Consider the following 112,945-nt stretch of genomic DNA (forward strand, 5'->3'; position numbering starts at 1 on the left):
TGCCCGGCGATGCTTCACAGGTGCTGGTTCAGGTCGATAGCCAGGCACCCGCCGTGGCGATGATGACTGGCCTCCAGCCGTTGCCGGAAGGGGCCGCAGCCAAAAGCCGGGCAGATATTCAATCGCTCCTGCCAGCAAACTACACGCCGGTTTACATGAATCAGCTCTCGGCGCTTTATGCCGCCAGAGCGATGAAGCCGATGTGGGAGAACCGCGAAGCCGTTCAGGCGTTTCAGCAGCAGCTTGCCGAAGTGGCTATTGCTGGCTTCCAGCCTCAGTTTACGCGGTGGGTTGAACTGCTCACCGACCCGGCCGTCACCGGTATGGCGCGTGATGCGGTGCTTTCCGATGCGATGATGGGCTATCTCCATTTCATCAGTAACATTCCGATGCAGGGCAACCGCTGGCTGTACAGCGATAAGCCTTATACGCTTGCCACGCCCCCGCTGTCGGTCATCAGCCAGTGGCAGCTGGCGCTGGACAACGGCGCGCTGACGCAGTTTGTTGCAAGTCTTGCTCCGCAACACCCGCAATATGCTGCGATGCATCAGGCATTGCTGGCGCAGCTGACGGATTCGCGTCCCTGGCCGCAGCTCACCAGCACCACCAAACTTTCACCAGGCCAGTGGAGCAAAGATATTCCGGCACTGCGCGAGATCCTGCAGCGTACTGGCATGATGGATTCCACACCCAATATCGCGCTGCCGGGCGACGTGGTCAGCCCGTCTGCCCAGCCTGCAAAGAAATCTAAAGCCAACAGTGCCGCCCCCGCCGTTTACGACAGACAGCTGGTAGAGGCGGTGAAGCGCTTCCAGACATGGCAAGGCCTGGGCGCGGATGGCGTCATAGGTCAGTCAACTCGCGACTGGCTGAACGTCAGCCCGGCACAGCGAGCGGGCGTTCTGGCGCTTAACATTCAGCGTTTGCGCCTTCTGCCAGGTAAATTGTCGACCGGGATCATGGTAAATATTCCTGCCTACTCATTGGTCTATTACCTTGATGGTAATCAGGTGCTGGATTCCCGCGTCATCGTCGGGCGTCCGGATCGCAAAACGCCGATGATGAGCAGCGCGCTCAATAACGTGGTGGTCAATCCGCCGTGGAACGTGCCGCCGACGCTTGCGCGCAAGGATATTCTGCCGAAGGTTCAGAATGACCCCGGCTATCTGGAGCAGCACGGCTACACAATGATGCGCGGCTGGAACAGCAAGGAATCCATTAATCCTTATCACGTCGACTGGTCAACGATCACTGCCTCAAACCTGCCGTTCCGCTTCCAGCAGGCGCCGGGTGCGCGAAACTCCTTAGGTCGGTACAAGTTCAATATGCCGAGTTCCGATGCCATTTATCTGCACGATACGCCGAACCACAATCTGTTCCAGAAAGACACAAGAGCGTTGAGTTCAGGGTGCGTGCGCGTCAATAAGGCCTCGGAGCTGGCTAACATGCTGTTGCAGGATGCAGGCTGGAATGACACGCGCATCTCTGATGCGTTAAAGCAGGGAGATACTCGCTACGTGAACATCCGCCAGAGTATTCCGGTGAATCTCTATTATCTGACAGCGTTTGTTGGGGCAGACGGAAAGGCGCAATATCGTACAGATATTTACAATTACGATCTCACCGCGCGATCTGGCGCACAAATTTTGCCAAAAGCGGAAAAATTAATCAGATAAATGAAGACGTTCAGATAATCCAGGTGCCGTAAGAAGGAGTTGTGATGGGCCCAAATTGCTACAGGGCCCGGATTGACTGGGGTTAGGGAGCCTTGACGTCACGTCTTTCGGCGGTTAAGGTGCCCTTCGTGCGCCAGAAGTGCATAAATAACGACCACTGACTTGTAGACCTGATTATCATGGACAAATTTGACGCTAATCGCCGCAAACTGCTGGCGTGGGGTGGTGTTGCGCTGGGCGCAGCGGCCATTCTGCCGACGCCTGCGTTTGCCACCCTCTCGACACCTCGTCCGCGTATTTTGACGCTCAATAACCTGCACACCGGTGAGTCGCTCAAAGCGGAGTTTTTCGATGGCAGAGGCTATATTCAGGATGAATTAGCAAGACTGAACCATTTTTTCCGTGATTTTCGCGCGAATAAAATAAAATCCATCGATCCAGCATTGTTTGACCATCTTTACCGTCTTCAGGGACTGTTGGGGACCAACAAGCCCGTGCAGCTTATTTCCGGCTATCGTTCGTTAGATACCAATGATGAACTGCGCGCTCGTAGCCGCGGTGTGGCGAAACACAGCTATCACACTAAAGGCCAGGCGATGGATTTTCATATTGAAGGCGTTTCGTTAAGCAATATTCGCAAAGCTGCGTTATCTATGCGCGCCGGTGGTGTAGGATACTACCCACGTAGCAACTTTGTGCATATTGATACCGGGCCAGTCAGGACCTGGTAACGAAACAGGAGCATCATGAACTATCGTATTATTCCGGTAACGGCTTTCGCGCAAAACTGCTCGCTCATCTGGTGCGAGCAGACAAAACTTGCCGCTTTGGTTGATCCTGGCGGCGATGCTGAGCGTATTAAAGAGGAAGTAGCTGCCACAGGCGTCACGTTGATGCAGATTCTGCTGACCCACGGTCATCTGGATCATGTGGGCGCCGCAGCAGAACTGGCACAGCACTACGGTGTGCCGGTTATCGGGCCGGAAAAAGAAGATGAGTTCTGGCTCCAGGGGCTGCCGGCGCAAAGCCGGATGTTTGGCCTCGAAGATTGTCAGCCATTAACGCCAGATCGCTGGCTGAATGAAGGTGATTCGGTGAGCGTCGGCAACGTCAGCCTGCAGGTGCTACACTGCCCGGGCCACACGCCGGGCCACATTGTTTTTTATGACGCGGCTTCGCAGCTGCTGATTTCAGGCGATGTCATTTTCAAAGGTGGGGTAGGGCGAAGTGACTTCCCGCGTGGCGATCATGGGCAGCTTATCGATTCGATAAAACGTAAATTGTTGCCGCTGGGGGATGAGGTGAGCTTTATTCCGGGCCACGGCCCAATGTCGACGCTTGGCTATGAGCGTTTACATAACCCTTTCCTGCAGGATGAGATGCCGGTCTGGTAAATAGCTGACCCAAGCATAAATAAAAAAGGCCGCAAAGCGGCCTTTTTTATTGGCTGGGTTACAGCACAGCGACGATGGCTTCACACAGCGGCGCCATGTTATCCGGCGTCATTCCGGCAACGTTGATACGCCCGGAAGCAACGGCGTATACGCCGAACTCTTCACGCAGGCGAAGAACCTGCTCTTTGGTCAGGCCGCTGAACGAGAACATGCCGTTCTGTTTGGTGATAAAGCTGAAATCGCGATCCGCACCTTTCTCAGCCAGCGTGTTTACAAACAGCAGGCGCATACGCTGGATGCGCTGACGCATGTCGGTCAACTCCTGTTCCCAGATAGCGCGCAGTGCATCATTGCTGAGAATAGTTGCTACGACCGCCGCGCCGTGAGCCGGTGGGTTCGAGTAGTTGGCGCGAATGGCGGCTTTCATCTGGCTGAAGGCGCGATCGGCGGTTTCTGCATCAGCGCATACCAGCGTACAGGCACCTACACGTTCGTTATAGAGGCCGAAGTTTTTCGAGAAGGAGCTGGCAACCAGCAGCTCTTTGTGGACGACAGCGAAAGCGCGCAGGCCTTCAGCATCTTCTTCCAGTCCGCGGGCAAAGCCTTGGTAGGCGAAGTCAAACAGCGGCAGCCAGCCCTTTTCGACGGACAGTTTTGCCAGCTGCCCCCACTGCTCCAGCGTCGGATCGATCCCGGTCGGGTTATGGCAGCAGCCATGGAACAATACCACATCGCCCGCCTGCGCTTCGTTGAGGCTTGCCAGCAAGCCGTTGAAATCCAGTGCGTGTTGCTCGGTATTGTAATAGGTGTATTCACGAACCTCGAGACCCGCCGAGTTGAACACGCTTTTGTGATTCGGCCAGCTTGGGTTGCTGACCCACACGCGTTTTACGGCAGTGTTTTTAGCAAGGAAATCCGCCGCTACGCGCAATGCGCCTGTGCCACCAGGGGTTTGGGCGGTACGTGCACGTTTGTCGGTAACAATTACGTTGCCTTTTCCGAACAGCAGCTCCTGAGTGCAGCGGCCAAATTCCGGAATGCCATCAATGCCGAGGTAGTTTTTGGTGGTTTCATTTTCCAGCAGATAAAGCTCCGCTTTTTTTACGCTGGTCAGAACCGGGGTCTTTCCGGTTTCATCTTTGTAAACACCAATTCCGAGGTTGATTTTACCCGGACGGTCATCAGCACGAAACAGATCGGCAAGACCCAAAATGGGGTCGGCTGGGGCAGCTGTAATGTTCTCAAACATGACGAGGTTCCATTGTGGTTACGGAAGGGAAATCCGCTATCAGGTTAACGGGAGATTTACGAAAAGCCAACCGTTTGCACTAAAAAGCGAAGGGCTTTTCGAAAGTCACCATTTTTGACTGGCAGACATGAAAAAACAGGGCCGAAGCCCTGTTTTTCAAGCATATAACAAAGTGGCGTACTGATTAGAACTGGTAAGTCACACCGACTGCCGCCATGTCGTCATTGCCGTTGATGCCGCCAACAGACTGTACGTAGTCGCTGTCTTTGTCGAGCAGGTTGATGTAGTAGTCAGCCCACACGTTGAAGTTTTTGTTGAAGTAGTAAGTACCGCCAACCTGGATGAATTTAGCCAGGTCTGCATCGCCACCACCGAAGGTGCCAGAGGCTGGCAGGTCTTTACCTTTAGTCTGAACGTAAGAGATAGCTGGACGCAGGCCGAAGTCGAACTGATACTGTGCAACCACTTCGAAGTTTTGGGTTTTGTTGGCGAAGTTGCCTTCATTGTCCAGAGTGGTGTTCAGTGTTTCAGCGTAGGTTGCTGCCAGGTAGATGTTGTTCGCGTCATATTTCGCACCCAGACCCCATGCCTGAGCGTGGTCACCGTTACCATCCTGTTTCTGGGCGATAGTACGGTTAGCATTGCTGTAAGAACCGACTACGCCGAAGCCTTCACCGAAGTCGTAACCCAGGGAGTAGCCTACGCCGTCACCGTTAGCAGCTGTTACATCGCTACGCTCGTTTTTACCCTGGTACTGTACGCCGAAGTGCAGACCGTCAACCAGACCGAAGAAGTCGTTGTTACGGTAGGTCAGCAGACCGGTGCTACGGCTGGTCATGAAGTTGTCAACGTGGTTACCCGCCCAGGTCATACCGGAGAAGGATGGTGCCATATCGGTGTAAGAACCCACATCGTAAACGATGCCGTAGTTACGACCGTAGTCGATAGCACCCGCGTCAGCGATTTTCAGACCTGCAAAGGCCAGACGGTTTTTGTTCGCCTGAGAACCTTCTGGGGTGTTCGCCATCGCACGGTATTCCCACTGGCCGTAACCGGTCAGTTGGTCGTTGATCTGAGTTTCGCCTTTGAAACCGATCTGAGCATAAGTGCCATCGGTGCTGCTGGTATTGTCACCAGAAGTAACGAAATCATGCTCGCCGTTAACTTTGCCGTAGAAGTCCAGCTTGTTACCGCTTTTGTTATAGATTTCTGCTGCGTTTGCCGCACCAGCTACCAGCAGGGCAGGGATCACCACTGCCAGAATATTGCGCTTCATCATTATTTATTACCCTCATTGGTTTTTTTATTGACACTCGCCACTGCCGCCAATGAATTCCGTCAATAAAAATTTACGGAACTATTGATGAGAGTTTGGTGTCTTTCTGTGTCTGACAGGCATATTTCCATTCATGACACCGTTTCGCTAGCCGGAAAGTGCTACAAAGGTCGTAACTGAGTAACAAAAAGAAATAATATGTAATAAATTGTGTAAAACAGGGAACTTTGTGAACCACCTCAAATTTCCTCGTCGACCGCTGAATTAATCATCGAACCGTTATCTATCTATATGAAATGCTTATTTTAATTTTTAATAAGGGCTTTTCTTATCTAAGAATGCTTCTCATCTCACTTTTTCTTATGACGCAAAGTTAGCTTTTCGTGCGCGTTGCTGATGGTTACTTCGTGTGCTAAGTGAATGTGTTTTACTTAAGCGCCACTGGAGTAATGCGGGAAATATGTGCGGAATTATTACAGGACATGGGGTGTAACATTTTGGTTAAGATATGCGGTTGACCTTTAACTTTGTAGAAATTTGTTAACAAAACCTGACACAGGCCAAAAAAAGCCAGCACAGGTGCTGGCTTTCGATACTGAGTAAAATCAGAAGCTGGCGTTGCGCGGGGTGCGCGGGAATGGAATCACGTCACGTACGTTCTGCACACCGGTCACGTAAGCAATCAGACGCTCAAAACCAAGGCCAAAGCCGGCGTGCGGTACGGTGCCATAACGGCGCAGGTCACGATACCAGCCATAGTCTTCCTTATTGAGGCCCATTTCAGCCAGGCGCGCATCAAGCACGTCCAGACGCTCTTCACGCTGCGAACCACCAATGATCTCACCAATGCCCGGAGCCAGAACGTCCATTGCGGCGACGGTTTTACCGTCATCGTTAAGGCGCATATAGAAAGCCTTGATGTCTTTCGGATAGTTTTTCACGACGACTGGCGCTTTAAAGTGTTTCTCTGCCAGATAGCGCTCATGCTCGGAAGAAAGATCCACACCCCAGAACACCGGGTTCTCGAAGGTCTGACCGCAGTTTTCAAGGATGGTGATCGCGTCGGTGTAATCCACCCGGGCGAAGTCCGCTTCCACGAAACGTTCCAGACGGGTGATTGCATCCTGGTCAACGCGCTCGGCGAAGAACTTCATGTCATCAGCACGTTCTTCCAGTACCGCCTTGAAGACGTACTTCAGCATGGCTTCTGCCAGTGCGGCGTTATCTTCCAGATCGGCAAACGCCACTTCTGGCTCCAGCATCCAGAACTCTGCCAGATGGCGGCTGGTGTTGGAGTTTTCCGCACGGAAGGTTGGGCCGAAGGTATAAACCTTCGACAGCGCACAGGCGTATGTTTCGGCGTTCAGCTGGCCGGAAACGGTCAGGAAAGACTCACGGCCAAAGAAATCTTTGTCGTAATCTACTTTGCCCTGGTCGTTACGCGGCAGGTTTTCCAGATCCAGCGTCGACACGCGGAACATCTCACCCGCGCCTTCAGTATCGGAGGCGGTGATCAGCGGGGTAGACACCCAGAAATAGCCCTGTTCGTGGAAGAAACGATGTAATGCTTGCGCCAGGGTGTGACGTACGCGAGCCACTGCACCAATCAGGTTGGTACGTGGACGCAGATGCGCGACTTCACGAAGATACTCAATGCTGTGACGTTTCGCAGCCATCGGGTAAGTGTCCGGATCTTCGACCCAACCGGTCACTTCAACCTGAGTGGCCTGAATTTCGAAGCTCTGACCTTGACCCTGAGATGCCACGACTTTGCCGGTGACAATCACGGAGCAGCCGGTGGTCAGGCGCAGGATTTCCTGATTGTAATTGGGCAGAGAATTATTGATGACGGCCTGTACTGGATCAAAGCAGGAACCGTCATAGACGGCGAGGAAGGAAAAGCCAGCTTTTGAATCTCGACGGGTACGCACCCATCCGCGCACGGTGACTTCGCTGTCAACGGCTACGCGGCCCTGGAGTACGTCGGCTACAGGCACAACGCTCATAGTTATCTCTCTGTTAGTAATCCGAATAATGTTGTCTCTTTCCACCCTTTATAAAAAGGGGGCTCTCTATGTTACCTGTCATCTTTTAACAGACAAGCGGAAATCGCAGGGAGACGAGGAGAATTGAGAAAATAATAAGAAGAAGGGAGCCCCGAAGGCTCCCTTTTGCGGATTAGCTGGCTTTTTTGACCTGAGGCAGGTCAAAGGCTTTGCGTAACGCCCGGACGAAGGCCTTATCGTGACAGATGGTTTTCCCCGGGCTGTCGGAGAGTTTAGCCACCGGCTTCCCGTTACATTCCACCAGTTTAATCACGATATTCAGCGGTTTCACCTGTGGGATATCGCACGTCAGGCGCGTACCGATCCCGAAGCTCAGCTTCACTCGTGAGGAGAAGTGACGGTAAAGCTCAATGGCCTTATTCAGGTCGAGATTGTCGGAAAACACCAGCACTTTACTCATCGGATCGATACCGAGCTTCTGGTAATGCGCGATAGCTTTTTCCCCCCACTCAACCGGATCCCCGGAGTCGTGACGCAGGCCCTGATAACGCTCGGCAAACTCCGGGCCGAAGTCCCGCAGGAAGGCATCCATCGTGATGCAATCGGTCAGCGCAATGCCAAGCTGGTCTGGATATTCTTCAAGCCAGGCAGCAAGCGCCACGCGTTGGCTTGTAGCCAGTTCAGGGCTGATTTGCTGATGAGCCTGGAACCACTCGTGCGCCTGGGTGCCCATTGGCTCAAGGGAGAGACGGCGAGCCAGATCGTAGTTGCTGGTGCCGATGAACCATTTCTCCTGCTGAAGACGTTCGACAATCGCCTGCTGCACTTCGCGGGAAAAACGACGGCGGGTACCGAAATCCATCAGACGGAAGCCTGACATATCGATATCCTGGGTCAGCTTATTGAATTCTACGAGTTTGCGTTCCAGCATTTCCAGAGCAAGGTCAACACCTGCTTCCGGTGAACGGTAACGGTGCACCAGCTCGCTGATCACGGCCAGCAACGGCACTTCCCACATGATCACTTCGCGCCACGGGCCACTGATGCGAATATTCAGTTTACCATTGTCGTTGCGAACGACGACCTGCTGTGGGTTGTAGCGGAACTCGCGTAGCCAGCTGAGATAGTCCGACTTAAAAAACGGCAGGCCAGACAACCACTGAAACTCGTCGTCCTGCAGCCGTAGCGACTGCATCGCTTCGACTTGTTCACGAATGGCGTCTGCATAAATTCCAAGCAGGTCGTCACCGCGGCAGCGGAATTCTGCAGCTACCTGCACATCATAATAATGATGGAAGACGGCCTGCTGCATATGCAGCTTATAAGCATCTGTATCAAGCAGAGTCTGCAGAACAGGGGAAGCGAATTGTGTCATGGTGCGCAATAGCGTCCTCATAAAGGAGCGTTTAGTACAATAAACAACGGCTGAAACCGCAGGAGTATACCTTGTTTATCGATTTATTGAACCCCGATCACACCACAAGGTGCCAGACGGGTCGAGGGCAAATCGTGCCGCCTGTTATCAATATGTAGCAATTTACGTGTTTGCCCCTGAAAAGATGAACATTCTGCGTAGCGCCAAAGTAACAACAGGAATAGACTGAAGCCGACATTTACAAAAGATGCTAAAGGTTTTTTATGACACAACAGCCCCAAGCCAAATACCGCCACGACTACCGTGCGCCGGAATACCTGATCAGCGATATCGACCTGACCTTTGACCTGGATGCCGCAAAAACCGTCGTGACGGCCGTCAGCCAGATTACCCGTCACGCTGCGTCTGCCACGCCACTGCGCCTCAACGGCGAAGACCTAACGCTGGTTTCGCTGCAGGTCAACGACCAGCCGTGGAGTGACTATAAAGAAGAAAACAACCAGCTGGTGATCGACGGCCTGCCGGAGCGTTTTGAACTGCGCATCGTCAACGAAATCAGCCCGGCGGCCAACACCGCGCTGGAAGGGCTTTATCAGTCCGGCGAAGCGCTTTGCACGCAGTGTGAAGCGGAAGGGTTCCGCCATATCACCTGGTATCTCGACCGTCCGGACGTGCTGGCGCGTTTTACCACCAAAATTATCGCCGATAAGAGCAAGTACCCTTATCTGCTGTCCAACGGCAACCGCGTTGCTGAAGGCGAACTTGAAAACGGTCGTCACTGGGTACAGTGGCAGGATCCGTTCCCGAAGCCGTGCTACCTGTTCGCGCTGGTGGCCGGTGATTTCGACGTCCTGCGTGATAAATACGTCACCCGTTCTGGCCGCGAAGTGGCGCTGGAGCTGTTTGTCGATCGCGGAAATCTCGATCGCGCGCCGTGGGCGATGACTTCGCTTATTAACTCCATGAAGTGGGATGAAGAGCGCTTTGGTCTCGAATATGACCTCGACATCTATATGATTGTCGCCGTCGACTTCTTCAATATGGGCGCGATGGAGAATAAAGGCCTCAACGTCTTTAACTCTAAATACGTATTGGCACGTACTGACACCGCTACGGACAAAGATTATCTCGATATCGAACGCGTTATTGGCCATGAGTATTTCCACAACTGGACCGGTAACCGCGTTACCTGCCGCGACTGGTTCCAGCTGAGCCTGAAAGAGGGCTTAACCGTATTCCGCGATCAGGAGTTCAGTTCAGACCTCGGTTCGCGTGCGGTCAACCGCATCAACAACGTGCGCACTATGCGCGGCATGCAGTTTGCCGAAGACGCAAGCCCAATGGCTCACCCGATTCGCCCGGACATGGTCATCGAAATGAACAACTTCTACACACTGACGGTGTATGAGAAGGGTTCAGAAGTGATCCGTATGCTGCATACGCTGCTGGGTGAAGAGAACTTCCAGAAAGGGATGCAGCTGTACTTTGAGCGCCACGATGGCAGTGCCGCCACCTGCGACGATTTTGTGCAGGCGATGGAAGACGCTTCTAACGTCGATCTCTCCCATTTCCGCCGCTGGTACAGCCAGTCCGGTACGCCGGTGGTGACCGTTCATGACGACTACAACCCGGAGACGGAACAGTACACGCTGACCATCAAACAGCACACGCCGCCGACCGCCGAACAGCAGGAAAAGCAGCCTCTGCACATTCCGTTCGATATCGAACTGTATGACAACGAAGGCAACGTGATCCCGCTGCAGAAGGGCGGCCATCCGGTACACAACGTGCTCAACGTCACTCAGGCCGAGCAGACGTTTATCTTCGATAACGTCTATTTCCAGCCGGTGCCGTCGCTGCTGCGTGAATTCTCTGCGCCGGTTAAGCTGGAATATAAATGGAGCGATCAGCAGCTCACCTTCCTGATGCGTCATGCCCGCAACGACTTCTCCCGCTGGGATGCGGCGCAGAGTTTGCTCGCAACCTACATCAAGCTTAACGTCAATCGCCACCAGCAGCATCAGCCGCTCTCCCTGCCGGTTCACGTGGCCGATGCCTTCCGCGCTATCTTGCTGGATGAGAAAATCGACCCGGCGCTGGCGGCGGAAATCCTGACGCTGCCTTCGGTGAATGAAATTGCTGAGCTGTTCGAGATTATCGATCCGGTAGCGATTGCGACGGTACGCGAAGCGCTGACCCGCACGCTGGCTACCGAGCTGGCAGATGAGTTCCTCGCGGTTTATAACGCCAACAAGCTCGATGCTTATCGTGTTGAACATGCGGATATCGGCAAGCGTTCTCTGCGTAATACCTGCCTGCGCTACCTGGCGTTTGGCGATGCAGAACTGGCGGATAAGCTGGTGACGCATCAGTATCATCACGCGGATAACATGACGGATGCCCTTGCTGCGCTGGCTGCCGCGGTTGCCGCACAGCTGCCGTGCCGCGATGCGCTGATGCAGGAATATGATGACAAATGGCACCATGACGGCCTGGTGATGGACAAGTGGTTTATTTTGCAAGCCACCAGCCCGGCGGAAAACGTGCTGGAAACCGTGCGTGGTCTGCTGAATCACCGCTCGTTTACCCTGAGCAACCCGAACCGTATTCGTTCGCTGATTGGCGCGTTTGCAATGAGCAACCCGGCGGCGTTCCATGCGCAGGACGGCAGCGGTTATCAGTTCCTGGCAGAAATGCTGACCGAGCTGAACAGCCGTAACCCGCAGGTGGCTTCGCGTCTGATTGAGCCGTTAATTCGCCTGAAACGTTACGATGCTGCCCGTCAGGAAAAAATGCGTGCGGCGCTGGAGCAGCTGAAAGGGCTGGAGAATCTCTCAGGCGATCTGTTCGAGAAAATCAGCAAAGCGTTAGCGTAATACAGTGCCGGAGGGCGCTGCGCTTATCCGGCCTGGATTCTCTGGTTGAGATTTTACAGGCCGGGCAAGGCGTAGCCGCCGTCCGGCATTTTTATCCCTGCCTTCTGACTCGCGTGTCTGCTTCACCCCGCTTCATCACCCGATCCAATACCTCAGCCTCCAGCTCCGCCAGGTGAGCAGAGCCTTTTCGTCGTGGGCGAGGAATATCAATCGTCAGATCCAGCCCAATTTTGCCTTCTTCTATCAGCAGTACGCGATCGGCCAGCGCCACTGCTTCGCTGACATCATGCGTCACCAGCACCACGGTAAACCCCTGGCTTAGCCACAGTGATTCAATTAAATCCTGCATTTCAAGGCGGGTGAGGGCGTCGAGCGCGCCGAGCGGTTCATCCAGCAGCAACAGACCCGGACGATGAATCAGCGCGCGTGCCAGCGCCACGCGTTGCTTTTGCCCACCTGATAGCGCGGCGGGCCACTCTCTGGCTCTTTCTTCGAGACCGACAGAAGCAAGCGTTGTGAGGGCGTTATCGCGCCAGTTCCCTTTCAGCCCGAGGCCAACGTTATCGATGACGGTTTTCCAGGGCAGCAGGCGTGCGTCCTGAAACATCATGCGTGTTTCCTGCTGGCTGGCACTTAAAGGGCCGTTACCTGCCAGCAGTTCACCCGCATTGGGTTGCTCTAACCCGGCAAGCAGGCGCAACAATGTGCTTTTGCCGCCGCCGCTGCGGCCAACTACCGCCACAAACTGGCCGGCAGGAATGTGCAGATTAAGTTCATTCAGCACGTTGTTCGTGCCGTAGCGTTTGCCTATGCCATTCAGCAATAGGGGGATACCGGGATTCAGACGTGCTGTGTTCATACCGTCGTCTCCTGAAGTTGATAAGCCGGGTTCCAGCGCAGCCAGACGCGCTCCAGGAGCTGTGCGCTGATGTCAGCAAGTTTGCCGAGCAGGGCATAAAGGATAATGGCGACCACCACCACGTCCGTTTGCAGGAATTCGCGGGCGTTCATGGCCAGATAGCCGATACCGGAGTTAGCGGAAATGGTTTCTGCAACAATCAGCGTCAGCCACATCAGGCCAAGCGCAAAGCGCACACCGACCATAATCGACGGCAATGCGCCCGGCAGTACCACGTGCCGGAACAGGGCAAAGCCGGACAGCCCATAACTGCGCGCCATCTCCAGCAGACCGCGGTCAATATTACGGATACCGTGCCAGGTGTTGATGTAGATCGGAAACAGCGTGCCGAGCGCCACGAGGAAAATTTTGGCGCTCTCGTCGATACCGAACCACAGGATCACCAGTGGGATCAGGGCCAGATGGGGCACGTTACGCAGCATCTGAATGGACGTATCCAGCAGGCGCTCGCCCCAGCGCGACAGGCCGCTGATAAGCCCCAGTACCAGCCCTATTGATCCCCCAATCGAAAAGCCGATCAGCGCCCGCCATGAGCTGATCGCCAGATGCTGCCACAGCTCGCCGCTGGCCGATAACGACCAGAAAGCTTCAACGACGCCCTCGGGTGAAGGCAGGATCCGGTTTGACAGCCAGCCGGTTACCGAGGCGATTTGCCAGACGATTACGATGCCCACCGGCAGCAGCCAGGGGGCAACGCGCAGCAGCCATTTGTTTGCAGGCGTTGCCATAGATACTCCTTAGCTCTGTGCGACTTTGCGGGGCAGGAAATCATTGGCCACGGCTTCGCCCTGAAGCTGCAAAGCCTGCGGTTGAGGAATGGCCGGAATCGCGACGTCTAAGTGCGGGAACAGCAGTTCGCCGACTTTGTAAGCCTCTTCAAGATGCGGATAGCCGGAAAGCACGAAGCTGTCGATACCTAACGCCGCGTATTCATTAATGCGTGCCGCAACGGTTGGACCATCGCCAACCAGCGCCGTGCCAGCACCACCTCGTACCAACCCGACGCCTGCCCAAAGATTCGGGCTGATTTCCAGGTTGCTGCGCCTGCCGCCGTGCAGGGCGGCCATGCGCTGCTGGCCCACGGAATCCGTCCGGGCGAACGCGGCCTGCGCTTTGGCTATGGTGTCGTCGTCCAGTCGTGAAATCAGGCGGTCGGCAGCGGCCCAGGCTTCAGCATTGGTTTCCCGAACAATAACGTGCAGTCGGATGCCGAAACGGACCTTGCGTCCGTGCCTCGCCGCTTTTTCACGGACCTGAGCAATTTTCTCTTTGACCTGTTCAGGCGGTTCGCCCCAGGTCAGGTACAAATCAACCTGTTCGGCCGCCAGCTCCTGAGCGACATCCGATGAACCGCCAAAGTAAAGCGGTGGGCGAGGCTGCTGAACCGGCGGGAACAGCAGTTTTGCCCCCTGTACCTTTTGATACTTGCCGTCAAAATCAACGGTTTCACCTTCCAGCAAACGCCGCCAGATATGGGTGAATTCCGCCGAGGCTTCATAGCGCTCGGTGTGATCGAGGAACACGCCGTCGGCGGCCAGCTCCTGCGGATCGCTGCCGGTGACGAGGTTGAACAGCGCCCGGCCATTAGAAAGCCTGTCGAGCGTCGCCGCCTGCCGCGCAGCAACGGTTGGCGATATGACGCTTGGGCGCAGCGCTACCAGGAACTTAAGCCGCTTCGTTACCGGGATCATTGATGCGGCGACCAGCCAGGCATCCTCACAGGAGCGGCCCGTCGGGATCAGCACGCCGGTAAAGCCGATCCGGTCTGCGGCCTGAGCAATCTGTTGCAGATAATCATGGTCAACCGGGCGGGCCTGTTCATCGCTGCCCAGATAGTGGCCATCGCCATGGGTTGGTAAAAACCAGAACATATTCAGACTCATGATTTCGCTCCTTGTACGGAAGTGGGCTGCCAGATACGGCTTTTGATATCAACTTTTTTGGGCACCAGACGGTTATCGTAGAAGAGGTCGGCGGTTTGCTGCTGGCGGCGGGCGGTTTCTTCGCTGACTGGCCCAATCACCGTCGGCGGGCGATGACTCAGGTAGCTGGCAATCACGGCTTCCGGCAGGCCCATAGTTTTCGCCAGCAGCGCGGTGCTCTGCTGACGCTGGCTGATGGTCAGCGCGTCTGCCTCGCTGAAGGTATCCAGCACGCCTTTAACAAAGGCACTGTTTTTTTCGGCATACGGACGGGAGGCGAGATAGAACGAGCCGGTTTGCTTCAGCTCACTGCCATCCGTTAAGACGCGAACGCCGCCCTGCAATAATGCCGCGGAGTAGTAAGGATCCCATATAGCCCATGCATCAACGTTCCCCTGCTGGAAGGCGGCGCGGGCATCGGCTGGGGTCAGGTAGGTTGGCTGGATATCCGTAAATTTCAGGCCTGCCAGCTGCAATGCGCGAAGCACTAAGTTGTGCGAGCTGGAGCCTTTCTGGAACGCGACCTTGTGGCCTTTCAGATCGGCTACGGTTTTAATCGGGCTGTTTTCTGGAACAAGAATAACCTCTGCTTTCGGCTTCGCCGGTTCCGCCCCGACATACACCAGATCGGCCCCGGCAGCCTGAGCGAATATCGGCGGAATATCGCCGGTGCTGCCCAAATCAATGCTGCCGACGTTCAGCGCTTCCAGCATTTGTGGGCCCGCGGGAAATTCAACCCAGGAAATGTTGGTGTTCGGGTAGCGTTTTTCGAGCAGCTCGTGGCTTTTGGCCAGCACCATACTGACGCTGCCTTTCTGGTAACCGATACGTAATGCATCCGGAGCTGGCTCGGCAGCCTGACTCCAGGCAGACAGTGCCAACAAACCGGTCAGGGCAAGCGTACGAATGCGCGGACGGAACAGGTTAAACATGGGCGGCTCCTTGCTTAAGATGAAAAGCCGGGACGCGAATGTCGCGGCGATGCAGCGCCTGCCAGAAGGTTTCCAGGGCGCTGTCGAGGCGTTTTTCGAGGTTGGGGCTGAACTGCGGTTTGTGCTGATAGTCCTGCACCTGGCTGTCGTCGGCGAACACGCCGTGCAAAATTTCCTGCGCCTTCAGCGCGTTAAGCACCGGTTTCAGGGCGTAATCCACCGCCAGCATATGCGCCACGGTTCCGCCGGTCGCCAGCGGTAGCACGATTTTTCCTTCCAGTGCGCGCTCCGGAAGCAGATCGAGCAGGGTTTTTAGCGCGCCGGAAAAGGAGGCTTTGTAAACCGGCGTGGCGACAATCAGCCCGTCTGCCTGGGCCAGCTGTTCAGTCAGCGTTTGCAGGGCGGGGCTGTCAAAACGGGCATACAGAAGATCTTCAGGCTCGAAGTTTTGCAGATGCCAGTGGAAGACCTCTACATCCACACGTGAGAGGGTATCTCTGGCATATTCCAGCAGAGCGCTGGAGCGTGAGGGAAAACGCGGACTGCCCGCTATCGTAATGACGCGCATACACACTCCTTATAACCAAATGTTTGCTTTTATCTAACATTGATAACAATAAGGCGAGTGTGTCAGAGGGCAGGGCGTTCATTAAATGATTTATCCGGCACTCGTTTGCTGAAAAGTGAAAATAAGTAAACGTTTGCGCATAACGTGGCATTTTTTGCCGCAGGTCAATTCCCTTTCGTAGCTGGATAGAACATAATACGCCCCCGGTTTGCTACCGGGAATCCAGGAGAGTTCATGTACTACCCCTTCGTTCGTAAAGCCCTTTTCCAGCTCGATCCAGAGCGCGCTCATGAATTAACGTTTCAACAATTACGCCGTGTGACAGGCACGCCCCTTGAAGCGCTGGTGCGCCAGAAAGTGCCGGCAAAGCCGGTGACCTGCATGGGCCTGCAGTTTAAGAACCCACTGGGATTAGCCGCAGGGCTTGATAAAAACGGGGAGTGCATCGATGCGCTTGGCGCGATGGGCTTTGGCTCCATCGAAGTCGGTACCGTCACGCCACGCCCGCAGCCGGGAAATGACAAGCCGAGGATCTTCCGCCTGGTCGATGCCGAAGGTCTGATCAACCGGATGGGTTTCAATAATCACGGCGTTGATAACCTGGTTGAGAACGTAAAAAAAGCCCACTTTGATGGCGTGCTCGGCATTAATATCGGCAAGAACAAAGACACGCCGGTGGAGCAAGGTAAAGATGACTATCTGATTTGTATGGAAAAAGTCTATGCCTATGCCGGTTATATTGCGGTGAATATTTCATCGCCAAATACCCCAGGCCTGCGTACGCTGCAATATGGTGAGGCGCTGGACGATCTCTTATCGGCGATTAAAAATAAGCAAAACGAACTGCAATCTGTGCACCATAAATATGTGCCAGTGGCGGTGAAGATCGCACCGGATCTTTCACCTGAAGAATTGATCCAGGTGGCCGACAGTTTAGTTCGCCATAATATTGATGGTGTTATTGCCACCAATACCACCCTCGATCGTTCACTTGTCCAGGGAATGAAACATTGTGATGAAACCGGTGGTTTAAGCGGTCGCCCATTACAGCTAAAAAGTACGGAAATTATTCGCCTGCTGTCAGCGGAATTAAATGGTCGCCTGCCGATTATCGGCGTGGGCGGTATCGATTCTGTGATGGCGGCCCGCGAGAAGATGGCCGCTGGTGCTACGCTAATACAGATCTATTCCGGGTTTATTTTTAAAGGCCCACCGCTGATTAAAGAAATCGTTACTCATATCTAATCTTTCCTGCGCAAATTCCAACCGGGGCTTTATTTCTGGCCCTGGTTGTTTTATATTCCACCAATGTTGCTAATTTAAACTTTATGGTCTTTTCTTAATTCAGGCAAATAAACGAAACGGGATCAGAAAGTTTCGCGCAGCGGATGCTGAAGAGGACGGGGGAGAGAAATGCGAATTAAACCTGACGATAACTGGCGTTGGTATTTTGATGAAGAGCATGACCGTATGATGCTCGATTTAGCCAATGGTATGTTGTTTCGCTCACGTTTTGCCCGCCGTATGTTGACGCCGGATGCCTTTGATCCCTCAGGGTTTTGTGTTGACGACGCCGCGCTCTACTTCGCTTTTGAAGAAAAATGCCGCGATCTTGAATTAACGAAAGAACATCGCGCAGAGCTCATTCTCAATGCGCTCGTTGCCATCCGCTTCCTGAAACCGCAGATGCCAAAAAGCTGGCATTTTCTGGCCCATCATGACCGCTGGCAACCCGTCACGGGCGATGCCGCAGCGGTGTGGCTGAGCGACAGCGGCGAACGAGTGAATTTGCTGGTGGTAGAGCCGGGCGACAATGCGGCGCTCTGCTTGCTGGCCCAGCCTGGCCTGATGCTGGCCGGTCGGACGATGCAGCTTGGCGATGCGATTAAGGTAATGAATGACCGCCTGCAGCCGCAACCTCTGCAGGATGCAATGCGCTACGGCCAGGCCGTTTAGCGCGCAAGCCGCAGCGCAGTTTTTGGCACGCAGCTGCAACAAAGAATAGTGCCATCGTTGGCCACGGCGCTTTTCTTCATCGGGCTGACTTCCCCTTCAACCAGCGTAATACGACAGCTTCCACAAATTCCCGCCCGGCAAGAATAGGGCACGCGGATCCCCTGTTGCTCCAGCTGTTCCAGCAGCACCTGCTGGTTATTGCCTTTGAACACTTCTCCCTGCCAGTCGATCTCGACGACGGCGTCTGATGCTTTGACGACATCTAACGTCTCTTCCACTTCACCTGCACCGTAAACTTTGCCCGGGCCGGTAGAGAGAATGTCAACTTTATCGCCAACGCGAACCACGCCGCTGTTGCGGGCAATCAGGTTCTGGCCGAAATCAACATCGCCGTTGTCCTGGGCAGTGCGGAACTTTTGCAGCGTCGTGAGCGGCTCCCCGGCCGGATGTTTTTGCCCTTTGGCGGGGCTGACGGTGGTAAAAACGCAGCGGCTGCAGGGTTTAACCACGTCAAAGACAACCTCGCCGATGCGCACCACTTTCCAGGTGTCCTCTTCCCAGGCCTGCGTACCGGTCACCACCAGATTGGGGCGAAACTGCTCCATCTGCACGCTCGCCGGACAGCGGTTTTGCAGGTCCCTGAGTGATGCTTCGCTGGTCAAAAGATAAGGGAAACCATCTGCAAAAGAGAGCGGAACGGCATCATAGCGTTTTACGCGGCGGGTTGGCTGCGCGCCGACCCAGCGTAGCTGGACATCACGTTTGAAAAAGCCGGAAAGCCACTGGTTAATATCAGCAGGTGCAATCAGCGCAGTGAAGTGGTTTCCCCAGACTTCGGTAGGGGCAGCATCGGATTTGAAATCTGCGAAACGCACAATTGCGGCGCTGCCGTCTGGCGCCGTCAGGTGCAGGCCATCATGGATTGGCACCGGCGTGAAACGTACCATCTGCGGGTACTGGCGGGCAGTAATGAAAGTGCCGTCCGGTTCGGTCACCATAAAGATACGGTCAAAAGCCATCCCGCTGATATCAGCCAGCGCGTGCGTTATACCGATCCCCCGCATCGATTTGACCGGGTGAATAAAGAGCCTTGATAACGTCGCCATCCCGCTGTCCTCTGCGTTTGAAAAAAGTCGCCCTATATGAAGCCCAGATTCGCTATAATGCGCAACAATTTTCTGCGAGTAATAAGTGACGATATGAATTCTCTGTTTGCCAGTACGGCCCGTGGGCTGGAAGAGCTGTTAAAAACTGAACTCGAAGGCCTGGGTGCGACCGGTTGTCAGGTGGTTCAGGGTGGTGTCCATTTTGAAGGGGACACGCGACTGCTGTACCAGAGCCTGATGTGGAGCCGCCTGGCGTCCCGTATCATGATGCCGCTTACCGAATGCAAGGTTTACAGCGATCTGGACCTTTATCTGGGTGTGCAGGCTATCAGCTGGACAGAGATGTTCAATCAGGACGCGACCTTTGCCGTCCACTTCAGCGGCGTGAATGAAGAGATTCGCAACAGCCAGTACGGCGCGCTGAAGGTGAAAGATGCCATCGTCGATGCCTTCACCCGTAAAAATCTGCCGCGTCCGAACGTCGACAAAGAAAATCCGGACGTGCGCATCAACGTGCGCCTGAATAAAGAAGTCGCGCATATTTCTCTCGATCTGAGTGGCGAAGGCCTGCACCTGCGCGGTTACCGTGATGCCACCGGCATCGCGCCAATTAAAGAAACGCTGGCGGCGGCGATTGTTATGCGCTCCGGCTGGCAGCCAGGCACGCCGCTGCTGGATCCGATGTGCGGTTCCGGCACGCTGCTGATTGAAGCGGCCATGCTGGCCACTGACCGTGCGCCAGGCCTGCACCGTGGACACTGGGGTTTTAAAGGCTGGGCGCAGCATGATGAAGCTGTCTGGCAGGAAGTGAAAGCCGACGCGCAAACCCGCGCTCGCGCAGGCCTTGCCGCCTATGAATCTCACTTTTACGGTTCCGATATCGACAGCCGCGTGATTGAGCGTGCGCGCAGTAACGCCCGCCGCGCAGGCGTTGCCGATCTGATGACCTTTGAAGTGAAAGATGTAGCGAAGCTCAGCAACCCACTGCCAAAAGGTCCGTACGGCACGGTGATTAGCAACCCGCCTTACGGTGAACGTCTGGATAGCGAGCCGGCGCTGATTGCCCTGCACAACCTGTTGGGCCGCATCATGAAAACCCAGTTTGGCGGCTGGAACCTGTCGCTGTTCAGCGCCTCACCGGATTTGCTGAGCTGCCTGCAGCTGCGCGCCGAGCGTCAGTTCAAAGCCAAAAACGGCCCGTTGGACTGCGTGCAGAAAAACTACCATCTGGCGGAAACCGACGGTGCAACCGCGCCAGTTATGCTGGCGGACGACTACGCCAACCGTCTGCGTAAAAACCTGAAGAAGCTCGAGAAGTGGGCGCGTCAGGAAGGTATTGAGTGCTATCGCCTGTACGATGCCGATCTGCCGGAATATAACGTGGCGGTCGATCGCTACGGCGAATGGGTGGTGATTCAGGAATATGCGCCGCCGAAAACCGTGGATGCGACCAAAGCGCGCCACCGCCTGTTCGACGTTATCGCCGCCACCATTTCCGTGCTGGGTATTGCGCCTAACAAGCTGGTGCTGAAAACCCGTGAGCGCCAGAAAGGCAAGAATCAGTACGAGAAAATGAGCGAGAAGGGCGAGTTCATGCAGGTCAGCGAGTATAACGCGCGACTGTGGGTGAACCTGACGGATTACCTCGATACCGGCCTGTTCCTCGATCACCGCATCGCCCGTAAGATGCTTGGCCAGATGAGTAAAGGAAAAGATTTCCTTAACCTCTTCTCCTACACCGGCAGTGCCAGCGTTCACGCAGGCCTGGGCGGTGCTCGCAGCACCACGACTGTGGATATGTCACGCACTTACCTGGAGTGGGCCGAGCGTAACCTGCGTCTCAACGGCCTGACCGGCCGTCCGCATCGCCTGTTGCAGGCCGACGTGCTGGGCTGGCTGCGCGATGCTGATGAGCAGTTCGACCTGATCTTTATCGATCCGCCGACGTTCTCCAACTCCAAACGCATGGAAGACACCTTCGATGTGCAGCGCGATCATCTGAAGCTGATGACCGATCTGAAACGTCTGCTGCGCAAAGGCGGGACGATCATGTTCTCCAACAATAAGCGTGGCTTCAAACTCGACACCGACGGCATGGCGAAACTCGGCCTGAAAGCACAAGAAATTACTCAAAAAACGCTTTCGCCAGACTTCGCCCGTAACCGTCAGATCCACAACTGCTGGCTGATTACCGCAGCCTGAAGGAAAGAATAAATGTCTTTAATTAGCATGCATGGCGCCTGGCTGTCGTTCAGCGATGCGCCGCTTCTCGATAACACCGAACTGCATATCGAGGATAACGAACGCGTCTGTCTGGTCGGGCGCAACGGCGCCGGGAAGTCGACGCTGATGAAGATCCTCAACCGCGAGCAGGGTCTGGACGACGGTCGCATTATTTACGAGCAGGATCTGGTTGTGGCGCGTCTACAGCAGGATCCGCCGCGTAACGTACAGGGTAGCGTATACGACTTTATCGCCGAGGGCATTGAAGAGCAGGCGGTTTATCTCAAGCGCTATCACGAGATTTCCCATCTGGTGATGACCGATCCGAGCGACAAAAACCTGAACGAGCTGGCAAAAGTTCAGGAACAGCTGGATCACCACAATCTGTGGCAGCTGGAAAACCGTATCAACGAAGTGCTGGAACAGCTGGGCCTGGAAGCTGATATGCAGCTGAGTGCGCTCTCCGGCGGCTGGCTGCGTAAAGCGGCGCTGGGCCGGGCGCTGGTGAGCGGCCCACGAATCCTGCTGCTTGACGAACCGACGAACCACCTGGACATCGAAACCATCGACTGGCTGGAAGGGTTCCTGAAAACGTTCAAAGGCACCATTATCTTCATTTCGCACGACCGTTCGTTTATCCGCAACATGGCGACGCGTATTGTCGATCTCGATCGTGGCAAGCTGGTGACCTATCCTGGCAGCTATGACCAGTACCTGCTGGAAAAAGAAGAAGCCCTGCGCGTCGAAGAGCTGCAGAATGCAGAGTTTGACCGCAAGCTGGCGCAGGAAGAAGTGTGGATCCGTCAGGGCATCAAGGCGCGCCGCACCCGTAACGAAGGCCGCGTGCGCGCGCTGAAAGCGATGCGCCGTGAACGCAGCGAGCGCCGTGAAGTTATGGGCAGCGCGAAGATGCAGGTCGAAGAAGCCAGTCGTTCAGGCAAAATCGTGTTCGAACTGGAAAACGTCTATTATCAGGTCGACGGTAAAGTGCTGGTGAAGGACTTCTCCGTTCAGGTTCAGCGCGGAGACAAAATTGCCCTGATTGGCCCGAACGGCTGCGGCAAAACCACGCTCCTTAAACTGATGCTGGGCCAGCTTCAGGCTGATAGCGGACGCGTCCACGTCGGCACTAAGCTTGAGGTCGCGTATTTTGACCAGCATCGCGCCGAGCTGGATCCGGATAAAACCGTGATGGATAACCTGGCTGAAGGCAAACAGGAAGTGATGGTCAACGGCAAGCCGCGCCACGTGCTTGGGTATTTGCAGGACTTCCTGTTCCACCCGAAACGCGCGATGACGCCGGTGCGTGCGCTTTCTGGCGGGGAGCGTAATCGTCTGCTGCTGGCGCGTCTGTTCCTTAAGCCAAGCAACCTGCTGATCCTCGATGAACCGACCAACGACCTCGACGTGGAAACGCTTGAACTGCTGGAAGAGCTGATCGACGGCTATCAGGGCACCGTTATGCTGGTCAGCCATGACCGCCAGTTTGTCGACAACACGGTGACCGACTGCTGGATTTTCGAAGGTAACGGCAAGATTGGCGCCTATGTTGGCGGCTATCACGATGCTCGTGGTCAGCAGGCGCAGTCGCTGGCGAAAAAACCATCGGTTGATACGAAGGTTCTGAAAGAGCAGCCGAAAGCAGAAACTGTCAAACGCGCGAGTAGCAAACTAAGCTATAACCTGCAGCGCGAATTAGAACAGCTTCCTCAACGCCTCGAAGAGCTTGAAGCGAATCTGGAGAGTTTACAGGCCCAGGTCGCGGACCCTTCTTTCTTCAGCCAGTCACATGACCACACCCAAAAGGTGTTGTCCGATATGGCTGCGGCTGAGAAAGCGCTGGAAGAGGCGTTTGAGCGCTGGGAAGAGCTTGAAGCGTTAAAAAACGGCGGTTAATGGAGAGGAACGCTCATGTGCGATGAACACCAGAGGGCAGGGCATATCCTGTGCCCGCAATGCGATCTGCTGGTGGCGTTACCGCACCTGGAACATCGTCATAAGGCGTCGTGTCCTCGCTGCGGCACGACGCTCACCACGGAATGGGATGAGCCGCGGCAGCGTCCGACAGCCTATGCGCTGGTGGCGCTGTTTATGCTGCTGCTGGCAAACCTGTTTCCTTTCGTCAATATGAACGTCGGCGGGATCAGCAGCGAAATCGAGCTGCTCGAGATCCCGCACGTTCTGTTTTCCGAAGACTATGCCAGCCTTGGCACTTTTTTCCTGCTCTTTGTACAGCTGGTGCCGGCTTTCTGTCTGGTCACTATTATTGTGCTGGTGAACCGCGTCCCGTTGTCGAAAAAGATGCAGATTTTCCTTGCCCGCGTTTTGTTCCACCTGAAAACGTGGGGTATGGCAGAGATTTTTCTCGCTGGCGTGCTGGTGAGCTTCGTCAAGCTGATGGCGTATGGTGACATCGGCGTGGGGTCGAGCTTTTTGCCCTGGTGCCTGTTTTGCCTGCTTCAGCTCCGGGCCTTCCAGTGTGTCGATCGCCGCTGGCTGTGGGATGACATCTCGCCTGAGCCTGAGCTACAGCAACCGTTCAAGGTTGGCGTGGCGGGCATTCGCCAGGGGCTGCGCTCCTGTCCATGCTGCACGGCGATCCTTCCGGCGGACAACCCTGTCTGCCCACGCTGTGAAACAAAAGGTTTCGTGCGGCGTAAGCACAGCCTGCAGTGGACGCTGGCGCTGCTGATAACCTCTGTCATTCTTTATCTCCCCGCTAATATCATGCCCATCATGATCACGGATTTACTGGGAGATAAAATGCCTTCTACCATTATTGCCGGGGTCGTACTGCTGTGGAGCGAAGGATCTTACCCGGTGGCGATGGTGATATTTATCGCCAGTATCATGGTGCCAACGCTGAAAATGATCGCTATCGGCTGGCTGTGCTGGAATGCAAACGGCAACGGCAAGCGCGATAACGAGCGCATGCATTTGTTGTATGAGGTAGTTGAATTTGTTGGCCGGTGGTCAATGATTGATGTTTTTGTGATAGCGGTGCTGTCGGCGCTGGTGCGCATGGGAGGATTAATGAATATCTATCCGGCGATGGGGGCAGTAATGTTTGCGCTGGTGGTCGTCATGACCATGTTCTCCGCCATGACCTTCGATCCAAGACTGTTATGGGATCGTGAGCCAGAACCAAGCCATGAGGAAAAGTAGCAACATGGAAAACAAGAGTGGAGAGGCCAAAGTGCAGAAGGTGAAGAACTGGTCGCCGGTGTGGATCTTTCCCATCGTGACCGCGCTCATCGGTGCGTGGATCCTGTTTTATCACTATAGCCATCAGGGGCCGGAAGTGACGCTGATGACCACTAACGCGGAAGGCATTGAAGGCGGGAAAACTCGCATCAAGAGCCGAAGCGTGGACGTGGGCGTTGTTGAAAGTACCACCCTGACGGACGATTTGACGCACGTCGAAATCAAAGCACGGCTCAACACCGGAATGGAAAAGTTGCTGCACGGTGACTCTGTCTTCTGGGTGGTGAAACCGCAGGTCGGCCGCGAAGGCATTAGCGGCCTTGGTACGCTGCTTTCCGGGGCATATATCGAGCTTCAGCCCGGGACGAAAGGGGCTGAACCTGCGCAATTCCAGCTGCTGGATGCGCCGCCGTTGGCACCGCCTGATGCGAAAGGGATCCGCATCCTGCTGGAAAGTAACAAAGCGGGCCAGCTTTCACCGGGCGATCCTGTGCTCTTCCGTGGCTACCGCGTAGGTTCGGTTGAAACCAGCACCTTCAATCCGGAAAAACGCACAATTTCCTATCAGCTGTTTATCAATGCACCGAACGATCGTCTGGTGACCACCAACGTGCGCTTCTGGAAAGACAGCGGGATTGCGGTAGACCTGACGGCCGCCGGTATGCGCGTTGAAATGGGATCTCTGTCGACGCTGTTCGGCGGCGGCGTCAGCTTTGACGTGCCGGAAGGGCAAGATTTGGGTGAACCGGTGGCGAATAAAACCGGATATCACTTATACGACGATCAGCGTAGCATTCAGGATTCCATCTACACGCAGCATCTTGATTACGTGATGTTCTTTAAGGATTCGGTTCGTGGACTCCAGCCTGGCGCCCCGGTGGAGTTCCGTGGTATTCGCCTTGGCACCGTCGGCAAAGTCCCGTTCTTCATTCCTGGGCTGCATCAGCGTCTGAATGATGATTACCGGATTCCTGTGCAGGTGCGTATCGAACCTGAACGTCTGATCAACCAGCTTGGCGGCGACACGGACATCAAAGCGCACCTGGACGGGCTGATCGATCGCGGTCTGCGTGGCTCACTGAAAACCGGGAATCTGGTCACCGGAGCGTTGTATATCGATCTTGATTTCTATCCGAAGGCGGAGCCGCGCGGCAAATTCCGTGAGTTTGGTGGGTATGACATCATTCCAACCGTCAGCGGCGGTCTTGCGCAAATCCAGCAACGCCTGATGGAGGCGCTGGATAAGATCAATAATCTGCCGATTAACCCGCTGCTTGAGCAGGCCACCAGTTCACTGGCTGAAAGCCAGAAAACCATGAAGCATGTGCAAACAACGCTGGATAATCTGAACAAGATTACCGGGAGCCAGTCGATGCAGGACCTGCCAGCGGATATGCAGAAAACCTTGCGTGAGCTGAATCGCAGTATGCAGGGCTTCCAGCCGGGCTCCGCCGCTTACAACAAAATGGTCGGTGACATGCAACGTCTGGATCAGGTATTGCGTGAACTGCAGCCGGTGCTGAAGACGCTGAACGATAAGAGCAATGCGCTGGTGTTTGAAGCGAAGGATAAAAAGGATCCGCAGCCGAAGAGGGCGAAACAATGAAAAAATGGCTACCCGTAGTAATGGCCTGCATGCTGTCGGCGTGCAGCAGTACCGGCAGCGACAGTAAAACGTATTATCAATTGCCACTTCCTCAGGCTGGCGTACAGAGCACGGCCAGCCAGGGAAATCGTCTGCTGTGGGTTGAGCAGGTTAACATCCCGGACTACCTCGCTGGCAGCGGCGTGGTGTATCAGACCAGCGACGTTCAGTATGTGATAGCCAGCAATAATCTGTGGGCCAGCCCGCTGGATCAGCAGCTTCGGACGACGCTGGTGGCAAACCTCAGTAACCAGTTGCCTGGCTGGGTCGTTGCCTCACAACCGCTAGGAAGCGATCAGGACACGCTCAACGTCAACGTCAGCGGTTTTCATGGACGCTATGATGGCACGGTGATTGTCAGCGGCGAGTGGCTCCTGAACCACCAGGGGCAGCTTATCAAACGCCCGTTCCACATCGAAGTGAAGCAGCAGCAGGACGGTTATGACGCAATGGTAAAAACGCTGGCGCAGGCCTGGAGTCAGGAGGCAGCCTCGATTGCCCAGTCGATGAACCGCTTGCCATAAGTAAAATTTATCATCATAAAAACCGCAGCAGGCGTGTTCCTGCTGCGGTTTTTTTGTTTTTACCCTCAGGCAGTTAGTTGTCGCGGTTCACATTTTTTGTACAAATGAACTTCTGTGTAGCTCACAAATATGACACTGGCGTGAATTTTGCGCATTGACGAGGCCGTCGAATCGGGTTATCCCTAATATGTGGTTGCACATTTGGTGACCACTGTTTTCTTTTCCACCAGATCAAAAAATGAGGGAAACGAGGCATGAAGAGACAAAAACGTGATCGCCTGGAACGGGCACATCAACGTGGGTACCAGGCAGGCATCGCTGGCAAATCAAAAGAAATCTGTCCTTATCAGACCTTAAATCAGAGGTCACACTGGCTGGGAGGCTGGCGAGAAGCCATGGGGGACAGGGCAGTAATCGCTTGATGCTGTCTCTTTAAAACAAAGAAGCCTCTGCATGCAGAGGCTTCGCCGTTTCTGTCAGCCCGGTCGGGCAATGTCCATAGATTAGAACGTTGAAGTATCCTGGAACAGGCCAACCTTCAGGTCGGTTGCTTCGTAGATTTTATGGCCGTCTACCAGTACTTCACCATCAGCGATACCCAGAATCAGGCGGCGGTTAATGACGCGCTTGAAGTGGATGCGATAGGTGACTTTCTTCGCCGTTGGCAGGATTTGGCCGGTGAATTTCACTTCACCCACGCCCAGCGCGCGACCTTTACCTTCACCGCCGAGCCAGCCTAGGTAGAAGCCCACGAGCTGCCACATGGCATCAAGACCCAGACAGCCAGGCATTACCGGGTCGCCGATGAAGTGGCAACCGAAGAACCACAGGTCAGGATTGATATCCAGTTCTGCTTCCACGTAGCCTTTATCGAAGTTACCGCCCGTTTCGGTCATTTTGATGACACGGTCCATCATCAGCATATTCGCTGACGGCAGCTGCGGGCCTTTTTCGCCAAACAGTTCACCGCGACCGGAGGCAAGAAGGTCTTCTTTTGTATAGGATTCGCGTTTATCTACCATGTTTTCAGTAAGCCTTATTTTGAGTTCGCGACGCAGGATAGCTAACACGTGTACGCTGAACAAGTCCGATCAGTTTGCATTGAACCAGTTTAACCAGCGCAGTGCCCACGGGCGATGTCGGGTATCTTGCTGATTTGCCTGAGAAATACGCTCATGAATGGTTTGCAGGAGCGTTGTCTGGCCTTCGCCATCCCAAATTAATTGCGTAAGTAAAGGAAGCGCATCGGTCACATCGTCGATGGCCCACAGGGAGAATTCGCCAGCTTCTATAGCCTGCTGGACATCCTGTGCCAGGCTGAGATGACGCACGTTGGCAGAAGGAATAATCACACCCTGCTTACCGGTTAAACCACGCTGCTGGCAGATGGCGAAGAATCCTTCGATTTTTTCATTGAGTCCACCGACAGGCTGCGCCCGCCCGAACTGATCTACGGAGCCGGTAATCGCCAGGCTCTGACTAACCGGCACGTTAGCCAGCGCGCTTATCAGGGCACATAATTCCGCCATTGAGGCGCTGTCACCATCCACTTCGCTGTAGGACTGCTCAAACGTCAGCGACGCTGAGAAGGGGATTTGCTGATCGAGGCCCAGCTCAGACATCAAAAATGCTTGCATGATCATCATGCCTTTGGCGTGTATGTTGCCGCCAAGCTCAGCTTTACGTTCGATATCCGTGAACTCGCCGTCACCCACGTGCACTACGCAGCTGATACGTGACGGCTCCCCGAATGCGCGTGGATGTCCTGGGAATTCAATCACGGAGAGCGCGTTGATCTGGCCGATCTGTTCGCCTTCGGTTTCAATCAGAATCTGGTCGAGCAGGATTTCGTCCTGCATACGCTCGGCGAGATAGCCTTCACGCCATTGACGCTGATTGAGCATTGTCGTCAGCTGTTCTGCGTTAAAGCGGTCACCTTCACAGAAGGCCGCAGCCTCACGAAGCTGGCGACCAATCCACAGTGGAGAGAGCGGCAGTGTTTGCTGGTCACCTGTATAACGGGCGCCTTCCTGGATCAACAGCGGCCAGGCTCTGGCGTCAGGGCCAGGTAAATTCAGGCCGCGGGCAATGTGCCAGACCCACTGACACCACAATTTTTGCGTCTCTTCGTCGACTACCTGCAGCGTGTCTTCATATTCACTGTAGATGGATTTTTCGCACAGCTCCGGCTCCATCTCCTGAAAATCCGCCAGCGACTCACGCTCGCCGACCAGCATCACTTTGAGCGAAAGCGGCATGGAAGGAATTGAGACGGGCAGGGGGCGTGAATCATCAAAGGCCAGCCAGTCAAAACGTTTGTGGGTAACAATGTTCTTCAGGCGCATCCACAGCAGTGGCTGTGAAAGCAGGCTGCGAAGTGACAGGACAAGCACGCCGCCGTTGGCCTGGTGCACAAGCCCGGGCTGCAGGGTGATGTTTCCGTTAAACTGGCGCACGCAGCCAAACAGCTGCTCGGCTTCAACCCAGTCGGCCTGAATAATCGGACCATGGCTGGCAAAATTATCTTCAGGCGATGTGGCGGGCGTCAGCGTCACGGAGCTGCCGTTTACTTCATATTGAACACCGCTGAGCTCAGGGGAGCGACTCCGCAGCTCGCGTGTGGCTTCGGCGAGAAGTTCAAGATATTCCGGCTCTTCCGGGGCTTTAACCAGCAGAAAGTCGGAAATAGCCTGAGGATAGAGGAACTGGTCCAGCGCGTAATGCAGTCGGGCCTGCAGTTCGCCGGGTAAGGAATCGGTTTCGGTTGCCAAATCAGGCTGGGCAAACAGCGTCTGATAAGCCTCGAGGTCCGGGGCCACATCGCGCCGTGAAAGTTTTGTAATCGTCAAAGTCGCTGTTTTTTAGTCAGATGTAAAGCGGAGGATTATACCTCAAGGTGCCAGTCCGCACACGGGGATTCACAGGCCAGTTTCATCGGGTGCTTAGCCTCCCGCGTTGAGGATGATTTCTTCTCAGCACATCAGCAAAAACCTGTTATCCTGAAATGAGTTACACGGTCACATTGGGATCGCAATGAAATATCAACAACTGGAAAATCTTGAAAGCGGCTGGAAATGGAAGTACCTGGTGAAGAAGCACCGGGAAGGTGAGCTTATCACTCGTTACATCGAGGCCAGTGCGGCGCAGGACGCAGTAGAAGCCCTGTTGACGATAGAAAATGAGCCGGTTCAGGTGAATGACTGGATTGAGCAGCATATGAATCCCGCTCTGTTTAACCGCATGAAGCAGACGATCCGGGCCAGGCGTAAACGCCATTTTAACGCGGAGCATCAGCACACCCGTAAGAAATCTATCGACCTTGAATTTATTGTCTGGCAGCGTCTGGCCGGTCTTGCACAGCGTCGGGGCAAAACACTCTCAGAGACGATCGTTCAGCTGATTGAGGATGCGGAAAATAAAGAGAAGTACGCCAGCAAGATGACAACGCTGAAGCAGGATTTGCAGGCCCTGTTAGGGAAAGAGTAGAGCAAACCAGGTCAGCAGTTAAGCGAACAAAAATAGACAGGGTTTGAGATTGCTGGACCGTGCTCGTCAATGTTACAAACAGGCACAAAAAACAAAAAAACCCCGCAGCGCGGGGTTTTTTATTAGACGTTAAACTTAAGCCGCTGGCTGAGTTACTACGTCTTTAACGCCTTTAACTTCGATCTCTACGCGACGATCTGGTGCCAGGCAGTCGATCAGTGCAGCGCGAGCTTTCACGTTGTCACAGGTGTTACCGGTGACTGGGTTAGCTTCGCCCATACCACGTGGGGAGATCTTGTTAGCCGGGATACCTTTAGAAATCAGGTAATCGACAACAGACTGTGCACGCTGCTCAGACAGTTTCTGGTTATAAGCGTCAGAACCGATACGGTCGGTGAAGCCCAGAACTACTACGGAACCGTCTTTAGGATCCAGGTTGCTCAGCTGGGAGTACAGCTGATCCAGTGCCTGCTGACCTTCTGGTTTCAGGGTAGACTTGTTGAAGTTGAACAGAACGTCAGACTTCAGAGTGAAGTGCTTGGTCTGTACTTCTGGAGCTGGAGCCGGAGCAGGAGCAACAACTGGAGCAACGTCGTTCTGACCGAAACGGTAAGAAACACCAACGCTCAGCATGCCGTTGTCTGGACGAACGCCTACTGTGCCTGCGTCGCCGATGTTGTTAACCCACTGGTATTCCAGACGGGTTGCGATGTCACGGGTCATTGCCCACTCAACACCGCCAGCGAATACTGGGGATACGCCAGTGTCGTGGTTGTCACCAGCAACGTTGTTGCTGGAGTCAGCGCGCCAAACCATGCCGCCCAGACGGGTGTAAACGTCCAGATCGTCGGTTACCGGGTAACCCAGTTTAGCAGTCAGCTGAACGCCCTGAGCTTTGAATGCACCGTTGGTAACGTCGCCTTTGTAAGGCATACGGCCCAGCCAGTCATAACCCATTTCGAAACCAACATACGGGTTTACCTGGTAACCACCGAAAGCACCAGCGCCAAGCTGACTTTCGTGGGTTGGACCGTTGTTGTTCAGGGAGCTGTTATACCAGCCGGTATCGTGGAACTGGGACCAACCCAGTTTACCACCTGCATACCAGGTGTTATCTTTCGGTGCGGCCTGCGCTACGGTAGCGAAGCCAGCCAGTGCCACTGCAATCGCGATAGCTGTCTTTTTCATTTTTTGCGCCTCGTTATCATCCAAAAATCGCCATGAATATCCATTTAGAAGTTCACGGTTAAATCCTTCACCGGGGGCGGGACCTAATCATAAGTACGCCATAATCTGTGGCTTAAGCCGATCACCCCTGGCGATGTAAAGTCTACAACGTACTTGAAAACTTACAAGTGTGAACTCCGTCAGGCATATGAAAAAAAAAGAGTTGTATACACAATATTTAACATTTATGTTGATTTTTTGTTCGGGATAAAATGCTGAGAACCGCACCAGACAAGCATTTTCGTAAAATAACCCGCACGAAAGAGCGGGTTACCGATCGAGTAAAAAAAATGCCAGGAAAAATCTTAAATTTACTTAATGATACAAGTTTGAGTGAATTTTCAGGCCAGAAAACTGTCTGGTGGGCTGAGAGGTCGCCCTGACAGGACGCATAACAAAGCCCATCGCATTCCCTTCCTCCGCTGCGCTTGCGAGCAGACGCTGATCTTCTTCACTGAGTTCTTCTGCAACCCAGCCGATGACCACGCTGTAGTTTCCTGTACGAAGGGCACGAATCATCGACTCCAGCGTCGCGCCTGGCAACATTTGGCTAACCTGCATCACTTTTGATAGCGGTAAACCGGATGCCTGAACCCACTGACGACTCAACTTTTGCTGCGGCGTGAGCCACAGTTGCCAGCGATCTTGCTGGCCGAGCTGTTGCAAAAGTGGCAGCAGCAGTAATTGAGTCATCATCGGTTGATCCTCACGATACAGCACTTCGCTGATAAGCCCAGTGGTACTATGCTGCGGTTGACCGACGGTTGCTGTTGCCGGCGCCAGTGATTTACGATTTACATAGCCTGAAGTGTACATAGTGAATCCCGCCCTGTGGGTTACTGTATGGATATACAGTACGCCGTGCAGGACTAAAGATCAACCTCATTTTCTGAAAGCGCCTCGCAAAATTGCACAGAAGTGCCTGGCTTAGAAAATAACCGCTTGCCCCCTGAAATGAAGTTCCTTATTTTCATTATTAACGGATCCGTTAGCATAACTCATTCATCTAACTACCTGATTACAGGAAGAATCATGGGAAAAGTCTCATATAAACGGATCCATCAGTGTAAAGAGTACTTTGCCTCTTTGGGCACTATTCGCCATCGCGCGCTTTTCGGGGGATACAGTCTTTCAATCGATGATACTGTGTTTGCGATGGTTTCTAACGGGGAGCTTTATCTCAGGGCTTGCGAGCAAACCACTGGGTATTACACAACGAATTCAAGACGGCTTTTGACCCTCAACAAGCGAGGCCGACCTGTCTCTCTCAACTATTATCTGGTAGACGAAGTCCTCTGGCGGGATCGATCATTGCTTTTGAAGATGTCAGAGATGTCACTGCAAGGAGCGCAAAGCGAAAAAATACGACGCGGCGATCCACGGCGGCTTAAGAATTCACCCAACATTACTTTTCAGCTGGAACTTTTGCTCTCGGAGGCCGGAGTCCAGGACCTGGAGATGCTCCAGGCTTTAGGGGCAGTAGCGGCCTGGCTGCGCCTTCGCCGCATTCGTAAAGATCTCAGCATTAATGTCCTCTTCGCCCTTGAAGGCGCGATTCAGGGGATTCACGCAACACGAATCCCCTTGCTTCGCCGTCAGCATCTCCAGGAACTGGCGGAGAGGCTACTGGATAAAAGTAAAACTAAGCTGACGGAGGAGTAACCTGCTGCTGCAGCCGGCAAAATTCTGGCAACAGGCTCACCATCAGCCCAATTTGCTGCAGCACCAGCGGTTCTTTAGACTCCGAACCGGGCTCAAGATGGCGTATCCGTTCCATGAGCCCAGTCAGTGCAGCCTGAACGCGCTGCTCATCAGAAGGAGTATGGTGGAAGGCATCGTCAACGTAACAGACCGCATCATCAAGCAGCAGCAGCGTTTCAGGGTTACTGAGTTTTTCGCGATGTGCCCCCAGCGCGGAAATATAGCTGGTGAAGGTGTGGTTCAGGCAGAGCAGGCGGAAGGCCGTTTCGCGCATTTGTGCCGTAGCGCGTGGTTCCGTTGACAGGTTGGACACCACCGAAGCCAGCTCCGCATCTCTGTTATGTGCGTCACGACGAGCAATTCGATAAGCCAGACGGTTGTCCCGTCCTTGATGATATTGCTCAAGGATCGCATCCAGATAGCGGCAGTTGGCATCGACCGCTCTTGCCATGACCGTCGGCAGATTACGAAACTTCCAGTCAGGCCAGATAAAACTGACGGCAGCCCAGGCGATACCACAGCCGATAAGCGTATCAATGATGCGTGGTAACGCTACTTCAAATCCCTCACCAAGCAGGTTGAAACACAGCAGAACCAGCAGCGTGATAAACATTGTGGCGTGTGCGTACTGAACGTTTCGGAAAGCGAAAAAGAGCACGCCAGTAAGCACGATAAGCAACAGTTGTCCTTCCACGGAGGGCACCAGTATCAGGATTGGCAAACCGATCGCCACTCCAATTAATGTACCAATGACGCGAAGTGCGAGGCGGTGTCGCGTGGCATTGTAGTTTGGCTGGCACACAAACAGGCTTGTAAGCAGGATCCAGTAGCCGTGATCCAGCCCGGTAAACTGGATAAATGCGTAGCCCGCACAGAGGACCAGAGACATGCGAACCGCGTGACGAAAAAGGGCTGACTCCGGTGACAAATTCCGACTCAGGCGTAGCCAGACGTCGCTCATCCCGTGCAGACGATCGTCCGACAGCTGAGTTTCCGTTTCACTCTCAGGCAGCGCCATCTGCTGTTCTGATTCGATCGTGGCGAGTTGGGCATCGATGGCCCGAAGATTATTCAGCAAGAAGCCAAGGGCGTTCATTTGCTCTTTTGCCGCGCCAGTCGTGCTCACACGTTCCAGTGCGGCGTCCAGGTGCGCAAATGCGCGCTCGAAACGGGAGTCGTGCTGGTAGGGCGTACGCAACAGAATCGAGCGGGAAAGCTGCTGGCAGGCCTGCGCCTGCATTGAAAGCAAGCGCTGGAAGCGAAACATCACATCGCTGTAGCGGAAGCTGTCGCGCAGGGGCTGATACTGCACGTGCGACGAGCTGGCGCGTTCGTGGATATCCTGGGCCACAAAATAGTAATGCAGCGTGCGGCGGGTGCCGCGCTGCCCACGATCGCCACGAAGACGCGTCAGTAACGACGCTTTGGTTTGATTCAGCGTCGCGACTAGCTGTCCGTTTGCCATAGCCAGTTCCACCAGAGGTGCCTGAGCATCATGCTCAATGTCCGGGTCGAAGAGGCGGGATTTCAGTTCCAGGTAGTGAGCCAGCTGTTCATAACTGCGGGCGAGGTTATCCTGCAATGGGCGAATGGGAAAAATGAGATGGCCGGTAAGCGTCAGCAGGTTGTACCACACGGCCCCCGCGATCAGCAGTAAAGGCTGCTGATACCAGTGCTCGTAAAGCGACACACCGAGCATGGTGTAGATGGCTATCAGGAGAGCGCCAAACGCGATTGTGGCGTAGCGCTGCCCAAGGCCGCCCAGCAAAATAAACCCGCTGGTCGACAGTGTGAGTCCCAGCGCAAAGGCCCAGGGCCAGGGAAACAGCAGTTCAACGGAAGCGGATGCAATAAAGAAACAGATAAGCGTAATCACCAGATTGCGCAGTCGCCCGGCCAACCTGTCATCCAGATCGGCCAGGGCGGCAGCGACCACGCCAAGCGTTAACGGGATGGTAAGCTTCACCTCACCGAGCCACCATGGCAGGGCTACTGTGCCGCACAGGGCAATAAAAATGCGGGCGTTATACAGCCAGGCGCTGTTCCAGGTGTAACGACGTAATAAAGGGCTCAGCATGCGATGACGGGCCCTGGTCACTGGAATCGGCGGCGCGCGTTGGCTTCACGTGCTGCACGAGCGGTCTCAACAGACACCACGCGACGGCCAACGGGCCAAAGAGCGATGGCGGCAATCTTGAAGTTGGCGATCCCCACGGGAATGCCGATGATGGTGATGCACTGCGCAATACCGGCCACGATATGCGTCAGGCATAGCCACCAGCCGAACAGAACGAACCAAAGAATATTCAGCACGGTACCGCCAGTATTCAGCAGGTTGCTTTTATCATTCGGGTTCAGTTCATCAACATGTACGGCTTCGTTGCCAAATGGCAGCAGCGACAGCTTAGTGATTTCCCAGCAGGAGCGGGTCAGCGGCAAAGTGATAACCAGTATGATGCTGACAACCGTCGCAAGCAGCCAGCCTAACGTGGTGGCGAACCCACCCAACACAAAATTCAAAATATTCAGAACGGTGCGCATATGACCTCTGTTCAGTCCTGTGAAAAGAAAGACCTGACGATTGTAACGTTTTTTAGCGCTGGAGCACCTGGAATCTGGCAGTTACACTGTCAGAGATAAGTCTAAATCCGGGATTTGGCAAGACATGGAACTAAAAGCAACCGCCCTCGGCAAGCGAATGGCGCAGCACCCTTATGACAGGGTTGAACTCCTTAATGCGGGCGTAAAGGTTTCCGGGGACCGCCATGAGTACCTGATCCCCTTCAATCAGCTGACGGCGATCCACTGTAAACGAGGTCTGGTCTGGGGCGAGCTGGAGTTTGTTCTGCCTGAAAACAAGGTCGTGCGCCTGCACGGCACTGAATGGGCAGACACGCAGCGTTTTCACCATCATCTGCAAACCCGCTGGCAGCAGTGGAGTGATGAGATGAGCGCTATCGCCGCTGAAGTACTTTCGCGGCAGCTGACGCTCATTGCCAACTCTGATGCTCAGGGTAAATGGCTCACTCGCGAGGCAGTGGCGCAGGTGCGGCAAAAAATTCACCAGGCGCTGGAAGCGCTTCCGGTGCCCGTCAGTCGACTCGAGAGTTTCGACAACTGTCGTGAACTCTGGCGGCAGTGTCAGGCATGGCTGAAAGACCGGGATGCCAGTCGTCTTCAACACAACCAGCATTTCACTGAGATGATGCTCGAGCACTATTCCGCTTTCTTTAAAAATATCGAATCCTCCCCGCTCAACGACGCGCAGGCCAGAGCCGTGGTCAACGGTGAACGTTCATTGCTGGTGCTGGCTGGTGCGGGAAGTGGCAAAACCTCAGTGCTGGTGGCCAGAGCCGGATGGCTTTTGATGCGGGGGGAAGCCGCAGCTGAACAGATATTGCTTCTGGCGTTTGGCCGCAAAGCGGCGCAGGAGATGGACGACCGCATCCGGGAGCGGCTCAATACTGAAGACATTAGCGCAAAAACGTTCCATGCGTTGGCGCTCTACATCATTCAGCAGGGCAGCAAGAAAGTGCCGGTGATAAGCCAGCTGGAAAATGACACCCAGGCCCGGCAGAAGCTGTTCACCGACTGCTGGCAGCAGCAGTGTCAGGAGAAAAAGGCTCAGGCCAAGGGCTGGCGACAATGGCTGGAGGAAGAGATGGAGTGGGAGGTGCCGGAGGGGGATTACTGGCACGATCCGAAGATCCTTCGCCGGATGGGCAGCCGTCTCGATCGCTGGGTGAGCCTGATGCGCTCGCACGGTGGCTCCCAGGCCGAAATGATCGACAGCGCTCCTGACGAGATCCGAGAGCTGTTTGGCAAACGAGTCAAGCTGATGGCACCTCTGCTGAAGGCCTGGAAAACGGCCTTAAAAGAGGAAGGGGCTGTCGATTTCTCCGGGCTTATCCATCAGGCGATCAACATCCTGGAAAAAGGGCGTTTTGTCAGCCCATGGAAGCACATTCTGGTTGATGAATTTCAGGATATATCACCGCAGCGTGCTGCTTTACTGGCGGCGCTGCGCAAACAGAATTCTCACACCACGTTGTTCGCCGTCGGCGATGACTGGCAGGCGATATACCGCTTCAGCGGGGCGCAGCTCTCGCTGACTACGGCCTTTAGTGAGACCTTCGGTGAAGGAGACAGCTGTGCACTGGACACCACCTACCGCTTCAATGGGCGTATTGGCGAAGTTGCCAACAGCTTCATTCAACAAAATCCGCATCAGCTGCGAAAACCGCTTAACAGCCTCACTGCCGGGGATAAAAAAGCGGTAACGCTGCTGCCGGACGACCAGCTTGATGCCTTGCTCGACAAGCTGAGCGGTTACGCCAAACCGGAGCAGAGAATTTTGGTGATGGCGCGATACCATCACCTGAAGCCATCGGCGCTCGACAAAGCGGCGACGCGCTGGCCGAAGCTTACGATAGATTTTATGACCATTCATGCCAGCAAAGGTCAGCAGGCAGATTATGCGATTGTTCTCGGATTGCAGGAGGGGCAGGATGCGTTTCCGGCTCCCGCGCGGGAATCGATCATGGAGCAGGCATTGCTGCCGCAGCCGGAGGATTTCCCCGATGCGGAAGAGCGGCGTTTGCTGTATGTGGCAATGACCCGTGCGCGTGAACGCGTCTGGCTGATGTTTAATAAGCAGCAGCCTTCGGTGTTTGTTGATGCGCTGAAATATCTGGATGTGCCGGTGGCGCGTAAACCCTGAAAAAATCCCCTCGTTGAGGGGATTTTTGTTATTTCAGGCGTTCAGCCAGATAGCGCTGGTAATCAGGTATCTGGATATCTACCGGCGCGTTGAAGTTGGGTGACTGAATAATGAAATCCGCCGTCGCCACGTTGGTCGCCACTGGAATATTCCACACGGTTGCCAGACGCAAAAGGGCTTTAACGTCAGGATCGTGCGGCACCGCATTCAGCGGATCCCAGAAGAAAATGAGCACGTCGATTTTGCCTTCGGCGATCATCGCGCCAACCTGCTGATCGCCGCCCATTGGGCCGCTCAGCATGGCGTTCACTTCAAGACCGGTTGCGCGCTGCACCAGATTACCGGTGGTGCCTGTACCATACAGAACGTGCTGAGCCAGCAGCGGCTGATGACGCTCAACCCAGGCCTTCAGCATCTGTTTGCAGTGATCGTGCGCCACCAGGGCGATGTGCTTGCGGCCCGGCAGGGTGCGGGTTGTCTGTTCCATAATCATTTCCCCATCATCAAGATGCGGACAGATTACTGAAAGTGACTATGGCTGCAAGCGCTAACGATACTTTTTCCTGTGCTGGGTCATGATATCAGGAGGAGGGTTGCGATTTTGCCCACTCCAGAAAACGATGGCGGGTTTGCGGATCGGCCAGCTGGAACCAGTATTTCAGCCGCTGTTCGGTCAGCGTTTGCGACTGTAAGGCCGGGTTATCCAGTTCGTTGGTTTTCGACAGCAGCGTGCTGTCGTCTGGCACGGCTGCGCTGAACTGAGTGCTGGAGGTTTGCTTGTTGGCGAGGTTCCAGGCGGTGGTGGCCTTCTCATAATCAATGTCGCTACCGGCCTGAGTAATCGCAAGGATATCGAGTTTGACCGGGATCGGCATCGCATTGCCGTCCAGCAGGCTGACGTGCGGGGTGTCGGTGAAAGCCTGAGTGTCCTCCAGCGTTTCGAGTCTTGGCAGGCTGAAGTTGATCTGACCTATAAGCTGGGAATTAAAGTTTGCGATAAGCGGCGGTGAAACGTAAAGCTGTCGATTCTGGTCTGGCAGAATAATCATTTTCTCAACCCGGAACACGACCTGGTGTGGCCCATTATCCACTTCAAGGCTTTCCGCGCCACGCAGCAGCAGGCTCGAGACTTTCTTACCGTCCAGTACCAGCAAATTGATGTCGCCAGAAAGCCGCAACGTTGTGGCGAAAACGCTGCCAGGCATCAGAAGTAACAGACACACCACGACCCATCCTGCTTTCATTCCCGCTCTCCTGAAAGGACCCGCCCTTAGAGTGTATCAAAACTTTACGAAAGTGATTTTCATTAACATATAGACATAAACCACGATTCTGCCCTCATACTCTGGTATGACTGAATGGCTGACGTGCCTGGATTGTCGTACACTTTGCAAAATTGCCCGGAGGACAGAATGAAAGAGAACGATATAGCAGGCATTTTAAAGCAAACCCGCACCATCGCACTGGTAGGGGCCAGCGATAAGCCCGATCGCCCAAGCTACCGGGTAATGAAATATCTGTTGGATCAGGGGTATCACGTGATTCCGGTATCGCCGAAGGTAGCAGGGAAAACGCTGCTCGGTCAGCAGGGCTATGGCACCCTTGCGGACGTACCGGAGAAGGTGGATATGGTTGACGTATTCCGCAATTCCGAAGCCGCATGGAGCGTTGCCCAGGAAGCCATCGCCATTGGGGCGAAAACCCTGTGGCTGCAGCTTGGGGTGATTAACGAACAGGCCGCCGTGCTGGCAGGCGAAGCGGGATTAAACGTCGTAATGGACAGATGCCCGGCGATTGAAATCCCAAGGCTCGGACTTGCTAAATAAGAGAAAACCCCGCAGGCGCGGGGTTTTTTGATCAGTTCCGCAGGCGTGGCGCCTGAAGCTGTTGGCGAATGGACTGGGCCAGTTCGTCCATTGAAGGTTGTTCCGGATGTTCGTCGGAGGCTTCGCTTTTTAGCTGCGCCTCGGCGAGGTAGGTATGGACGGGCTGACCGTCATCATCTTCCATCACCACGTGATACCACGGCGACGCGCGCAGTTCATCGTTTACTGCCACCTCGTCTTCCGCCGGATCCTCCAGCGAATATTCCGGGTCGATATCCACCACCACGCCCAGATACCCTAACAGGGAATGCCGGACCTGCTGGCCGATACCGAATTTGCTGGCAATCATCATAGTCACCTCCCGGGAAACATTACTGACAATAAATATGCGGGCAATGTTTCACTTTTCAACTTACATGACGCGACAGGCAAACCCTTTCAGATACAGCCCTTCCGGGTAGGTTGCAATCACCGGGTGATCGGCTGCCTGACGGAACTGTTCTATAAATTGTACATCACGCCCGGCGTCTACGGCGGCATCGGCGATGATTTTCTGGAATAAATCCGTGGTCATCAGGCCTGAGCAGGAGTAGGTCATCAGCACGCCGCCTGGGTTCAGCAGCTGCATTGCCAGCATATTGATGTCTTTATAACCGCGGCAGGCGCCCATCAGCTGATTCTTGTTTTCGACGAACTTCGGCGGATCCATCACGATCACGTCAAACTTCTCGCCTTCATCGCGGTATCTGCGCAGCAGCTTAAATACGTCGTCACGCACGAAATCGGCTTTATTCAGATCGAGCTTGTTGAGTTCGACGTTCTGTTTCGCCACATCCAGTGCCTCCTGTGAGGTATCGACGCTGATCACCTGACGGCAGCCGCCCATCAGCGCGGAGACGGCAAAACCGCCGGTATAAGAGAAGCAGTTCAGGACGCGCTTGTCTGCCACATAGCGGCGGGTCGCCAGGCGGCTGTCGCGCTGATCGAGGTAATAACCGGTCTTGTGACCGTTCTGAATATCCACCAGCAGCTTCATACCGTGCTCTTCAATCGGCAGCAGGGCAGGTGGGATTTCACCGGTTACTGGCCCTTGGGTCAGCTCCATTCCCTCTTTTTTCCGTACCGCGACGTCGCTGCGGTCGTAAATCGCGCAATCCGGGTAGAGCGTTTGCAGAGCGCTGATTAACGCAGCACGTTGGTACTCTGCGCCAGCGCTGAGCAGCTGTAGTACGAGGAAGTTGCCGAAGCGGTCGATGGTCACGCCAGGCAGACCGTCAGATTCACCGGCGATCAGACGATAGCTGTCGAGGCCATCTTTCTTCGCCAGCCAGTCACGCCAGGTTTGTGCCTGCTGCAGACGGCGCTCGAAGAAAGCGATATCGATGGTTTCGTTTTTATCGAACGTCCAGACGCGCGCGCGAATTTGTGAGGATGGAGAGTACGCGCCGCGGGCCAACCACTTCCCCTGATGGTCAACAATATCAATGGTTTCACCGGAAGAGGCTTTGCCTTCCATGCGCGCGACGGCGCCAGAGAAGATCCACGGGTGGCGGCGAAGTAAGGATTTTTCGCGGCCTTTGGCTAACACTAAACGTACGCTCATAATTTGCTATTCTGTTGATTCAAAGAAAATGGGCGCCATTTTCCCACGTCAGCGGGGAAATGCAACGACTAACCGGGAGAACAGGTATGGCGCAGGTATGCATGATTGCATGGGTTCACGGCCTGGTGCAGGGCGTCGGGTTTCGCTATAGCACCCAGCGTGAAGCGTTAAAGCTCGGGCTAACCGGGTATGCCAAAAATCTGGATGACGGCAGTGTGGAAGTGCTGGCGTGCGGGGAAACGGAAAAGGTGGAACAGCTAATCGCCTGGCTTAAAGCGGGCGGGCCGCGCAGCGCCCGGGTGGATAAGGTTCTGGCTGAACCACACCAGCCCGGGAAAACATGGACCGACTTTGAGATCCGCTATTAAATGCACTTCACCGGTTTTGGCAGGCCAGCGATTTTTGTGGCCTGCTTTGCCGGGCCTTTCGGAAATAAGCGATACAGGTAGCGGCTGTTGCCTTTCTCTTCACCGAATTTATTGGCCATCGCTTTGACCAGCATACGGATGGCAGGCGAAGTATTGAATTCGAGGTAAAACTCGCGCACAAAGCGCACCACTTCCCAGTGCTCTGGCGAGAGGGTAATGTCCTCTTTTGCGGCAATCACTTCCGCCAGGCCTTCGCTCCACTGGCAGCTCTCTTTCAGATAACCGTCGTTATCGGTCTCGATCTCTTTATCGTCAAAATTCAACATAGTTTTTCATAACCATCTTCAGAAACCGCCGCAGTGTAGCAAAAAACAAAGCCCCGCATAAGCGGGGCCCGGGTAACGCATAAATCGTCTTAGTCTCTGCTGGCGAAGCCGAGAATGCTCAGCAGGCTGACAAAGATGTTGTACAGCGACACGTACAGGCTGACGGTGGCGCGAATATAGTTGGTTTCGCCACCGTGAATGATGTTGCTGGTTTCATACAGAATGGCACCTGAGGAAATCAGGATAAACACTGCGCTGATCGCCAGATGCAGCGCCGGCAGCTGCAGGAAGATGTTGGCAACCATACCGATCAGTACAACCACGATCCCTGCCATCAGCATACCGCCGAGGAAGGACATATCTTTGCGGGTGGTCAGCACGTAGGCGGAGCAGCAGAAGAACACCAGCGCGGTTCCACCGAGCGCCATGCCGATCACATCACCCATACCTGCAGAGATATAAGCGTTCAGCATTGGGCCGAGGATATAACCGAGGAAGCCGGTGAAAGCGAACGCAGACAAAATACCCACAGGTTTGTCTGCCGTTTTATAGGTCAGGAACATCAGGCCGTACATGCCGACCAGCGTCAGGATAAGGCCCGGAGAAGGCAGCATCAGAACGGTACTTGCCGTCGCCGTGATAGCGGAAAACGCCAGCGTCAGGCTCAGCAGAAAATAGGTATTACGCAGGACTTTGTGTGTGCTAAGTAGCGATGAACGATCGCGCGGCGAGGTAATAATACGATCCATAGTGTCACTCTCTTTATAGACAGTTGTCATAACTGCTGAGAATAAGTAAACAAAGTCCAAAGCTCTAGTGCTTTTACCCATCTTTACCGACCTGTTTTCCCTGCCCGGTAGAAGAAAATATCGGCGATGAAATCCATAACAGCACGTTCGTTGCTTTTTTGCCGTTAACCAGATCGACATCTTATAGGTTACTGAAAAATATTGCCTTATTGCGAAACCACCGCTAACACTGGAAACGGTGTCACCCATAATGAAATCAATAAGGCAAAGGATATGAAACCACAAAAGCACAACCCTATTACGCAGGTGCTGCTCCTGGCTGGACTGCTCGGCGCCACTTCCCTGAGCTGGGCGGCGCAGGTGCCGGAAGGTACAACGCTTGCGGATAAACAGGAACTGGTCAGGAATAACGGTAGCGAGCCTGCCACGCTTGACCCACATAAGGTGGAAAGTGATGTCGAGGGCAATATTATCAGAGACATCTTCGACGGGCTGGTGGCGGTGCGTGCCGATGGCTCGATAGAACCGCGCCTGGCGGAAAAGTGGGAGGAGAAAGACAATACGGTCTGGACTTTCCACCTGCGCCCGGGCATTACCTGGTCTGACGGAACCGCGATCACCGCACAGGATGTGGTCTGGAGCTGGCAGCGTCTGGTTGATCCCAAAACTGTCTCACCGTATGCCAGCTATCCGGGCAATATGCATATCGTGAATGCTGGAGACATTGCCCTTGGTAAAAAATCGCCCGACGCATTGGGTGTAAAAGCCCTGGATGACAGCACGCTACAGGTCACGCTTTCCCAGCCGAATGCCGCGTTTCTTTCTATGCTCGATCATTATGTGATGGTTCCTGTCGATCCGGTACTGGTGCAGCGCTTTGGCGATAAGTGGACTCAGCCGCAGCACATTGTCACGAGCGGCGCATACAAGCCGACGCAATGGGTGGTGAATGAACGTATCGTTGCAGAACGTAATCCGAAGTACTGGGATAATGAACATACGGTGATTAATAAAGTGACCTATCTGCCGATTGCCTCTGAAGCGGCGGATGTGAATCGCTATAAGGCAGGGGAGATCGATATTGTCTATACGGTTCCGATTAACCAGTTTGCGCAGCTGAAAAAGACTATGGGCAGCCAGTTGGACGTTTCGCCGCAGCTTGCCACCTACTACTATCAGTTCAATACGACCAAAGCACCGTTTAACGACGCGCGCGTGCGTCGTGCGCTGAATATGGCGCTGGATAAAGACATCATCGCTGATAAAGTGCTGGGGCAGGGGCAGCGCCCGGCCTGGTTAATCAGCCAGCCGGAAATCGGCGGCGTCAGTCTGAAAAATCCTGACTACGCCAGCTGGCCGCGTGAAAAGCGCATCGCCGAGGCGAAAAAGCTGCTGGCGGAAGCCGGATTTGGCGAAAATCATCCGCTCTCTTTCAACCTGCTCTACAACACCTCTGAATCTCATCAGCGCATTGCGATTGCCGCCAGTTCGATGTGGAAGAAAAATCTGGGCGTGGAAGTGAAGCTGCAAAATCAGGAATGGAAAACCATGCTGGACTCCATGCATACCGGTAACTTTGACGTCGTGCGCTATGCCTGGATTGCCGACTACGATGATGCTTCAACCTTCCTGAACAACTTCCGTACCGGCGACAGCGAAAACACCAGCAAATACAGCAACACGACCTTTGACCAGATGCTGGTGGATGCGGCTAAAGCAACGGATGTGGCAAAGCGAGGCGAGTACTACCAGAAAGCGGAAGATATTCTTGCACAGGACGTTCCGGCTATACCGGTTTATCACTATGTGCGTACCCACCTGGTGAAACCCTGGGTTGGTGGCTTCACGCCGGATAAGCTCGGGTTCTACTACACCAAAGATATGTTTATCAAAAAGCATTGAGCAATTTTTTCGGGTAAAAATGCTGAAATACTGGTCAATGCGTTGTAATTTAAGCCAATTAAACACAATTTGACTGTTTTTCAGGCAAACGAACGAGGTGGGGGTTTACAGGATGCCTTCTGATGTTTAAAGTACGCCTCACTTAGGAAGCGTGGCCGAGCGGTTGAAGGCACCGGTCTTGAAAACCGGCGACCCGAAAGGGTTCTAGAGTTCGAATCTCTACGCTTCCGCCAAACATGAAACCCCAGCTCAGTGATGAGCTGGGGTTTTTCTTTGTACCGAATTTGACAACGCACGCGTCAGTAAACGCTACGCAGGTGAAGTTTGCGGTACATCGGCGGCGTCATGCCCATGTGTCGGATAAAGGCCCGGCGCAGGCTGTCCGCGCTGCTGTAGCCTACCGCACCGGCGATTGTTTTCAGCGGCGCATCCGAACTTTCCAGCATCTCTCTGACCCGCTTAATGCGGCAGGCTTCCAGCCATTCGCCTGGACGCTCGTCCAGCTGTTCCCGAAAAAGTCGATTAAGGTGACGGGTGCTGAGTCCGATATGATCGGCCAGGTCCTTGAGGGAATGAATGTTCCCGAGATGGGTCAGCGCCCAGCGCTGAAGCTCCTGCAACGCTTCGCGACCGCTTAGGGAGAGTTCTTGCCCCCGGACATAATGGCTCTGGTTGACCGGGCGTCGGAAAAACATCACCAGATTGCTGGCGATTTCCATCGCCGGTTCCCTGCCCAAATCTTCCTCCACCAGGCGCAAAGCCAGATCCATCCCGGAAGTCACGCCCGCCGCCGTTCTGACAGGGCCGTCCGCCACGTACAAAGCATCCTTATCCACCCGAATATCCGGCCAGGTTTTTGCCAGTTCATCGGCAGATGACCAGTGCGTCGTCACCGTGCGCTTGGTCAGTACGCCCGCCTGGGCCAGCAGAAATGCACCTGTACAAATGGAGCCAAACCGGCGGCTGGCCTCACAGAGTTTTTTGATGTCTGCGTAGATTTCATTGCTGAAGGTTCTTCGCACGGCATCAGGCATACCCGCCACAAGAAACGTATCTGGCCTGAATGTCGCGCATTCAGTCAGGCGGAGATGGCCCACAACTTCGATTCCTGAGGAGGCCCTCACGGGGCCCGCCTCCAGCGTCACAATCTTCAGCTCATACACGTCACGGCGAAGCAAAGAATTGGCTTCGGCAAACACATCCAGCGGGCCGGAGACGTCCAGCAGCTGCACGCCCGGCACGGCAAGTATCGCAATGGTACGTTTCACTCTTTTTCATGGCCTCTTTGATCGGAATGTCTCTATTTGTATTTATAAGACTAATGATGACATGCAGATTGCCATTTACACTGGTCTGACTCAATCAACAGGAGAAGAAAATGTCCTCTGCGCTGAAAAATATCGCGATCCCCGACAGCCCGCTGGCAAAGGCAGCCACAGAGTTCGTGCGCGACACTGAAAACGAACTGCTGTTTCATCACTCAAGCCGCGTCTATTACTGGGGCGCGCTCGCAGGACAGCAGCGTGGGTTAAAGGTGGACAAGGAGCTGCTCTACGTGGGATGCATGTTCCACGACGTCGGCCTGACGCACGAATATTGCAGCTGTGATAAACGCTTTGAAGTGGACGGGGCGAACGCCGCGAAAGATTTTTTACAGAGTCATGGCGTCTCTGAGGAGGAGGTGACCAAAGTCTGGACGGCTATTGCCCTGCACACCACGCCGGGAATCCCGGAGTTTATGGTTCCCGAAATTGCTCTGCTGACGGCAGGAGTAGAAATGGACGTGCTCGGCATGGGTTTTGCGACTTTCAGCGAAAGCGAGCGTGAAGCCGTCACTGCGCAGCATCCGCGCTCTCCGCGCTTTAAAGAGGAGATCATCGAAGCGTTTTACAATGGGATTAAGCACAAGCCGCAAACGACTTTTGGTAACGTGAAGGCCGATGTCATTAAGGACAAGGAGCGAGATTTTCAGCCGCTGAATTTCTGCTCAGTTATCCGGCAGTCTGCCTGGCAAGGCTGATTAGCCGCAATGGTCCGGCAAACGAGAAAGGGGACCGTGTTGTCCCCTTGAAAGCGTGAGCAATCAGTCGGGCAGGGCAGTTAGGCGCTGAACGCTGATGTTCTCCAGTTTTCCGTCAAGGATATCCAGAAAATCATCGTGATAGGGCATAGCCACGTGTTTTTTCAGATCGTCCTCGGACTTCCAGCGTTCAATGAACACGAAGGAAATCGCTCCCTGATTCGCCAGCTCGCGGACATCGGGGATGGCACGACTTTCATGCAAATCGTACTGCAGACAGCCTGCCTCCTGATGGGTGGGTTTCAGCATCGCACGGGCGGCTCGACGGACCGTTTCGATATGTTCCGGGAAAGGGGTTAAGGTGGCGACAATCTTAACTTCGCTCATGAAGGCTCCTTCAGGACTTTCTGGAAATCTGGCCTGAGGCCAGGAGGACTGATTCAGGGTAGTGCGGAATCGCCAGCTGTTCCAGTCGGGTCGATGCCCATTGCCTTCAGTACGTCATTGAGAACGCGACTCAGCGCGCCCGCGGCAGCATGCTGATGCGTTCTGCGCGCCAGCAGAACGCCAGTACGCTTAGCCAGAGGCGGTTCAATCGATAACGAACCAAGTGCATCACAGGCGCGCACCAGAGTATCAGGTAAAATGGTCGCCAAAGGTGCATGTTGGATCATCTCCGTAATGGCGCCGAGCGTGTTGCTTTCCATCGCAATTTTCAGGCTCACGGCGCGCTTCCGACATTGCCTGTCGATGTCGACGCGCGTAGCAAAGCTTTTATCGAGCAGCACCAGCGGTTCCGAAGAGAGCCTTTCAAGGGTTATGCGCTGCCGTTTTGCCAGCGTGTGCGTTTTACTTACTACCGCGACAAGTGATTCCTCAAGCAGAGGCGTAGCGGTAAGTTCTGCCGCGTGCTCGCCTGAAAATCCCAGACCTATATCGAGTTCATCGTTAACCAGCTGCTGCTCCGTCTGTTCCTGCGTGGCTTCACTGAGACTGAGCGTGACGCCCGGGTAACGCTGCCAGAAGGCTGCCAGCAGCGGGCCGACCAGCCAGGGGATATAAGTTGGCGTGACGCCAAGGCGCAAATGGCCCCGACTCAGGTCGTCGACGTTATGAACGGCGCGCGCGCCTGCTTCCAGTTCGGCAAGCGCCTGGCGGGCATGCTGCTGAAACACCAGGCCGGCATCCGTGAGACGGATCGTGCGTCCGGTACGGTCAAAAAGCGGTACGCCGAGCGCCTGCTCCAGCAGCTTGATCTGCTGAGATAGCGCAGGCTGCGAGACATACAACGATGCCGCCGCGCGGGTGAAGCTGCCCCGTTCGGCCACGGCAAGAAAATAGTGGATATAGCGCAGGATCATCAGCTTTCTCATAAGTTTAAATTATAGGATTAATAATAATTTAGACTTTTATCTTATCAATGGGCTCCGTTACGCTTTGATGAAGGTCATATCCTGCAACCCGGAGAAGGAGCCAACGATGGACTTTGTGAAACGTACGATTGAACTGGCGATGAAAAACGTGGAAGAGGGCGGTCGACCGTTTGCGACGGTGATAGCCCGCAACGGAGAAATTGTCGCTGAAAGCCCAAACCAGGTAGCGCAAACCAACGACCCGACGGCGCATGCGGAGATCCTCGCTGTACGTGAAGCCTGCCGCAAGCTCGGCACTGAAAACCTGAGCGACTGCGATATCTACATCCTGGCGAGCCCATGCCCGATGTGCCTGGGCGCGCTTTACTACTGTAGCCCGCGCAAGGTTGTCTACGTGACCACCCGTGAGGAGTACGTTCGCTATTACCGCGATGACCGCAAATACTTCGAGCTGGAAACGTTCTACGGCGAATTTGCCAAACCGATCGGTGAGCGCCGCCTGCCGATGGTGCAGCAGGCGGATCCTGAGGCCATTAACGTCTACAAACGCTGGCAAGAACTGAACGCGAAATAGCTATTTCCCCAGGCTGTCGAGCAGTTGCTCCACCGCCGGGTTAGCCAGCGACTGGGCGGCATAGCAGATGCCGATCCGGCGCATCATCGGATAGCCCGGCAGCGGACGTGATGCCAGAGAGCAGCGCGATTCCACAAGGCAAACTGGCGCGATCGTGATACCAAACCCGGCTTCCACCAGATCCAGCGCCAGCGAGAAATTGCCCGCATGAGCGCCGGGTTTGTCAGCAGAATGACCGTAAAACGGCAGGAAGCGCTGGTGGGATTCATGCTCTGGCGCCATTACCCACGTCTGATGATGCAGCTCTTCGGGCAGCAGCTCTTCCGTCTGGCCGACCGCATGCCCCGCAGGATAGGCCAGAACGTAGCTCTCTTCATACAGCGGAAAGAAAAGCTCATCTTCACAGCGCAAATTGTCGCAGCCTAAGCGAACATCGCCGGTGCAGCCGGGCAGAAGCGTCAGCAGCATGCCGGAGGTATCTTCCGAGGTCTTCGCCAGCAGGTCGGTCAAAAACGACGAGGCGATGTCTTCCTCAATACCGATATGCAGCGGCAGTTTGTCCTGCCGTTTGCGAAAGCGCGACACCAGGCCGGACATATCATCAATCATCCTCCGCGCGTGCGGATAGAGCACCCGTGCGTCTTCCGTCACCTCAACGCCGCGACTTTTGCGGATGAACAACGAGATGCTTAAGTCCTCTTCCAGCGCCTTGATGGTGGCAGAGAGTGCAGGCTGTGTAAGACTTAACTGTTGAGCCGCGCGGGTGATGTTACGTTCTTCAAACACGCGGATGAATGCAGTGAGCTGACGCTTATCCATAGAATTTTATTATGACAGTGAAAAAAACAAACCATTTTTCACCAAATCGCAAAGGATTTAAAGTGCAGTTCGACGTTAAAGATAAATTAAACTTATGAGGCACATCTATGAGTACGGCGACTAAACCTTTGGTTGTGATTACGGGTGCAAGTTCTGGCATCGGTCTGTCGACGGCGAAACTGCTCTCGAGCCGTGGCCACGCGTTGCTGCTGCTGGCGCGTCGCGTGGAGAGTATGGATGCGCTGAACCTGCCAAATACCCTGTGCTGCGCGGTGGACGTAACCGATCGTCAGGCGTTTGCCGATGCGGTGAAAAAGGCCGAAGCGAAGTTTGGGCCGGTGGACGCACTGGTGAACAACGCCGGTGTGATGCTGCTTGGCAACATCGAACAGCAGAACCCAAATGAGTGGGAGCAGATGCTGGACGTGAACGTCAAAGGCCTGCTCAACGGCGTACATGCCGTGACCAGCGGCATGATTGAGCGCAAAGCGGGTACCATTATCAACATCAGTTCCGTAGCGGGCCGCAAGACCTTCCCGAATCATACCGTTTATGTCGGTACCAAATTTGCCGTTCACGGGATGTCGGAAAATTTGCGTGAAGAGCTTTCGCCGCACAACGTCCGCGTCGTTGTTATCGCCCCGGGTGCTGTGGAAACCGAGCTGCTGAGCCATACCACCAGTGACGATATCAAAGCGGGTTATCAGGCCTGGAAACAGGATATGGGCGGCAAAGTGCTGGCACCGGAAGATATCGCTCACGCGATTGAGTATGCCTATTCCCAGCCGCAGTACGTCTGTATTCGTGAGATTGTACTGGCCGCGACCCGTCAGGGCACCTGAGTTCGCTTCAGCACGGCAATAAGCGCCCTGCGGGGCGCTTTATTTTTATCCTGCCAGTCTGCTTTCCTCGCTTTTCACTCTCCCCAATCTCCGAGTGCCTTGATCCAATTAGGAATTATCGGGTTGTTAATGACGGCGACGAAAACTAGAGTGGATCCCGGACTCAGATAAAAGGAATACACAATGAAAAAGACAGCTATCGCTATGTCCCTTCTGTTTATCGCCACCGGTGCAATGGCACAGGGTGAAATTCAGCATGCCACGGACGAAACGGTGCAGCAGGCTCACGCAGGTGCAGACACTGCCAAAGAGAAACTGCATCAAACGGAACACCGCACACAGGAACAGATCAACAAAGCCCACAGCGACGGTTCTGCTACCGACAACATGAAGCAGAGCGGCGAGAAAGCCTGGAATCGCACCAAAGAAGGCAGCGAAAAGGCGTGGGATAAAACCAAACAGGGTTCTGAAAAGGCCTGGAACGCAACGAAAGAAGGCAGCACCAAAGCCTGGGATAAAACCAAAGCCGGTGCGGAAGATGTGAAGAAAAGCGTGACGGAATAAATCTCGTCAGCCTGACAATAAAAAGCCCGCAGCGAATGCGGGCTTTTTGCTTTTCGGTAACGTTACACCGTTTTATCGCGCACGTCGGTGGTTGCCCCGTTTTTTTGCACTGAGGCAATGCCTTTTTGCGCCGCGGCTTTTGTGGAGTACATTTCGCTGCGGGCAATCACTTCATGGTTGGCAGCTTTCAGCACAAAGTAGTACGGTTCTTTAGACTCTTTATCGGATTTCTTTATTTCGAAATAGCCCATCGCTTTCTCCTTGGTTGAATATCCAACTGCTTGTATAAGCATAGATCTTCACGCCAGCGATGCCAGTTATGCTTCAATGGCCGTCCTGAAACAGCAATTCCATCAGGTTTCCCGTCTCCATTTTTTCCCCGCTCAGCTTTCGCGGCTGCATTTCGCTGGCAAGCGTCTGCAGCGAAAAGATAATATCCGGCTGAGCGCGCCTGATTTTGCTGAGATTTTTGTCCGAATTCACCAGCGCCAGAATCTTCGTATCCCCGGAAACCGCCTCTTTTGTCGCCAGGTATCAGCGTCAGGATTGCCAGCAGCCGCCGGGGCCGGAAGAGGGCGCGTAGTGACGCTAACTTTTTAAAAAGATGACGAAGAACGTTCATAGAGCATCAGCCATCATTTACGGTAAAGGCTGCCCTGGCCGTCCCGCGCCCGGCCCCAAAGTTCGTCGTCGCTGAGCGTGGTCTGGATCAGTTCGACGGGAGCGCCGTTGTCGTTGATCACCGCCACAAAATAGTCATCGATGGGCTCGTAAGGGCCGAGAATCACCTCTTCACCTTCAATGGCGCGGGCCAGATTATTTACCTTTAGCGCCACGTGCGGCACGGTTTTCAACAGCGGATGCAGGGGAGAGTCGTCTGTGAAACGATGCCACTGAACGCGAAATTTTCCGGGATTATCGACGGTGTACATGCCCGCTTTTTCACTGTACACGCCTTCCGTTTTGCCGTCCTGTAACGGGATACCAAAGTGGTGAAATTCGTAGGTTACGTCTGATTTCATAGGGAAACTCCTGCCGTCCGATCTGCGTAGTATAAGGTCTTTTTCTTATACAAAGGGGAAATTGCGCCGTTTGTTGGCGGCTTCCCGGAAAATTGTCATCAATCTGTCACAATTAATGCCGTTCATTAACGCATGAGGGTTTAGGGATGAGAAAAAGCGTACTGGCCGCTGCGATAGTCGGCACCACTCTGGCAAGTTCTGGCATTCAGGCACAGGAGGCCCCGCAGGGGTATCAGCTACAACAGGTGCTGATCATGAGCCGTCATAACCTGCGCGCGCCGCTTGCCAATAACGGCAGCGTGCTGGAGCAATCCACGCCAAACAAATGGCCTGAATGGGATGTGCCCGGGGGACAGCTCACCACCAAAGGCGGCGTGCTGGAAGTGTATATGGGCCATTACATGCGGGAATGGCTCGCGGAGCAGGGCATAGTGACGACCGGTGAATGCCCGGTACCGGGCACGGTCTATGCCTACGCCAACAGCCTGCAGCGTACCGTGGCAACGGCTCAGTTCTTCATTACGGGTGCGTTCCCGGGCTGTGACGTACCGGTCCATCACCAGGAAAAAATGGGCACTATGGACCCAACGTTTAACCCGGTGATCACCGATGAGTCTGCCGCGTTCAGCCAGCAGGCGGTGAAGGCGATGGGCGATGAACGTCAGAAAATGCACCTCGACGAGAGCTACAAGCTGCTGGAGCAAATCACCAGCTATCAGAACTCACCGTCCTGCAAAGAGAAGAAGGTTTGCTCACTGCCGGAAGGCAAGGACGAATTTATTGCGCCGTATGAGAAAGAACCGGGCGTCAATGGGCCGCTGAAGGTCGGCAATTCGCTGGTGGATGCCTTTACGCTCCAGTATTACGAAGGCTTCCCGCTCGATCAGGTGGCATGGGGACAAATCAAAACCGACCAGCAGTGGCGCCTACTCTCTGAGCTGAAAAACGGCTATCAGGATAGTCTGTTTACCTCTCCGGCCGTGGCGCGCAACGTGGCGGCACCTCTGGTGAAATACATCGACAAAGCGCTGGTCATGGAGGCCGCGAAGGCGCCGAAGGTGACGCTGCTGGTGGGGCATGATTCTAATATTGCCTCATTGCTGATGGCGCTGGACTTCAAACCGTACCAGCTGCAGAACCAGTACGAACGTACGCCGATTGGCGGCAAAATCGTGTTCCAGCGCTGGCACGACACGAGCGGCAACCGCGAGCTGATGAAGATTGAGTATGTGTATCAGAGCACGGAACAGCTGCGTAACGCCGACGTACTGACGCTCAAGTCGCCGCCGCAGCGCGTGACGCTTGAGCTAAACGGATGCCCGGTGGATGCCAATGGATTCTGTCCGGTGGATAAATTCAATGCGGTGTTGAACAGTGCCGCGACGGGAAAATAGATTGAGCTGAAAGTAAACTCCCCCGCGGGAGCGGGGGAGTAAGTTAAGGTCACACGTTTTTACGTTCGATAGTTTGTTCGCCCCAGAAGAGCGAGTCTTTATCGGTTCGCCCAAAAGCCAGCGACAGCACTTCGTCGTTGCCTTCTTCCCAGATTTTCTCTGCCAGTTTTTCGTCGTATTTTGCCACTTCAAAAATGGCTTCCGCGATTTCGGGTGAGGTGTTACGCAGGGTGGCCCATTCGCCAACGTGATGCGCTTTTGATTCCTGTGTAGGCATGTCTTTCCTCCTGACGGAAGGTTAAGCGTTAAGTTTTACGGCCAGTTCCGCAACATGTTTACCCTGATAGCGGGCAATCGCCAGCTCTTCCTGGCTTGGCTGACGGGAACCGTCGCCGCCTGCGATGGTCGTCGCGCCATAGGGCGTACCGCCGCGCACCTGAGAAACGTCAAACAGCTCCTGCGCGCGATAGCCGATGGGCACAATTACCATGCCGTGATGGGCGAGGGTCGTCCAGGTGGAGCTGATGGTGTGTTCCTGGCCGCCGCCGGTACCCGTAGAGCTAAAGACGCTACCGAGTTTGCCGTATAAAGCGCCCGAGGCCCACAGGCCGCCGGTTTGATCGAGGAAGGTACGCATTTGTCCGGCCATATTGCCAAAGCGGGTTGGCGTACCAAAGATGATGGCATCATAGTCTGACAGCTCCTGCGGCGTGGCCACCGGCGCGGTGTGGGTTTTGCCTCCGGCTTTCGCGAAGACCTCCGCTGACATGGTTTCCGGCACGCGTTTCACGGTGACCTCTGCGCCATCAACGCCGCTTGCTCCTTCGGCAACGGCCTTCGCCATTGTTTCAATGTGTCCGTACATGGAATAGTAAAGAACCAAAATTTTAGCCTTTCCACTCATAGCGTTACTCTCCGTTTTTACACTGTGTTTTCTAAAGATACTCCTCAAAGTGTTGGTCACATCCCTGTTCCGGTCAACTTTCTGGCAGGAAATTGCACTGGCCTGCTGGCTCCGGGATGCCTTGAGGAAGCGTCGCCAGATGAGGGTGTATTTAATGGGATAAGGCCATCGCTTATTAAAGGGCTGTGATCTTACGCTTTATGGCGAAGCGCTACGAATTAACTATTAATAATCATGTATTTATATATAAATAACGTAACGATTGTCTTGTCGCACTTTGACACACTTTCGTTTTCGTTTTTTTCGTAAGTCATAAGAAGCGCTTATCAGACACGCAGCGGTAATCCCATACTTTTGGCCTGGCGCATGTTGCAGAATATTACCAACTGCTGGAGGAATAATTGGCATCCACTAAGCTTAGTTCCACGCGGCAGAAAACAGGGCTTTGGCCCGGCTCGCGTAGTGGAATCTTCCACATTCACGTAATGCAATATGATGTCTGTACAACCGGAGGTCGGTAATGGCAAACCATCGTGGCGGTTCAGGTAATTTTGCTGAAGACCGCGAAAGAGCATCAGAAGCAGGTCGTAAAGGTGGCCAGCACAGCGGGGGGAACTTTAAAAACGATCCCCAGCGCGCGTCCGAAGCTGGTAAAAAAGGGGGTAAAAACAGCCACGGCAGCAACCGCAACAGCTAGCGCTCAGATGCCGTAAGAGGGGGTTAACCATGTCTCCTCTCTCCCTGCCGCCGGTGAAGACCGGCGGTTTTTTTATTGCAGCCGTCTCCGGGAATCTGCACACTGATGGGCTGAATGTCATCCCGGCGGTACTATGTCCTTTCTTTCACGCTATCAATTCTCGGTAAAGCCTCAGGAGGCGCTCCTGATTGTCATCACCATGTTCTGGGGTGGCACTTTCCTTGCAGTGCAGTACGCGGTTACCCTGAGCGATCCGTTTTTCTTTGTCGGTCTGCGATTTGCTACGGCGGCGATAGCGGTTGGCCTGCTCTCATTGCGTTCACTACGTGGAATGACGTGGCTTGAGCTAAAAGCGGGCGTGGCGATTGGTGTTGCGATCGCGTTCGGCTACAGCCTGCAAACCTGGGGACTACAGTCCATCTCCAGCAGTAAATCGGCGTTTATCACCGCGATGTATGTGCCGCTGGTGCCGCTGCTGCAATGGCTTTGTCTCGGGAGAATGCCTGGGCTGATGTCCTGCGTCGGGATTGCGCTGGCCTTCGTTGGCCTGATCTTACTCGCCGGACCGGAAGGCAATCTGCTGGCGCTGGGGGCAGGGGAACTCATTACGCTTGCGGGCGCGGTTGCCATTGCCGCGGAAATTATTCTGATTAGCGCCTGGGCCGGAAAAGTCGACGTAAAGCGCGTGACGGTCGTGCAGTTGGCTACGGCGTCGCTGGTTGCCTTCAGTATGATGATACCGGCGGGCGAATCGGTGCCGTCCTTCTCGCCGGGCCTGCTGGTGGTGGCGCTGGGGCTGGGTATTTTCAGTGCGATTATTCAGGTGGTGATGAACTGGGCACAGCGCAGCGTCTCGCCGACCCGCGCAACGGTTATCTATACGGGGGAGCCTGTCTGGGCGGGCATTTTTGGCCGTATGGCGGGAGAGCGTTTGCCGATGCTGGCGCTGCTCGGCGCTGCGTTTATCGTCGCAGGCGTGCTGGTCAGCGAGCTGAAATTCAAAAAGAAAAAAGCCGCTTTGCCGGAAGGGCCGGAAGGGAATGACAACGCCTGTGCGGAACAGGAATAAGGAGAGCGAATGACGCAGGCAGCCTGCAAAAAAACCGGGAAGCGCAGCCAGGCGGTTAACGCCAAAAAAGCGGCAATTCTGAGCGCGGCCCTGACGACTTTCTCGCAGTTTGGCATTCACGGCACCCGTCTTGAACAGGTGGCGGAACAGGCCGGGGTATCGAAAACCAATCTGCTGTATTACTACCCGTCAAAAGAAGCGCTGTACGTGGCGGTGATGCGCAACATCCTCGACATCTGGCTCGCGCCGCTGCGCGCGTTTCGTGAAGAGTTTGCTCCGCTGGAGGCGATTGGCGAATATATTCGGCTCAAGCTGGAGGTGTCGCGCGATCATCCGGAGGCCTCGCGGTTGTTCTGCCTGGAAATGCTGCAGGGTGCGCCGTTGCTGATGGCGGAGCTGACGGGGGATTTGAAATCGCTGGTGGACGAGAAATCCGCGATTATTTCCGGCTGGGTAAAGGAAGGCAAGCTGGCGGCAATTGACCCTAACCATCTGATCTTTATGATTTGGGCCGCCACGCAGCACTACGCGGATTTTTCCACGCAGGTGGAGGCGGTCACCGGTAAAACCTTACAGGATGAAGCGTTCTTTCAGCAGACGGTGGAAAGCGTACAGCGCATGATTATCGAGGGGATCCGCCTGCGTTAAGGCTTCGGCGGCAGCGGGCAGCTTAAATCACCTTCCTCGCAGTTCAGCAGCGATTCCAGCCACGCGGTGCGCTCGACGGTTTTGTCGGTCAGGCACTGGGCGTGGATCATCGGCTGGATGCTGCCGCCTTCGGTGCCAGAGCTTATCAGCGCGCAGTCAGCGTCGCGCAGGGCAATCCATTTCTGCTGTGCGGTTTTCAGCAGCGCCTTAGTGGCTTGCGGCGCGCGCTTCATCGCGGTGCCGTAAGCGTTATTCAGCCTGCCGTCCGCCGCTTTCAGCTGGTTTGCGGCGCAGGTGTTTATGTCAATCTGATTGCCGGCGTTGCCGCAGTCATCCGCCAGAGCAGCGGTGCTGAACAGCAGTGCTGCCGCGATAATGATCGGTTTCATTATTCTCTCCAAAGAAAAAAGGCCCCGTTTCCGGAGCCTTAATTAATCACAGCTTTAGCCGATTGTCATCAGGCTGGCGTTGCCGCCTGCGGCTGCGGTATTTACGCTGAGCGAGCGCTCGACGTAAAGACGTTCCAGCAGCAGATTGGTTTCGCCGCGGGCAAAGCCCTGCACCGAAATAATCGCGCCGTCGCGGGCCGCGACCTGCTGACACAACTCACGCAGCTGGTCAGAATCACCGTGGTAAATGACCGCGTCGAAATGCTCTGCGGTAATCTGCTCGCGTTTAGCGAAGTGAATACGCTCGTTGACCGCTTTTGGAAGCTGTTTGGCAAGCGAACGGTGCAGACTTTCGTCCGGCCAAAGCACTTCACAGCCCACTGCGGTGACGGCGGCCAGCTGAATCAGCGCATCGTCTTCGTTATCCGCAAGACACAGTACGCGTTCACGCGGCATCAGCGTCCAGGTGTTGCGCTCGCCGGTTGGGCCTGGCAACAGACGCTGCGTTCCGGCCTGCGCCAGTTCCGCATAGCGTGTACAAAGGGTTTGCAGTGCCGGGCGATTGTTCGCCCATTCGCGCAGCGCCGTCAGCGGTTGTTCAAGCAGCATTTTCAGCTGCGCGTCGACCGGGCGTTCGGCATCCTGACGGTTGAGGGTGGTGAGCAGCGCGTCGTCCGGGCGACTGGCGAGCAGGCGATAAAGATACATTGGACCACCCGCTTTCGGGCCGGTGCCCGACAGGCCTTCACCGCCGAACGGCTGCACGCCAACCACTGCACCCACCATATTACGGTTGACGTACAGGTTGCCGACGTTGGCGCTGCCGGTGACCTGAGCGATGGTTTCATCGATACGGGTATGCACGCCAAGGGTTAAGCCGTAGCCAGAGGCGTTAATCTGCTCTACCAGCGCATCCAGCTCGTTGCGGCTGTAGCGCACCACGTGCAGAACCGGGCCGAAGACCTCTTTTTGCAGCTCGTCAAAGCTCTCCAGCTCGATGAGCGTTGGCGGCACGAAGGTGCCGGTGGCCCATTCGCGGCGGTCGTCGCCGTTTTCCCGTGCGGCCTGGAACACCGGGCGGCCTTTACTGCGCAGCGCCTGAATATGACGCTCGATGTTACCTTTGGCTTCGGCATCAATCACCGGGCCGATGTCCGTGGTCATGCGTCCTGGATTGCCCATGCGACACTCTGCCATCGCGCCTTTCAGCATCGTCAGCGTGTGATCGGCAATGTCATCCTGCAGACAAAGCACGCGCAGGGCGGAGCAGCGCTGGCCTGCGCTGTCGAACGCCGAAGCCAGCACGTCGACCACCACCTGTTCGGTCAGCGCAGAGGAATCGACAATCATCGCGTTCATGCCACCGGTTTCGGCGATAAGCGGCGTCGGGCGACCCTGTGGATCGAGGCGGCTGGCGATATTGCGCTGCAGCAGCGTGGCGACTTCGGTGGAACCAGTGAACATGACGCCGCGCACGCGGTTATCGGACGTCAGCTGTGCGCCAACGGTTTCCCCGCGGCCTGGCAGCAGCTGAACCACGCCCGGCGGCACGCCTGCTTCCAGCAGAATGTTGATGCCCTGAGCGGCAATCAGCGGCGTTTGCTCCGCAGGTTTTGCCAGCACGCTGTTGCCAGCGGCAAGGGCTGCCGCAATCTGCCCGGTGAAGATCGCCAGCGGGAAGTTCCACGGACTGATACAGACAACCGGTCCGAGCGGGCGGTGCGTTTCATTGGCGAAATCATCGCGAACCTGTCCTGCATAGTAATGCAGGAAGTCGACCGCCTCGCGGACTTCGGCGATGGCATTGGAGAAGGTTTTTCCGGCCTCACGCACCAGAATGCCCATCAGCTGCTGCATCTGGCCTTCCATCAGCACGGCAGCGCGTTCGAGGATAGCGGCACGCTCCTGCGGCGGCGTGGCGAACCAGATTGGCGCGTTGTTGACCGCGCTGGTCAGCGCCTGTTCCACTTCCTGTTCGGTGGTTTCACGGGCATAACCGACAATGTCTTTCGGCTCGGCCGGGTTCACCACCGGCTGCATATCGCCCTCTTCGGTCGGCTGTTCCAGCATCGGTTTGGCGTGCCACTTCTGCAACGCGCTGTTGAGCAGGGAAGAGGAGAGGGAGGCGAGACGGTGTTCATTCGCCAGATCGAGCCCGGCAGAGTTATCGCGACCTTCGCCATACAGCGCGCGAGGCAGCGGGATCTTCGGATGCGGCAGGCCGATGTTGCCTTCCTGCTGCGCCAGCGCTTCCACCGCGCTGACCGGGTCGGCGACCAGCTCGTCAAGCGGCAGGCTGGTATCGGCAATGCGGTTGACGAAAGAGGTGTTAGCGCCGTTTTCCAGCAGACGACGCACCAGATACGCCAGCAGCGTTTCGTGGGTGCCCACCGGAGCATAAATGCGGCATGGTCGGTTCAGCTTGCCGTCGGCAACTTTGCCCACGACCTGCTCGTACAGCGGTTCCCCCATGCCATGCAGGCACTGGAATTCATACTGTCCCGGATAATAGTTCTGGCCCGCCAACTGGTAAATCGCCGCCAGCGTATGGGCATTGTGGGTGGCGAACTGCGGATAAATCAGGTTCGGCACCGCCAGCAGTTTTTTGGCGCAGGCGAGATAGGAGACATCGGTGTACACCTTGCGGGTATAAACAGGGTAGCCCTCAAGGCCGTCCATCTGCGCACGCTTGATTTCACTGTCCCAGTACGCGCCCTTCACCAGGCGGATCATCAGGCGACGACGGCTACGGGTGGCAAGGTCAGTCAGGTAGTCAATCACGAACGGGCAGCGTTTCTGATAGGCCTGAATGACGAAACCGATACCGTTCCAGCCCGCCAGATCCGGCTCGAAGCAGAGTTTTTCCAGCAGGTCGAGGGAGATCTCCAGGCGGTCGGCCTCTTCGGCGTCGATGTTGATGCCGATGTCATACTGGCGTGCCAGCAGGGTCAGGGATTTTAGTCGCGGGTAAAGCTCTTCCATTACACGGTCGTACTGCGCGCGACTGTAGCGCGGATGCAGGGCAGAGAGCTTAATGGAAATGCCCGGGCCTTCATAAATGCCGCGGCCGTTTGAGGCTTTGCCAATTGAGTGAATGGCCTGCTGGTAGGAAACCATATACGCTTGCGCATCGGCGGCGGTCAGGGCGGCTTCACCCAGCATGTCGTAAGAGTAGCGGAAGCCTTTTTCTTCGAGCTTGCGGGCGTTAGCCAGCGCCTCTGAGATGGTTTCTCCGGTGACAAATTGCTCGCCCATCAGGCGCATCGCCATGTCCACGCCTTTGCGGATCAGCGGCTCGCCGCTCTTGCCGATAATGCGGTTCAGGGAGCGGGAGAGGCTGGCCTCGTTGTGCGTTGATACCAGTTTACCGGTGAACAGCAGCCCCCAGGTGGCGGCGTTGACGAACAGCGACGGGCTGCGGCCAATGTGCGACTGCCAGTTACCGTTGCTGATTTTGTCGCGGATCAGCGCATCGCGGGTGGCTTTATCCGGAATACGCAGTAATGCTTCCGCCAGGCACATCAGCGCCACGCCTTCCTGAGAAGAGAGGGAGAACTCCTGCAGCAGGCTCTGCACCATTCCTGCACGACCGCTCGCATTCTTCTGGTTACGCAGCTTTTCCGCCAGCTGATAAGCAAGCTTATGTGCCTGCTGGGCAATTTCCTGCGGCAGACGGGCCTGCTCCAGCAGCATTGGCACAGCGTCAGTCTCAGGACGACGCCATGCGGCGGTGATAGCTGAGCGCGACACCGACTGCGGCAGAATTTGCTCGGCAAACTCAAGGAATGGCTGGTGCGCTTCGTCGGCCTGAATTACGCCTTCCTCGCTTTCGTTGGCGGCCCCGGAGAGGAGCGCCGGCAGCTCCGGCAATGTTTCGTCGTTCTCCAGCTTTTCCAGATAGTTAAAGATAGCCTGCTTGATCAGCCAGTGTGGGGTGCGGTCAATGCGGGTTGCGGCGCTTCTAATTCTTTCGCGAGTGGCATCGTCAAGTTTGACGCCCATGGTAGTGCTGCCCATGCCAGAAACTCCTGTTGTTCTGTTACTGCTGCTTTAGTTGCACAGAAATATCTACCATGTTGCAACTTTGTGCAACCGTGTTAAGTGTGACCTCGCCAGCAATCAGGAAAAGCAATGGATTGTTAAAAGCGTTTAACAATAAAAAGCACGCTAAGAATAATGATTAGGACCAGGTTTTATGCGGGATTTAACATTTTCAAAAGGTGCAACCGATAAAAATGTGAGCAAGTGCAACCTATAGAAAAATGGTCTGATTGCCGGGGTGTAATATCTGTAAATGCAGTGTTAAATCGTTTGTGAATAAATTCCGCTTACGGCAGGATACGCTCCTTCCGTAATAAATAACCTGATTCTTCGTTCCGGACTCAGGGATAAAAAAGCGTTTTCTGGAGAATGATTTATGGCTAGTACACCGATGGTGGTGACGTTTCTTATTTATATTTTGGGGATGATCCTGATTGGCTTTATTGCCTGGCGCTCCACCAAAAATTTTGACGACTATATTCTGGGCGGCCGTAGCCTCGGGCCATTTGTGACCGCGCTTTCTGCAGGCGCATCCGATATGAGCGGCTGGCTGCTGATGGGCCTGCCGGGCGCCATTTTCATCTCGGGTATTTCCGAGAGCTGGATTGCTATTGGCCTGTGCGTGGGGGCATGGATTAACTGGAAACTGGTGGCCGGGCGCCTGCGCGTGCATACCGAAGCTAACAATAACGCCTTGACCCTGCCTGACTATTTCACCGGACGTTTCGAAGATAATAGCCGTGTGCTGCGCATTATCTCCGCGCTGGTTATCCTGCTCTTCTTCACCATTTATTGTGCATCCGGCATTGTGGCGGGGGCGCGTCTGTTTGAAAGCACCTTCGGCATGAGCTACGAAACGGCGCTGTGGGCCGGGGCAGCGGCGACTATTCTTTACACCTTCATAGGCGGCTTCCTGGCCGTGAGCTGGACGGATACCGTGCAGGCAAGCCTGATGATTTTCGCCCTGATCCTGACTCCGGTGATTGTCATCCTGACCGTCGGCGGCTTTGGCGATTCGCTGGAAGTCATCAAGCAGAAGAGCATTGAGAACGTCGATATGCTCAAGGGCCTGAACTTTGTGGCGATTATTTCGCTGATGGGCTGGGGCCTGGGCTACTTCGGTCAGCCGCATATTCTGGCGCGCTTCATGGCGGCGGATTCCCATCACAGCATCGTGCATGCCCGTCGTATCAGCATGACCTGGATGATCCTGTGCCTGGCGGGCGCGGTGGCCGTCGGCTTCTTCGGCATTGCATTCTTCAACACTAACCCACAGCTGGCGAACGCGGTGAACCAGAACAGCGAGCGCGTGTTTATTGAACTGGCGCAGATTCTGTTCAACCCGTGGATTGCCGGGATCCTGCTGTCGGCCATTCTGGCGGCGGTGATGTCCACCCTGAGCTGTCAGCTGCTGGTGTGCTCCAGTGCGATTACCGAAGACCTGTACAAGGCCTTCCTGCGTAAAGGCGCGAGCCAGAAAGAGCTGGTGTGGGTTGGGCGCCTGATGGTGCTGGTGGTGGCGCTGGTAGCGATTGCGCTGGCCGCTAACCCGGAAAACCGCGTGCTTGGTCTTGTGAGCTACGCATGGGCGGGCTTCGGTGCCGCGTTTGGGCCGGTGGTGCTGTTCTCCGTAATGTGGTCACGCATGACCCGCAACGGTGCGCTGGCAGGGATGATTATCGGGGCCATCACCGTCATCGTCTGGAAACAGTTCGGCTGGCTCGGCCTGTACGAAATTATTCCGGGCTTTATTTTCGGCAGCATCGGTATTGTGCTGTTCAGCCTGCTGGACAAAGCGCCGTCGGCATCAATGCTGAAGCGCTTTGCCGACGCGGATGCGCACTATCACTCTGCGCCACCAACAAAGCTGCAACCTGAGTAAACTGAAGCCCGCGAAAGCGGGCTTTTTTCTTGCTAATCACCTGAAAATAAGCTGATATCTTCCGACATAAAAACAATGAGGATAGCAGACAATGAAAATCAGAACGGGCTTAGCCGCCGCCGCGCTGGCGATCGTACTGAGCGGTTGCACGGCACCCTCGCAGAAAGCCGTAACAGACACCCAAAGTTGCAAAACCGAAAACCAGATGCAGCAGACGACGCTCTATTTCGGCCTGAGTCGTCCGGCAGGGAAGGACATCACGGCACAGGAGTGGCAGCAGTTTGTTGACCGCGACGTGACGCCGCGATTTAAGGATGGCCTGACGGTGTTTGATGCGCGCGGGCAGTGGCTCGGTAATGACGGCACCGTGGCGCGCGAGCAGAGCAAAGCCCTGATGCTGATTCACGGCAAAGATGCGCAGAGCGAAACGAATATTGAGGCCCTGCGGGGGGTCTACAAATCCCGCTTTGCGCAGGAATCGGTGATGCGGGTCGATCAGCCGGTTTGCGTGCAGTTCTGATGAAATCTGCCGGGGGGGCGCTACGCTTACCCGGCCTGCGTAGGTCGGGTAAGCGTCAGCGCCACCCGACGAAAATTACAGCACCAGCCCAGCAAAGCTCGCCGAAAGTAAACTCACCAGCGTCGCGCCGTACACCAGGCGCAGCCCAAAGCGGGAAACCGCGTTCCCCTGCTTCTCGTTCAGCCCCTTAATGGCGCCCGCCACGATGCCGATAGACGCAAAGTTAGCGAAGGAGACGAGGAACACGGACAGAATACCCAGTCCGCGCGGCGTCATTTCTGCAGCAATCTTTTGCAGTTCGATCATCGCCACAAACTCGTTCGCCACAAGCTTAGTTGCCATAATGCTGCCTGCGTGCAGCGCATCGCTCAGCGGAATGCCAATCAGCCAGGCCAGCGGGTAGAAGACGTAGCCCAGAATCGCCTGGAAGCTCAGGCCAAAGAGCGTCGAGAAGAGGGCGTTCACCGCGCTGATCAGGGCGATAAAGCCGATCAGCATCGCCAGGATAATCATCGCCACTTTGAAGCCGGCGAGAATATATTCTCCGAGCATTTCAAAGAAGCTCTGTGATTCGTGCAGTTTCTCGAGCTTAATTTCCGCTTCGGCATCCGGGCGCGTCGGATTAATCACCGACAGGATAATAAAGGTGCTGAACATATTCAGCACCAGCGCCGCCACCACATATTTCGCGTCGAGCATGGTCATATAGGCGCCAACAATTGACAGGGAGACCGTCGACATTGCCGTGGCGGCCATGGTGAACAGCCGACGTGAGGAGAGGTCGCCGAGTACCCCCTTGTAAGCAATGAAGTTTTCAGACTGGCCGAGGATGAGTGAGCTCACTGCATTAAAAGATTCCAGCTTGCCCATACCGTTGACTTTCGACAGCAGCGTGCCAATGACGCGAATAAAAATGGGCAGAATACGCCAGTGCTGGAGAATACCGATCAGTGCGGAAATAAAAATAATCGGGCACAGCACGCCCAGGAAAATAAAGGCCAGGCCTTTGTCGCTCATGCCACCAAAGACAAAATTGCTGCCCTCTGCGGCATATTTCAGCAGCGATTCAAACATGCCTGATACAGATTTAATCAGGACTAAACCGCTCTCGGCGTGCAGGAAAAAGAACGCCAGCGCCATTTCAATAATAATGAGTTGGGCCAGATAGCGAATGCGAATGGTTTTGCGGTCAAAACTGACCAGCCAGGCGAGTGCGAGGATTACCACCAGCGCCAGCAGGAAGTGGAGTAGATTAGCCATTTCAGTGTATATGCAGGTAAACGGGCGCCTATTTAGCCACAGCCCTTCAGCGACGTAAACGATTACCTGTTAATAAGCTTAGATAAATTGCTTCGCCTGCTCACCCTGTCGCCGGAAACTTTTTACAACCTGACATCATTATCCGCACATTTTACTTGAGTTTCTTTGCGTCGTAATGATAATCACTATCACTCATATTTACGAAACTTTGCATCCATTGACTGCGGTTCACACTGAAGGGTTTCAGGCATGTTTGTTCCATTTCTCATCATGTTACGCGAAGGGCTGGAAGCGGCGCTTATCGTCAGCCTTATCGCCAGCTATCTGAAACGCACGCAGCGAGGGCGCTGGATTGGCGTCATGTGGATTGGCGTATTCCTCGCCGCTGCGCTTTGCCTTGGACTCGGGATTTTCATCAACGAAACCACCGGCGAATTTCCGCAGAAAGAGCAGGAGATGTTTGAGGGCATCGTGGCGGTCATTGCGGTGTTTATCCTGACCTGGATGGTGTTCTGGATGCGCAAAGTGTCGCGCAACGTGAAGAAGCAGCTGGAAGAGGCAGTGGATAACGCGCTTCAGAAAGGCAACAACCACGGCTGGGCGCTGATTCTGATGGTCTTTTTCGCCGTGGCGCGCGAAGGACTGGAGTCCGTATTTTTCCTGCTGGCTGCTTTTCAACAGGATCTCGGCATCTGGCCGCCGCTGGGCGCGATGCTCGGCCTCGGGACCGCCGTGGTACTCGGCTTTATGATTTACTGGGGCGGTATCCGCCTGAACCTCGGCGCATTCTTCAAGTGGACCAGCCTGTTTATTCTGTTGGTGGCCGCCGGGCTGGCGGCAGGCGCTATCCGCGCCTTCCATGAGGCAGGGTTGTGGAACCACTTCCAGGGTGTCGCTTTTGATTTAAGCAATACGCTCTCAACCCACACGCTGTTTGGCACGCTGCTGGAAGGGATTTTTGGCTACCAGGAAGCACCGAGCGTCAGCGAAGTGGCTGTGTACTTTATCTACCTTATCCCGGCGCTGGTGCTGTTCGCACTGCCGCCACGGGCTGCAACGACGCCGTCGCGCAGCGCACCATAATCACTATTTTAGTTACAACATACTCATTGGATAAAAGGGATGGTCATGACGATTAATTTCCGCCGTAGTGCGCTGCAGCTGGGTATCGCTGCGCTGTTCTCCTCTGCGTTTGCCGCGCAGGCCGCCGATATTCCACAGGTTAAAGTCACGGTGACGGACAAGCAGTGTGAGCCGATGAACATCACCGTGAACTCGGGCAAAACGCAGTTCATCATTCAGAACCACAGCCAGAAAGCCCTGGAGTGGGAGATCCTCAAAGGCGTGATGGTCGTGGAAGAGCGCGAGAATATCGCGCCGGGCTTCACCCAGAAGATGACCGCCAATCTGCAGCCGGGCCAGTATGAAATGACCTGCGGCCTGCTGACCAACCCGAAAGGGACGCTGACTGTTAAAGGCGAAGCGACGGCGGATGCGGCGAAAGCCAACGCGGTGCTCAGCCTTGGCGATGCGATTGCGGATTACAAAGCCTACGTGACGGCTGAAACCGCTGAGCTTGTGAAAGGTACCAAAGCCTTCACAGACGCGGTGAAAGCGGGCGATATCGAAAAAGCCAAAGCGCTGTACGCTCCGACACGCCAGCATTATGAGCGTATCGAACCGATTGCCGAGCTGTTCTCCGATCTCGACGGCAGCATTGACGCGCGTGAAGACGACTACGAGAAAAAAGCGGAAGATCCGAAATTCACCGGCTTCCACCGCCTGGAAAAAGCGCTGTTTGGCGACAACACCACCAGGGGCATGGAAGAGTACGCGACGAAGCTAAACAACGACGTGCTGGAACTGCAAAAGCGCATCAGCGAACTGGCGTTCCCGCCGTCTAAAGTTGTCGGCGGTGCTGCGGACCTGATTGAAGAAGTGGCCGCCAGCAAAATCAGCGGGGAAGAAGACCGCTACAGCCATACCGATCTGTGGGATTTCCAGGCCAACGTCGACGGCGCACAGAAAATCGTGAACCTGCTGCGTCCTCAGCTGCAAAAAGAAAATAGCGCGCTGCTGGCGAAGGTGGATGCCAACTTCAAGAAAGTCGACACCATTCTTGCGAAGTACAAAACCAAAGACGGCTATGAAACGTACGATAAGCTGACGGATTCCGATCGCAATGCGCTGAAAGGGCCAGTCACGACCCTTGCGGAAGATCTGGCACAGCTGCGTGGGATCCTCGGACTGGACTAGTGTAATGGCACAGAGCAAACCGGATGATCTGACCGAGCCGTCACGTCGTCGCTTACTGAAAAACATCGGCGCGCTGGGAGGCGCGCTGGCGGTGACCGGGGGCTGCCCGGTCGCCCATGCGGCAAAACCGCAAAGTGCGCCGGGTACGCTTTCTCCCGATGCACGTATGGAAACGCAGCCGTTCTATGGCACGCATCAGGCGGGCGTGTTGACGCCCCAGCAGGCGTCGATGATGATTGTGGCGTTTGACGTGCTGGCCAGTGATAAAAATGACCTGCAGCGGCTTTTTAAGCTGCTCACCGATCGCATCACTTTCCTGACCAGCGGTGGGCCTGCGCCCGATACGCCAAACCCGCGTCTTCCACCGATGGATTCGGGGATCCTTGGGCCTTATATTGCACCGGATAACCTTACCATTACGGTGTCCGTCGGGCAGTCGCTGTTCGACGAACGTTTTGGCCTCGCGGCACATGCGCCGAAGAAGCTGCAACGGATGACGCGCTTTCCGAACGACGCGCTGGATGCGGCACTCTGCCACGGCGACGTGCTGCTACAAATCTGCGCCAACACGCAGGATACGGTTATCCATGCCCTGCGTGACATCATCAAGCACTCACCGGATCTGCTGAGCGTGCGCTGGAAGCGGGAAGGATTTATCTCTGACCACGCGGCACGCAGCAAAGGCAAAGAAACGCCGGTGAATTTGCTCGGCTTTAAGGATGGCACCGCGAATCCTGACAGCAAAGATGCGAAGCTGATGGATGAGATTGTCTGGGTGACGGACGGTCAGGGCGAGCCGGCCTGGGCCGTTGGGGGGTCTTACCAGGCGGTGAGAATTATCCCGTTCCACGTAGAGTTCTGGGACCGGACGCCGCTGAAGGAACAGCAGACCATTTTCGGGCGGGACAAGCATTCCGGTGCACCGCTCGGCATGAAGAACGAGCACGATGTGCCGGACTATGATCGCGACCCGAATGGCGATGTGATTGCGCTCGACAGCCATATCCGTCTCGCTAATCCGCGCACGCCGGAAACCCAGTCCAGCTTAATGATGCGCCGTGGCTACAGCTATTCGCTGGGCGTCACCAACTCTGGCCAGCTGGAGATGGGGCTGCTGTTTGTCTGCTATCAGCACGATCTGGAGAAAGGCTTCCTGACCGTGCAGAAGCGGCTCAATGGCGAGGCGCTGGAGGAGTACATCAAGCCGATTGGTGGCGGATATTTCTTCGTGCTGCCGGGTGTGAAAGACAAATCGGGCTACCTCGCCCAGCCACTTCTCGAAGCCTGAATTACTGCCCGGCGGCGCTGTGCTTGCCGGGCCTACTAAATACCCTATCCAGGCCCGATAAGCGCAGCAGGCAAAAAAAAACCGTTACCCGCCTTATTGTTTCATCTGGTCACATTTTATCTTCCACCTGCGTCCATCATTTTTTTGTATTGGCAGGTGATTGATATAATTCTGTAATATTTCTGTCAGAAACTGATCCCGGCCGGGAAAATGCACGTTCGTTAGCTTTAAGTAAAAAATATGTTGCATTAATGATAATTGGTGATGTACTTAATACAACAGCGGTAGTTCCCGGCAGTGAAGGTTCACTTAGGAGATCGCTAATGGTTGGGTCCTGTACTGGACAGAAAAGCAAACATAACCGCAGCACCCAGCGCGGAGGCCACACCTCCGGCAGCGACGTCTTCACCACTAAATTTCCCTCTTCCACATCCACCGATGTGATGCGCGGTGCGCGTAGTCGCGTCATCACCTCTCATCAACCAGCAAGCAATGGCTTACAAGGAAGCCAAACCTCAGACGTTAGTGCGCATAATCGTGCTGATGTAACCAGCACGTGTAATGTTGACCAACAACTCAAGGTGCTATCCATGGGAAGACAAAAAGCAGTGATCAAAGCTCGTCGTGAAGCAAAACGTGTGCTGAGACGGGATTCACGGAGCCATAAACAGCGTGAAGAAGAATCGGTCACCTCGCTTGTGCAGATGGGCGGCGTAGAAGCAATTGGCATGGCGCGGGACAGCCGCGATCATTCTCCAATTGAAGCGCGTAATGAAGCTCAGGCGCACTACCTGAATGCAATTGAGAGTAAACAGCTGATCTTCGCCACCGGCGAAGCCGGGTGTGGGAAAACCTGGATCAGCGCAGCGAAAGCGGCAGAGGCCCTGATCCATAAGGATGTGGAGAGGATTATCGTTACCCGTCCGGTTCTGCAGGCCGATGAAGATCTTGGCTTCTTACCCGGCGATATCTCTGAGAAGTTCGCCCCGTACTTCCGCCCGGTCTATGACGTGCTTGTCAGAAGGCTGGGGGCGTCCTTCATGCAATACTGCCTGCGCCCGGAAATTGGCAAGGTAGAAATCGCGCCGTTCGCCTACATGCGCGGACGTACCTTTGAAAATGCGGTGGTGATTCTGGACGAGGCCCAGAACGTGACCGCAGCGCAAATGAAGATGTTCCTGACGCGCCTCGGGGAAAACGTAACGGTCATCGTGAACGGCGACATCACGCAGTGTGACTTACCGCGCGGTGTGCAGTCCGGTCTTAGCGATGCGCTGGCGCGTTTTGAAGAGGACGATATGGTCGGTATCGTTCGCTTCACCACAGAGGATTGCGTGCGATCCGCGCTCTGCCAGCGTACGCTACACGCCTACAACTGAGGTTGCGCCCCGACAATTATGCCGGGGCGTTTTTCATTTCGAAGCAAGCGACCTTTCTTATCGCAGGAAAAACGGTTAGGGCTTTCCTTTCATGGGTAAGTGCGGTCCGGTGAAACCGTTAAGGTTTCATGATGTGCAACAGTGCTGCCCGATGCTCGGGGCCATACATGACGGTGCCAACCGGGACGTCCGGCCCAACGGCTTCAGAAATTTTGGTTACCCAGGTCGGACCAAAACCACCGCAGATCTCAATAACCTGAACGCCTTCACTGACGAGCTGTTTTGCTACCTGAATGATTGAACCATCGGTTTTTGCTGAGGGGCTAAACCCGACGGTAATAAACTCACAGCTATTGCTTTCGTTTCTGTGGATCACGGTGTTTTTCTCTGGAGAAAAATCGGGTGAGAAATAGAAAAAGGCCCATTTTTTGAGATTTGGAAACATGGTTACTCCCCGTGGATAGTCTGCTTTGACGTCTGTATGTATGGCTATTCTAAAAAACATTCTCAAATTGGCAAAATTATCCGAAACGATAATCACTGTTTTACAGGGGGAGTGAAACAGTGGGGGCAGTGCCACAGGCGAAAAAAAAGCCCGTACTTTCGTACGAGCTCTTCTTCAAAGATGGCGGTGAGGGGGGATATCACTCGGCACATCCGTGTGCCTCGCCCTTCGGGTGGCCGCTGGCCATGCTGAACGGCTATCCTGCCGTTCAGTCGAACCCCGGTCGGGAGTTCTCATCCCCCCACAGACGGTGCCACAGGCGAAAAAAAAGCCCGTACTTTCGTACGAGCTCTTCTTCAAATATGGCGGTGAGGGGGGGATTCGAACCCCCGATACGTTGCCGTATACACACTTTCCAGGCGTGCTCCTTCAGCCACTCGGACACCTCACCATATTGTATTGCTGCCTGACCTCTCGGGGGCAACGGGGCGGTACTATAGGGAGTTGAACCTGTACGGTCAAGAATAATTTCCTGGAATTGGTGCAACAGGTTAAGCAATGAACACCGACGCCAGGCGGTGGCCGTTTTATGCCCGACAATCATCAAAAAGTTTATGGTGATGGCTTATCCGGAAAAAAATTTTCGACCGCCAGGAATAAATCCGTTCCTCGTTCGTCTTGTGTAGACTCTATTGTGACTGAGCTTCTAAGATGAAAACACCTGACCGCGTTTTTGCGAAAAAAAATTTCCTGTTGCTGCTTGTCGGCGGTATTCCCGTAGTCCTGCTGCTGCTCTTTGTCTGGGCTGGCGGCTGGCTGACGCCGAACCGGCTCTCGGCGAATACGCTCATTGAGGTGCTGGAAAAAAATGGCGGCGTGCATCCAGGCTTTCGCCGCAATCATGCCAAAGGCATTTGCGTGAGCGGCGAGTTTATTTCCAACGGCAAGGCCGCAACGCTTTCGCGGGCGACAGTCTTTCGCCCAGGAATTGTGCCGGTCATCGGCAGGCTGGCCATTGCCGGCGGCAATCCGGGCGCGCCGGATTACGCCGTGCCGGTGAGAAGTTTCGCGCTGGCGTTTACGCTAACTGATGGCGAGCAGTGGCGCAGCGGCATGAATGCGCTGCCATTCTTTAGCGTCGCTACCCCGCAGGGGTTTTATGACCAACAGATCGCCACCCGTCCGCTGGCGGCGAGTGGAAAACCGGATCCGCAGAAAATGCAGGCCTTTATGCAGGCGCATCCGGAAGCTAAACCCTTCTTCCAGTGGGCGAAAACGCACGTTCTGGCCGCTAGCTGGGCGCAGGAACAATACAACAGCCTGAACGCCTTCCGCTTTATTGATGCGCACAACCAAAGCCATTTTGTGCGCTGGAGCCTGGTGCCGCACTCTCCGTGGCAACCTGTTTCGGCGCAGGATAAAGAGGATAAAAATTACCTTTCCAGCGAACTGAAAACGCGCCTGGCCGCGGGACCGTTATCCTGGGATCTGCTGATCACCGTCGCCCAGCCGGGAGATCCGGTCAATGATGCGACGAAGGCCTGGCCGCAGGAGAATCCTTCTCTGGTAGCGGGGACAGTGGTGATTCACAAGGCTGAAGATCAGCAGGGGGGCACGTGCAATAATATTAACTACGATCCGCTTATCCTGCCGGACGGGATTGCCGGTTCCGACGATCCGCTGCTGAACGCGCGCTCTGCGGCTTATGCAAAATCTTTTAATCTGAGAACGACCGAAGAAACCCGTCAGGGTCAGGAGAAGCGTTAATGAAAACTCAGGCGACGATCTTCCACCCGCTGCTGCGCCTTGTTCACTGGCTGATGGCGCTGGCGATACTGGCGATGCTGTTTATCGGCGTCGCGATGGTCTCAACGGTTTCATCCAGTCACTCGCTGCTGCTCGCCGTGCACAGACCCCTTGGCGCGGCTATCGAAGTATTAGTGCTGTTGCGTATTTTTCTCCGCTGGCGATACGGTGCACCGGCGCTGCCGGGTTCCTTACCTCGAGGGCAAAAAGTGCTGGCCCATCTTTCTCATCTGGCGCTTTATCTGCTGATGGTTGCTCAACCGCTGGTCGGCTGGGCGATGCTTTCCGCCGCAGGCTATCCCGTTACGCTGTGGGGTGGAGTGGTATTACCGGCATTGCTGCCCGTGAACATCTCTCTGTATGCCATCCTGCGTCCTTTACATACGTTGCTCGCGTTTGCTTTGTTCGCCGTAATCCTTGCCCATGTCGCCGCGGCGCTGCTGCACGGACTGATCCTGCGTGACGGTGTATTCAGCACTATGAGCAGCGTTCGTCGACGTCCGGGAGGGTGAATAATGCTGTCGCTTAGCGATGAGGACGTTCGCGAACTGCTCCCGCACCTCCAGCGCTTTGCGCTATGGTTGACGCGGGACGTCATGGCTGCCGAGGATCTGGTGCAGAATACGCTGATTAAAGCGCTGGACGGCCCGGCGGACAGAGAAGAGGTACGTAATCTCCGCACCTGGCTGTTCTCGATCCTCTGGCACCAGTTTCTTGACGGAGAGCGGCGGCGTAAGCGCTGGCAAAGGCTGCTGACTTTTTTTCAGGGGGAGGAAAAAACGGATATTACCGGTGAAAACAGCGTGATGGCTGACGAAATGCTGGCGCTGTTTTCCCATTTACCCGCAGATAGCCGGGCGTTGCTCCTGCTGATAAGCGTGGAGGAGATGAGCTACCGGGATGCCGCCGAAGCGCTCAATATTCCTCTCGGAACGGTGATGTCGCGCTTGTCCAGAGCGCGTAAGCAGCTACGGCAGTTGACTGAGGAGCATGCGTCGCCCGTAGTGCTAAGGAGATTAAAATGAGCAATCTGCCTGATGAAAGCCAGTTTCATGCCTGGTTAGATGGTGAAACCGACGAACGGACCAGCCGGGAGATTGAGGCCTGGCTGCGCGATCACCCCGCCATGGCCCGGGAGGTGGAGGGATGGCGACAGGATAAACTGCGTCTGCAGCGCGCCGTGAACCAGACGGATATTCGCTATCTGTCAGCAAACTCTGACCCCGTCAGGCTGCGCTTTCGCCTGCGGCAGCGGCGTATTCAGCGCCTTGCGCTGGCCTTTTCTCTGGTGCTGACACTGGGGGCGGGAAGCCTCGGCGGCTGGCAGCTTAAAGAGCACGTTCAGTCGCGGACGCTGCCGATGGAAGACGCGGTACAGGCCTATAAACTGTTTGGCGATCTTCCTCAGCTTGCCAGTATGGATATTCGCACCAGCGAGCCGCCGATGCTGGAAAACTGGCTGAGACGCTACTTTATCAGCGGTACGCTGCCGCCGAATCTTGAACGCTATGGCTTTAAGCTTATCGGTGCCAGGCTGATGGCCAGCGAGCAGGGGGCATCGGCGCTGGTGCTTTATGAAACCGCCGGAGGGGAGCGGATCGCCTGGTATATTCGTCATCGGGCGACCCCGCTGAACAAAGGAGCGCGGCAGAGCGATGGCCTGGTGGCGCAATACTGGAGCGACAGTCATTACAACTATGCGGTGGTGAGCCCCGTTACCGGCAATAATTTGCCAGCTTTGCGCAAAGCCATTAGCAGCGAAATGGGCTAAACCCACCGGCGCGGAAGGCAATCCGCACCGACTGTTGGGCGTAAATCCTCAGGAGGAGTGCGGGGTAAAGGCGGGAATCGCTTTACCGTCCACCGTCATCCCTGAGAAGGCGAGCATCGGTGCCAGCGTGGCGTTGTTGTCAGCCGGGAAATTCAGCGTGGGTTTTGAGACCTCGCTGAGACGGGCAAGCTGTTCCGCCGACAGCGTTACCTCAAGCGAATCGAGGTTGGTTTTCAGCTGATCGAGCCGCCGCGCGCCAATCAGCGTGGCGCTGATGCCAGGTTGTGACCTGACCCAGGCCAGCGCCACCGCCGCCGGGCTGACGTTAAGCGCTGAGGCGATCCCGACCACCGTTTCAATCACCGCGTAATCTGCCGGCGAGGGTACGCCCACCAGACCGCTGCGACGAGTATCAACGTTGCCGCCGTCGTCGCGGCGGAATTTGCCGCTCAAAAATCCGCTCTTCAGCGGCGACCAGGGCATGATCCCCATGCCCATCTCCTGCGCCAGTGGGAACAGTTCGCCCTCGCTCGTGCGCTCCAGCAGGGAGTATTCCAGTTGGAGCGCAATAATCGGTGCCCAACCACGGAAGGCTGCGATCGTCTGCGCCTGCGCAGTTTTCCACGCCGGAATATCCGAGAACCCGACGTAGCGAATTTTGCCGGCAGTGACCAGATCGTCGAGTCCGCGCAGCGTCTCTTCGACAGGTGCGTTACGATCCCAGTTATGCAGCCAGTAGATATCGATATAGTCGCTCTGCAGGCGTTGCAGCGAGGCTTCGCACTGTTGGATCAGCGCCTTACGCCCCGCGCCACCGCCGTTTGGGTCTCCGGGGAAGAGGTTGCAGTAGAACTTCGTGCTCAGCACCAGCTCATCGCGTCTTAGTGCGCGTTGCTTGATGTAGTCGCCGACAATCTGCTCCGAATGGCCGGCGGTGTAGATATTGGCGGTATCGACAAAGTTGCCTCCGCGGCTTCTGTACTCATCAAGCATGGCAAACGACGCTTCCGGGCTGGCCCCCCAGCCAAAGTCTTCGCCGAAGGTCATCGTTCCCAGGCAATACGGGCTGACCCGTAGCCCGGAACGCCCCAACGTAATGTAGTGATTGAGTGGCATAACGTTCTCCTGTCTGTATAGAAAATTATTCTCCGATCAGCTCCAGCGACAGCGCCCACAGGCGTTCGGCCTGGCGGGGATCGATCGCCCAACGACGTACACCGCTGACGTCGGGACTGTCGTCGGCGACCAGAAGCGAAATATCGCAGTCGGCGCAATAGACGCCGCCCATTCCGGCCAGCTGAGGACTGGTGGCGGCCCACAGGCTGGTCGACGCCCCTTGCGCGAGGGTCTTCAGCGGTGAAGGAACAAAGTCTGGCCCCACCTGTGCTGCCTGGGCTACCGCCGCCTTCTCCTCCCGGGTCATAAAGCGGCTCAGTCGGGTGGTGGGAACTCTGCCGGGATGGACCGCGAAAGCGTGAATACCGGACTCGCGTCCCAGCTTGTCGAGTTGGACGGCAAACAGGGCGTTGGCCGTTTTCGACTGGCCATAGGCACGCCAGGGATCGTAGGGTCGCTGCGTGTAGTGGATATCCTCGAAGCAGACGGGCGAATAGCGGTGGCCTAAAGAGGATAAGGTGACAACACGGGCGTTACCCGCGGCGACAAGCGCCTGCCAGAGCCGCAGCGTCAGCTGGAAATGGCCGAGATGGTTGGTGGAAAACTGTGATTCATAGCCGCGCGCGTCCCGGGAGAGCGGTGGGGCCATGATGCCGGCGTTATTCAACAGAATGTCGACGCTATCGGTGCTGGCAAGCACCGCGTCGGCAAAACGGTCAATGGTGGCAGGGTCCATCAAATCCAATGGTTGCACCATGACATCCGGCATATCGGCAAGGGCGGCCCGCGCTTGAGCGACATCGCGGGCGGGGGCCATTACCCTGGCGCCAGCGGTGTGCAGCGCCCTGACGGTTTCCAGACCAATGCCTGAATGACCGCCCGTCACGATGGCGTATTTCCCGCGAAGATCGATGTGGCGCATCACCTCCTTGGGGGTAGAGGTTGCGCTGAAACCTGAAGTTATAGGGGATTGCGGGGTGGACATAAAGGTTCTCCAGGACGAAGGGGTTATCACATGGTAGAGTGTCGCTACTGTACGATGAAGCCGTGAAAGTGCAATTTATATGCGTGATAGTTCAAATTCACCGCCCGACCCGCTCTCCGATCTGCTGGATTTTCTTCAGGTCAGGTGCGATCTATCCGGACGTCTGGTGGCCGGCGGCGCCTGGGCGCGGCGTTTCGCCAATCTTGATGCGATTAAGTTTTGCGCGCTTACCCAGGGGCGATGCTGGTATTCGCTGGACGATATGTCCGCACCGCAGCTGGCGGAGAGCGGCGACGTCCTGATTACTAACGGGACGCGCACCCTGACGCTGGCCAGCGACGCCGGGCTGATACCCGGCGCCGGTACGGAGCCGATCGCCCGCGACGATGACGACCAGTATCGCCTGGGGTGCGGGCAGGATTTCACTATGCTGGGCGGCAAAGTCCGGGTGGATGCCGATCGCCAGGCGCTGCTGCTGAGCGGCCTTCCGCCGCTGATCCACGTCCGCGGCGGCGCCGTCGAGGCCGGGCCACTCGCCTGGCTGCTCAAACAGCTGGTGGTCGAAATGCAAAACCATCGTCCCGGGCGGGCCAGCGCGATCGCCGGGCTGACGCAACTGCTCTTTACCCAGACGCTGCGGGCCTGGCTTGCCCACGCCACGGATGAAGATAAGGGCTGGCTGAAAGGCTTTGCCGATCCGCGGCTCTCTCTGGTGCTGAGCTGCATTCACGGCGAACCTTCCCGCCGCTGGAGCCTGCAAACTCTGGCAAAACAGGCCGGAATGTCGAGAACGTCGCTTGCGGTGAGGTTTCGTGAACAGATAGGGATGCCGCCGTTGGCCTACCTGACGCAGTGGCGGATGTATCTGGCGCGGCGCGAGCTGCTGGCGGGGGAGGCGATGGCCGACGTTGCGGCGAAGGTAGGATATGCTTCCGAAAGCGCGTTCAGCAGCGCTTTTAAGCGGGTGATGGCCGTAGCGCCCGGCTATTATCGCCGGGGCACGTCGGGAGAAGCCTCTGAACAGACGCCCTCCGTCGGGCCAGAGCGCGGCGATTTTTAACCACTGCTCTGCCCTGGATCTTCTGCCTGAATAGCAATCGTGGTGAGTTCAGGGCTGAGCAGGCACGCAATCTTTCCGTGTTCCGATGCCAGCTTATCTGCCTGGCGCAAGAAGTTTGGCGTTAGGGAAGTTCCTGAAGTGAAGCAGCTTAAGTGACGCTTTGAGATAACAATGACGTGGTTTGTTGGGTTTGACAGGCTGTGGGAATCAGAGAGTTTACAGGCTTTATCAGTAGAGGGGAGACTGAGGATTTTCGCGATAGCCGTTGAATCAATAGCAAATATGGATTCGCAAGGCTGCATGAAAGCAGGAATTTGGCTCCTCTGACTGGACTCGAACCAGTGACATACGGATTAACAGTCCGCCGTTCTACCGACTGAACTACAGAGGAATCGTTTGAACGGGGCGAATAGTAGCGATGCTCGCCTGCCATGTCAAAGCCTCTCTTCACTGGATGCGTTTAACTGCTGACAATTTCAGCAAAGCGATGCAGTTTGCTGAAAATAAGCACGGTCCGCACCGTACTGGTGCAGCACTCTCCCTGATGGAGCATCGTGCTATCCGCTTATCGGTTACTAAAAGCGCCGATATTATTAGCATCTCTTATTTAGCGGCCTGTGTAGCCGTTTTGTCCGGTTGGTCAAAAACTGGCAAGCATATTGCAACTTCTCCGACAACTGAATCGCCAGCAGTGGCACTGGCATCCCGAACCGGAGGCAAAATGAACTTAAGACGACTGAAATACTTTGTGAAAATCGTCGATATCGGCAGCCTGACTCAGGCGGCCGAGGTGTTGCACATCGCGCAGCCCGCGTTAAGCCAGCAGGTGGCGACGCTTGAGGGTGAGATGGATCAGCAGCTCCTTATCCGTACCAAGCGGGGCGTGACGCCGACGGAAGCCGGAAAAATTCTTTACACCCATGCGCGTACCATTTTACGCCAGTGTGAACAGGCGCAGATGGCCGTGTGCAACATCGGTCAGACGCTGAGCGGGCAGGTATCAATTGGCCTTGCGCCAGGCACGGCAGCCTCTTCGATCACTATGCCGTTGCTGCAGGCAGTGAGAAATGAATTGCCGGATGTCACCGTCTATTTGCATGAAAATAGCGGCACCGTGCTGAATGACAAACTGCTGAACGGCCAGCTGGATATGGCCGTGCTCTATGAGCGCTCGCCGGTGGCGGGAATCACCAGCCAGCAGTTGCTCAAAGAAGATTTATGGCTGGTAGGTACTCGTGATTGTCCGGGGCAGAGCGTGGATCTGCTGGCGGTGGCTGAAATGAATCTGTTCCTGCCGCGTGACTATAGCGCCGTGCGTGCGCGCGTGGATGAAGCTTTTTCCCTGCGCCGCCTGACGGCAAAAATCATCGGTGAAATTGAGTCGATCTCCACGCTGACCGCAGCGATTGCCAGCGGGATGGGCGTGACGGTATTACCGGAGTCCGCAGCCCGTTCACTCTGCGCCACGGCGAATGGCTGGATGGCGCGCATCACTACGCCGTCAATGAGCCTGCCGCTGTCGCTGAATATGTCGGCGCGCGGGTCATTATCGCCACAGGCTCAGGCGGTGAAAGAGATCCTGCTGTCGCTGGTCAGCCGTCCTTCGCTTGAGAATCGTGAACTGCAGCTGGTCAGCTGATATATATCTGAATGGAATAAGTTGCTGGTTTTTATTATTTGTTCGCCAGGGGCCCAGACTCTAACAATAGCGGTATGTCTGAAGGTCCCTGGAGGGAAGGGTGAATTTCCAGCAACTGAAAATTATTCGTGAGGCGGCGCGGCAGGACTACAACCTGACCGAAGTCGCCAATATGCTTTATACCTCGCAGTCTGGCGTCAGCCGCCATATCCGAGAGCTGGAGGAAGAGCTCGGGATTGAGATTTTTATCCGCCGCGGCAAACGCCTGCTGGGGATGACCGAGCCGGGCAAAGCCCTGCTGGTGATTGCTGAACGCATTCTCAACGAAGCGAGTAATGTTCGTCGTCTCGCTGACCTGTTTACCAATGATGCATCCGGCGTGCTGACTATTGCTACCACGCACACCCAGGCGCGTTACAGCCTCCCGCCCGTCATCAAGGCATTTCGCGAGCTGTTTAAAGACGTTCGGGTGGAGCTGATTCAGGGCACGCCGCAGGAAATTGAAACGCTGCTGCATAACGGCGGGGCGGATATCGGCATCGCCAGCGAGCGCCTGAGCAACGATCCGACGCTGGTGGCTTTCCCCTGGTTTCGCTGGCACCACAATCTGCTGGTGCCGGAAGGGCATCCGCTCTCTCAGACGGTTCCGCTAACGCTGGAGGCCATCGCGCGCTGGCCGCTTATTACCTATCGTCAGGGGATCACCGGGCGCTCGCGCATTGATGAAGCCTTTAATCGCAAAGGGCTGGTGGCGGACATTGTGCTGAGCGCCCAGGACTCTGATGTGATCAAAACCTATGTTGAGCTTGGGCTTGGTATCGGACTGGTTGCAGAACAGTCCGCTGATGGGCAGGAGTCTGGGCGCCTGACGCGGCTTGATACTCATCATCTGTTTGATGCTAATACCGTCTGGCTAGGGTTAAAGCGTGGTCAGCTGCAACGCAACTACGTCTGGCGTTTCCTGGAGCTGTGCAACGCGGGGCTGTCAATCGATGAGATTAAGCGCCAGGTGATGGAGCCGGAAGAGGCGGCGATTGATTATCAGATTTAGGCTGGGTTCGCACCAGGTCCACCTTGGGGGAGTTCAGTTTGTTTTGCTGGTCAGGCAGCGCTTTGCTCAGTAGATGTTCGTTGACCATGCTGAACGGCTATCTTGCCGTTCAGCTTAACCCCGTGGACAACGTAAAAGGCGATAAAAGCTCCCACTTTTCAGATCAGAAGAGGTAGCGAGTGCCGAGGGTGAATTCGCTGGCGGTAAGCCGGGCTTTCATTTGCTCGTCTTTCAGCCCACGCACATTGCTAAAGGTGTTGTAGCCACTTTCGACTTTCCCCATATCGGTATACCGGTAGCCGACGTCAATGCTCAGCCGCTCCAGCGGAGAGTAGCTGAAACCAGCGCCTAAGGAATATGCAAGATTGTTTTGCGTGCTGTCGGCATATTCACGTGATGAAACGCCCTGCCAGCCGCCAGCTTTGACTTTTGCTACCCCTACGCCAGCGGTTCCAAACAGTGAAATGCCATAGCCGAGGTCGTAATCCCGGTACACATTAAACATCAGTCGTTCGGTTTTAAGCTGTAAATGGTTATAGCTACTGGGGAACGTTGTTGAACCACTGGTGAACTCTGACTTCTGGCGGAAAGTATATTCGCCTTCGGTTCTCCAGCCGTTACCGTACTGGTAGCCTGCCGCCAGGGAAGCACCATCCTGCCTGTCTTTTTCTTTACCGCCAACAAACTGTCCGACGCCAGGACGGCTACTGAGGTCCTGATCGCTGGCGTGCTGTTCAGTGGATAAGTACTTCGCTGAAACGTAATATCCCTCGTCACTGGTTGCTGCCATCGCATGGTTAGCACAGAACAACGATGCCAGCGTCAGTAAAGCGATTTTGTTTTTCATCTACTTCCCCTTATTGTCCTGTCACAAATCAGCAGACGATGCTTGCTTATGCTCAGGAAGTTCTTGATGGGGGCATACTAAGAAATAGAACGCTTGGGTGAAATTGGCATGAATACCAGGCTCTCCAGGTATTTTTACTTATCTGGGGGGGGGGGTAGATGCAGGGATAACGAAGAAGACGGTGCCACAGGCGAAAAAAAAGCCCGTACTTTCGTACGAGCTCTTCTTTAAATATGGCGGTGAGGGGGGGATTCGAACCCCCGATACGTTGCCGTATACACACTTTCCAGGCGTGCTCCTTCAGCCACTCGGACACCTCACCATATTGTCTTCCCGGCGCTGCCGGGACGGGCGGTAATGTAAGGAAAAGCGGCACTTGCGTCAATCAACTTTTTTGAAAATCCTCCCGATTAGCCAAACTTCCACCAACCTGCTTTCGGAATAACCGCAATCCGCTTTTTTTCTCAGCATCCGCTTTTACACCTGACAGCTTCCTGAAATTTGTTATGCTGACAACCCACTATAAAACAATCAAAAAATGCGCTGGCAGCTGTCAGAAAGGCGCTTTAATAAGGAGTCTGCAATGGAGATCATCTTTTACCATCCCACCTTTGACACCGCATGGTGGATAAACGCTCTGGAGAAAAACCTCCCGGGGGCGAAAGTGCGTGAATGGAAACCGGGCGACAACCGGCATGCTGATTACGCGCTGGTTTGGCATCCTCCAGTGGAAATGCTACAGGGGCGTGACCTGAAAGCTGTCTTTGCGCTTGGCGCGGGCGTGGACTCGATCCTCAGCAAGCTGAAGGCGCATCCGGAGATGCTCCCGCTGTCGATTCCGTTATTCCGCCTCGAAGATACCGGTATGGGGCTGCAAATGCAGGAATATGCCGTCAGCCAGGTACTGCACTGGTTCCGTCGCTTTGATGATTATCAGGCGCAAAAGCTCGAAACTCGCTGGGAGCCGCTCCCTGAATATACGCGTGAAGAGTTTACTATTGGTATCATGGGGGCGGGCGTACTTGGCAGCAAAGTTGCTGAAAGTCTGCTGGCGTGGGGCTTCCCGGTGCGCGTCTGGAGTCGCAGCCGTAAAGCGTGGCCAAACGTCACAAGCTTTGCCGGCGCTGGCGAAATGGGCGATTTTTTGCGTGAAACGCGGGTCCTTATCAATCTGCTGCCAAATACGGCGGAAACCGTTGGTATCATTAATCATGCGTTACTTGAGCAACTTCAGGAGCGCAGCTATTTGTTGAATCTTGCACGAGGCGTGCATGTTAATGAAGACGATCTGCTGCGAGCGCTGGAGAACAACAAGCTTAAAGGCGCGATGCTGGACGTGTTTAGCCGCGAGCCTCTGCCTGTAGAAAGTCCGCTGTGGCGGCACCCTCGCGTGGCAATGACCCCGCACGTTGCTGCGGTCACACGTCCGCAGGAAGCCATCGCCTATATCAGTAAAACTATCAGCGGACTGGAGCGAGGTGAGGCCGTCACCGGGCAGGTAGACAGAGCCCGTGGATACTGAGTTCAACCCGGCCTGGCCGGGTTTTTCGCTAATAAAGGCCGGGCATTCCTGCTATGCTTGGGCTTAATAAGAAGACCGGGCACTCCTGCTATGCCTGGCCTTAATAAGAGAAAGGAGAATGTGATGTATCCTGTTGACCTGCATATGCACACCGTCGCCAGCACCCACGCTTACAGCACCCTTCATGACTATATTGCCGAAGCCAAACGTAAAGGTATCAAGCTGTTTGCCATCACCGATCATGGCCCGGACATGGCCGATGCGCCGCACTACTGGCACTTCGTGAATATGCGTATCTGGCCGAGAATGGTGGACGGCGTGGGCATTTTACGGGGTATTGAAGCGAACATTAAAAACACCCTGGGCGAAATTGACTGCACGGGACCGATGCTGACGGCGCTTGATTTCATCATTGCGGGCTTCCACGAGCCGGTTTTCCCGCCACAGGATAAAGCCACGCATACCGAAGCGATGATCGCGGCCATCGCCAGCGGTAACGTGCATATGATTAGCCATCCCGGCAACCCGAAATTCCCGATTGATATCCAGGCCGTGGCACAGGCGGCGGCAAAACATCACGTGGCGCTGGAAATCAACAATTCTTCCTTTGTATCTTCCCGCCCGGGCAGTGAAGATAACTGCCGGGCCGTAGCGGCCGCGGTGCGAGATGCTGGTGGCTGGGTCGCGCTGGGCTCGGATTCCCACACGGCCTTTACGCTGGGTGAATTTACCGAGTGTCGCAAAATTCTTGATGCCGTCGATTTTCCGGAAGACCGAATTCTCAACGTTACACCGCGCCGTTTCCTGAATTTCCTCGAGTCGCGCGGCATGCCGCCGATTAACGAGCTGGCCGAACTTTAATTTTTCTCAATGGAATAACTGAATGAACGAGTTTTCAATCCTCTGCCGCGTGCTGGGCTCTTTATATTATCGTCAGCCGCAGGATCCGCTGTTGGTCCCGCTGTTCACCCTGATTCGTGAGGGCAAACTGGCGGCGAGCTGGCCGCTGGAGCAGGATGAACTGCTGGAGCGTCTGCAAAAGAGCTGCGACATGCAGTCCCTGGCGACGGATTACAACGCCCTGTTTGTCGGCGACGAGTGCAGCGTTTCGCCTTATCGCAGCGCATGGGTCGAAGGCGCAACGGAAGCCGAAGTGCGCAGTTTCCTTTCTTCCCGCGGTATGCCGCTCAGCGATACGCCGGCGGATCATATTGGCACTCTGCTGCTGGCAGCCTCCTGGCTGGAAGACAACGCCGCAGAAGACGAGAGTGAAGCAGTAGACACGCTTTTCTCCGATTACCTGCTGCCGTGGGTCGGTACCTTCTTGGGGAAAGTGGAAGCGCATGCGACCACGCCGTTCTGGCGTACGATGGCGACCTTAACCCGCGAAGTGATCGCCGCGATGTGGGATGAGATCTCTGAAGATACTGAAGAGTAAAGTGTGATTTACATCGCATTGCAAATGTAACGTTACTTTCTGTGTTGCAGATATTGTGCGTCCGATCTCATTTGAATGCGATGCATCTGCTATGATGCGTCGCATGAACATACTCCTCTCTCTTGCACTGACAACAGGCATTCTCTCCGGTCTCTGGGGCTGGGTCGCCGTGTCTCTCGGCCTGCTCAGCTGGGCCGGTTTTCTCGGCTGTACTGCGTACTTCGCGTGCCCGCAAGGTGGGGTGAAAGGCCTGGCTATTGCTTCCGCGACGGTGATGAGCGGCGTGGTGTGGGCGCTGGTGATTATCCACGGTAGCGCGATGGCACCGCATCTGGAGATTCTTGGCTACGTCATGACCGGCGTGGTGGCGTTTCTGATGTGTGTACAGGCGAAACAGGTTCTGCTTTCGTTTGTGCCTGGCACTTTTATCGGCGCCTGCGCGACGTTTGCCGGACAGGGTGACTGGAAGCTGGTGGTGCCATCGCTCGCGGTGGGATTGCTTTTCGGCTACGCCATGAAGAACAGCGGACTGTGGCTGGCGGCGTGGATCGTCAGACGGCAGGCCCCGGATACCACAGTGAAGCCGTAATAAAAAAGCGTAGCTTAAGGGCTACGCTTTTTTTTTGCCTGAATCCGAATCAGGATTCCGGAGGGGAGGCCATATCGCGGTATTTCGCGAGAATGGGGTTATTGACGTCGGAGGAACTTTGCAGGTTCCACAATCCGCGTTCGATACCGTCGTTAATCAGGTAAATGACGCCCGTTTCGATCGCTGACATCAGGCACAGCATAACCGGTTCATTCGAGGTATATCCCACTTCACCTTCCAGTAAACGCTGATAATCAATAAAGCGGAAGACGCCGGCCTGAACTTCATAAGACAGTATGGTCTTACTGGTATTCACAGAGGAAAGCACTTCCCCGGTGCTGACGTTAATGACGCGAAGGTTAACGGCAATCTGGTCAAGCTGGTATTGCGTATCGGCACCAATACCGAAATAACGTGCGCCAGCCCCACCGGATTTAACATTACTTTCGTAGCCAATAATCGAGCCTTCAATAATCACGTTCGCCGAGCTTAATGCCTGAAGCGGCGCACGGTTATTTTCCCCTACGTTTCCGTTTTCCTGAGCTGCGCGAATAATTTTGCGTTCATTAAGCAGGTTTTGTAATCCCTGGCGTTCCAGCGGAATAAACCATTTAGAATCTTTTAACGCGGTAACCAACATCGCTGTCGCACTTTGAGGTACGGCCGTGGAGAAGTTACTTGCCGGATAAGGTTTAAACTGCCCGGTTTCATCCTGAATATTGTAGACAGACACATACAGCCTGCCCTGCGGGGCCGGCAGGTGAGTCAGGTCGCGATAGCTCTGTGCCCGCGGTAATAACGTCGGTTTTGCCGCCTCTTTCGGCGGGGCGGTGAGACAGCCACTGAGTAAGATGACCACCAGAAGTACAAATAAACGTTTCATGATTATTTTCCTGTTCGGGTCGGTGACTATTCGTCACTCGCGGTCTGCGTTACCCCGGACACCTGAATCGTCGAGGTTTTCCCGGTACTTCTGTCCGTCACGTTTAACGTGAGCAGGCCATTGCTGTTCTGAATATCAACAATAAAGTCGTTGGTGACGAGCCGCCCGGGCTTCCCGGTCGCGACGTTACCCAGCAGGCCACTCAACAACTGTGACTGGATGGCTGAGGTAAAATTATCCAGCGCCGAGGGGGCCGAATAACCGTAATCATCACCGCCAGGCGCTTTATATGAATTTTGCGCCTGAGCTTCATTCAGCAAAAATGCGCCGTTATTAGGGTTTCCACCAAAGTTCGGGTTGACGAACTGAAAAACCATATTACCGGCCCAACTTGCTGGTGTAATAAATGCGAGCAAAGCGACAGTACAGGCGATACGCATGATTGCCTCCACCCTCTATATTAAAATTCATCGTGTGCCAGATCGTCCGTTTTTAACAAAGACTGGTCGATTTGACGTTTATTGATTGCTTCCTGAGTTATTTGCAGTGCTGCGTCTACGGTCTTGTCAAAATCCCGTTTGATTGGGAATAAAAATGTCTGAAACATAACGTCCTGGTTTACTGTAATGGTTATCCAGCTTCCCCAGCGAGCGCTGGGTCTTTCATTTATGGATAAATTTTCCCGCGTCGTGCTGGCCCATTTATCAGTAAAGGCGCGATAAAAATCATGCCCCACTGACGAAACAGTATGGTCGGCAACGATACCCGGTATTTCTACTTCTCCGACGGCGCGCGAAGCGTGCACGGCGGGCGCAAGCAACAGCAGGTTTGCCGCCGCAAGCCAGCACAGGGAACGTTTCATGGTGTTTGCCTGTTAACTTAACGCCTGAGATTATCGTTGGCCCAGGAGACGGCCTGGGTCCGGTTTTTAACAGCTAACTTCTTGAATAGATTGTACAGATGGGTTTTAACGGTGTTTTCGCTAATAAACAGCGAACGGGCAATTTCCACATTGGAGGCGCCGACCCGCAGTTTATTCAGTATTTCCCGTTCACGTTGCGTAAGCATCGCGCTTTCCGCACTGTTATAACGGTAGTTACCTGAATGTGTAATCAAATAGCTGGCGAGCTTATGCGAAAAATAACATTCGCCATGCATTATCATGTTTAACCCTTCGGTTAAACGTGCTTCTGTTTCATTGTTATAAAAGACGCCGTTGATATGCGGCCAGTTTTCTATATCCTTGAACGGGTACTCCTCCGGGGTATTGAGTAATACAAGTTTCATCCCGTTGTTTTTTCTGCCTAAATTCTCCTGCCAGTGACTAATCAGCCTTTTGTCCGCCTCCATCATATCGAAGATCATGATGCTGTTGGGCACCGTCTCTTCAATAATACGATGAATATTCTGTACTTTTCCTGAAATATCCAACGTTGACTTTAGGTATTGTAATAATGCGCTGGCTTGCAGAGACGGTCTGGTTAAGAGTACGAGCGTACTGCCTAAACGATGGACTTCATTTAACATGATGAAACTCCAATGTTTTATAGCAGCTATCAGTTTCCCCGAAAAAATAGGGGTTCCAGAAGTACTGATTAAGGCTGCATTGCTGTGTATACGTTTAAAGTCGAAACCCTAAAGAGGGTAAAATGTCAATAAATCATTATGCGGTACTTCTGATTTCAATCTAGTCATTACTAATTTTTAAGCAAGATCAAACACTGTAACAGGATGTAACCTTGAATATTAAAATGTAAATTGGCGGCTAATTGATCATTTAGAAGTGATGATAAAGTTGTACATAAAAATAATTCCGCATCAGTTTTATAAGTCACACAAAAACTCTATCTTGATGATTTTTATGTAATATATTTTCAATCAATTGAATGTAATCATTCTTTTAATAATGGCGTGATGTGTAACGATTTTAGCTTTATGAAATTTTGGCTAAATGAGATCGCGATCCAGATCGCCGCGCTTTTTTTTCTGTGGCGTGCTAAACATGTTGATTTTAAAGATTATCTGTTTATTGAGAATACTTGTGAAAATAAAGCGAAGAATAATTCTATTAAAACACGAGGACATAGCGTAATTCTCATGCTTAGGAATGATCCGAAAAAATAGAATCAACCTTGCGGGTGACACCTTTTAATTTTGGGCCGCAACATACTGTTCATCGTAACGTCGCATTAACAACCATCGCGGCGTTATTTAACAGTAACAGAAGTAGCCAGGATTCAAGCGGGTGGAACATGATGAAGAAAGCGTATTTTCTGTCGTTATCACTGCTGGCGATACCTGGATTTGCAGCTGCATCGGGTTATGATCTGGCCAGCTCAGAATATAATCTGGTCGCCAATGGGCTTAACTCTGACTTCACGAATCAAACCGCTATTGTTGATCAGCGAGGTTATGGGAATGGCGCGAATGCTCAGCAGGACGGCAGTCATCAAATTGCTGTTGTTTCTCAACGAGGTAACAACAACCAATCCGATGTGTCGCAGTCCGGTGGGTACAATCTGGCCTACGTAGATCAGGCCGGAAATAGTAATGATGCAGATATTAGCCAATCAGGCTATGGGAATACCGGCGTTATTATTCAACGAGGTTCAGGTAATCACGCAAGTATTTCACAACAGCAGTCCGTAGGTAGTAAAACAGTTATTGTGCAAAACTCGTCGCAAATGGCCGTACGTGTTATTACACGTTAAACGACCGCCGGCGAATACTATCAAGCCAATGGGGGTTTTATGAATATTAAAATGTCTATGATTGCAATGGTTCTTGTTTCTGGTGCTGCATTTGCGGGTGGTCCTGGCCATGGCGGCCCTGGCGGTGGTGGCCCATCTTTGCCACAAAACTCCAGCAATGAAACGGTGAATATTTATCAGGCTGGTGGGAATAACGGCGCAAGCGTTGACCAAAGTGCATCTAAATATGCTGATGTGAATATCAGTCAGCAGGGCTTTAACAACCTGGCTACCGCGACCCAAAGCAGTGCCTATAACAGCGACATTAACGTGTCTCAGTCTGGCTTTGGTAACTCTTCCAGCAACTACCAGACGGGTGAAAACTCCACCATTAACGTCTCTCAGAGCAACCTGTTCGGCTGGGGTGGCGGCAACAGCGCCAGCGTAACCCAGACAGCTGACAGCTCTATTGTGAACGTAACCCAGAACGGTTCCGCTAACTGGGCGAACGTTTACCAGCATTAATCTGGCTTTCGAACTATAAAAAAACAGGGCCTGTGCCCTGTTTTTTTTTGGAGAACATCATGAACAGCTTATTGATTGCCGCAGCATTAACCAACAGCATCGTCTTTAACGTCAGCCATCAGGGCGATAACTACATTATTACCCCACAGGTCACCGTTACTCAGCCTTGCCAGTGTCAGGTCAGTATTCAGACTGTTCGTGAAGGCATGGGCGGAACCAGCAACATTCAGCAGAGAAAAAACTTAAGTTTACCCGCCAATCAACCGATAGATGTATCACGTATGCAATTAACTATCTCGCAGAACGACACGGTAAAAGTGGTGGTCACGCTGACGGATGGCCAGTCGTTGAACCTTACGGCGCAATGGCCCACCGCGGAAAGGACCTAGTGAAAAATTAATTTTATGAATGGACTGGTTGGCATAAATTCATAAGGCTGATTACTTTTATGTTAAGGGTTTACGTGTCGTGATGCAGTTCGCACGGGGCAGGGCAACGTGCGCTTACACAGTCTCAGGGACGATTTCATTCTCGGAGCTACGCGATGAAAACCTTAACTCAGCAGTTGTTTTCCGTTGTCTGTTTGTCCTCCGCGCTTTTTGCCGGAGTGGCAATGGCTTCATCTTCTCAGACGCAGGGCGGCGTCATTCATTTTGTCGGCGCGATTGTCGAAGATCCATGTAACATTGGTACCACTTCTCAGCACATCTCCATGAGCTGCTATCGTGATGGTCAGGTCCGGACTTCGACCATTTCATATCAACAGGCCGTTTCGGGCAAACCGGTTAACAACGAAGCGGCTACCGTCAGCATGCGGTATCTCAACTCACAGAAAACCCTCGGTATCGTCACCGTCGATTACCGATAACCTCCTTACCCGTAAGCACTTTCTCCTGCTTCGACTAGACTTGTTGCAGAGTTAACATCCGGCAGGAGAAATGCATGACCCCTCTGTACCGCACGCTGTCTCCCGCTGATACGGTTCTGACAGAATGCTGCGGGCTCCATACGCTTGAAGATAGTCTTGAGGCCTTTGCCGCGCGTTATCTGCTGGCGCAGCTGGCCGAACGGACGCTGGATATTCAGTACTATATCTGGGAGGACGATGTCTCCGGACGGCTGCTTTTTGAGGCGCTGCTGGACGCCGCCGGGCGGGATGTGAAGGTTCGCTTGCTGCTGGATGACAATAACACCTCCGGGCTGGATGACATCCTGCTGGCCCTTGACGCCCATCCGAATATAGAAGTGCGGCTGTTCAATCCTTTCTCTTTCCGGACGCTACGGATGCTGGGCTATCTCACCGATTTTGCGCGACTCAATCGCCGGATGCACAACAAAAGTTTTAGCGCGGACTGTGAGGCCACTATCGTGGGCGGCCGAAACGTCGGGGATGCCTATTTTGGCATTGGTGAAGAGCCGTTATTTGCTGACCTGGATGTGCTTGCTACAGGGCACGTTGTCAGGGATGTGGAGCAGGATTTCGAGCGCTACTGGCAGTCGGCGTGCGTCTCGCCGCTAAGGCAGGTGCTGCCAGCGGAAAGTATCCCGCAGGCTTTACCGCCTTTGAGCGATGAACAACAGGCCGCTGCCGATCGCTATCTCGAGAAAGTGGCAAATACAGAAATCGCCAGGCGGCTGGGTCAGGGCACGCTGCCGTTTATCCGGGCGCGTACCCGTTTGCTCAGTGACGATCCCCGTAAAGGGCAGGGCAAAGCCGCTCCACGGACGCTGCTGGGGGAGCGCCTGCGTAAAGTGATGGGGACACCGCAATCCCATATCGATATTATCTCCGCTTATTTTGTCCCCGGGCGTGCGGGCGTTGCGCAGATCCTTAATCTGACCCGCAAAGGGGTGAAAGTGGCGATCATGACCAATTCGCTGGCGGCAAACGACGTGGCGGTGGTCCATGCGGGCTATGCCCGCTGGCGCAAGAAGCTGCTGCGTCACGGCGTGGAGCTGTACGAAATCAAACCCACGTACCAATCTCGCCCCGAAATCCATGACCGTGGTTTGACCGGGAACTCCGGCTCCAGTCTGCATGCTAAAACATTCAGCGTGGACGGAAAAACCGTGTTTATTGGATCGTTTAATTTCGACCCGCGCTCGGCGTTACTTAACACCGAAATGGGATTGGTTATTGAGAGTGAAAGTCTGGCTCAGCGGATCCATCACCGCTTTTTGCACAGTCAGCTTAATGCCGCCTGGAAGCTGCGACTGACGCGCTGGGGAAAAATTCACTGGGTCGACAGGGAAAACGGAGGAGAGAAGGTGCTGCGTAAAGAGCCGATGGCGACGATATGGCAGCGCCTGCTGGTATTGGTGGCTTATATTCTGCCTGTCGAGTGGCTGCTCTAGCCAGGCTGTGCGAACAGCCTGGCTATGTTTATCACGCGGCCTGCGGCTTGTTTTGCGGCGTCTGCGGTTTACCGGAAAACAGGAAGCGTAGCAGCGGCACGCGTAAATGCAGTTCGTACAGGATGACGGCAATACCAACCACAAACACCAACCCGGTAATAAACCCGAGCAGATTCGAGTGGATCACTGGCGCTATCCACGCCCCGTAGAGCAGCGTCAAGGGATGGTGCACCAGATAGATGAACAGTGAAGCGTTCACGAAGTAGGTCACGCGGGTGGATTTGAAGTTCAGCAGCCGATGGCCAAATGCAAACACCACGTTCACCATCCACAGACCCAGGACCATGGTGATCACGTACTCGGTTTCGTACATCCATGCATCGCCTGAGCCATATTGCTGGTTAAGGCGATAGGCGATAAAGCCAAGGAGTGCGCCTGCCATGCACCATGGTGAAGGGGTGGTAAACAGATCTTTCAGCCGCGGATTAACAAACGCCTGCGCACCGAGAATGAAGAACGGCAGGTAGAACAGGGTTTGCATCACCACAAAGTTGAACATCCCGTCGCTCAGAATTGGCGGGTAAACAAGAAACAGCGTGCGGCGGATGAGGGCATAACAGACGCCCAGCGCAAGGAACAGCCAGCTCAGTTTCCCCATCGTTACGTTATCGAAGAAGGCGACAAGTGAGGCTTTCTGGCGTTTTTTGATCCAGTGGAACAGCGCCAGGCCAAGCGTCGTGAGGACAACCAGCACTAGCAGGAACCAAAGGTGAGAAATCAATTCCCACGCCAGAGTGTTGTATTTCTGATAACCGGTGAGCGTGTGCCAGGACTCCGTCTTTCCCTTGACGTGCTGCAGCATTAAAAACTGCGGCAACGTCAGCAGCGGAATGGCGGTCAGCATCGGGATGCCGACGCGTTCCACGCGCACGGTCCACCATTTCTTCATCGGGTAGCGCAAAAACAGCATGTAGGAAAAATAGCCGGAAATAACGAAGAAGACCTGCATGCGGAAGGAGTGAATAAAGTCGTTGAACAGCGTCAGCCACCACGACGGCTCGACGCTGTTCACGTGCCAGGTGTGGCTGGAATAGATCAGCGAGATATGAAAAGGGATCCCGAGCAGCATCAGCCAGGCGCGGATGGAATCGAGAAAATATTCACGTTGGGTTGGTATAGTATTCATAAAGTCAATGAAATCTCAGACTAATCGTCTTATCGGACAAGGCAGTAACGGCTAAATTCGAGCAACCCTACACGAAGTCCGGGAACCTGTCTTTAAGAGTTGTGCGTAAAAATAAGACAGGTGCGGCAGGTTGTTTAATCCATAGGCCTTTGAGCCGAACAAAATGGGGATTATGTTGTCGGATTGCCTGAGTTTCCAGTAAAATGGATCGGATCGATTTAAGCACACAAAGGGGGAAGTGCTTACTAATTATGAAAAATAAACCACAGATGATGAAACTGCGTTGGTTAGGCGCAGCCGTAATGTTGTCCCTGTGTACTTCATCTGCATGGGCGTTCAGTATTGATGATGTCGCGAAGGAAGCGAAATCACTCGCCGGCAAGGGCTACGAAGCCCCAAAAAGTAACCTGCCCTCTGTTTTCCGCGACATGAAATACGCGGACTATCAGCAAATTCAGTTCAACCACGATAAAGCGTACTGGAGCAAGGTTAAGACACCGTTCAAGCTCGAGTTCTATCATCAGGGAATGTATTTCGATACCCCGGTTACCATCAACGAAGTGACGGCGACCACGGTTAAAAAAATCAAATACAGCCCGGATTACTTCAATTTTGGCAACGTCCAGCACGATAAAGACACCGTCAAGGATCTGGGTTTTGCCGGCTTTAAAGTGCTCTATCCGATCAACAGCAAAGATAAAAACGACGAAATCGTCAGCATGCTCGGAGCCAGCTATTTCCGCGTTCTCGGTCAGGGGCAGACCTATGGTTTGTCCGCCCGCGGCCTTGCGATCGACACCGCTTTGCCGTCCGGCGAAGAGTTCCCGCGTTTTCGCACGTTCTGGATTGAGCGTCCAAAACCAACCGATAAACGCCTGACTATTTATGCACTGCTGGACTCCCCGCGTGCGACCGGCGCGTATCGCTTCGTGGTGATTCCGGGCCGTGACACCGTGGTGGACGTACAGTCCAAAGTTTACCTGCGCGATAAAGTCGGCAAACTGGGCGTCGCCCCGCTGACCAGCATGTTCCTGTTCGGGCCGAATCAGCCATCACCAACCACCAATTTCCGTCCGGAGCTGCACGACTCCAACGGCCTGTCGATTCTCGCGGGGAACGGCGAATGGATCTGGCGTCCACTGAACAACCCGAAACATCTGGCCATCAGCAGCTATGCGACCGAAAACCCGCAAGGCTTTGGCCTGCTGCAGCGCGGCCGCCAGTTCTCTCGTTATGAAGATCTGGACGACCGTTACGACCTGCGCCCAAGCGCGTGGATCACGCCGAAAGGGGACTGGGGCAAAGGTAAAGTTGAGCTGGTAGAAATTCCTACCAACGACGAAACCAACGACAACATCGTCGCTTACTGGACGCCGGATCAGCTGCCGGACGCCGGGAAAGAGATGAACTACAGCTACAGCATCACCTTCACCCGTGACGAGGACAAACTGCACGCGCCGGACAGCGCCTATGTAATGCAGACCCGTCGTTCAACGGGGGATGTGAAGCAGTCGAACCTGATCCGCCAGCCTGACGGTACCATCGCGTTCGTGGTTGATTTCACCGGTGCGGAAATGAAAAAAATGCCGCAGGACACCGCCGTAACGGCTCAGACCAGCATTGGTGACAATGGGGAAATCGTGGACAGCAACGTTCGCTACAACCCGGTAACCAAAGGCTGGCGCCTGACGATGCGCGTGAAAGTCAAAGACGTGAAGAAAACGACCGACATGCGTGCGGCGCTGGTCAATGGCGACCAGACGCTGAGTGAAACCTGGAGCTATCAGCTACCTGCCAATGAATAAGATAACCGAGTATATCAATGCAATGCCGCTCTCAGATGCTGAGAAAGCGGCACTGCCGACCACCGATTTTCGTGCTCTGCACGAGGCGCTGGATACGGACCATACCTCGATTGCGCGTGAAGATGATTCGCCGCTTGGCTCCGTAAAAGCGCGTCTTGAGCAGGCGTGGCCGGACTCACTCGCGGACGGGCAGCTTGTCAAAGATGACGAAGGGCGCACGCAGCTTGAAGCGATGCCGAAAGCGACTCGCTCTTCCATGTTCCCCGATCCGTGGCGTACCAACCCGATTGGCCGCTTCTGGGACAGAATGCTGGGGCGCGACGTACAGCCGCGCTACCTGGCCCGTCTGACTCAGGAAGAGCGTGAGCGTGAAGCCAAATGGCGTACCGTCGGGACCATCCGTCGTTACATCCTGCTGCTGCTGACTCTGGCTCAAACCGTCGTCGCGACCTGGTACATGAAAACTATTCTGCCGTACCAGGGCTGGGCGCTGGTGAACCCGCTGGACATGCGCGGGCAGGATCTGTGGGTATCCTTTATGCAGCTGCTGCCTTACGTGCTGCAAACGGGGATCCTGATTCTGTTTGCCGTGCTGTTCTGCTGGGTTTCTGCCGGGTTCTGGACGGCGCTGATGGGCTTCCTGCAGTTGCTCATCGGGCGCGATAAATACAGTATTTCCGCCTCCACCGTGGGTGATGAAGCGTTAAATCCTGAGCATCGCACCGCGCTTATCATGCCAATCTGTAATGAAGACGTTGACCGCGTATTCGCGGGTCTGCGTGCCACCTGGGAGTCGGTGAAAGCGACCGGCAACAAGGAGCACTTTGACGTCTACATTCTGAGCGACAGCTACGATCCGGATATCTGTATGCGTGAGCAGAAAGCCTGGATGGAGCTGATTGCTGAAGTGCAGGGCGAAGGGCAGATTTTCTACCGTCGTCGTCGTCGTCGCGTGAAGCGTAAAAGCGGCAACATCGATGACTTCTGCCGCCGCTGGGGCAACCAGTACAGCTACATGGTGGTGCTGGATGCAGATTCCGTGATGTCGGGCGACTGCCTGTGCGGCCTCGTGCGTCTGATGGAAGCCAACCCCAATGCCGGGATCATTCAGTCTTCGCCGAAAGCGTCCGGTATGGACACGCTGTATGCGCGCTGCCAGCAGTTCGCGACGCGCGTTTATGGTCCGCTGTTCACCGCCGGTCTGCACTTCTGGCAGCTGGGGGAATCCCACTACTGGGGCCATAACGCGATTATCCGCGTGAAGCCGTTTATCGAGCACTGTGCGCTGGCACCGCTGCCGGGTGAGGGTAACTTCGCGGGTTCTATTCTGTCGCACGACTTTGTTGAAGCCGCGCTGATGCGCCGTGCAGGCTGGGGTGTCTGGATTGCCTACGATCTGCCGGGATCTTATGAAGAGCTGCCGCCGAACCTGCTGGATGAGCTGAAGCGTGACCGCCGCTGGTGTCAGGGGAACCTGATGAACTTCCGTCTGTTCCTCGTGAAGGGGATGCACCCGGTTCACCGTGCGGTGTTCCTGACGGGGGTCATGTCTTATCTCTCTGCGCCGCTGTGGTTTATGTTCCTGGCATTGTCGACTGCGCTGCAGGTGGTGCATGCGCTGACTGAACCGCAGTACTTCCTGCAGCCGCGACAGCTGTTCCCGGTGTGGCCGCAGTGGCGCCCGGAGCTGGCTATTACGCTGTTTGCCTCAACCATGGTGCTGCTGTTCCTGCCTAAGCTACTGAGCATTATTCTTATCTGGTGCAAAGGTCCGAAAGAGTACGGTGGTTTCTTCCGCGTTACCCTTTCTCTTCTGCTGGAAGTGCTGTTCTCTGTGCTGCTGGCGCCGGTGCGCATGCTGTTCCATACCGTGTTTGTGGTCAGCGCATTCCTTGGTTGGGAAGTAGTCTGGAATTCGCCGCAGCGTGACGATGACTCCACGCCGTGGAGCGAAGCGTTTATGCGCCACGGTTCTCAGCTCCTGCTCGGTCTGGTCTGGGCGGCAGGAATGGCGTGGCTCGATTTGCGTTTCCTGTTCTGGCTGGCGCCGATCGTCTTCTCGCTGATCCTCTCTCCGTTCGTGTCGGCGATTTCCAGCCGCTCAACGGTTGGGTTGCGAAGCAAGCGTGCGAAGCTGTTCCTGATCCCGGAAGAGTACGACACGCCGCAGGTGCTGAAGGATACCGACAGCTTCGTGGAGCTCAACCGCGCTCGTTCGCTGGATGACGGCTTCATGCACGCGGTCTTCAACCCGTCGTTTAACGCCCTGGCCACCGCCATGGCAACGGCGCGTCACCGCGAAAGTAAGGTGCTCGAGATTGCCCGCGATCGTCACGTTGAACAGGCGTTGAACGACACGCCGGACAAGCTGAGCCGCGATCGTCGTCTGGTGCTGCTGAGCGACCCGATGACCATGGCGCGCCTGCATTACCGCGTCTGGTCATCGCCGGAGAAATATTCCTCCTGGGTAAGCCATTACGAGACCATCGCTATGAACCCATTGGCGTTGAAGACAAAGTAATGTCAGAAGAAATTGGCCGGTGGCGCATGCTTACCGGGCCTGCAAAACGTCATGAATCTGTGATTTTGTAGGCCTGATAAGCGAAGCGCCATCAGACAATGAAGACATTTATCCGTGCCTGATACCGGTCAAATGACCGGTATTTTTCTGTCAGATGTTTGAGTGGAGAAATCCGGTGAAAATAATCGTAGTTTGCCTGATGGCCATGCTACTGAGCGGCTGTGGCAGTATTATTAGCCGGACAATCCCGGGGCAGGGGCACGGCAATCAGTATTATCCCGGCGTGCAGTGGGACGTCCGGGATTCGGCCTGGCGCTATATCACGATCCTCGATCTGCCGTTTTCTCTGGTGTTCGACACGCTGCTGTTGCCGATTGACGCCCACCACGGCCCCTACGAGTAATCAGCGCTCATCCCATTCGTCGGCTGCCGTCTGGCCCTCTTCGGTATCCAGCGGTGGCTCAAGCTGAAACTCGCCCTCATCCCATTCGTGCAGCGTGTTCTCCTCAATCCACTCCTGGGTCAACTCAATTTCGTCGAAATCACCGTCGAACACGCTTTGCGCACCTTCACCGCTGATCATCGGCAGGCATTCACCTTCTTCCCCTTCGTCGGCAAAAAACTCCGCCTGCCACATGATGTCACCATCCTGAAGAATGTATTTCTGGAGGTTCAGCTGTTGAACGGAAATATCACCTTCTCCGGCATCAGGGCTGTTGGCGATAAACTCTTCGCGTGCCGCATCAATAGCTTCGTCGAGCGTGGCGTACATGGTCATCTCATTCTCCCTGCAGGTTGACGTGGTTTTCAGGAAAGAATAGACGAAGATTCGGTTGTGCAAGGACGATGAATGAAAAATCATTCGGATGGATTAACTGGCCGTCTGACGCTCTTCGTCATTTTCCGCAGAAGAAGGCAGCGTCTGCCGTGTACGTCGCAGGCTGAGGCCGGTATAGATAGCGTTAAATAGCACTACGCTCGCCGTGACGAAAAATACCGTGCGAAAACCGAAGCTCGCAGAGACAGAGGCGCCAATCAGCGGTCCGGTGACGTTGCCGATATCGCGAAACGACTGGTTATAGCTGAAGATGCGTCCGGCAATCTGGTTGGTGGAGTTGTAAACCAGCAGCGTCTGAACGGCAGGAAGCAGCGCGCCATCGGCTGCGCCAAGCAGGAAACGCAGGAGACCGAGCTGCCACGGTGACTGGACGAACGCCATCGGGATCAGCAGCAGAACGGAAATCACCAGCGCGGCAATCAGGATCTTCTCCGGGCCGATTCTGTCGCCGAGTTTGCCCAGCCGTGGGGCACTCATCAGCGCCGCGACGCCGGGCACTGAGGCAATCATTCCGCTGATAAAAGCAATGTTGCTGACGTTGCCCGCCAGCTCGCGGACGTAGAGCGTTAAAATGGGCGCAATGGATCCAGTCGCAACCTGAATAATCAGCGTGGTGATAAACAGGCTCAGCACCAGCTTCGGGCTTTTCAGCGAGGCAATAACGTCTTTTGCGCGCAACATCTCTTTTTTCGGTACCGGCTCGAACTGCTCACGAATCAAGAACAGCGTCAGCACGAAGCACAGAAAGAGGACGCTTGCGGTCATAAAGAATACGGGACGCAGGCCGTAGCTGTCTGCCAGCAGCCCGCCCGCCAGAGGGCCTAACAGCGCGCCGCTAACCGCTCCCGTAGAAAGTGTACCGAGCGCCCAGCCACTTTTATGGCGAGGGATTTGCGTGGCAATAAGCGCGTTGGCGTTGGGTACAAAGCCGCCGAGCAGTCCCAGCAGCGCCCGCAGCAGCAAAAATTGCCAGATGTTCTGCACAAGCCCCATCAGCACCATCACAATCGACATCCCAAGAGCGGAGCGCAGCAGCATGATTTTGCGGCCTTTACGATCCGCAAGGCCGCCCCAGAAGGGAGAGGCAATTGCCGAAAACAGGAAGGTAATGCTGAAGACCAGTCCTGACCACAGATTCAGTTCGCTATGGCCCGTAATGCCAAGCTGTTCAACGTAAAGCGGCAGAAAAGGCATTACCAGGCTGAATGCGGCGCCGGTGAGAAAGCAGCCAATCCAGGCAATAGTGAGATTCCGTTTCCAGCTAATGGGGACATCTGAGGAGAGCATAAATTAATCAGCAATGAGGTAATAAGCAGGCTAATTATGCGCCTGCTAAATCATGACTGCAATCAACGAAACAGAGCAGGAAGAGAAAATATAGCGATAGTTGTCGATCAGAAGAGGTATGCCGGGCGAGCCTGCGCTGCCCGGAAGAGTAAAGCTGAGGAGATCAGTAGCGGGAAGGCACGCCTTCAGGCCGGGTTTTAAAGCGGCGATGCAACCACATGTATTGTTCCGGTGCCATCAGAATGCATTGTTCGACCACTTTGTTCATCCATGCGGCGGTCGTTTCGGCATCGCCGAGCGGAGGCGAACACTCTGGCTCAAGAATAATCAGCTCATAGCCTTTGCCGTCCGGCTTACGGCGCGGTACAAACGGCACGATGCACGCCTTTGACATACGCGTCAGCGTATAGGTGCCCGAGGTGGTTGCTGCCTGGTCGACGCCAAACAGCGGCACAAATACGCTGCCCTGCGGACCGTAGTCATGATCGGGTGCATACCAGATAACGTCGCCGTTTTTCAGCGCGCGGATCATGCCTTTCAAATCTTTACGATCGAGCATGTCTTTGTTGGAGCGCATACGTCCCCAGGTCTGCACCAGGTCAATAACCGGGTTGTCGTTAGGGCGGTAGACGCCAATGCCCGGTGAAGCGTGCAGGCCAAACATGCGGGCGCCGATTTCCAGCGTCAGGAAGTGGATGCCGATCAGCAGAATGCCTTTTTTCTCGGCTTCCAGCGCATGGATGTACTCCACGCCGGTTGCTTCGCTCCAGCGTGCCATGCGCTTATCGGACCAGAACCACGCCATGCCGGTTTCCATCAGGCCCATGCCGACGGATTCGAAGTTTTTCACGACCCACTGATGGCGCTTTTTTTCGTCCATATCTGGAAAACAAAGTTCCAGATTACGGTAGGCAATGCGCGCGCGCCGCTTCATAAAACGCAGCGCCAGACGGCCCAGAGAGTTGCCAAGACGGTACAGCAGAGGGTAAGGAAGCTGAACCACCAGCCATAAAGCACCAATGCCCAGCCAGCTCAGCCAATGGCGAGGGTGAAGCAGCGCAGCAGAAAATTTCGGTAAATGCGTCATTTGTTTCCTGTTCTTTTTGACAACCGGTTCTATTATCGCATTTTTTTGCCCCTCACCCAAACCAGGTCGGATACGAGGCGGTTTTTCCGGCAGTTGTTATTTAATCTGATTATTTGAGGTGAGGGAAATGTAGCGCAAAATGTGGGGATGTAAATTCGCAGCGCATGCTATATGATGCGGGCCGCGAATTTTCTCATCGATAATGCAGGAACCACACCATGCCAGTGTTGCATAACCGCATCTCGAATGAGCAACTGAAAGCGCAGCTGATGGCCGAAACCGAGCCGCGCACCACAGTCTCATTCTATAAATATTTCACCATTGCTGACCCACAATCGACCCGCGATGCGCTTTATCAGGCGCTCTCTGCGCTGAGCGTGTTTGGCCGGGTCTATCTGGCTCATGAAGGCATTAACGCGCAAATCAGCGTTCCGCAAAGCAAATTTGAGGCGTTTCGTGAACGGCTTTACGCCTTCGATCCGGCGCTGAACAACCTGCGTCTTAACGTTGCCCTCGACGACGATGGAAAGTCCTTTTGGGTGCTGCGCATGAAAGTGCGTGAACGCATCGTGGCAGACGGCATTGATGACCCAACCTTTGACGCAAGCGACGTCGGCGACTATCTGAAGGCGGCGGAAGTCAACGCCATGCTCGACGATCCGGATGCGGTCTTTATCGACATGCGTAACCATTACGAATATGAAGTAGGCCACTTTGAGAACGCGCTGGAAATTCCCGCTGACACGTTCCGCGATCAGTTGCCGAAAGCCGTCGAAATGATGGAAGAGTATCGCGATAAAAAAATCGTCATGTACTGCACGGGCGGGATCCGCTGCGAGAAGGCCAGCGCGTTTATGAAGCACAAAGGCTTCAGCAAAGTCTGGCATATTGAGGGGGGGATCATCGAATATGCCCGACGCGCGCGTGAACAGGGCCTGCCGGTACGCTTTATCGGCAAAAACTTTGTCTTCGATGAACGCATGGGCGAGCGTATTTCCGACGACGTTATTGCTCACTGCCATCAGTGCGGTACGCCGTGCGATACGCACACCAACTGCCTGAACGACGGTTGTCACCTGTTGTTCATTCAGTGTCCGGCGTGTGCTGAGAAGTACAGTGGTTGCTGTAGCGATCTCTGTCAGGAAGAGCGGGCGCTACCAGAGGAAGAGCAGCGCCGCCGCCGTGCCGGACGCGAAAACGGCAATAAGATTTTCAATAAATCGCGCGGGCGGCTGAATACGAAACTGGGCATTCCTGACCCGAGTAAAGGTCAGTAAAAAAAGATGTAAACCAGATCGATGACGGCCAGCAGCAGCCACAGAACAATCCATACCACGAAGTGTTCGCGGATGTTGTTCACCAGATAATGATATGCACGTTGCAGCATTGTGTTGTTACCAGAAGCCCGGCCATGCGCCGGGCTTTTTGCTGTCTGTCAGCGATTGAAGCGCGACAGGCTAAAGGGCGAAAGATCGAATGCCGCCGTTTTGCCCTGGGCAAAGTCAGCGGCAATTTCACCTAAAACCGGAGCGAACTTAAAGCCGTGTCCGCTGAGCCCGGTGATGACAAGTGTCGATGGCTGGCCGGGCAGGGTATCAATAATGAAATCTTCGTCTGGCGAGTTGTCGTAGGTACAGGCGGCACCGTGAAGGCAGCCGCCGATGCCTGGCAGAACTGTGCGCAGGAAGTTAAATGCTTCCGAGCCGTCCGTTGCCACTGCACCAAACGGTTTGCGCTCCTCTGCAGAGGTGATGGGCTGCCCGCCGTTATGCTTGCCGATTTTCAACTCGTTATCGTCTGCCGGGAAGCCGTAATAGTGATCGCCGTTCGGCAGTTCGCCGGTAAACGCCGGAAAGTTGTTTTTCCGGCTGTAACGGCCATCGGCCTGGAACCACGCAAACACTTTACGTACCGGCTGGACAGGGAGGTCCGGCAGCAGCTTTGTTGCCCATGTTCCGGCGCTGACCAGCAGGCGTTTTCCCGTATAGCTCCCTTCCGCTGTTTCTACCGTGACGCCGTCGGCATGATGCTTTATGGCCGTCACCGGGCAATTAAAGAGCTGCGCACAGCCTGCTTCCCGGGCGAGTTCCACCCAGGCTTTTACCGCCAGTTCGCTGCGCAATACGCCGGAGGCCGGTTCAAACAGGCCGATGTAATCCTCAGGCACGCGAATTTCAGGCCAACGGGCCATCAGCGCCGTGGCGTCCAGCTTTTCAACGTTCAGGCCGAACTGGCGGGCGCTGTGCTCAACGTTTGCCAGGAAAGCAGAGTGCGCCGGACCGAGGTTGATGACGCCGGTCTTTTCGAAAATCTCTTCGCCGCTGATTTCAGCCAGCTCATCCCACAGCGTCTGTGCCCGCAGTACCAGCGGAACATATTTTTCGCCCTCGCCATAGGCATGACGAATCAGTCGTGTGTCGCCATGATGGCTGCCTTCAGCATGCGGTGGCAGATGGGCATCGGTCATCAGAACCGACAGCCCCGCGCGGGCCGCATAAAAACCTGCGGCGGCACCGACAGAACCGCTGCCGATAATAATTAGATCGTAGTTCATGCGTATCTCTCAGCTCTTTTCTTTATTCAGCAGGGTAATTAATCTGAATGTGCGTGACAAGGCAGAAATAATTAAGGCACCCGTAGGTGCCTGTGGCGTGAATTTCAGCATTAAGCGCTAATGCCTTCGATACTCGTTTTCCTGGAAATCGCCGGATTCAATTTTGGCGATGCCCGCTTCTAAAATAGAAATAAACTGGCGGGCCACATCGGTCGTTAACCATAGCGTCTGACCGATCTCTGCTTCGTGATGACTCGATTGTGCGGGGTTCTGGTAGTGCAGGCGCAGCATCAGCGCGTCATAGCTGTCTACGGTGCTGATGTCCCATCCGACGAGGGGATGGGTCTGGATGACTTCATTATTCTTTTCCATCATAACCCCTTATTTGCGTGTTTAAAGACAACGGTTCGAGGTTCAATGCGTGTTTTCTGAAGCAAACTAATTATATCAACAATCAAGAAAATATTCGAATTTTTAGCTTATCCGCAACATCTTTTTCTGCATCTTTCGTTTTTTTGAACAATAAAGCGTCAGTTAGTTCGCTATTTTTTAAAAGAAAAAGCGATGCAATCAGAAAAAGGTTAAAAAAGAAGCGAATAAAAAAACAAAAAAGCCGGGGCGACCCGGCAAAAAATGACACAGAATGGAGCGTTTGTTTAATTTTATTCAGCGATTCAGGCAGGATTAAACCAGTCATCAGCGCTCTCCCAGGTTTCCTGAAGAATTTCGCTGATGCGATCTTTGTCTTCCTTTGGCGCACCGATGACGGAGAGATTATTGGCGGCGGCATAGCGCACGCTCACCTGACCGTCCCGGTCCGGAAACTGGCTGAGAATACGGCGGGAAAGCTCGCTGGTGAGCGCATCAATGGCGCCCGCGGGTAAAACGGTGGTTTTGGCAATGGTCACTTCAATACGCATAATGTGCCCCCTGTGTAATATACTGTATATTTATACAGTTAGTTTGGGAAACTTACAACAGGGGACAAACAATTTTTAACGTTTGACGCTCCACTGTACGGTTTCACCCGCGAGGAACGGAACCAGCGTGTCATCCGTCAGCGCGATGCTTTCGGTCACCTGGCACTCTTTGCGCTCCAGTTCAATAAAGCTGTCATTCACCGGCAGGCCGTAGAAGCGTGGCCCGTTAAGCGAGCAGAACGCTTCAAAATGCTGCAGGGCGTTCATCTCTTCAAACACGGTGGCATAGCTGCCAAGTGCGGTCGGCGCGTTAAAGCATCCTGCGCAGCCGCAGCTGGCTTCTTTACGATGACGGGCATGCGGTGCGGAATCGGTACCGAGGAATACGCGTTCAAACCCGCTGGCGACCAGCTCACGCAGCGCCTGCTGGTGAATATTACGCTTGAGGATCGGCAGACAGTAGAGGTGAGGGCGCACGCCGCCGACCAGCATATGGTTACGGTTAAACATCAGGTGCTGCGGCGTGATAGTTGCGGCAAGCAGCTCATTACCGTCTCGCACGTACTCGGCGGCATCTTTGGTGGTGATATGCTCGAACACCACCTTCAGCGCGGGCAGACGCTGGCGCATTGGCTCCATAACGGTTTCGATAAAACGCGCTTCGCGGTCGAAGATGTCGATTTCCGCATGAGTCACTTCGCCATGTACCAGCAGTGGCATGCCGAGCTTCTGCATACGCTCAAGCACCGGCATGATAGCATCGATGCTGGTCACGCCGTGGCTGGAGTTAGTGGTGGCGTTGGCCGGGTAGAGCTTCGCGGCGGTGAATACGCCCTCATTGAAGCCGCGCTCCAGCTCATTCGGGTCGAGCGTGTCGGTTAAATAGCAGGTCATCAGCGGCGTAAATTCATGGCCCGCAGGTACGGCATCAAGAATGCGCTGGCGATAGCTGATGGCGGCGTCAACGGTTGTGACCGGCGGCACCAGATTAGGCATCACAATCGCCCGGCCGTACACTTCGCTGGTGTAAGGCACCACGGTTTTCAGCATATCGCCATCGCGGAGATGGATATGCCAGTCGTCGGGACGGCGGATTTTCAGGATCTGGGACTGGGATGACATAGAGGGCTCCGGCTGGTTAAGAAGGGCTATTTTTGCCGGGCACTAAGGTTAAACGGAAACGTTTTCCTTTGCACTCCTTTCTGTAAAAAAAACGGGCGCCAGGGCACCCGTTTACGATGAAACGGCCTAGTCGGTGAGGGGGATAACAATCTCGCCGGGTTTGACCTCAATGCCTTTGGCATATTTCTTCGCCAGCGCTTCACCTTTGCTTGCATCTTCTCGCAAAACGTAAGCCGGCTGCTTATTGAAGTAGCTGCGCAAAGACTGATTCAGGTAAGGCAGCATGGTCTGCACCACGGATTGCATCTTCTCAGGCTTCACCGTGGCGTCCACCACCTCCATCTCCTGGAGGAAAATAGCCCCTTTCTCTTTGTTGAAGACCGGGAGCGCCTTGAGCTTCAGATCGATGGTCGCTTTCTGGTTGCCAAACAGCGAAGTCATATCGAGATTCGCTACGCCGTTGAGCGTAATTTTGTTCGGCTCCTCACGCCCGATAGCGCTCGTGAGATTCGTCAGCACAATGTGTGCGTCCGCCACGCCTGGCAGGCCAATATCTTTGGAGAAATTATTGCGCTTTTGCAGCGCCTGATTAATTTCCTGTTCACTTACGGTGTACTGCGTCAGCTGGTTACAGCCTGCCAACAGGCCGCTCACGATCAGCGTGGCGACCATCAACATCTTTTTCATGGGGTTCCTCAACATGATGCCTTTGTCTCATCCTGACACAAAGCAGCATGCCCTGTCAGCCAAAGACGTGCCAGCAGAATCCGCTGAATTGTTACCGCAGTTAACGCTAAGCCCCTGGCTCGACCATCCCCGTTGAGGCGCGCCTGGCGCTGAACTGCCACCACAGCGCCAAAAACGTGATGATGCCAATTACGCCAAGCATCACCCACGGCAGCTCCGGCTGGGCGATGGCTTTACCGGCGTCAAACAGCCAGCCACCGCCCGCGTACCCGAGCGCACCGCCGAAGGCGAGGCCCAAACGACTGAAGCCCATGTAGCTGCCGCGTGCGCGAGGATCCGCGAGCTGGGCGCTCAGGGTTTCTCTCGCCGGTTCGGCAATGATTGAGCCGATGTAGAACAGGCAAATCAGGGTGAACAGCTGCTGCAGGTTGCCGGATAGCCCGATGGGCAGCATCGCCAGCGTCATAATCAGCAATCCGGCCATCAGACGATGCTCGAGGCGAAAACGCTTTTCGCTCCAGCGTGCGATAGGGTAAAGCAGCGACAGCGATAGCGTGGCTTCAATGGCGTACATCCATTTTACTGCCGAGGGCGTTCCGGCGATGTCGTTCACCATAATCGGCAGCATCAGCATCACCTGTACCGCCAGCATGTAGTAGCCGGTCAGGGTCAGCACATAGGTGACAAAACGTTTGTCACTCATCACCCGCGACAGCCCCTCACGCACTGGCGTTTTCACCGTCGAAAGCTTCCATGCCGGGAGATACCAGGCGTTAAATGCCGCGCAGAGAATAAACAGCACTGCGCCCACGCTGCACACGAGACGGAAATCGTACTGCAGCAGCCAGCTGCCGAGCAGGGCGCCAATAACCGCCCCTGCACTGTCCTGCATCATCAATATAGAGAAGAAGCGTCCTCGCTGGTGTGGACGCACAAGTTTTACGACCAGCGCCGCGCGTGGCGGGTCGAACAGTGTGCCGCCGAGCCCGGAAAGGATGCAGGAGAGCCAGAGCATCCAGGGTTCCTGCGCAATCGCCATGGTGGCAAAACCTGCTGCACGCATCAGCATGCCGGTGACGATCATCGGCTTGGCGCCGAAGCGATCGGCTATCGCGCCGCCGAAAATGCCCAAGCCTTGCTGAACCAGCTGACGTAATCCGAGCGCGATGCCGACCATCAGCGCGGCCCAGCCCATCTGGTCAACAAAGCGAATGGAAATCAGGGGGAAGACAACAAAAAAGCCAAGCACGACCAGCATGTTGTCGACGAGCAGAAAATATTTACCCAGGCTGCGAGCCTGTGAGATGCGCGATGGCATTTCCCCTCCAGGGGAATAAGACGGTGAGAAGACCCATTGTACCGTCTGAAGTCTGTTTTTCCGGCGGCAAGCGCAACAATATTTTTTTATCAAAAGACAATTTTGATAGAGTTTATTTATCGAAAAGCAGAAATGCCGCAGAAAATCGTATGTCGCTGTTTTCCCAAGGCGGTGATGGGCAGGTATAGTAATGTTAATGGCGATTTAAAAGGGTAGGGGAAGATGTTTGGCTATCGCAGTAACGTGCCGAAAGTGCGTTTAACAACAGACCGGCTGGTGGTGCGCCTGGTTCATGACCGTGACGCATGGCGTCTTGCCGATTATTACGCTGAAAATAAGGCGTTCCTGAAGCCCTGGGAGCCCGTACGCGATGACAGCCACTGCTATCCATCCGGCTGGCAGGCGCGTTTATCGATGATCAACGAATTTCATAAGCAAGGATCGGCGTTTTATTTTGTGCTGCTGGATCCGGAAGAGAAAGAGATCGTCGGCGTGGCCAACTTCTCTAACGTCGTGCGCGGCTCTTTCCATGCCTGCTATCTGGGCTACTCCATCGGCGAAAAATGGCAAGGGCAAGGACTGATGTACGAAGCGCTCACCTCCGCCATTCGCTACATGCAGCGAACCCAGCACATCCACCGCATCATGGCTAACTATATGCCGCACAACCAGCGCAGCGGTGCGCTGCTGGCAAAACTCGGTTTTGAAAAAGAGGGCTACGCCAAAGACTATCTGCTGATCGACGGGCAGTGGCGTGACCATGTTCTGACGGCGCTGACCACCCGCGAGTGGACGGCAGGTCGCTAAGGAGAAATCATGAAGTATCAGTTAACGGCGCATGAGGCGCGGGTGATTGGCTGTCTGCTCGAAAAGCAGGTGACTACGCCGGAGCAATATCCGTTGTCGGTTAACGCCGTGACCCTCGCCTGCAATCAGAAAAGCAACCGCGAGCCGGTGATGTCCCTTAGCGAAAGCGAAGTGCAGGATTGGTTAGATCAGCTCGTCAAGCGCCACTATCTGCGTACGGTCAGCGGGTTTGGCAATCGTGTCACTAAATACGAACAGCGCTTCTGTAATTCTGAATTTGGCGATCTGAAACTTACCTCGGGCGAAGTTGCGATCGTTACCACCCTGCTGCTGCGTGGCCCGCAAACTCCCGGTGAACTGCGAAGCCGCGGTCAGCGCATGCATGAGTTTACGGATACGGCGGAAGTGGAAAGCACGCTGGAACAGTTAGCCACCCGCGACGATGGCCCGTTTGTCGCACGCCTGCCGCGCGAACCGGGCAAACGCGAGCATCGCTATATGCACCTGTTTAGCGGAGATGTGGAAAGTCTGATTACTACCGTGGAGGCAGTCGCCCCGGCGACGGACGATCTTGTGGCCCGAGTGGAAGCGCTGGAAGGGGAAGTGGAGGAGCTCAAGCAGCGCCTCGATTCCTTACTGGCTCATCTGGGGGACTGACCGTGACGGCAAAACTTCGAATTGGCGTGGTGGGTCTTGGCGGAATCGCTCAAAAAGCGTGGCTGCCAGTGTTGACCGCAGCGCATGGCTGGACGCTGCAGGCGGCCTGGTCTCCGGGGCGCGAAAAGGCACTGCGCATCTGCGAAACGTACCGCATTCCGCTGGCTGATTCCCTCCAGCACCTGGCTTCGCAGTGCGATGCGGTTTTTGTGCATAGCGCAACGTCCACGCACTACGCCGTGGTGAGTGAGCTGCTCAATGCGGGCGTTCACGTCTGCGTGGATAAGCCGCTGGCCGACAAACTGAGCGATGCAGTGCGCCTGATTGAGCTGGCAGAAAAGAAAAAGCTGACGCTGATGGTAGGCTTTAACCGCCGTTTTGCGCCGCTTTATCGCGAGCTTAAAGCAAACCTTGGCAAGGGCGCGTCGCTGCGCATGGACAAGCATCGCACCGATAGCGTTGGACCTGGCGATCTGCGCTTCACCCTCCTTGATGATTACCTGCACGTGGTGGACACCGCGCTGTGGCTGGCTGGCGGTAAACCACAGCTGAGTGGCGGCACGTTGCAGACCACCGAGCAGGGAGAGATGTTCTATGCCGAACACTATTTCACTCTGCCGCAGATGCAAATCACCACCAGTATGCACCGACGGGCGGGCAGCCAGCGTGAGTGGGTGCAGGCGGTGACCGACGGTGGCTTAATCGACATCACTGATATGCGCGACTGGCGCGAAGAGCGGGGCAGCGGTGTGCTGACTCGTCCGGTGCCGGGCTGGCAAAGCACGCTTGAACAGCGCGGATTTGTCGGCTGTGCGCATCACTTTATCCAGTGCGTGCAAAATCAGACCGTTCCGGAAACGGCGGGCGAGCAGGCCATTGCTGCCCAGCGCACCGTCGAAAAGCTCTGGCAGGATGCAAGCCGCGAGTAAGAGGCTGTAACATCTGCCAGTAGAAATTACCGCTAATCCAGGTAGACTATCGCCACTTTTCAGCGCCGCCTTATCGGGCCGTGCAACGATTAACCCACTTCTGCCGGGTAGCGCTCCACTGACCCGGCCTACAAACGCGTCGCTGCTGCTTGTAGGCCCGCGCAAACGAAGTGCCGCCGGGCTTTCCCGACAGAGCGTTAACGTTCACCCCTTTCAGACGGCGCTTTGTTCCCGGATGTGGAATCTCACGTTAATGAATTTATTAAAATCGCTGGCGGCCGTCAGCTCGATGACCATGTTTTCTCGCGTGCTCGGTTTTGCGCGCGATGCCATTGTGGCAAGGGTTTTTGGGGCGGGAATGGCAACCGATGCCTTTTTTGTGGCGTTCAAATTGCCGAACCTGCTGCGCCGAATCTTTGCCGAAGGGGCATTTTCTCAGGCATTCGTGCCAATTCTGGCGGAGTACAAAAGCAAGCAGGGCGAAGACGCCACCCGCGTGTTTGTCTCTTACGTATCGGGTTTATTAACCCTCGCCCTCGCGGTAGTGACCGTCGTCGGGATGCTGGCGGCTCCGTGGGTCATCACTATCACCGCGCCGGGCTTTGCGGATACCGCCGATAAGTTCGCTTTAACCAGCCAGCTGCTGCGCATCACTTTCCCTTACATCCTGCTGATTTCCCTGGCCTCGCTGGTTGGGGCTATCCTGAATACCTGGAACCGTTTCTCTGTTCCGGCTTTTGCACCGACGTTTTTAAACGTCAGCATGATTGGCTTCGCGCTATTTGCCGCGCCGTATTTCAACCCGCCGGTACTGGCGCTGGCATGGGCGGTGACCGTCGGCGGCGTGTTGCAGTTGTTCTATCAACTGCCGCACCTGAAGAAGATCGGCATGCTGGTGCTGCCGCGCATTAATCTGAAAGATAAGGGTTCAATGCGCGTAGTGAAGCAGATGGGGCCGGCCATACTCGGCGTCTCCGTCAGCCAGATTTCGCTCATCATCAACACTATTTTCGCCTCTTTCCTGGTTTCCGGGTCAGTTTCCTGGATGTATTATGCCGACCGCCTGATGGAGTTTCCGTCGGGGGTGCTGGGCGTGGCGCTTGGCACCATCCTGCTGCCGTCGCTGTCGAAAAGCTTCGCCAGCGGCAATCATGATGAATACTGTCGCCTGATGGACTGGGGGCTGCGCCTGTGCTTCCTGCTGGCGCTGCCGAGCGCCGTGGCGCTGGGGATCCTGGCGAAACCGCTTACCGTGTCGCTGTTCCAGTACGGCAAATTCACCGCGTTCGACGCCGCAATGACTCAGCGCGCGCTGGTGGCATATTCCGTGGGGCTGATTGGCCTTATCGTGGTGAAGGTGCTGGCACCAGGGTTCTATTCCCGTCAGGACATCAAAACGCCGGTTAAGATTGCTATCGTGACGCTTATTCTCACTCAGGTGATGAACCTGGCGTTTATCGGCCCGCTGAAGCATGCGGGGCTTTCGCTGTCGATTGGTCTGGCCGCCTGTCTGAACGCCAGCCTGCTTTACTGGCAGCTGCGTAAGCAAAAAATCTTCACCCCACAGCCGGGTTGGGGCACCTTCCTGGCGCGCCTGATAGCCGCCGTGGTGGTGATGGCCGCTGTACTGCTGGGGATGATGTACATCATGCCGGAGTGGTCACAGGGGACAATGCCGTTGCGCATCCTGCGCCTGATGGCGGTGGTGGTGGCGGGGATTGCCGCTTACTTTGTCACGCTTCTGGTGCTCGGTTTCCGCGTGAAGGAGTTTGTGCGCCGTACGGCAGGGTAAATAGCAAAAATCCTCTTTTGAGAGGATTTTTTAATGTTTGCACCCCTCTCCCTGTGGGGAGGGGTCGGGGGCGAGGGCATCAGGCTGCGCAGTCCCTTGACCCGGCAAACGCATCAAGCCTTAAGCCACGCTTCACCCTCAGCCTTCATCTTCTTCTCAAGCTCGCTGCCTCGCGTCGCAAACACGCGATTAACCGGGAAGCCGCTTTTTTCGAGAACATACGCCAGTGCCGCATATTCCCGCGGGTATTTCTTGGCAACGCTCATATCAATCTCTACCAGCCCCAGCGGGAAGGTAAAGCTGCCCATGTCGTAGATGCTCTGTCGACGCACGATTTTCCACTTGCCGTCTCGTTTTTCGACCAAATCGTAGAAGCGGTTATGCACGCAGCAGCCCAGGTTCAAATCGATATTTTCGCCAATAATCATGGCGTTGGTTTCGACAATAGCTTTGTCATGATGAAAGGTGACAACCGGGGTGCCGATCAGGTGCTTGGTTTTCAGCGAGGAGGCGCCCATTCTGGCTGAGGCATCAACAAATTCGCCGAACAAGCCTTCGAACCACGTCACTTCGATGGTGCCATCCGGGTGGAACAACCCACGCAGGGCGTCCCATTGTGACAGGTCGCGGTGGATCCAGCCGGTCATCAGATCAGTAATTTGCAAACGGTCGTCATGGTATGTGGACATAGTTTTCTCCGGTAATGTAGGACTCGCTAAGAGCATGGCAGAAGTATTGCGCCTGCGATTGATAACATCCAATATGCATTATTGACCAATCAATCATTAAAATTGATTAAAGGGGTAAAATGGATCTCAGGCAGCTGCGTTACTTTCTCGCCGTGGCGAAAGAAAAGCATTTTGGGCGCGCGGCTCAGGCTCTGAATATCGTCCAGCCAGCGCTGAGTATGCAAATTCGTGCTCTGGAAGATGAGCTTGGCGGCGCGTTATTTGAACGTACCAGCCGTCGCGTTGAGCTCACGGATGCAGGAAAAGTGTTTGAAGTGCAGGCTCGACGCACGCTTGAGCAAGCTGAGTTAACCCGCGAAGCCACGCAGCGAGCGCTGCGCGGCGAAACAGGCAAAGTGCGCATTGGCTTCGCCGGAAATGCCATTTTCAGCGGGACGCTGATGCGGGATTTACGCCATTTTCATCAGACCTTTCCGGACGTAGAGATAAGCCTTGAGGAAATGACACCGCAGCATCAGGTTGAATCCATTCTGGCGGGCGGGCTGGATATTGGCTACTCACCGGATTTAAGCCAACTGCGCGGGCAGGGACTGTACGCCAGTAAAACAGGCGAGTGGGGGATGCTGGTCGCGATGGCGGAGGAACATCCTCTGGCTGGCGAAGCGGAGGTGACGCTTGCCATGCTGGCAGATGAGCCGCTGGTGTTATACGAAGCGCACGATCCCGATGAGCAACTCAGCGTGCTGCTCGCGCAGGCGTTGGGGGAAAAGCTGAATATTGCTCACCGCACCGGAAGCAGCCTGAACGTGCTGGCGATTGCGGCATCCGGGCTGGGTATTGCCCTGGTTCCCGCACCGCTGCGCCAGGTCAGCGTACCAGGCCTGACGTATCGGGAGCTCATAGCGCCAGAGCTGACCGCCAATCTGATGGTCATCAGCAGAAAGGAAGAGAGCAGCGCGGCGGTTAAGGCCTGGCTGGCACGAACGTACGACGCAGAGAAAAAGTAAAGGCAGGGCCGTTGCCGGAGAGCAGCATTGCGACCTGCTTCAATAAGGGAGGTGTCAGACGGAGAACTTTTTGCCGCCCCGTGGCGTGGACGAGGTCTGGCCATCCTTACCGTAGAGGCTCGGTTCCTGATGGGGCTTCAGCACCTGCAATGCCTGCTGGTTGCGCTCGATCTGACCTTCCAGCAGCCAGCCGTTGTGCTGATTGAGGTCGCGCAGATGCTGCGTTTTCTCGGTGATGTTTTGCCAGCGCTCGGCCACGTCGTCGTTAGCACAACGCTGCGCTTCCTGCTCCATACGGCGCTGCTTTTCCAGATAGTCGAGGGTCGCCAGCAACGAGCTTTTCTCTTCGGTGATCCGTTGCAGGGCGCTGCTGCTCACGCTGCCTGACGAAAGCTGTTGCTGCTCGGCATCCATCACCTCTTTCAGCGAGTTCAGGATGACTGTCATATGATCCAGTATTTCTGACAGACGACTCATCGGTTTATTTACTCTGCAGCCAGCTCTGGGTGTCCGAAATCAGCGCATCGGCGATTTTGCCGGTATCCATTTTCAGTTCACCGTTGCGGATAGCCGTTTTCAGCGCGTCCACGCGCTCCATGTTGATGTCGCTGTTGCGCGGCTGCATCAGGCTGGACTGGGCCTCGCTCAGCGTGACGCTGGTGCTGTTAGCGGTAGATGCTTTATCCAGTCGGGCTTTCTGCGCCTGGGCTTCATTCGGTTCACGCGGCTGAACGGCGTTAACGGGCTTCAGGGGCGATGTACGATCAATGCTCATTATCCTGTCCTCATCGAGGTGTTGTGGCGTTACGGTCTGCCATCATCAGTTGTTGATTATTTATCGGCAGGCTTCACGAATTCTTTAAGGTCATTATAAATTAATAAGAATATTCCCATCAGCGTCTACCTGACCGCTCACCACCTGGCCTGAAGGCATTCTCACTCGCGCGTTTTGTGCGACGGCGGCGTTGTTCAGCGCCTGGCCCTCAGCATTGGCGCTAAAGCCGTCGCCGCGGGCGTAAACCTGTACTTTTTGCCCGGCCTTCACCCGCCATGACTGCCGCAGCATCGACAGCTGTACGGGTTGACCAGCCGCCAGATCCCGCAGCGAGACCGCATTCTGCGCCTGATTAATATCCAGCATCGTGCGCGGCGGCAGCTGATCAAGCCTGCCGCGCTTGAGCGTCACGCTGCCGGGTTCCAGCGTCGTGCCCCTGGCAATCGGCTGTGCGGCGACGACATAGTTTCCCGTCGCTTCCACAAAGACCTGAAGATAGCGCTTTTCCGTTCCGCACTGTGCCTGCACGGTCTGGTTTCCCC

The 112,945-nt window shown here is 54.9% G+C and carries 115 protein-coding genes, 4 tRNA genes and 1 other RNA gene (2 of these 120 cut by a window edge); 58 read left to right on the plus strand and 62 right to left on the minus strand.

The features are described 5' to 3' along the window. From ldtD to AB1287_RS07345, 3 genes are all read left to right on the plus strand, one after another. On the plus strand, positions 1–1,676 hold the 3' portion of the coding sequence (gene ldtD / locus AB1287_RS07335; RefSeq protein ID WP_435617381.1) for a L,D-transpeptidase. The gene continues 127 nt to the left of window position 1, outside the view; the window shows 1,676 of its 1,803 coding nt (coding positions 128–1,803); its start codon lies beyond the left edge, outside the window; the stop codon is at positions 1,674–1,676. A 179-nt stretch (positions 1,677–1,855) separates the two neighbouring features. Continuing rightward, complete coding sequence (locus tag AB1287_RS07340) at positions 1,856–2,407, plus strand: YcbK family protein (protein WP_312628347.1); 552 nt, start codon at positions 1,856–1,858, stop codon at positions 2,405–2,407. Between the two features lie 15 nt (positions 2,408–2,422). Next, positions 2,423–3,070, plus strand: a complete 648-nt coding sequence (locus AB1287_RS07345) for an MBL fold metallo-hydrolase (protein ID WP_435617382.1) — start codon at positions 2,423–2,425, stop codon at positions 3,068–3,070. Positions 3,071–3,128: 58 nt separating this feature from the next. Here the strand turns inward: AB1287_RS07345 and AB1287_RS07350 are convergent, their stop codons facing one another. The 4 genes from AB1287_RS07350 to pncB form a co-directional block, all read right to left on the minus strand. Further along, entirely contained in the window at positions 3,129–4,319 is a 1,191-nt protein-coding gene (locus AB1287_RS07350) for an amino acid aminotransferase (RefSeq protein WP_435617383.1), read from the minus strand. 184 nt (positions 4,320–4,503) lie between these two features. Further along, positions 4,504–5,598 (minus strand): porin, encoded by a 1,095-nt coding sequence (locus tag AB1287_RS07355; protein ID WP_312628351.1) that lies wholly within the window; start codon positions 5,596–5,598, stop codon positions 4,504–4,506. A 602-nt stretch (positions 5,599–6,200) separates the two neighbouring features. Continuing rightward, on the minus strand, positions 6,201–7,601 hold the full coding sequence (asnS, locus tag AB1287_RS07360) for an asparagine--tRNA ligase (RefSeq protein ID WP_435617384.1): 1,401 nt from the start codon (positions 7,599–7,601) through the stop codon (positions 6,201–6,203). A 172-nt stretch (positions 7,602–7,773) separates the two neighbouring features. Next, positions 7,774–8,976 carry a nicotinate phosphoribosyltransferase gene (pncB, locus tag AB1287_RS07365; RefSeq protein ID WP_435617385.1) on the minus strand — a complete coding sequence of 401 codons (1,203 nt, stop codon included), beginning with the start codon at positions 8,974–8,976 and terminating at the stop codon, positions 7,774–7,776. A gap of 263 nt (positions 8,977–9,239) precedes the next feature. Between pncB and pepN the strand changes: the two genes are divergently transcribed. Beyond that, complete coding sequence (gene pepN, locus AB1287_RS07370; RefSeq protein WP_435617386.1) at positions 9,240–11,852, plus strand: aminopeptidase N; 2,613 nt, start codon at positions 9,240–9,242, stop codon at positions 11,850–11,852. A 91-nt stretch (positions 11,853–11,943) separates the two neighbouring features. On the opposite strand, the gene ssuB is transcribed toward pepN, so the two are convergent. From ssuB to ssuE, 5 genes are read right to left on the minus strand one after another with little or no spacing between them, the layout of a single operon-like run. Continuing rightward, positions 11,944–12,711 carry an aliphatic sulfonates ABC transporter ATP-binding protein gene (gene ssuB / locus AB1287_RS07375; protein ID WP_312628356.1) on the minus strand — a complete coding sequence of 256 codons (768 nt, stop codon included), beginning with the start codon at positions 12,709–12,711 and terminating at the stop codon, positions 11,944–11,946. Continuing rightward, positions 12,708–13,499, minus strand: a complete 792-nt coding sequence (gene ssuC / locus AB1287_RS07380; protein ID WP_312628357.1) for an aliphatic sulfonate ABC transporter permease SsuC — start codon at positions 13,497–13,499, stop codon at positions 12,708–12,710. The genes ssuB and ssuC overlap by 4 nt, the downstream gene beginning before the upstream one ends. A 9-nt stretch (positions 13,500–13,508) precedes the next feature. Next, complete coding sequence (ssuD, locus tag AB1287_RS07385; RefSeq protein WP_312628359.1) at positions 13,509–14,654, minus strand: FMNH2-dependent alkanesulfonate monooxygenase; 1,146 nt, start codon at positions 14,652–14,654, stop codon at positions 13,509–13,511. Beyond that, the gene (locus AB1287_RS07390) at positions 14,651–15,625 is read right to left on the minus strand and encodes a sulfonate ABC transporter substrate-binding protein (protein ID WP_436799824.1); all 975 of its coding nucleotides are present in this window, start codon (positions 15,623–15,625) and stop codon (positions 14,651–14,653) included. Before AB1287_RS07390 ends, ssuD begins: the two co-directional genes overlap by 4 nt. Then, positions 15,618–16,193: an NADPH-dependent FMN reductase gene (gene ssuE / locus AB1287_RS07395; RefSeq protein ID WP_312628361.1), complete on the minus strand. Its 576-nt coding sequence runs from the start codon at positions 16,191–16,193 to the stop codon at positions 15,618–15,620. Before ssuE ends, AB1287_RS07390 begins: the two co-directional genes overlap by 8 nt. Before the next feature lie 234 nt (positions 16,194–16,427). On the opposite strand from ssuE, the gene pyrD reads away from it, so the two are divergent. After that, positions 16,428–17,438, plus strand: a complete 1,011-nt coding sequence (gene pyrD / locus AB1287_RS07400; protein WP_435617387.1) for a quinone-dependent dihydroorotate dehydrogenase — start codon at positions 16,428–16,430, stop codon at positions 17,436–17,438. Positions 17,439–17,606: 168 nt separating this feature from the next. Next, entirely contained in the window at positions 17,607–18,149 is a 543-nt protein-coding gene (gene zapC, locus AB1287_RS07405; protein ID WP_312628364.1) for a cell division protein ZapC, read from the plus strand. Here zapC and AB1287_RS07410 read toward each other — a convergent pair. Next, positions 18,146–19,255, minus strand: coding sequence for a YcbX family protein (locus AB1287_RS07410; RefSeq protein WP_435617388.1), 1,110 nt, complete (start codon positions 19,253–19,255; stop codon positions 18,146–18,148). The two genes, zapC and AB1287_RS07410, sit on opposite strands and share 4 nt — an antisense overlap. 93 nt (positions 19,256–19,348) lie before the next feature. On the opposite strand from AB1287_RS07410, the gene rlmKL reads away from it, so the two are divergent. The 6 genes from rlmKL (at position 19,349) to rmf (ending at position 27,273) form a co-directional block, all read left to right on the plus strand. Continuing rightward, positions 19,349–21,457, plus strand: coding sequence for a bifunctional 23S rRNA (guanine(2069)-N(7))-methyltransferase RlmK/23S rRNA (guanine(2445)-N(2))-methyltransferase RlmL (gene rlmKL / locus AB1287_RS07415; protein WP_435617389.1), 2,109 nt, complete (start codon positions 19,349–19,351; stop codon positions 21,455–21,457). A gap of 12 nt (positions 21,458–21,469) precedes the next feature. Continuing rightward, positions 21,470–23,374 carry an ABC transporter ATP-binding protein gene (locus AB1287_RS07420; RefSeq protein WP_435617390.1) on the plus strand — a complete coding sequence of 635 codons (1,905 nt, stop codon included), beginning with the start codon at positions 21,470–21,472 and terminating at the stop codon, positions 23,372–23,374. A gap of 15 nt (positions 23,375–23,389) precedes the next feature. Then, positions 23,390–24,643 (plus strand): membrane integrity-associated transporter subunit PqiA, encoded by a 1,254-nt coding sequence (gene pqiA, locus AB1287_RS07425; protein WP_312628369.1) that lies wholly within the window; start codon positions 23,390–23,392, stop codon positions 24,641–24,643. Between the two features lie 4 nt (positions 24,644–24,647). Further along, positions 24,648–26,288: an intermembrane transport protein PqiB gene (pqiB, locus tag AB1287_RS07430; protein WP_312628370.1), complete on the plus strand. Its 1,641-nt coding sequence runs from the start codon at positions 24,648–24,650 to the stop codon at positions 26,286–26,288. Then, entirely contained in the window at positions 26,285–26,851 is a 567-nt protein-coding gene (gene pqiC / locus AB1287_RS07435; protein WP_312628372.1) for a membrane integrity-associated transporter subunit PqiC, read from the plus strand. The genes pqiB and pqiC overlap by 4 nt, the downstream gene beginning before the upstream one ends. A 254-nt stretch (positions 26,852–27,105) precedes the next feature. Then, a complete protein-coding gene (rmf, locus tag AB1287_RS07440) occupies positions 27,106–27,273 on the plus strand; it encodes a ribosome modulation factor (RefSeq protein WP_097163605.1) in 168 nt (55 codons plus the stop codon). A gap of 81 nt (positions 27,274–27,354) precedes the next feature. Here rmf and fabA read toward each other — a convergent pair whose 3' ends face one another. Both fabA and AB1287_RS07450 read right to left on the minus strand, forming a co-directional pair. Then, entirely contained in the window at positions 27,355–27,873 is a 519-nt protein-coding gene (fabA, locus tag AB1287_RS07445; protein WP_312628374.1) for a bifunctional 3-hydroxydecanoyl-ACP dehydratase/trans-2-decenoyl-ACP isomerase, read from the minus strand. Between the two features lie 69 nt (positions 27,874–27,942). Continuing rightward, entirely contained in the window at positions 27,943–29,700 is a 1,758-nt protein-coding gene (locus tag AB1287_RS07450) for an AAA family ATPase (RefSeq protein WP_435617391.1), read from the minus strand. Positions 29,701–29,884: 184 nt separating this feature from the next. On the opposite strand from AB1287_RS07450, the gene matP reads away from it, so the two are divergent. Beyond that, positions 29,885–30,337, plus strand: coding sequence for a macrodomain Ter protein MatP (matP, locus tag AB1287_RS07455; RefSeq protein ID WP_312628376.1), 453 nt, complete (start codon positions 29,885–29,887; stop codon positions 30,335–30,337). A 135-nt stretch (positions 30,338–30,472) separates the two neighbouring features. Here the strand turns inward: matP and ompA are convergent, their stop codons facing one another. Beyond that, positions 30,473–31,525 (minus strand): porin OmpA, encoded by a 1,053-nt coding sequence (gene ompA / locus AB1287_RS07460; RefSeq protein WP_312628377.1) that lies wholly within the window; start codon positions 31,523–31,525, stop codon positions 30,473–30,475. Between the two features lie 354 nt (positions 31,526–31,879). Beyond that, positions 31,880–32,380 (minus strand): SOS-induced cell division inhibitor SulA, encoded by a 501-nt coding sequence (gene sulA, locus AB1287_RS07465; protein WP_435617392.1) that lies wholly within the window; start codon positions 32,378–32,380, stop codon positions 31,880–31,882. A gap of 216 nt (positions 32,381–32,596) precedes the next feature. On the opposite strand from sulA, the gene AB1287_RS07470 reads away from it, so the two are divergent. Beyond that, positions 32,597–33,226 carry a TfoX/Sxy family DNA transformation protein gene (locus AB1287_RS07470; protein ID WP_435617393.1) on the plus strand — a complete coding sequence of 210 codons (630 nt, stop codon included), beginning with the start codon at positions 32,597–32,599 and terminating at the stop codon, positions 33,224–33,226. Here AB1287_RS07470 and yccS read toward each other — a convergent pair. Further along, positions 33,207–35,342, minus strand: a complete 2,136-nt coding sequence (gene yccS, locus AB1287_RS07475; RefSeq protein WP_435617394.1) for a YccS family putative transporter — start codon at positions 35,340–35,342, stop codon at positions 33,207–33,209. The two genes, AB1287_RS07470 and yccS, sit on opposite strands and share 20 nt — an antisense overlap. A gap of 17 nt (positions 35,343–35,359) precedes the next feature. After that, on the minus strand, positions 35,360–35,806 hold the full coding sequence (locus AB1287_RS07480) for a YccF domain-containing protein (protein ID WP_312628383.1): 447 nt from the start codon (positions 35,804–35,806) through the stop codon (positions 35,360–35,362). Between the two features lie 124 nt (positions 35,807–35,930). On the opposite strand from AB1287_RS07480, the gene helD reads away from it, so the two are divergent. Continuing rightward, complete coding sequence (gene helD / locus AB1287_RS07485; RefSeq protein ID WP_435617395.1) at positions 35,931–37,985, plus strand: DNA helicase IV; 2,055 nt, start codon at positions 35,931–35,933, stop codon at positions 37,983–37,985. A 28-nt stretch (positions 37,986–38,013) separates the two neighbouring features. Here helD and mgsA read toward each other — a convergent pair whose 3' ends face one another. Further along, positions 38,014–38,472 carry a methylglyoxal synthase gene (gene mgsA, locus AB1287_RS07490; RefSeq protein ID WP_312628385.1) on the minus strand — a complete coding sequence of 153 codons (459 nt, stop codon included), beginning with the start codon at positions 38,470–38,472 and terminating at the stop codon, positions 38,014–38,016. 94 nt (positions 38,473–38,566) lie between these two features. Continuing rightward, positions 38,567–39,229, minus strand: coding sequence for a curli synthesis inhibitor (locus AB1287_RS07495; RefSeq protein WP_435617396.1), 663 nt, complete (start codon positions 39,227–39,229; stop codon positions 38,567–38,569). Between the two features lie 168 nt (positions 39,230–39,397). Here AB1287_RS07495 and AB1287_RS07500 point away from each other — a divergent pair, with 168 nt between their 5' ends. Then, positions 39,398–39,811 carry a CoA-binding protein gene (locus AB1287_RS07500; RefSeq protein ID WP_435617397.1) on the plus strand — a complete coding sequence of 138 codons (414 nt, stop codon included), beginning with the start codon at positions 39,398–39,400 and terminating at the stop codon, positions 39,809–39,811. Positions 39,812–39,842: 31 nt separating this feature from the next. Here the strand turns inward: AB1287_RS07500 and hspQ are convergent, their stop codons facing one another. Both hspQ and rlmI read right to left on the minus strand, forming a co-directional pair. Next, a complete protein-coding gene (gene hspQ, locus AB1287_RS07505) occupies positions 39,843–40,160 on the minus strand; it encodes a heat shock protein HspQ (protein WP_312628393.1) in 318 nt (105 codons plus the stop codon). A 63-nt stretch (positions 40,161–40,223) separates the two neighbouring features. Further along, a complete protein-coding gene (gene rlmI / locus AB1287_RS07510; protein WP_312628388.1) occupies positions 40,224–41,414 on the minus strand; it encodes a 23S rRNA (cytosine(1962)-C(5))-methyltransferase RlmI in 1,191 nt (396 codons plus the stop codon). 86 nt (positions 41,415–41,500) lie between these two features. Between rlmI and yccX the strand changes: the two genes are divergently transcribed. Beyond that, the gene (gene yccX, locus AB1287_RS07515) at positions 41,501–41,782 is read left to right on the plus strand and encodes an acylphosphatase (protein ID WP_435617398.1); all 282 of its coding nucleotides are present in this window, start codon (positions 41,501–41,503) and stop codon (positions 41,780–41,782) included. Here the strand turns inward: yccX and tusE are convergent. Together tusE and yccA are read right to left on the minus strand one after the other, a co-directional pair. Further along, the gene (gene tusE / locus AB1287_RS07520) at positions 41,779–42,108 is read right to left on the minus strand and encodes a sulfurtransferase TusE (RefSeq protein ID WP_435617399.1); all 330 of its coding nucleotides are present in this window, start codon (positions 42,106–42,108) and stop codon (positions 41,779–41,781) included. The genes yccX and tusE overlap by 4 nt on opposite strands. Positions 42,109–42,197: 89 nt before the next feature. Continuing rightward, positions 42,198–42,857 (minus strand): FtsH protease modulator YccA, encoded by a 660-nt coding sequence (gene yccA / locus AB1287_RS07525; RefSeq protein WP_435617400.1) that lies wholly within the window; start codon positions 42,855–42,857, stop codon positions 42,198–42,200. A gap of 273 nt (positions 42,858–43,130) precedes the next feature. Here yccA and AB1287_RS07530 point away from each other — a divergent pair, with 273 nt between their 5' ends. Continuing rightward, on the plus strand, positions 43,131–44,759 hold the full coding sequence (locus AB1287_RS07530; protein WP_435617401.1) for an ABC transporter substrate-binding protein: 1,629 nt from the start codon (positions 43,131–43,133) through the stop codon (positions 44,757–44,759). 145 nt (positions 44,760–44,904) lie between these two features. Continuing rightward, positions 44,905–44,992: transfer RNA gene (locus AB1287_RS07535), tRNA-Ser, on the plus strand. A 66-nt stretch (positions 44,993–45,058) separates the two neighbouring features. On the opposite strand, the gene AB1287_RS07540 is transcribed toward AB1287_RS07535, so the two are convergent. After that, complete coding sequence (locus AB1287_RS07540) at positions 45,059–46,027, minus strand: GlxA family transcriptional regulator (protein WP_312629726.1); 969 nt, start codon at positions 46,025–46,027, stop codon at positions 45,059–45,061. Positions 46,028–46,137: 110 nt separating this feature from the next. Here AB1287_RS07540 and AB1287_RS07545 point away from each other — a divergent pair, with 110 nt between their 5' ends. Further along, entirely contained in the window at positions 46,138–46,779 is a 642-nt protein-coding gene (locus tag AB1287_RS07545) for an HD domain-containing protein (RefSeq protein WP_312629727.1), read from the plus strand. A gap of 63 nt (positions 46,780–46,842) precedes the next feature. Here AB1287_RS07545 and AB1287_RS07550 read toward each other — a convergent pair whose 3' ends face one another. Next, complete coding sequence (locus AB1287_RS07550; protein WP_435617402.1) at positions 46,843–47,166, minus strand: putative quinol monooxygenase; 324 nt, start codon at positions 47,164–47,166, stop codon at positions 46,843–46,845. 53 nt (positions 47,167–47,219) lie between these two features. Continuing rightward, positions 47,220–48,140: a transcriptional regulator CynR gene (gene cynR, locus AB1287_RS07555; protein ID WP_435617403.1), complete on the minus strand. Its 921-nt coding sequence runs from the start codon at positions 48,138–48,140 to the stop codon at positions 47,220–47,222. 118 nt (positions 48,141–48,258) lie between these two features. Here cynR and AB1287_RS07560 point away from each other — a divergent pair, with 118 nt between their 5' ends. Then, positions 48,259–48,726 (plus strand): nucleoside deaminase, encoded by a 468-nt coding sequence (locus AB1287_RS07560; RefSeq protein WP_435617404.1) that lies wholly within the window; start codon positions 48,259–48,261, stop codon positions 48,724–48,726. On the opposite strand, the gene AB1287_RS07565 is transcribed toward AB1287_RS07560, so the two are convergent. Continuing rightward, positions 48,727–49,545, minus strand: a complete 819-nt coding sequence (locus tag AB1287_RS07565; RefSeq protein WP_435617405.1) for a LysR family transcriptional regulator — start codon at positions 49,543–49,545, stop codon at positions 48,727–48,729. Positions 49,546–49,652: 107 nt separating this feature from the next. Between AB1287_RS07565 and AB1287_RS07570 the strand changes: the two genes are divergently transcribed. Both AB1287_RS07570 and AB1287_RS07575 read left to right on the plus strand, forming a co-directional pair. Continuing rightward, positions 49,653–50,387 carry an SDR family oxidoreductase gene (locus AB1287_RS07570; protein WP_435617406.1) on the plus strand — a complete coding sequence of 245 codons (735 nt, stop codon included), beginning with the start codon at positions 49,653–49,655 and terminating at the stop codon, positions 50,385–50,387. 183 nt (positions 50,388–50,570) lie between these two features. Continuing rightward, positions 50,571–50,951, plus strand: a complete 381-nt coding sequence (locus AB1287_RS07575) for a hypothetical protein (protein ID WP_435617407.1) — start codon at positions 50,571–50,573, stop codon at positions 50,949–50,951. Between the two features lie 62 nt (positions 50,952–51,013). On the opposite strand, the gene AB1287_RS07580 is transcribed toward AB1287_RS07575, so the two are convergent. The 3 genes from AB1287_RS07580 to AB1287_RS07590 are packed head-to-tail and all read right to left on the minus strand — an operon-like array spanning position 51,014 to position 51,973. Continuing rightward, a complete protein-coding gene (locus AB1287_RS07580; RefSeq protein ID WP_312629735.1) occupies positions 51,014–51,202 on the minus strand; it encodes a YegP family protein in 189 nt (62 codons plus the stop codon). After that, positions 51,184–51,573, minus strand: coding sequence for a hypothetical protein (locus AB1287_RS07585; RefSeq protein WP_312629736.1), 390 nt, complete (start codon positions 51,571–51,573; stop codon positions 51,184–51,186). Before AB1287_RS07585 ends, AB1287_RS07580 begins: the two co-directional genes overlap by 19 nt. Before the next feature lie 13 nt (positions 51,574–51,586). Continuing rightward, positions 51,587–51,973: a hypothetical protein gene (locus AB1287_RS07590; protein ID WP_312629737.1), complete on the minus strand. Its 387-nt coding sequence runs from the start codon at positions 51,971–51,973 to the stop codon at positions 51,587–51,589. Positions 51,974–52,119: 146 nt separating this feature from the next. Here AB1287_RS07590 and agp point away from each other — a divergent pair, with 146 nt between their 5' ends. Next, positions 52,120–53,367, plus strand: a complete 1,248-nt coding sequence (gene agp, locus AB1287_RS07595; protein ID WP_435617408.1) for a bifunctional glucose-1-phosphatase/inositol phosphatase — start codon at positions 52,120–52,122, stop codon at positions 53,365–53,367. 49 nt (positions 53,368–53,416) lie between these two features. Here the strand turns inward: agp and AB1287_RS07600 are convergent, their stop codons facing one another. Both AB1287_RS07600 and wrbA read right to left on the minus strand, forming a co-directional pair. Beyond that, a complete protein-coding gene (locus AB1287_RS07600; protein WP_312629740.1) occupies positions 53,417–53,644 on the minus strand; it encodes a YccJ family protein in 228 nt (75 codons plus the stop codon). 21 nt (positions 53,645–53,665) lie between these two features. Then, positions 53,666–54,271, minus strand: coding sequence for an NAD(P)H:quinone oxidoreductase (gene wrbA / locus AB1287_RS07605; RefSeq protein ID WP_435617409.1), 606 nt, complete (start codon positions 54,269–54,271; stop codon positions 53,666–53,668). A gap of 520 nt (positions 54,272–54,791) precedes the next feature. Between wrbA and AB1287_RS07610 the strand changes: the two genes are divergently transcribed. From AB1287_RS07610 to rutR, 3 genes are all read left to right on the plus strand, one after another. After that, entirely contained in the window at positions 54,792–54,968 is a 177-nt protein-coding gene (locus tag AB1287_RS07610; protein ID WP_097164821.1) for a general stress protein, read from the plus strand. Positions 54,969–55,101: 133 nt separating this feature from the next. Continuing rightward, positions 55,102–56,037: a DMT family transporter gene (locus AB1287_RS07615; protein WP_435617410.1), complete on the plus strand. Its 936-nt coding sequence runs from the start codon at positions 55,102–55,104 to the stop codon at positions 56,035–56,037. 9 nt (positions 56,038–56,046) lie between these two features. Further along, positions 56,047–56,685 carry an HTH-type transcriptional regulator RutR gene (gene rutR, locus AB1287_RS07620; protein ID WP_435617411.1) on the plus strand — a complete coding sequence of 213 codons (639 nt, stop codon included), beginning with the start codon at positions 56,047–56,049 and terminating at the stop codon, positions 56,683–56,685. Here the strand turns inward: rutR and AB1287_RS07625 are convergent. Further along, positions 56,682–57,074, minus strand: coding sequence for a lysozyme inhibitor LprI family protein (locus tag AB1287_RS07625; RefSeq protein WP_435617412.1), 393 nt, complete (start codon positions 57,072–57,074; stop codon positions 56,682–56,684). The genes rutR and AB1287_RS07625 overlap by 4 nt on opposite strands. 54 nt (positions 57,075–57,128) lie before the next feature. Next, a complete protein-coding gene (gene putA / locus AB1287_RS07630; RefSeq protein ID WP_312629747.1) occupies positions 57,129–61,091 on the minus strand; it encodes a trifunctional transcriptional regulator/proline dehydrogenase/L-glutamate gamma-semialdehyde dehydrogenase in 3,963 nt (1,320 codons plus the stop codon). A 400-nt stretch (positions 61,092–61,491) separates the two neighbouring features. On the opposite strand from putA, the gene putP reads away from it, so the two are divergent. Beyond that, a complete protein-coding gene (gene putP, locus AB1287_RS07635; RefSeq protein WP_312629748.1) occupies positions 61,492–62,997 on the plus strand; it encodes a sodium/proline symporter PutP in 1,506 nt (501 codons plus the stop codon). A gap of 91 nt (positions 62,998–63,088) precedes the next feature. Then, positions 63,089–63,517: a DUF3574 domain-containing protein gene (locus AB1287_RS07640; RefSeq protein WP_435617413.1), complete on the plus strand. Its 429-nt coding sequence runs from the start codon at positions 63,089–63,091 to the stop codon at positions 63,515–63,517. Between the two features lie 75 nt (positions 63,518–63,592). Here AB1287_RS07640 and AB1287_RS07645 read toward each other — a convergent pair whose 3' ends face one another. Beyond that, positions 63,593–64,777, minus strand: coding sequence for a NupC/NupG family nucleoside CNT transporter (locus AB1287_RS07645; RefSeq protein WP_435617414.1), 1,185 nt, complete (start codon positions 64,775–64,777; stop codon positions 63,593–63,595). Between the two features lie 249 nt (positions 64,778–65,026). Between AB1287_RS07645 and efeU the strand changes: the two genes are divergently transcribed. From efeU to efeB, 3 genes are read left to right on the plus strand one after another with little or no spacing between them, the layout of a single operon-like run. Then, a complete protein-coding gene (gene efeU, locus AB1287_RS07650; protein ID WP_312629751.1) occupies positions 65,027–65,860 on the plus strand; it encodes an iron uptake transporter permease EfeU in 834 nt (277 codons plus the stop codon). Positions 65,861–65,905: 45 nt separating this feature from the next. Further along, positions 65,906–67,033: an iron uptake system protein EfeO gene (efeO, locus tag AB1287_RS07655; RefSeq protein WP_435617415.1), complete on the plus strand. Its 1,128-nt coding sequence runs from the start codon at positions 65,906–65,908 to the stop codon at positions 67,031–67,033. A 4-nt stretch (positions 67,034–67,037) separates the two neighbouring features. After that, entirely contained in the window at positions 67,038–68,321 is a 1,284-nt protein-coding gene (gene efeB, locus AB1287_RS07660) for an iron uptake transporter deferrochelatase/peroxidase subunit (RefSeq protein WP_435617416.1), read from the plus strand. Positions 68,322–68,457: 136 nt separating this feature from the next. On the opposite strand, the gene AB1287_RS07665 is transcribed toward efeB, so the two are convergent. Beyond that, complete coding sequence (locus AB1287_RS07665; RefSeq protein WP_435617417.1) at positions 68,458–68,790, minus strand: hypothetical protein; 333 nt, start codon at positions 68,788–68,790, stop codon at positions 68,458–68,460. Positions 68,791–68,911: 121 nt separating this feature from the next. Here AB1287_RS07665 and phoH point away from each other — a divergent pair, with 121 nt between their 5' ends. Continuing rightward, entirely contained in the window at positions 68,912–69,700 is a 789-nt protein-coding gene (gene phoH, locus AB1287_RS07670) for a phosphate starvation-inducible protein PhoH (RefSeq protein WP_312629759.1), read from the plus strand. A gap of 118 nt (positions 69,701–69,818) precedes the next feature. Here phoH and AB1287_RS07675 read toward each other — a convergent pair whose 3' ends face one another. The 3 genes from AB1287_RS07675 to AB1287_RS07685 form a co-directional block, all read right to left on the minus strand. Beyond that, positions 69,819–70,241 (minus strand): DUF6506 family protein, encoded by a 423-nt coding sequence (locus AB1287_RS07675; protein ID WP_435617418.1) that lies wholly within the window; start codon positions 70,239–70,241, stop codon positions 69,819–69,821. Between the two features lie 85 nt (positions 70,242–70,326). After that, positions 70,327–70,462, minus strand: a non-coding RNA gene (locus AB1287_RS07680) — RtT sRNA. Positions 70,463–70,508: 46 nt separating this feature from the next. Next, positions 70,509–70,596 (minus strand) — tRNA-Ser (locus tag AB1287_RS07685). A 260-nt stretch (positions 70,597–70,856) separates the two neighbouring features. Here AB1287_RS07685 and AB1287_RS07690 point away from each other — a divergent pair. The 4 genes from AB1287_RS07690 to AB1287_RS07705 are packed head-to-tail and all read left to right on the plus strand — an operon-like array spanning position 70,857 to position 73,722. Continuing rightward, entirely contained in the window at positions 70,857–71,912 is a 1,056-nt protein-coding gene (locus AB1287_RS07690; RefSeq protein WP_435617419.1) for a catalase family peroxidase, read from the plus strand. After that, positions 71,912–72,463 (plus strand): cytochrome b, encoded by a 552-nt coding sequence (locus AB1287_RS07695; protein ID WP_435617420.1) that lies wholly within the window; start codon positions 71,912–71,914, stop codon positions 72,461–72,463. The genes AB1287_RS07690 and AB1287_RS07695 overlap by 1 nt, the downstream gene beginning before the upstream one ends. 3 nt (positions 72,464–72,466) lie before the next feature. Further along, entirely contained in the window at positions 72,467–72,976 is a 510-nt protein-coding gene (locus tag AB1287_RS07700; protein ID WP_435617421.1) for an RNA polymerase sigma factor, read from the plus strand. After that, complete coding sequence (locus tag AB1287_RS07705) at positions 72,973–73,722, plus strand: anti-sigma factor (protein ID WP_435617422.1); 750 nt, start codon at positions 72,973–72,975, stop codon at positions 73,720–73,722. The genes AB1287_RS07700 and AB1287_RS07705 overlap by 4 nt, the downstream gene beginning before the upstream one ends. A 48-nt stretch (positions 73,723–73,770) precedes the next feature. Here AB1287_RS07705 and AB1287_RS07710 read toward each other — a convergent pair whose 3' ends face one another. Together AB1287_RS07710 and AB1287_RS07715 are read right to left on the minus strand one after the other, a co-directional pair. Beyond that, complete coding sequence (locus AB1287_RS07710) at positions 73,771–74,838, minus strand: aldo/keto reductase (protein WP_435617423.1); 1,068 nt, start codon at positions 74,836–74,838, stop codon at positions 73,771–73,773. A 25-nt stretch (positions 74,839–74,863) separates the two neighbouring features. Further along, positions 74,864–75,823 carry an oxidoreductase gene (locus AB1287_RS07715; protein WP_435617424.1) on the minus strand — a complete coding sequence of 320 codons (960 nt, stop codon included), beginning with the start codon at positions 75,821–75,823 and terminating at the stop codon, positions 74,864–74,866. 79 nt (positions 75,824–75,902) lie between these two features. Here AB1287_RS07715 and AB1287_RS07720 point away from each other — a divergent pair, with 79 nt between their 5' ends. Further along, positions 75,903–76,883, plus strand: a complete 981-nt coding sequence (locus AB1287_RS07720; RefSeq protein ID WP_435617425.1) for an AraC family transcriptional regulator — start codon at positions 75,903–75,905, stop codon at positions 76,881–76,883. Between the two features lie 315 nt (positions 76,884–77,198). Here AB1287_RS07720 and AB1287_RS07725 read toward each other — a convergent pair. Beyond that, positions 77,199–77,274, minus strand: a tRNA-Asn gene (locus AB1287_RS07725). A gap of 330 nt (positions 77,275–77,604) precedes the next feature. Here AB1287_RS07725 and nac point away from each other — a divergent pair. After that, complete coding sequence (gene nac / locus AB1287_RS07730) at positions 77,605–78,522, plus strand: nitrogen assimilation transcriptional regulator NAC (protein WP_435617426.1); 918 nt, start codon at positions 77,605–77,607, stop codon at positions 78,520–78,522. Positions 78,523–78,622: 100 nt separating this feature from the next. Next, positions 78,623–79,573 (plus strand): HTH-type transcriptional regulator Cbl, encoded by a 951-nt coding sequence (gene cbl, locus AB1287_RS07735; protein ID WP_435617427.1) that lies wholly within the window; start codon positions 78,623–78,625, stop codon positions 79,571–79,573. 163 nt (positions 79,574–79,736) lie between these two features. On the opposite strand, the gene AB1287_RS07740 is transcribed toward cbl, so the two are convergent. Both AB1287_RS07740 and AB1287_RS07745 read right to left on the minus strand, forming a co-directional pair. Then, the gene (locus AB1287_RS07740) at positions 79,737–80,420 is read right to left on the minus strand and encodes an outer membrane protein (RefSeq protein WP_435617428.1); all 684 of its coding nucleotides are present in this window, start codon (positions 80,418–80,420) and stop codon (positions 79,737–79,739) included. A 234-nt stretch (positions 80,421–80,654) separates the two neighbouring features. Then, positions 80,655–80,742, minus strand: a tRNA-Ser gene (locus AB1287_RS07745). 261 nt (positions 80,743–81,003) lie between these two features. Here AB1287_RS07745 and ghrA point away from each other — a divergent pair. The 4 genes from ghrA to AB1287_RS07765 all read left to right on the plus strand — a co-directional run bounded on the left by ghrA (position 81,004) and on the right by AB1287_RS07765 (position 83,969). Then, positions 81,004–81,942, plus strand: a complete 939-nt coding sequence (ghrA, locus tag AB1287_RS07750) for a glyoxylate/hydroxypyruvate reductase GhrA (protein ID WP_435617429.1) — start codon at positions 81,004–81,006, stop codon at positions 81,940–81,942. A 123-nt stretch (positions 81,943–82,065) separates the two neighbouring features. Further along, complete coding sequence (locus AB1287_RS07755) at positions 82,066–82,803, plus strand: phosphatase (protein WP_435617430.1); 738 nt, start codon at positions 82,066–82,068, stop codon at positions 82,801–82,803. A gap of 22 nt (positions 82,804–82,825) precedes the next feature. Beyond that, the gene (locus AB1287_RS07760; protein ID WP_435617431.1) at positions 82,826–83,380 is read left to right on the plus strand and encodes a molecular chaperone; all 555 of its coding nucleotides are present in this window, start codon (positions 82,826–82,828) and stop codon (positions 83,378–83,380) included. A gap of 103 nt (positions 83,381–83,483) precedes the next feature. Next, positions 83,484–83,969 (plus strand): DUF1097 domain-containing protein, encoded by a 486-nt coding sequence (locus AB1287_RS07765; RefSeq protein WP_435617432.1) that lies wholly within the window; start codon positions 83,484–83,486, stop codon positions 83,967–83,969. 49 nt (positions 83,970–84,018) lie between these two features. Here AB1287_RS07765 and csgG read toward each other — a convergent pair whose 3' ends face one another. From csgG to csgD, 4 genes are read right to left on the minus strand one after another with little or no spacing between them, the layout of a single operon-like run. Then, positions 84,019–84,852 (minus strand): curli production assembly/transport protein CsgG, encoded by an 834-nt coding sequence (gene csgG, locus AB1287_RS07770; protein WP_312628155.1) that lies wholly within the window; start codon positions 84,850–84,852, stop codon positions 84,019–84,021. Between the two features lie 26 nt (positions 84,853–84,878). Beyond that, positions 84,879–85,292 carry a curli production assembly/transport protein CsgF gene (gene csgF, locus AB1287_RS07775; protein ID WP_312628156.1) on the minus strand — a complete coding sequence of 138 codons (414 nt, stop codon included), beginning with the start codon at positions 85,290–85,292 and terminating at the stop codon, positions 84,879–84,881. A gap of 20 nt (positions 85,293–85,312) precedes the next feature. Further along, a complete protein-coding gene (gene csgE, locus AB1287_RS07780) occupies positions 85,313–85,714 on the minus strand; it encodes a curli production assembly/transport protein CsgE (protein ID WP_435617433.1) in 402 nt (133 codons plus the stop codon). A 17-nt stretch (positions 85,715–85,731) separates the two neighbouring features. Beyond that, entirely contained in the window at positions 85,732–86,379 is a 648-nt protein-coding gene (csgD, locus tag AB1287_RS07785) for a biofilm master transcriptional regulator CsgD (protein ID WP_312628160.1), read from the minus strand. 725 nt (positions 86,380–87,104) lie between these two features. Between csgD and csgB the strand changes: the two genes are divergently transcribed. The 5 genes from csgB (at position 87,105) to AB1287_RS07810 (ending at position 90,422) form a co-directional block, all read left to right on the plus strand. Continuing rightward, positions 87,105–87,563 (plus strand): curli minor subunit CsgB, encoded by a 459-nt coding sequence (csgB, locus tag AB1287_RS07790; protein ID WP_312628284.1) that lies wholly within the window; start codon positions 87,105–87,107, stop codon positions 87,561–87,563. 51 nt (positions 87,564–87,614) lie between these two features. Further along, positions 87,615–88,067: a curlin gene (locus AB1287_RS07795; RefSeq protein WP_312628162.1), complete on the plus strand. Its 453-nt coding sequence runs from the start codon at positions 87,615–87,617 to the stop codon at positions 88,065–88,067. 59 nt (positions 88,068–88,126) lie between these two features. After that, entirely contained in the window at positions 88,127–88,456 is a 330-nt protein-coding gene (gene csgC, locus AB1287_RS07800) for a curli assembly chaperone CsgC (RefSeq protein ID WP_312628163.1), read from the plus strand. Positions 88,457–88,680: 224 nt separating this feature from the next. Further along, on the plus strand, positions 88,681–88,935 hold the full coding sequence (locus AB1287_RS07805) for a type 1 fimbrial protein (RefSeq protein ID WP_435617434.1): 255 nt from the start codon (positions 88,681–88,683) through the stop codon (positions 88,933–88,935). A gap of 74 nt (positions 88,936–89,009) precedes the next feature. Continuing rightward, the gene (locus tag AB1287_RS07810) at positions 89,010–90,422 is read left to right on the plus strand and encodes a phospholipase D family protein (RefSeq protein WP_435617435.1); all 1,413 of its coding nucleotides are present in this window, start codon (positions 89,010–89,012) and stop codon (positions 90,420–90,422) included. 31 nt (positions 90,423–90,453) lie between these two features. Here the strand turns inward: AB1287_RS07810 and mdoC are convergent, their stop codons facing one another. Beyond that, positions 90,454–91,608, minus strand: coding sequence for a glucans biosynthesis protein MdoC (gene mdoC, locus AB1287_RS07815; RefSeq protein ID WP_312628166.1), 1,155 nt, complete (start codon positions 91,606–91,608; stop codon positions 90,454–90,456). A 251-nt stretch (positions 91,609–91,859) separates the two neighbouring features. On the opposite strand from mdoC, the gene mdoG reads away from it, so the two are divergent. From mdoG to AB1287_RS07830, 3 genes are all read left to right on the plus strand, one after another. Then, positions 91,860–93,413 (plus strand): glucans biosynthesis protein MdoG, encoded by a 1,554-nt coding sequence (gene mdoG / locus AB1287_RS07820; RefSeq protein WP_312628167.1) that lies wholly within the window; start codon positions 91,860–91,862, stop codon positions 93,411–93,413. Then, positions 93,406–95,934: a glucans biosynthesis glucosyltransferase MdoH gene (gene mdoH, locus AB1287_RS07825; RefSeq protein WP_312628168.1), complete on the plus strand. Its 2,529-nt coding sequence runs from the start codon at positions 93,406–93,408 to the stop codon at positions 95,932–95,934. The genes mdoG and mdoH overlap by 8 nt, the downstream gene beginning before the upstream one ends. A 175-nt stretch (positions 95,935–96,109) precedes the next feature. Then, entirely contained in the window at positions 96,110–96,337 is a 228-nt protein-coding gene (locus AB1287_RS07830; RefSeq protein WP_435617436.1) for a YceK/YidQ family lipoprotein, read from the plus strand. Here the strand turns inward: AB1287_RS07830 and AB1287_RS07835 are convergent, their stop codons facing one another. The 3 genes from AB1287_RS07835 to AB1287_RS07845 form a co-directional block, all read right to left on the minus strand. After that, a complete protein-coding gene (locus tag AB1287_RS07835) occupies positions 96,338–96,712 on the minus strand; it encodes a MysB family protein (protein ID WP_312628171.1) in 375 nt (124 codons plus the stop codon). A 93-nt stretch (positions 96,713–96,805) separates the two neighbouring features. Then, the gene (gene mdtG, locus AB1287_RS07840; protein WP_435617437.1) at positions 96,806–98,059 is read right to left on the minus strand and encodes a multidrug efflux MFS transporter MdtG; all 1,254 of its coding nucleotides are present in this window, start codon (positions 98,057–98,059) and stop codon (positions 96,806–96,808) included. A gap of 163 nt (positions 98,060–98,222) precedes the next feature. Further along, complete coding sequence (locus AB1287_RS07845) at positions 98,223–99,146, minus strand: Kdo(2)-lipid IV(A) acyltransferase (RefSeq protein WP_435617438.1); 924 nt, start codon at positions 99,144–99,146, stop codon at positions 98,223–98,225. A gap of 218 nt (positions 99,147–99,364) precedes the next feature. Between AB1287_RS07845 and trhO the strand changes: the two genes are divergently transcribed. Then, positions 99,365–100,423, plus strand: coding sequence for an oxygen-dependent tRNA uridine(34) hydroxylase TrhO (trhO, locus tag AB1287_RS07850; protein WP_312628176.1), 1,059 nt, complete (start codon positions 99,365–99,367; stop codon positions 100,421–100,423). Here the strand turns inward: trhO and AB1287_RS07855 are convergent. The 7 genes from AB1287_RS07855 to mdtH form a co-directional block, all read right to left on the minus strand. Beyond that, a complete protein-coding gene (locus tag AB1287_RS07855) occupies positions 100,417–100,530 on the minus strand; it encodes a DUF2770 family protein (RefSeq protein ID WP_312628285.1) in 114 nt (37 codons plus the stop codon). The two genes, trhO and AB1287_RS07855, sit on opposite strands and share 7 nt — an antisense overlap. A gap of 51 nt (positions 100,531–100,581) precedes the next feature. After that, the gene (gene solA, locus AB1287_RS07860; protein WP_312628177.1) at positions 100,582–101,700 is read right to left on the minus strand and encodes an N-methyl-L-tryptophan oxidase; all 1,119 of its coding nucleotides are present in this window, start codon (positions 101,698–101,700) and stop codon (positions 100,582–100,584) included. A 117-nt stretch (positions 101,701–101,817) separates the two neighbouring features. Beyond that, positions 101,818–102,072, minus strand: coding sequence for a biofilm formation regulator BssS (gene bssS, locus AB1287_RS07865; RefSeq protein ID WP_312628287.1), 255 nt, complete (start codon positions 102,070–102,072; stop codon positions 101,818–101,820). 302 nt (positions 102,073–102,374) lie between these two features. Next, on the minus strand, positions 102,375–102,620 hold the full coding sequence (gene dinI, locus AB1287_RS07870; RefSeq protein WP_312628179.1) for a DNA damage-inducible protein I: 246 nt from the start codon (positions 102,618–102,620) through the stop codon (positions 102,375–102,377). Positions 102,621–102,695: 75 nt separating this feature from the next. After that, on the minus strand, positions 102,696–103,742 hold the full coding sequence (gene pyrC, locus AB1287_RS07875) for a dihydroorotase (RefSeq protein WP_312628180.1): 1,047 nt from the start codon (positions 103,740–103,742) through the stop codon (positions 102,696–102,698). A gap of 126 nt (positions 103,743–103,868) precedes the next feature. Continuing rightward, complete coding sequence (locus tag AB1287_RS07880; protein ID WP_312628181.1) at positions 103,869–104,429, minus strand: lipoprotein; 561 nt, start codon at positions 104,427–104,429, stop codon at positions 103,869–103,871. Positions 104,430–104,535: 106 nt separating this feature from the next. Next, positions 104,536–105,747 carry a multidrug efflux MFS transporter MdtH gene (mdtH, locus tag AB1287_RS07885; protein ID WP_312628182.1) on the minus strand — a complete coding sequence of 404 codons (1,212 nt, stop codon included), beginning with the start codon at positions 105,745–105,747 and terminating at the stop codon, positions 104,536–104,538. 222 nt (positions 105,748–105,969) lie between these two features. Here mdtH and rimJ point away from each other — a divergent pair, with 222 nt between their 5' ends. The 4 genes from rimJ to murJ all read left to right on the plus strand — a co-directional run bounded on the left by rimJ (position 105,970) and on the right by murJ (position 109,932). Next, the gene (gene rimJ / locus AB1287_RS07890) at positions 105,970–106,554 is read left to right on the plus strand and encodes a ribosomal protein S5-alanine N-acetyltransferase (RefSeq protein WP_312628183.1); all 585 of its coding nucleotides are present in this window, start codon (positions 105,970–105,972) and stop codon (positions 106,552–106,554) included. A 9-nt stretch (positions 106,555–106,563) separates the two neighbouring features. Then, a complete protein-coding gene (locus AB1287_RS07895) occupies positions 106,564–107,211 on the plus strand; it encodes a YceH family protein (RefSeq protein WP_312628184.1) in 648 nt (215 codons plus the stop codon). A gap of 2 nt (positions 107,212–107,213) precedes the next feature. Then, positions 107,214–108,140: a Gfo/Idh/MocA family protein gene (locus AB1287_RS07900; RefSeq protein ID WP_435617439.1), complete on the plus strand. Its 927-nt coding sequence runs from the start codon at positions 107,214–107,216 to the stop codon at positions 108,138–108,140. A gap of 253 nt (positions 108,141–108,393) precedes the next feature. Then, the gene (gene murJ / locus AB1287_RS07905; protein WP_435617440.1) at positions 108,394–109,932 is read left to right on the plus strand and encodes a murein biosynthesis integral membrane protein MurJ; all 1,539 of its coding nucleotides are present in this window, start codon (positions 108,394–108,396) and stop codon (positions 109,930–109,932) included. A 113-nt stretch (positions 109,933–110,045) separates the two neighbouring features. On the opposite strand, the gene AB1287_RS07910 is transcribed toward murJ, so the two are convergent. Then, entirely contained in the window at positions 110,046–110,621 is a 576-nt protein-coding gene (locus AB1287_RS07910) for a nuclear transport factor 2 family protein (protein WP_312628189.1), read from the minus strand. A gap of 119 nt (positions 110,622–110,740) precedes the next feature. Between AB1287_RS07910 and AB1287_RS07915 the strand changes: the two genes are divergently transcribed. Beyond that, the gene (locus AB1287_RS07915) at positions 110,741–111,628 is read left to right on the plus strand and encodes a LysR substrate-binding domain-containing protein (protein WP_312628191.1); all 888 of its coding nucleotides are present in this window, start codon (positions 110,741–110,743) and stop codon (positions 111,626–111,628) included. A gap of 54 nt (positions 111,629–111,682) precedes the next feature. On the opposite strand, the gene flgN is transcribed toward AB1287_RS07915, so the two are convergent. The 3 genes from flgN to flgA form a co-directional block, all read right to left on the minus strand. After that, on the minus strand, positions 111,683–112,105 hold the full coding sequence (gene flgN / locus AB1287_RS07920; RefSeq protein ID WP_312628193.1) for a flagella biosynthesis chaperone FlgN: 423 nt from the start codon (positions 112,103–112,105) through the stop codon (positions 111,683–111,685). 4 nt (positions 112,106–112,109) lie between these two features. Then, positions 112,110–112,403 (minus strand): flagellar biosynthesis anti-sigma factor FlgM, encoded by a 294-nt coding sequence (gene flgM, locus AB1287_RS07925; protein ID WP_312628195.1) that lies wholly within the window; start codon positions 112,401–112,403, stop codon positions 112,110–112,112. A 93-nt stretch (positions 112,404–112,496) separates the two neighbouring features. After that, positions 112,497–112,945, minus strand: the 3' portion of a protein-coding gene (gene flgA, locus AB1287_RS07930) for a flagellar basal body P-ring formation chaperone FlgA (RefSeq protein ID WP_435617441.1). Its footprint extends 211 nt past the window's final position; the window shows 449 of its 660 coding nt (coding positions 212–660); its start codon lies beyond the right edge, outside the window — the gene reads right to left on this strand; its stop codon occupies positions 112,497–112,499.

Source organism: Scandinavium sp. UTDF21-P1B (assembly GCF_040750395.1).
GTDB lineage: Bacteria > Pseudomonadota > Gammaproteobacteria > Enterobacterales > Enterobacteriaceae > Scandinavium.

Coding starts and splice junctions, on each gene's coding strand:
- AB1287_RS07880 (WP_312628181.1), bottom strand. CDS start 104,429: ATGAAAAAGATGTTGATGGTCGCCACGCTGATCGTGAGCGGCCTGTTG.
- helD (WP_435617395.1), top strand. CDS start 35,931: ATGGAACTAAAAGCAACCGCCCTCGGCAAGCGAATGGCGCAGCACCCT.
- putP (WP_312629748.1), top strand. CDS start 61,492: ATGGCTAGTACACCGATGGTGGTGACGTTTCTTATTTATATTTTGGGG.
- AB1287_RS07580 (WP_312629735.1), bottom strand. CDS start 51,202: ATGGGCTATTTCGAAATAAAGAAATCCGATAAAGAGTCTAAAGAACCG.
- wrbA (WP_435617409.1), bottom strand. CDS start 54,271: ATGAGTGGAAAGGCTAAAATTTTGGTTCTTTACTATTCCATGTACGGA.
- AB1287_RS07805 (WP_435617434.1), top strand. CDS start 88,681: ATGGCTTCATCTTCTCAGACGCAGGGCGGCGTCATTCATTTTGTCGGC.
- csgF (WP_312628156.1), bottom strand. CDS start 85,292: ATGCGTATCGCCTGTACTGTCGCTTTGCTCGCATTTATTACACCAGCA.
- AB1287_RS07915 (WP_312628191.1), top strand. CDS start 110,741: ATGGATCTCAGGCAGCTGCGTTACTTTCTCGCCGTGGCGAAAGAAAAG.
- AB1287_RS07550 (WP_435617402.1), bottom strand. CDS start 47,166: ATGAGCGAAGTTAAGATTGTCGCCACCTTAACCCCTTTCCCGGAACAT.
- murJ (WP_435617440.1), top strand. CDS start 108,394: ATGAATTTATTAAAATCGCTGGCGGCCGTCAGCTCGATGACCATGTTT.
- AB1287_RS07665 (WP_435617417.1), bottom strand. CDS start 68,790: ATGACGCGACTACGCGCACCGCGCATCACATCGGTGGATGTGGAAGAG.
- AB1287_RS07710 (WP_435617423.1), bottom strand. CDS start 74,838: ATGCCACTCAATCACTACATTACGTTGGGGCGTTCCGGGCTACGGGTC.
- AB1287_RS07645 (WP_435617414.1), bottom strand. CDS start 64,777: ATGGCTAATCTACTCCACTTCCTGCTGGCGCTGGTGGTAATCCTCGCA.
- pyrC (WP_312628180.1), bottom strand. CDS start 103,742: ATGTCATCCCAGTCCCAGATCCTGAAAATCCGCCGTCCCGACGACTGG.
- pqiC (WP_312628372.1), top strand. CDS start 26,285: ATGAAAAAATGGCTACCCGTAGTAATGGCCTGCATGCTGTCGGCGTGC.
- pncB (WP_435617385.1), bottom strand. CDS start 8,976: ATGACACAATTCGCTTCCCCTGTTCTGCAGACTCTGCTTGATACAGAT.
- yccX (WP_435617398.1), top strand. CDS start 41,501: ATGGCGCAGGTATGCATGATTGCATGGGTTCACGGCCTGGTGCAGGGC.
- matP (WP_312628376.1), top strand. CDS start 29,885: ATGAAATATCAACAACTGGAAAATCTTGAAAGCGGCTGGAAATGGAAG.
- AB1287_RS07345 (WP_435617382.1), top strand. CDS start 2,423: ATGAACTATCGTATTATTCCGGTAACGGCTTTCGCGCAAAACTGCTCG.
- yccA (WP_435617400.1), bottom strand. CDS start 42,857: ATGGATCGTATTATTACCTCGCCGCGCGATCGTTCATCGCTACTTAGC.
- solA (WP_312628177.1), bottom strand. CDS start 101,700: ATGAACTACGATCTAATTATTATCGGCAGCGGTTCTGTCGGTGCCGCC.
- AB1287_RS07590 (WP_312629737.1), bottom strand. CDS start 51,973: ATGAAATCAGACGTAACCTACGAATTTCACCACTTTGGTATCCCGTTA.
- zapC (WP_312628364.1), top strand. CDS start 17,607: ATGCGAATTAAACCTGACGATAACTGGCGTTGGTATTTTGATGAAGAG.
- AB1287_RS07895 (WP_312628184.1), top strand. CDS start 106,564: ATGAAGTATCAGTTAACGGCGCATGAGGCGCGGGTGATTGGCTGTCTG.
- rutR (WP_435617411.1), top strand. CDS start 56,047: ATGACGCAGGCAGCCTGCAAAAAAACCGGGAAGCGCAGCCAGGCGGTT.
- AB1287_RS07720 (WP_435617425.1), top strand. CDS start 75,903: ATGCGTGATAGTTCAAATTCACCGCCCGACCCGCTCTCCGATCTGCTG.
- AB1287_RS07585 (WP_312629736.1), bottom strand. CDS start 51,573: ATGAACGTTCTTCGTCATCTTTTTAAAAAGTTAGCGTCACTACGCGCC.
- putA (WP_312629747.1), bottom strand. CDS start 61,091: ATGGGCAGCACTACCATGGGCGTCAAACTTGACGATGCCACTCGCGAA.
- pyrD (WP_435617387.1), top strand. CDS start 16,428: ATGTACTACCCCTTCGTTCGTAAAGCCCTTTTCCAGCTCGATCCAGAG.
- ssuB (WP_312628356.1), bottom strand. CDS start 12,711: ATGAACACAGCACGTCTGAATCCCGGTATCCCCCTATTGCTGAATGGC.
- AB1287_RS07810 (WP_435617435.1), top strand. CDS start 89,010: ATGACCCCTCTGTACCGCACGCTGTCTCCCGCTGATACGGTTCTGACA.
- AB1287_RS07560 (WP_435617404.1), top strand. CDS start 48,259: ATGGACTTTGTGAAACGTACGATTGAACTGGCGATGAAAAACGTGGAA.
- agp (WP_435617408.1), top strand. CDS start 52,120: ATGAGAAAAAGCGTACTGGCCGCTGCGATAGTCGGCACCACTCTGGCA.
- csgB (WP_312628284.1), top strand. CDS start 87,105: ATGATGAAGAAAGCGTATTTTCTGTCGTTATCACTGCTGGCGATACCT.
- AB1287_RS07495 (WP_435617396.1), bottom strand. CDS start 39,229: ATGAAAGCAGGATGGGTCGTGGTGTGTCTGTTACTTCTGATGCCTGGC.
- csgC (WP_312628163.1), top strand. CDS start 88,127: ATGAACAGCTTATTGATTGCCGCAGCATTAACCAACAGCATCGTCTTT.
- AB1287_RS07570 (WP_435617406.1), top strand. CDS start 49,653: ATGAGTACGGCGACTAAACCTTTGGTTGTGATTACGGGTGCAAGTTCT.
- ssuC (WP_312628357.1), bottom strand. CDS start 13,499: ATGGCAACGCCTGCAAACAAATGGCTGCTGCGCGTTGCCCCCTGGCTG.
- ssuD (WP_312628359.1), bottom strand. CDS start 14,654: ATGAGTCTGAATATGTTCTGGTTTTTACCAACCCATGGCGATGGCCAC.
- rlmKL (WP_435617389.1), top strand. CDS start 19,349: ATGAATTCTCTGTTTGCCAGTACGGCCCGTGGGCTGGAAGAGCTGTTA.
- asnS (WP_435617384.1), bottom strand. CDS start 7,601: ATGAGCGTTGTGCCTGTAGCCGACGTACTCCAGGGCCGCGTAGCCGTT.
- AB1287_RS07470 (WP_435617393.1), top strand. CDS start 32,597: ATGGGAAAAGTCTCATATAAACGGATCCATCAGTGTAAAGAGTACTTT.
- AB1287_RS07700 (WP_435617421.1), top strand. CDS start 72,467: ATGCTGTCGCTTAGCGATGAGGACGTTCGCGAACTGCTCCCGCACCTC.
- rimJ (WP_312628183.1), top strand. CDS start 105,970: ATGTTTGGCTATCGCAGTAACGTGCCGAAAGTGCGTTTAACAACAGAC.
- AB1287_RS07600 (WP_312629740.1), bottom strand. CDS start 53,644: ATGCCTACACAGGAATCAAAAGCGCATCACGTTGGCGAATGGGCCACC.
- AB1287_RS07575 (WP_435617407.1), top strand. CDS start 50,571: ATGAAAAAGACAGCTATCGCTATGTCCCTTCTGTTTATCGCCACCGGT.
- AB1287_RS07640 (WP_435617413.1), top strand. CDS start 63,089: ATGAAAATCAGAACGGGCTTAGCCGCCGCCGCGCTGGCGATCGTACTG.
- mdtG (WP_435617437.1), bottom strand. CDS start 98,059: ATGCTCTCCTCAGATGTCCCCATTAGCTGGAAACGGAATCTCACTATT.
- csgG (WP_312628155.1), bottom strand. CDS start 84,852: ATGAAACGTTTATTTGTACTTCTGGTGGTCATCTTACTCAGTGGCTGT.
- cynR (WP_435617403.1), bottom strand. CDS start 48,140: ATGATCCTGCGCTATATCCACTATTTTCTTGCCGTGGCCGAACGGGGC.
- AB1287_RS07350 (WP_435617383.1), bottom strand. CDS start 4,319: ATGTTTGAGAACATTACAGCTGCCCCAGCCGACCCCATTTTGGGTCTT.
- flgN (WP_312628193.1), bottom strand. CDS start 112,105: ATGAGTCGTCTGTCAGAAATACTGGATCATATGACAGTCATCCTGAAC.
- AB1287_RS07765 (WP_435617432.1), top strand. CDS start 83,484: ATGAACATACTCCTCTCTCTTGCACTGACAACAGGCATTCTCTCCGGT.
- mdoC (WP_312628166.1), bottom strand. CDS start 91,608: ATGAATACTATACCAACCCAACGTGAATATTTTCTCGATTCCATCCGC.
- AB1287_RS07480 (WP_312628383.1), bottom strand. CDS start 35,806: ATGCGCACCGTTCTGAATATTTTGAATTTTGTGTTGGGTGGGTTCGCC.
- AB1287_RS07500 (WP_435617397.1), top strand. CDS start 39,398: ATGAAAGAGAACGATATAGCAGGCATTTTAAAGCAAACCCGCACCATC.
- AB1287_RS07545 (WP_312629727.1), top strand. CDS start 46,138: ATGTCCTCTGCGCTGAAAAATATCGCGATCCCCGACAGCCCGCTGGCA.
- dinI (WP_312628179.1), bottom strand. CDS start 102,620: ATGCGTATTGAAGTGACCATTGCCAAAACCACCGTTTTACCCGCGGGC.
- AB1287_RS07795 (WP_312628162.1), top strand. CDS start 87,615: ATGTCTATGATTGCAATGGTTCTTGTTTCTGGTGCTGCATTTGCGGGT.
- AB1287_RS07845 (WP_435617438.1), bottom strand. CDS start 99,146: ATGACGCATTTACCGAAATTTTCTGCTGCGCTGCTTCACCCTCGCCAT.
- pepN (WP_435617386.1), top strand. CDS start 9,240: ATGACACAACAGCCCCAAGCCAAATACCGCCACGACTACCGTGCGCCG.
- AB1287_RS07615 (WP_435617410.1), top strand. CDS start 55,102: ATGTCCTTTCTTTCACGCTATCAATTCTCGGTAAAGCCTCAGGAGGCG.
- AB1287_RS07835 (WP_312628171.1), bottom strand. CDS start 96,712: ATGACCATGTACGCCACGCTCGACGAAGCTATTGATGCGGCACGCGAA.
- efeU (WP_312629751.1), top strand. CDS start 65,027: ATGTTTGTTCCATTTCTCATCATGTTACGCGAAGGGCTGGAAGCGGCG.
- AB1287_RS07355 (WP_312628351.1), bottom strand. CDS start 5,598: ATGATGAAGCGCAATATTCTGGCAGTGGTGATCCCTGCCCTGCTGGTA.
- AB1287_RS07755 (WP_435617430.1), top strand. CDS start 82,066: ATGTATCCTGTTGACCTGCATATGCACACCGTCGCCAGCACCCACGCT.
- hspQ (WP_312628393.1), bottom strand. CDS start 40,160: ATGATTGCCAGCAAATTCGGTATCGGCCAGCAGGTCCGGCATTCCCTG.
- AB1287_RS07530 (WP_435617401.1), top strand. CDS start 43,131: ATGAAACCACAAAAGCACAACCCTATTACGCAGGTGCTGCTCCTGGCT.
- fabA (WP_312628374.1), bottom strand. CDS start 27,873: ATGGTAGATAAACGCGAATCCTATACAAAAGAAGACCTTCTTGCCTCC.
- ssuE (WP_312628361.1), bottom strand. CDS start 16,193: ATGCGCGTCATTACGATAGCGGGCAGTCCGCGTTTTCCCTCACGCTCC.
- mdtH (WP_312628182.1), bottom strand. CDS start 105,747: ATGCCATCGCGCATCTCACAGGCTCGCAGCCTGGGTAAATATTTTCTG.
- phoH (WP_312629759.1), top strand. CDS start 68,912: ATGGGAAGACAAAAAGCAGTGATCAAAGCTCGTCGTGAAGCAAAACGT.
- AB1287_RS07740 (WP_435617428.1), bottom strand. CDS start 80,420: ATGAAAAACAAAATCGCTTTACTGACGCTGGCATCGTTGTTCTGTGCT.
- AB1287_RS07610 (WP_097164821.1), top strand. CDS start 54,792: ATGGCAAACCATCGTGGCGGTTCAGGTAATTTTGCTGAAGACCGCGAA.
- trhO (WP_312628176.1), top strand. CDS start 99,365: ATGCCAGTGTTGCATAACCGCATCTCGAATGAGCAACTGAAAGCGCAG.
- flgM (WP_312628195.1), bottom strand. CDS start 112,403: ATGAGCATTGATCGTACATCGCCCCTGAAGCCCGTTAACGCCGTTCAG.
- mgsA (WP_312628385.1), bottom strand. CDS start 38,472: ATGGAACAGACAACCCGCACCCTGCCGGGCCGCAAGCACATCGCCCTG.
- csgE (WP_435617433.1), bottom strand. CDS start 85,714: ATGAAACGTTCCCTGTGCTGGCTTGCGGCGGCAAACCTGCTGTTGCTT.
- mdoG (WP_312628167.1), top strand. CDS start 91,860: ATGAAAAATAAACCACAGATGATGAAACTGCGTTGGTTAGGCGCAGCC.
- bssS (WP_312628287.1), bottom strand. CDS start 102,072: ATGGAAAAGAATAATGAAGTCATCCAGACCCATCCCCTCGTCGGATGG.
- efeO (WP_435617415.1), top strand. CDS start 65,906: ATGACGATTAATTTCCGCCGTAGTGCGCTGCAGCTGGGTATCGCTGCG.
- csgD (WP_312628160.1), bottom strand. CDS start 86,379: ATGTTAAATGAAGTCCATCGTTTAGGCAGTACGCTCGTACTCTTAACC.
- AB1287_RS07695 (WP_435617420.1), top strand. CDS start 71,912: ATGAAAACTCAGGCGACGATCTTCCACCCGCTGCTGCGCCTTGTTCAC.
- rmf (WP_097163605.1), top strand. CDS start 27,106: ATGAAGAGACAAAAACGTGATCGCCTGGAACGGGCACATCAACGTGGG.
- sulA (WP_435617392.1), bottom strand. CDS start 32,380: ATGTACACTTCAGGCTATGTAAATCGTAAATCACTGGCGCCGGCAACA.
- AB1287_RS07705 (WP_435617422.1), top strand. CDS start 72,973: ATGAGCAATCTGCCTGATGAAAGCCAGTTTCATGCCTGGTTAGATGGT.
- AB1287_RS07910 (WP_312628189.1), bottom strand. CDS start 110,621: ATGTCCACATACCATGACGACCGTTTGCAAATTACTGATCTGATGACC.
- AB1287_RS07565 (WP_435617405.1), bottom strand. CDS start 49,545: ATGGATAAGCGTCAGCTCACTGCATTCATCCGCGTGTTTGAAGAACGT.
- AB1287_RS07410 (WP_435617388.1), bottom strand. CDS start 19,255: ATGGCGACGTTATCAAGGCTCTTTATTCACCCGGTCAAATCGATGCGG.
- pqiB (WP_312628370.1), top strand. CDS start 24,648: ATGGAAAACAAGAGTGGAGAGGCCAAAGTGCAGAAGGTGAAGAACTGG.
- efeB (WP_435617416.1), top strand. CDS start 67,038: ATGGCACAGAGCAAACCGGATGATCTGACCGAGCCGTCACGTCGTCGC.
- AB1287_RS07715 (WP_435617424.1), bottom strand. CDS start 75,823: ATGTCCACCCCGCAATCCCCTATAACTTCAGGTTTCAGCGCAACCTCT.
- yccS (WP_435617394.1), bottom strand. CDS start 35,342: ATGCTGAGCCCTTTATTACGTCGTTACACCTGGAACAGCGCCTGGCTG.
- AB1287_RS07760 (WP_435617431.1), top strand. CDS start 82,826: ATGAACGAGTTTTCAATCCTCTGCCGCGTGCTGGGCTCTTTATATTAT.
- AB1287_RS07690 (WP_435617419.1), top strand. CDS start 70,857: ATGAAAACACCTGACCGCGTTTTTGCGAAAAAAAATTTCCTGTTGCTG.
- ghrA (WP_435617429.1), top strand. CDS start 81,004: ATGGAGATCATCTTTTACCATCCCACCTTTGACACCGCATGGTGGATA.
- AB1287_RS07340 (WP_312628347.1), top strand. CDS start 1,856: ATGGACAAATTTGACGCTAATCGCCGCAAACTGCTGGCGTGGGGTGGT.
- mdoH (WP_312628168.1), top strand. CDS start 93,406: ATGAATAAGATAACCGAGTATATCAATGCAATGCCGCTCTCAGATGCT.
- AB1287_RS07390 (WP_436799824.1), bottom strand. CDS start 15,625: ATGTTTAACCTGTTCCGTCCGCGCATTCGTACGCTTGCCCTGACCGGT.
- AB1287_RS07625 (WP_435617412.1), bottom strand. CDS start 57,074: ATGAAACCGATCATTATCGCGGCAGCACTGCTGTTCAGCACCGCTGCT.
- pqiA (WP_312628369.1), top strand. CDS start 23,390: ATGTGCGATGAACACCAGAGGGCAGGGCATATCCTGTGCCCGCAATGC.
- ompA (WP_312628377.1), bottom strand. CDS start 31,525: ATGAAAAAGACAGCTATCGCGATTGCAGTGGCACTGGCTGGCTTCGCT.
- nac (WP_435617426.1), top strand. CDS start 77,605: ATGAACTTAAGACGACTGAAATACTTTGTGAAAATCGTCGATATCGGC.
- AB1287_RS07420 (WP_435617390.1), top strand. CDS start 21,470: ATGTCTTTAATTAGCATGCATGGCGCCTGGCTGTCGTTCAGCGATGCG.
- tusE (WP_435617399.1), bottom strand. CDS start 42,108: ATGTTGAATTTTGACGATAAAGAGATCGAGACCGATAACGACGGTTAT.
- rlmI (WP_312628388.1), bottom strand. CDS start 41,414: ATGAGCGTACGTTTAGTGTTAGCCAAAGGCCGCGAAAAATCCTTACTT.